This window comes from Pseudomonas maioricensis, from assembly GCF_022790535.1.
Taxonomy (GTDB): Bacteria; Pseudomonadota; Gammaproteobacteria; order Pseudomonadales; family Pseudomonadaceae; genus Aquipseudomonas; species Aquipseudomonas maioricensis.
Window position 1 is genome coordinate 111,697 of record NZ_LOHG01000008.1, and the last position, 111,652, is coordinate 223,348.

Annotated in this window: 118 protein-coding genes and 1 pseudogene (1 of these 119 cut by a window edge); 77 read left to right on the forward strand and 42 right to left on the reverse strand. The window is 56.3% G+C overall.

Annotation, left to right across the window (positions count from 1 at the left end; translation table 11 throughout):
- The first annotated feature begins 201 nt into the window (after positions 1–201).
- From tpx to AUC61_RS14370, 7 genes are all read left to right on the forward strand, one after another.
- Positions 202–702 (forward strand): thiol peroxidase, encoded by a 501-nt coding sequence (tpx, locus tag AUC61_RS14340; protein WP_243246916.1) that lies wholly within the window; start codon positions 202–204, stop codon positions 700–702.
- A gap of 158 nt (positions 703–860) precedes the next feature.
- Positions 861–2,171, forward strand: a complete 1,311-nt coding sequence (locus tag AUC61_RS14345; RefSeq protein WP_243246917.1) for an MdtA/MuxA family multidrug efflux RND transporter periplasmic adaptor subunit — start codon at positions 861–863, stop codon at positions 2,169–2,171.
- Entirely contained in the window at positions 2,168–5,278 is a 3,111-nt protein-coding gene (locus AUC61_RS14350) for an MdtB/MuxB family multidrug efflux RND transporter permease subunit (protein WP_243246918.1), read from the forward strand. The genes AUC61_RS14345 and AUC61_RS14350 overlap by 4 nt, the downstream gene beginning before the upstream one ends.
- The gene (locus AUC61_RS14355; RefSeq protein WP_243246919.1) at positions 5,275–8,382 is read left to right on the forward strand and encodes a multidrug efflux RND transporter permease subunit; all 3,108 of its coding nucleotides are present in this window, start codon (positions 5,275–5,277) and stop codon (positions 8,380–8,382) included. Before AUC61_RS14350 ends, AUC61_RS14355 begins: the two co-directional genes overlap by 4 nt.
- Positions 8,379–9,857, forward strand: a complete 1,479-nt coding sequence (locus AUC61_RS14360; RefSeq protein ID WP_243246920.1) for an efflux transporter outer membrane subunit — start codon at positions 8,379–8,381, stop codon at positions 9,855–9,857. The genes AUC61_RS14355 and AUC61_RS14360 overlap by 4 nt, the downstream gene beginning before the upstream one ends.
- A 303-nt stretch (positions 9,858–10,160) precedes the next feature.
- On the forward strand, positions 10,161–12,248 hold the full coding sequence (locus AUC61_RS14365) for a putative bifunctional diguanylate cyclase/phosphodiesterase (protein WP_243246921.1): 2,088 nt from the start codon (positions 10,161–10,163) through the stop codon (positions 12,246–12,248).
- A gap of 258 nt (positions 12,249–12,506) precedes the next feature.
- Positions 12,507–13,253, forward strand: coding sequence for an SDR family oxidoreductase (locus tag AUC61_RS14370; protein WP_243246922.1), 747 nt, complete (start codon positions 12,507–12,509; stop codon positions 13,251–13,253).
- A gap of 5 nt (positions 13,254–13,258) precedes the next feature.
- Here the strand turns inward: AUC61_RS14370 and mapR are convergent, their stop codons facing one another.
- Together mapR and AUC61_RS14380 are read right to left on the reverse strand one after the other, a co-directional pair.
- Positions 13,259–14,689, reverse strand: coding sequence for a GntR family transcriptional regulator MpaR (mapR, locus tag AUC61_RS14375; protein ID WP_243246923.1), 1,431 nt, complete (start codon positions 14,687–14,689; stop codon positions 13,259–13,261).
- Positions 14,690–14,841: 152 nt separating this feature from the next.
- The gene (locus tag AUC61_RS14380; RefSeq protein ID WP_243246924.1) at positions 14,842–15,090 is read right to left on the reverse strand and encodes a DUF3203 family protein; all 249 of its coding nucleotides are present in this window, start codon (positions 15,088–15,090) and stop codon (positions 14,842–14,844) included.
- Positions 15,091–15,348: 258 nt separating this feature from the next.
- Between AUC61_RS14380 and AUC61_RS14385 the strand changes: the two genes are divergently transcribed.
- Positions 15,349–15,879 (forward strand): MgtC/SapB family protein, encoded by a 531-nt coding sequence (locus AUC61_RS14385; protein ID WP_243246925.1) that lies wholly within the window; start codon positions 15,349–15,351, stop codon positions 15,877–15,879.
- Between the two features lie 12 nt (positions 15,880–15,891).
- On the opposite strand, the gene AUC61_RS14390 is transcribed toward AUC61_RS14385, so the two are convergent.
- On the reverse strand, positions 15,892–16,068 hold the full coding sequence (locus tag AUC61_RS14390) for a hypothetical protein (RefSeq protein ID WP_243246926.1): 177 nt from the start codon (positions 16,066–16,068) through the stop codon (positions 15,892–15,894).
- A gap of 344 nt (positions 16,069–16,412) precedes the next feature.
- On the opposite strand from AUC61_RS14390, the gene AUC61_RS14395 reads away from it, so the two are divergent.
- Genes AUC61_RS14395 through glgB form a run of 3 tightly spaced genes read left to right on the forward strand, consistent with a single transcriptional unit; the run spans position 16,413 to position 24,008 of the window.
- Entirely contained in the window at positions 16,413–18,440 is a 2,028-nt protein-coding gene (locus AUC61_RS14395) for an alpha-1,4-glucan--maltose-1-phosphate maltosyltransferase (protein ID WP_243246927.1), read from the forward strand.
- 13 nt (positions 18,441–18,453) lie between these two features.
- The gene (gene treS / locus AUC61_RS14400) at positions 18,454–21,777 is read left to right on the forward strand and encodes a maltose alpha-D-glucosyltransferase (RefSeq protein ID WP_243246928.1); all 3,324 of its coding nucleotides are present in this window, start codon (positions 18,454–18,456) and stop codon (positions 21,775–21,777) included.
- A complete protein-coding gene (gene glgB / locus AUC61_RS14405) occupies positions 21,777–24,008 on the forward strand; it encodes a 1,4-alpha-glucan branching protein GlgB (RefSeq protein ID WP_243246929.1) in 2,232 nt (743 codons plus the stop codon). Before treS ends, glgB begins: the two co-directional genes overlap by 1 nt.
- 190 nt (positions 24,009–24,198) lie before the next feature.
- On the opposite strand, the gene AUC61_RS14410 is transcribed toward glgB, so the two are convergent.
- Positions 24,199–24,957, reverse strand: coding sequence for an endonuclease/exonuclease/phosphatase family protein (locus AUC61_RS14410; protein ID WP_243247077.1), 759 nt, complete (start codon positions 24,955–24,957; stop codon positions 24,199–24,201).
- 105 nt (positions 24,958–25,062) lie between these two features.
- Entirely contained in the window at positions 25,063–26,274 is a 1,212-nt protein-coding gene (locus AUC61_RS14415) for an MFS transporter (protein WP_243246930.1), read from the reverse strand.
- A 173-nt stretch (positions 26,275–26,447) separates the two neighbouring features.
- On the opposite strand from AUC61_RS14415, the gene AUC61_RS14420 reads away from it, so the two are divergent.
- Complete coding sequence (locus tag AUC61_RS14420; RefSeq protein ID WP_243246931.1) at positions 26,448–27,575, forward strand: lactonase family protein; 1,128 nt, start codon at positions 26,448–26,450, stop codon at positions 27,573–27,575.
- Between the two features lie 183 nt (positions 27,576–27,758).
- Here the strand turns inward: AUC61_RS14420 and AUC61_RS14425 are convergent, their stop codons facing one another.
- From AUC61_RS14425 to AUC61_RS14440, 4 genes are all read right to left on the reverse strand, one after another.
- Positions 27,759–29,345, reverse strand: coding sequence for an ABC-F family ATPase (locus AUC61_RS14425; RefSeq protein ID WP_243246932.1), 1,587 nt, complete (start codon positions 29,343–29,345; stop codon positions 27,759–27,761).
- 12 nt (positions 29,346–29,357) lie between these two features.
- Complete coding sequence (locus tag AUC61_RS14430; protein WP_243246933.1) at positions 29,358–30,560, reverse strand: tyrosine-type recombinase/integrase; 1,203 nt, start codon at positions 30,558–30,560, stop codon at positions 29,358–29,360.
- Between the two features lie 237 nt (positions 30,561–30,797).
- The gene (locus AUC61_RS14435) at positions 30,798–31,295 is read right to left on the reverse strand and encodes a hypothetical protein (RefSeq protein ID WP_243246934.1); all 498 of its coding nucleotides are present in this window, start codon (positions 31,293–31,295) and stop codon (positions 30,798–30,800) included.
- A gap of 298 nt (positions 31,296–31,593) precedes the next feature.
- A complete protein-coding gene (locus AUC61_RS14440; RefSeq protein ID WP_243246935.1) occupies positions 31,594–31,920 on the reverse strand; it encodes a hypothetical protein in 327 nt (108 codons plus the stop codon).
- Positions 31,921–32,098: 178 nt separating this feature from the next.
- Here AUC61_RS14440 and AUC61_RS14445 point away from each other — a divergent pair, with 178 nt between their 5' ends.
- Positions 32,099–32,308, forward strand: coding sequence for a hypothetical protein (locus AUC61_RS14445; protein ID WP_243246936.1), 210 nt, complete (start codon positions 32,099–32,101; stop codon positions 32,306–32,308).
- Positions 32,309–32,428: 120 nt separating this feature from the next.
- Here AUC61_RS14445 and AUC61_RS14450 read toward each other — a convergent pair whose 3' ends face one another.
- The gene (locus tag AUC61_RS14450) at positions 32,429–32,755 is read right to left on the reverse strand and encodes a DUF4406 domain-containing protein (protein WP_243246937.1); all 327 of its coding nucleotides are present in this window, start codon (positions 32,753–32,755) and stop codon (positions 32,429–32,431) included.
- An 86-nt stretch (positions 32,756–32,841) separates the two neighbouring features.
- On the opposite strand from AUC61_RS14450, the gene AUC61_RS14455 reads away from it, so the two are divergent.
- Positions 32,842–33,726, forward strand: coding sequence for a DUF2971 domain-containing protein (locus AUC61_RS14455; RefSeq protein ID WP_243246938.1), 885 nt, complete (start codon positions 32,842–32,844; stop codon positions 33,724–33,726).
- Positions 33,727–33,753: 27 nt separating this feature from the next.
- On the opposite strand, the gene AUC61_RS14460 is transcribed toward AUC61_RS14455, so the two are convergent.
- On the reverse strand, positions 33,754–34,785 hold the full coding sequence (locus tag AUC61_RS14460; protein ID WP_340163294.1) for a DNA cytosine methyltransferase: 1,032 nt from the start codon (positions 34,783–34,785) through the stop codon (positions 33,754–33,756).
- On the opposite strand from AUC61_RS14460, the gene AUC61_RS14465 reads away from it, so the two are divergent.
- The gene (locus AUC61_RS14465; protein ID WP_243246940.1) at positions 34,721–35,971 is read left to right on the forward strand and encodes a nuclease-related domain-containing protein; all 1,251 of its coding nucleotides are present in this window, start codon (positions 34,721–34,723) and stop codon (positions 35,969–35,971) included. The two genes, AUC61_RS14460 and AUC61_RS14465, sit on opposite strands and share 65 nt — an antisense overlap.
- Before the next feature lie 235 nt (positions 35,972–36,206).
- Here the strand turns inward: AUC61_RS14465 and AUC61_RS14470 are convergent.
- The 3 genes and pseudogenes from AUC61_RS14470 to AUC61_RS14480 all read right to left on the reverse strand — a co-directional run.
- Positions 36,207–37,459: pseudogene (locus AUC61_RS14470) on the reverse strand (DNA-methyltransferase); the annotation flags it as partial.
- A gap of 307 nt (positions 37,460–37,766) precedes the next feature.
- Entirely contained in the window at positions 37,767–38,492 is a 726-nt protein-coding gene (locus AUC61_RS14475; RefSeq protein WP_243246942.1) for a hypothetical protein, read from the reverse strand.
- Positions 38,489–38,734, reverse strand: coding sequence for a hypothetical protein (locus AUC61_RS14480; RefSeq protein WP_243246943.1), 246 nt, complete (start codon positions 38,732–38,734; stop codon positions 38,489–38,491). Before AUC61_RS14480 ends, AUC61_RS14475 begins: the two co-directional genes overlap by 4 nt.
- An 83-nt stretch (positions 38,735–38,817) precedes the next feature.
- Between AUC61_RS14480 and AUC61_RS14485 the strand changes: the two genes are divergently transcribed.
- Entirely contained in the window at positions 38,818–39,003 is a 186-nt protein-coding gene (locus tag AUC61_RS14485) for a hypothetical protein (RefSeq protein ID WP_243246944.1), read from the forward strand.
- Positions 39,004–39,121: 118 nt separating this feature from the next.
- On the forward strand, positions 39,122–39,340 hold the full coding sequence (locus AUC61_RS14490) for a hypothetical protein (protein WP_243246945.1): 219 nt from the start codon (positions 39,122–39,124) through the stop codon (positions 39,338–39,340).
- A gap of 6 nt (positions 39,341–39,346) precedes the next feature.
- Here AUC61_RS14490 and AUC61_RS14495 read toward each other — a convergent pair whose 3' ends face one another.
- Complete coding sequence (locus AUC61_RS14495) at positions 39,347–39,943, reverse strand: hypothetical protein (RefSeq protein ID WP_243246946.1); 597 nt, start codon at positions 39,941–39,943, stop codon at positions 39,347–39,349.
- Positions 39,944–40,057: 114 nt separating this feature from the next.
- On the opposite strand from AUC61_RS14495, the gene AUC61_RS14500 reads away from it, so the two are divergent.
- Positions 40,058–40,897, forward strand: coding sequence for a toll/interleukin-1 receptor domain-containing protein (locus AUC61_RS14500; RefSeq protein ID WP_243246947.1), 840 nt, complete (start codon positions 40,058–40,060; stop codon positions 40,895–40,897).
- A 168-nt stretch (positions 40,898–41,065) separates the two neighbouring features.
- Here the strand turns inward: AUC61_RS14500 and AUC61_RS14505 are convergent, their stop codons facing one another.
- The 10 genes from AUC61_RS14505 to AUC61_RS14550 all read right to left on the reverse strand — a co-directional run bounded on the left by AUC61_RS14505 (position 41,066) and on the right by AUC61_RS14550 (position 46,756).
- Positions 41,066–41,422 (reverse strand): hypothetical protein, encoded by a 357-nt coding sequence (locus AUC61_RS14505; RefSeq protein ID WP_243246948.1) that lies wholly within the window; start codon positions 41,420–41,422, stop codon positions 41,066–41,068.
- Between the two features lie 81 nt (positions 41,423–41,503).
- On the reverse strand, positions 41,504–41,962 hold the full coding sequence (locus AUC61_RS14510; RefSeq protein ID WP_243246949.1) for a hypothetical protein: 459 nt from the start codon (positions 41,960–41,962) through the stop codon (positions 41,504–41,506).
- Complete coding sequence (locus tag AUC61_RS14515) at positions 41,959–42,192, reverse strand: hypothetical protein (protein WP_243246950.1); 234 nt, start codon at positions 42,190–42,192, stop codon at positions 41,959–41,961. Before AUC61_RS14515 ends, AUC61_RS14510 begins: the two co-directional genes overlap by 4 nt.
- On the reverse strand, positions 42,189–43,832 hold the full coding sequence (locus AUC61_RS14520) for a YqaJ viral recombinase family protein (protein WP_243246951.1): 1,644 nt from the start codon (positions 43,830–43,832) through the stop codon (positions 42,189–42,191). The genes AUC61_RS14515 and AUC61_RS14520 overlap by 4 nt, the downstream gene beginning before the upstream one ends.
- Positions 43,829–44,719 carry a RecT family recombinase gene (locus AUC61_RS14525; protein ID WP_243246952.1) on the reverse strand — a complete coding sequence of 297 codons (891 nt, stop codon included), beginning with the start codon at positions 44,717–44,719 and terminating at the stop codon, positions 43,829–43,831. Before AUC61_RS14525 ends, AUC61_RS14520 begins: the two co-directional genes overlap by 4 nt.
- A gap of 163 nt (positions 44,720–44,882) precedes the next feature.
- Positions 44,883–45,062, reverse strand: a complete 180-nt coding sequence (locus AUC61_RS14530) for a hypothetical protein (RefSeq protein WP_243246953.1) — start codon at positions 45,060–45,062, stop codon at positions 44,883–44,885.
- Positions 45,059–45,286 carry a hypothetical protein gene (locus AUC61_RS14535; protein WP_243246954.1) on the reverse strand — a complete coding sequence of 76 codons (228 nt, stop codon included), beginning with the start codon at positions 45,284–45,286 and terminating at the stop codon, positions 45,059–45,061. Before AUC61_RS14535 ends, AUC61_RS14530 begins: the two co-directional genes overlap by 4 nt.
- Positions 45,283–45,528, reverse strand: a complete 246-nt coding sequence (locus tag AUC61_RS14540; RefSeq protein ID WP_243246955.1) for a hypothetical protein — start codon at positions 45,526–45,528, stop codon at positions 45,283–45,285. The genes AUC61_RS14535 and AUC61_RS14540 overlap by 4 nt, the downstream gene beginning before the upstream one ends.
- A gap of 556 nt (positions 45,529–46,084) precedes the next feature.
- Positions 46,085–46,462: a hypothetical protein gene (locus AUC61_RS14545; protein WP_243246956.1), complete on the reverse strand. Its 378-nt coding sequence runs from the start codon at positions 46,460–46,462 to the stop codon at positions 46,085–46,087.
- Positions 46,463–46,588: 126 nt separating this feature from the next.
- Positions 46,589–46,756: a hypothetical protein gene (locus tag AUC61_RS14550; RefSeq protein WP_243246957.1), complete on the reverse strand. Its 168-nt coding sequence runs from the start codon at positions 46,754–46,756 to the stop codon at positions 46,589–46,591.
- 560 nt (positions 46,757–47,316) lie between these two features.
- Between AUC61_RS14550 and AUC61_RS14555 the strand changes: the two genes are divergently transcribed.
- Positions 47,317–47,631, forward strand: coding sequence for a DUF1654 domain-containing protein (locus tag AUC61_RS14555; RefSeq protein WP_243246958.1), 315 nt, complete (start codon positions 47,317–47,319; stop codon positions 47,629–47,631).
- Positions 47,632–47,700: 69 nt separating this feature from the next.
- On the opposite strand, the gene AUC61_RS14560 is transcribed toward AUC61_RS14555, so the two are convergent.
- From AUC61_RS14560 to AUC61_RS14570, 3 genes are all read right to left on the reverse strand, one after another.
- Positions 47,701–48,525, reverse strand: coding sequence for a DUF3037 domain-containing protein (locus AUC61_RS14560; RefSeq protein ID WP_243246959.1), 825 nt, complete (start codon positions 48,523–48,525; stop codon positions 47,701–47,703).
- The gene (locus tag AUC61_RS14565; RefSeq protein ID WP_243246960.1) at positions 48,525–49,325 is read right to left on the reverse strand and encodes a HipA family kinase; all 801 of its coding nucleotides are present in this window, start codon (positions 49,323–49,325) and stop codon (positions 48,525–48,527) included. Before AUC61_RS14565 ends, AUC61_RS14560 begins: the two co-directional genes overlap by 1 nt.
- An 80-nt stretch (positions 49,326–49,405) precedes the next feature.
- Positions 49,406–50,287: a S24 family peptidase gene (locus AUC61_RS14570; protein WP_243246961.1), complete on the reverse strand. Its 882-nt coding sequence runs from the start codon at positions 50,285–50,287 to the stop codon at positions 49,406–49,408.
- A gap of 104 nt (positions 50,288–50,391) precedes the next feature.
- On the opposite strand from AUC61_RS14570, the gene AUC61_RS14575 reads away from it, so the two are divergent.
- From AUC61_RS14575 to AUC61_RS14630, 12 genes are all read left to right on the forward strand, one after another.
- Positions 50,392–50,586, forward strand: coding sequence for a Cro/CI family transcriptional regulator (locus AUC61_RS14575; RefSeq protein ID WP_122510213.1), 195 nt, complete (start codon positions 50,392–50,394; stop codon positions 50,584–50,586).
- Between the two features lie 30 nt (positions 50,587–50,616).
- The gene (locus AUC61_RS14580) at positions 50,617–50,811 is read left to right on the forward strand and encodes a hypothetical protein (RefSeq protein WP_095093870.1); all 195 of its coding nucleotides are present in this window, start codon (positions 50,617–50,619) and stop codon (positions 50,809–50,811) included.
- Positions 50,812–50,831: 20 nt separating this feature from the next.
- Positions 50,832–51,074 carry a hypothetical protein gene (locus AUC61_RS14585; RefSeq protein WP_231670879.1) on the forward strand — a complete coding sequence of 81 codons (243 nt, stop codon included), beginning with the start codon at positions 50,832–50,834 and terminating at the stop codon, positions 51,072–51,074.
- Positions 51,075–51,241: 167 nt separating this feature from the next.
- On the forward strand, positions 51,242–51,964 hold the full coding sequence (locus AUC61_RS14590) for a Rha family transcriptional regulator (protein ID WP_243246962.1): 723 nt from the start codon (positions 51,242–51,244) through the stop codon (positions 51,962–51,964).
- Between the two features lies 1 nt (position 51,965).
- Complete coding sequence (locus AUC61_RS14595; RefSeq protein WP_243246963.1) at positions 51,966–52,934, forward strand: phage replication protein; 969 nt, start codon at positions 51,966–51,968, stop codon at positions 52,932–52,934.
- Positions 52,921–53,706, forward strand: coding sequence for a hypothetical protein (locus AUC61_RS14600; RefSeq protein ID WP_243246964.1), 786 nt, complete (start codon positions 52,921–52,923; stop codon positions 53,704–53,706). The genes AUC61_RS14595 and AUC61_RS14600 overlap by 14 nt, the downstream gene beginning before the upstream one ends.
- On the forward strand, positions 53,703–54,173 hold the full coding sequence (locus tag AUC61_RS14605; RefSeq protein WP_243246965.1) for a hypothetical protein: 471 nt from the start codon (positions 53,703–53,705) through the stop codon (positions 54,171–54,173). The genes AUC61_RS14600 and AUC61_RS14605 overlap by 4 nt, the downstream gene beginning before the upstream one ends.
- Entirely contained in the window at positions 54,170–54,754 is a 585-nt protein-coding gene (locus AUC61_RS14610; protein ID WP_243246966.1) for a recombination protein NinG, read from the forward strand. The genes AUC61_RS14605 and AUC61_RS14610 overlap by 4 nt, the downstream gene beginning before the upstream one ends.
- A complete protein-coding gene (locus AUC61_RS14615) occupies positions 54,751–55,296 on the forward strand; it encodes a hypothetical protein (protein ID WP_243246967.1) in 546 nt (181 codons plus the stop codon). Before AUC61_RS14610 ends, AUC61_RS14615 begins: the two co-directional genes overlap by 4 nt.
- Positions 55,297–55,445: 149 nt before the next feature.
- A complete protein-coding gene (locus AUC61_RS14620) occupies positions 55,446–56,009 on the forward strand; it encodes a hypothetical protein (RefSeq protein ID WP_243246968.1) in 564 nt (187 codons plus the stop codon).
- A 170-nt stretch (positions 56,010–56,179) separates the two neighbouring features.
- The gene (locus tag AUC61_RS14625) at positions 56,180–56,551 is read left to right on the forward strand and encodes a chemotaxis protein (protein ID WP_243246969.1); all 372 of its coding nucleotides are present in this window, start codon (positions 56,180–56,182) and stop codon (positions 56,549–56,551) included.
- Positions 56,551–56,889 (forward strand): hypothetical protein, encoded by a 339-nt coding sequence (locus tag AUC61_RS14630; protein ID WP_243246970.1) that lies wholly within the window; start codon positions 56,551–56,553, stop codon positions 56,887–56,889. Before AUC61_RS14625 ends, AUC61_RS14630 begins: the two co-directional genes overlap by 1 nt.
- A 23-nt stretch (positions 56,890–56,912) precedes the next feature.
- On the opposite strand, the gene AUC61_RS14635 is transcribed toward AUC61_RS14630, so the two are convergent.
- A complete protein-coding gene (locus tag AUC61_RS14635) occupies positions 56,913–57,464 on the reverse strand; it encodes a hypothetical protein (RefSeq protein WP_243246971.1) in 552 nt (183 codons plus the stop codon).
- 66 nt (positions 57,465–57,530) lie between these two features.
- Here AUC61_RS14635 and AUC61_RS14640 point away from each other — a divergent pair, with 66 nt between their 5' ends.
- The 10 genes from AUC61_RS14640 to AUC61_RS14685 all read left to right on the forward strand — a co-directional run bounded on the left by AUC61_RS14640 (position 57,531) and on the right by AUC61_RS14685 (position 65,883).
- Positions 57,531–58,154 carry a putative metallopeptidase gene (locus AUC61_RS14640; RefSeq protein WP_243246972.1) on the forward strand — a complete coding sequence of 208 codons (624 nt, stop codon included), beginning with the start codon at positions 57,531–57,533 and terminating at the stop codon, positions 58,152–58,154.
- Positions 58,155–58,186: 32 nt separating this feature from the next.
- Positions 58,187–58,663: a DUF2280 domain-containing protein gene (locus AUC61_RS14645; RefSeq protein ID WP_243246973.1), complete on the forward strand. Its 477-nt coding sequence runs from the start codon at positions 58,187–58,189 to the stop codon at positions 58,661–58,663.
- Positions 58,638–59,957 carry a phage terminase large subunit family protein gene (locus tag AUC61_RS14650; protein WP_243246974.1) on the forward strand — a complete coding sequence of 440 codons (1,320 nt, stop codon included), beginning with the start codon at positions 58,638–58,640 and terminating at the stop codon, positions 59,955–59,957. The genes AUC61_RS14645 and AUC61_RS14650 overlap by 26 nt, the downstream gene beginning before the upstream one ends.
- Positions 59,958–59,961: 4 nt before the next feature.
- Entirely contained in the window at positions 59,962–61,353 is a 1,392-nt protein-coding gene (locus AUC61_RS14655) for a DUF4055 domain-containing protein (RefSeq protein ID WP_243246975.1), read from the forward strand.
- A gap of 18 nt (positions 61,354–61,371) precedes the next feature.
- Positions 61,372–62,466 carry a hypothetical protein gene (locus AUC61_RS14660; protein WP_243246976.1) on the forward strand — a complete coding sequence of 365 codons (1,095 nt, stop codon included), beginning with the start codon at positions 61,372–61,374 and terminating at the stop codon, positions 62,464–62,466.
- A gap of 298 nt (positions 62,467–62,764) precedes the next feature.
- A complete protein-coding gene (locus tag AUC61_RS14665; RefSeq protein WP_243246977.1) occupies positions 62,765–62,908 on the forward strand; it encodes a hypothetical protein in 144 nt (47 codons plus the stop codon).
- Positions 62,909–63,031: 123 nt separating this feature from the next.
- On the forward strand, positions 63,032–63,820 hold the full coding sequence (locus tag AUC61_RS14670; protein WP_243246978.1) for a DUF6651 domain-containing protein: 789 nt from the start codon (positions 63,032–63,034) through the stop codon (positions 63,818–63,820).
- 94 nt (positions 63,821–63,914) lie between these two features.
- On the forward strand, positions 63,915–65,069 hold the full coding sequence (locus AUC61_RS14675) for a major capsid protein (protein ID WP_243246979.1): 1,155 nt from the start codon (positions 63,915–63,917) through the stop codon (positions 65,067–65,069).
- A 52-nt stretch (positions 65,070–65,121) separates the two neighbouring features.
- On the forward strand, positions 65,122–65,385 hold the full coding sequence (locus tag AUC61_RS14680; RefSeq protein ID WP_243246980.1) for a hypothetical protein: 264 nt from the start codon (positions 65,122–65,124) through the stop codon (positions 65,383–65,385).
- A 3-nt stretch (positions 65,386–65,388) separates the two neighbouring features.
- Positions 65,389–65,883 (forward strand): DnaT-like ssDNA-binding protein, encoded by a 495-nt coding sequence (locus AUC61_RS14685; RefSeq protein ID WP_243246981.1) that lies wholly within the window; start codon positions 65,389–65,391, stop codon positions 65,881–65,883.
- Here the strand turns inward: AUC61_RS14685 and AUC61_RS14690 are convergent.
- A complete protein-coding gene (locus AUC61_RS14690) occupies positions 65,880–66,176 on the reverse strand; it encodes a hypothetical protein (RefSeq protein WP_243246982.1) in 297 nt (98 codons plus the stop codon). The two genes, AUC61_RS14685 and AUC61_RS14690, sit on opposite strands and share 4 nt — an antisense overlap.
- Positions 66,177–66,213: 37 nt before the next feature.
- Here AUC61_RS14690 and AUC61_RS14695 point away from each other — a divergent pair, with 37 nt between their 5' ends.
- The 12 genes from AUC61_RS14695 to AUC61_RS14750 all read left to right on the forward strand — a co-directional run bounded on the left by AUC61_RS14695 (position 66,214) and on the right by AUC61_RS14750 (position 76,143).
- On the forward strand, positions 66,214–66,603 hold the full coding sequence (locus AUC61_RS14695; protein ID WP_243246983.1) for a hypothetical protein: 390 nt from the start codon (positions 66,214–66,216) through the stop codon (positions 66,601–66,603).
- Positions 66,600–67,175, forward strand: a complete 576-nt coding sequence (locus AUC61_RS14700; protein WP_243246984.1) for a hypothetical protein — start codon at positions 66,600–66,602, stop codon at positions 67,173–67,175. The genes AUC61_RS14695 and AUC61_RS14700 overlap by 4 nt, the downstream gene beginning before the upstream one ends.
- Entirely contained in the window at positions 67,172–67,591 is a 420-nt protein-coding gene (locus AUC61_RS14705; RefSeq protein ID WP_243246985.1) for a phage tail terminator-like protein, read from the forward strand. The genes AUC61_RS14700 and AUC61_RS14705 overlap by 4 nt, the downstream gene beginning before the upstream one ends.
- Positions 67,592–67,661: 70 nt before the next feature.
- Positions 67,662–68,315 (forward strand): phage tail protein, encoded by a 654-nt coding sequence (locus AUC61_RS14710; protein WP_243246986.1) that lies wholly within the window; start codon positions 67,662–67,664, stop codon positions 68,313–68,315.
- Positions 68,316–68,318: 3 nt separating this feature from the next.
- Positions 68,319–68,702 carry a phage tail assembly chaperone gene (locus AUC61_RS14715; protein WP_243246987.1) on the forward strand — a complete coding sequence of 128 codons (384 nt, stop codon included), beginning with the start codon at positions 68,319–68,321 and terminating at the stop codon, positions 68,700–68,702.
- Between the two features lie 17 nt (positions 68,703–68,719).
- Positions 68,720–69,013 (forward strand): DUF1799 domain-containing protein, encoded by a 294-nt coding sequence (locus AUC61_RS14720; RefSeq protein ID WP_243246988.1) that lies wholly within the window; start codon positions 68,720–68,722, stop codon positions 69,011–69,013.
- A 35-nt stretch (positions 69,014–69,048) separates the two neighbouring features.
- Complete coding sequence (locus AUC61_RS14725) at positions 69,049–72,027, forward strand: phage tail tape measure protein (RefSeq protein WP_243246989.1); 2,979 nt, start codon at positions 69,049–69,051, stop codon at positions 72,025–72,027.
- Positions 72,028–72,036: 9 nt separating this feature from the next.
- A complete protein-coding gene (locus AUC61_RS14730) occupies positions 72,037–72,372 on the forward strand; it encodes a phage tail protein (RefSeq protein WP_243246990.1) in 336 nt (111 codons plus the stop codon).
- Positions 72,369–74,171, forward strand: coding sequence for a hypothetical protein (locus AUC61_RS14735; RefSeq protein ID WP_243246991.1), 1,803 nt, complete (start codon positions 72,369–72,371; stop codon positions 74,169–74,171). The genes AUC61_RS14730 and AUC61_RS14735 overlap by 4 nt, the downstream gene beginning before the upstream one ends.
- Positions 74,171–74,659: a hypothetical protein gene (locus AUC61_RS14740; RefSeq protein WP_243246992.1), complete on the forward strand. Its 489-nt coding sequence runs from the start codon at positions 74,171–74,173 to the stop codon at positions 74,657–74,659. Before AUC61_RS14735 ends, AUC61_RS14740 begins: the two co-directional genes overlap by 1 nt.
- Positions 74,660–74,678: 19 nt before the next feature.
- On the forward strand, positions 74,679–75,359 hold the full coding sequence (locus AUC61_RS14745) for a phage minor tail protein L (protein ID WP_243246993.1): 681 nt from the start codon (positions 74,679–74,681) through the stop codon (positions 75,357–75,359).
- A 4-nt stretch (positions 75,360–75,363) separates the two neighbouring features.
- On the forward strand, positions 75,364–76,143 hold the full coding sequence (locus tag AUC61_RS14750) for a C40 family peptidase (protein ID WP_243246994.1): 780 nt from the start codon (positions 75,364–75,366) through the stop codon (positions 76,141–76,143).
- 283 nt (positions 76,144–76,426) lie between these two features.
- Here the strand turns inward: AUC61_RS14750 and AUC61_RS14755 are convergent, their stop codons facing one another.
- Entirely contained in the window at positions 76,427–76,978 is a 552-nt protein-coding gene (locus tag AUC61_RS14755; RefSeq protein WP_243246995.1) for a hypothetical protein, read from the reverse strand.
- A gap of 190 nt (positions 76,979–77,168) precedes the next feature.
- On the opposite strand from AUC61_RS14755, the gene AUC61_RS14760 reads away from it, so the two are divergent.
- A complete protein-coding gene (locus AUC61_RS14760; RefSeq protein ID WP_243246996.1) occupies positions 77,169–78,248 on the forward strand; it encodes a hypothetical protein in 1,080 nt (359 codons plus the stop codon).
- An 81-nt stretch (positions 78,249–78,329) separates the two neighbouring features.
- On the opposite strand, the gene AUC61_RS14765 is transcribed toward AUC61_RS14760, so the two are convergent.
- From AUC61_RS14765 to AUC61_RS14780, 4 genes are all read right to left on the reverse strand, one after another.
- Positions 78,330–79,034, reverse strand: coding sequence for an endonuclease NucS domain-containing protein (locus AUC61_RS14765; RefSeq protein ID WP_243246997.1), 705 nt, complete (start codon positions 79,032–79,034; stop codon positions 78,330–78,332).
- Between the two features lie 371 nt (positions 79,035–79,405).
- Positions 79,406–79,801, reverse strand: coding sequence for a GNAT family N-acetyltransferase (locus AUC61_RS14770; RefSeq protein ID WP_243246998.1), 396 nt, complete (start codon positions 79,799–79,801; stop codon positions 79,406–79,408).
- A 50-nt stretch (positions 79,802–79,851) separates the two neighbouring features.
- Positions 79,852–80,439, reverse strand: a complete 588-nt coding sequence (locus AUC61_RS14775; protein ID WP_243246999.1) for a hypothetical protein — start codon at positions 80,437–80,439, stop codon at positions 79,852–79,854.
- 182 nt (positions 80,440–80,621) lie between these two features.
- A complete protein-coding gene (locus tag AUC61_RS14780) occupies positions 80,622–81,110 on the reverse strand; it encodes an Arc family DNA-binding protein (protein ID WP_243247000.1) in 489 nt (162 codons plus the stop codon).
- 122 nt (positions 81,111–81,232) lie between these two features.
- On the opposite strand from AUC61_RS14780, the gene AUC61_RS14785 reads away from it, so the two are divergent.
- From AUC61_RS14785 to AUC61_RS14835, 11 genes are all read left to right on the forward strand, one after another.
- On the forward strand, positions 81,233–81,409 hold the full coding sequence (locus AUC61_RS14785) for a hypothetical protein (protein ID WP_243247001.1): 177 nt from the start codon (positions 81,233–81,235) through the stop codon (positions 81,407–81,409).
- A 65-nt stretch (positions 81,410–81,474) separates the two neighbouring features.
- Complete coding sequence (locus AUC61_RS14790; RefSeq protein ID WP_243247002.1) at positions 81,475–82,395, forward strand: Rha family transcriptional regulator; 921 nt, start codon at positions 81,475–81,477, stop codon at positions 82,393–82,395.
- Positions 82,392–82,910, forward strand: a complete 519-nt coding sequence (locus AUC61_RS14795; protein WP_243247003.1) for a KilA-N domain-containing protein — start codon at positions 82,392–82,394, stop codon at positions 82,908–82,910. The genes AUC61_RS14790 and AUC61_RS14795 overlap by 4 nt, the downstream gene beginning before the upstream one ends.
- Positions 82,911–83,099: 189 nt before the next feature.
- Positions 83,100–84,005 (forward strand): BstA C-terminal domain-containing protein, encoded by a 906-nt coding sequence (locus AUC61_RS14800; protein WP_243247004.1) that lies wholly within the window; start codon positions 83,100–83,102, stop codon positions 84,003–84,005.
- 182 nt (positions 84,006–84,187) lie between these two features.
- Positions 84,188–85,039 carry a hypothetical protein gene (locus tag AUC61_RS14805; protein ID WP_243247005.1) on the forward strand — a complete coding sequence of 284 codons (852 nt, stop codon included), beginning with the start codon at positions 84,188–84,190 and terminating at the stop codon, positions 85,037–85,039.
- A gap of 152 nt (positions 85,040–85,191) precedes the next feature.
- Positions 85,192–85,617: a DUF2846 domain-containing protein gene (locus tag AUC61_RS14810; protein WP_243247006.1), complete on the forward strand. Its 426-nt coding sequence runs from the start codon at positions 85,192–85,194 to the stop codon at positions 85,615–85,617.
- A gap of 54 nt (positions 85,618–85,671) precedes the next feature.
- Positions 85,672–86,259 carry a tail assembly protein gene (locus AUC61_RS14815; protein WP_243247007.1) on the forward strand — a complete coding sequence of 196 codons (588 nt, stop codon included), beginning with the start codon at positions 85,672–85,674 and terminating at the stop codon, positions 86,257–86,259.
- A 59-nt stretch (positions 86,260–86,318) separates the two neighbouring features.
- Positions 86,319–89,399, forward strand: coding sequence for a TipJ family phage tail tip protein (locus tag AUC61_RS14820; RefSeq protein WP_243247008.1), 3,081 nt, complete (start codon positions 86,319–86,321; stop codon positions 89,397–89,399).
- Positions 89,400–89,662: 263 nt separating this feature from the next.
- On the forward strand, positions 89,663–90,376 hold the full coding sequence (locus AUC61_RS14825; protein WP_243247009.1) for a hypothetical protein: 714 nt from the start codon (positions 89,663–89,665) through the stop codon (positions 90,374–90,376).
- A gap of 892 nt (positions 90,377–91,268) precedes the next feature.
- Positions 91,269–91,706 carry a cell wall hydrolase gene (locus AUC61_RS14830; protein ID WP_243247010.1) on the forward strand — a complete coding sequence of 146 codons (438 nt, stop codon included), beginning with the start codon at positions 91,269–91,271 and terminating at the stop codon, positions 91,704–91,706.
- Complete coding sequence (locus tag AUC61_RS14835) at positions 91,703–92,224, forward strand: DUF2514 domain-containing protein (protein ID WP_243247011.1); 522 nt, start codon at positions 91,703–91,705, stop codon at positions 92,222–92,224. The genes AUC61_RS14830 and AUC61_RS14835 overlap by 4 nt, the downstream gene beginning before the upstream one ends.
- Before the next feature lie 129 nt (positions 92,225–92,353).
- Here the strand turns inward: AUC61_RS14835 and AUC61_RS14840 are convergent, their stop codons facing one another.
- Positions 92,354–93,043 (reverse strand): SOS response-associated peptidase, encoded by a 690-nt coding sequence (locus AUC61_RS14840; RefSeq protein ID WP_243247012.1) that lies wholly within the window; start codon positions 93,041–93,043, stop codon positions 92,354–92,356.
- Positions 93,044–93,141: 98 nt separating this feature from the next.
- Between AUC61_RS14840 and AUC61_RS14845 the strand changes: the two genes are divergently transcribed.
- From AUC61_RS14845 to AUC61_RS14860, 4 genes are all read left to right on the forward strand, one after another.
- A complete protein-coding gene (locus AUC61_RS14845; protein ID WP_243247013.1) occupies positions 93,142–93,573 on the forward strand; it encodes a LexA family protein in 432 nt (143 codons plus the stop codon).
- A complete protein-coding gene (locus AUC61_RS14850; RefSeq protein ID WP_243247014.1) occupies positions 93,560–94,840 on the forward strand; it encodes a Y-family DNA polymerase in 1,281 nt (426 codons plus the stop codon). Before AUC61_RS14845 ends, AUC61_RS14850 begins: the two co-directional genes overlap by 14 nt.
- Positions 94,841–95,510: 670 nt before the next feature.
- Positions 95,511–95,954: a hemerythrin domain-containing protein gene (locus AUC61_RS14855; RefSeq protein WP_122663483.1), complete on the forward strand. Its 444-nt coding sequence runs from the start codon at positions 95,511–95,513 to the stop codon at positions 95,952–95,954.
- An 81-nt stretch (positions 95,955–96,035) separates the two neighbouring features.
- The gene (locus tag AUC61_RS14860; protein WP_243247015.1) at positions 96,036–96,380 is read left to right on the forward strand and encodes a 2-oxoacid ferredoxin oxidoreductase; all 345 of its coding nucleotides are present in this window, start codon (positions 96,036–96,038) and stop codon (positions 96,378–96,380) included.
- A gap of 186 nt (positions 96,381–96,566) precedes the next feature.
- Here the strand turns inward: AUC61_RS14860 and AUC61_RS14865 are convergent, their stop codons facing one another.
- On the reverse strand, positions 96,567–96,899 hold the full coding sequence (locus AUC61_RS14865) for a hypothetical protein (RefSeq protein ID WP_243247016.1): 333 nt from the start codon (positions 96,897–96,899) through the stop codon (positions 96,567–96,569).
- Between the two features lie 100 nt (positions 96,900–96,999).
- Positions 97,000–97,329: a DUF6388 family protein gene (locus AUC61_RS14870; protein WP_243247017.1), complete on the reverse strand. Its 330-nt coding sequence runs from the start codon at positions 97,327–97,329 to the stop codon at positions 97,000–97,002.
- A gap of 310 nt (positions 97,330–97,639) precedes the next feature.
- On the opposite strand from AUC61_RS14870, the gene AUC61_RS14875 reads away from it, so the two are divergent.
- The 4 genes from AUC61_RS14875 to kdgK all read left to right on the forward strand — a co-directional run bounded on the left by AUC61_RS14875 (position 97,640) and on the right by kdgK (position 101,157).
- Positions 97,640–98,029: a RidA family protein gene (locus AUC61_RS14875; RefSeq protein ID WP_243247018.1), complete on the forward strand. Its 390-nt coding sequence runs from the start codon at positions 97,640–97,642 to the stop codon at positions 98,027–98,029.
- Between the two features lie 178 nt (positions 98,030–98,207).
- The gene (locus AUC61_RS14880; protein WP_243247019.1) at positions 98,208–98,972 is read left to right on the forward strand and encodes an IclR family transcriptional regulator; all 765 of its coding nucleotides are present in this window, start codon (positions 98,208–98,210) and stop codon (positions 98,970–98,972) included.
- 16 nt (positions 98,973–98,988) lie between these two features.
- Entirely contained in the window at positions 98,989–100,194 is a 1,206-nt protein-coding gene (locus AUC61_RS14885) for an amino acid deaminase (RefSeq protein ID WP_243247020.1), read from the forward strand.
- 18 nt (positions 100,195–100,212) lie between these two features.
- Complete coding sequence (gene kdgK, locus AUC61_RS14890) at positions 100,213–101,157, forward strand: 2-dehydro-3-deoxygluconokinase (protein ID WP_243247021.1); 945 nt, start codon at positions 100,213–100,215, stop codon at positions 101,155–101,157.
- A 72-nt stretch (positions 101,158–101,229) separates the two neighbouring features.
- Here kdgK and AUC61_RS14895 read toward each other — a convergent pair whose 3' ends face one another.
- Entirely contained in the window at positions 101,230–101,505 is a 276-nt protein-coding gene (locus AUC61_RS14895) for a peptidylprolyl isomerase (protein ID WP_017133756.1), read from the reverse strand.
- A gap of 195 nt (positions 101,506–101,700) precedes the next feature.
- On the opposite strand from AUC61_RS14895, the gene AUC61_RS14900 reads away from it, so the two are divergent.
- The 4 genes from AUC61_RS14900 to AUC61_RS14915 all read left to right on the forward strand — a co-directional run bounded on the left by AUC61_RS14900 (position 101,701) and on the right by AUC61_RS14915 (position 107,421).
- Positions 101,701–103,404, forward strand: coding sequence for a molecular chaperone HscC (locus AUC61_RS14900; protein ID WP_243247022.1), 1,704 nt, complete (start codon positions 101,701–101,703; stop codon positions 103,402–103,404).
- Entirely contained in the window at positions 103,401–105,065 is a 1,665-nt protein-coding gene (locus tag AUC61_RS14905; protein WP_243247023.1) for a J domain-containing protein, read from the forward strand. Before AUC61_RS14900 ends, AUC61_RS14905 begins: the two co-directional genes overlap by 4 nt.
- A complete protein-coding gene (locus AUC61_RS14910) occupies positions 105,062–106,069 on the forward strand; it encodes a YiiG family protein (RefSeq protein ID WP_243247024.1) in 1,008 nt (335 codons plus the stop codon). The genes AUC61_RS14905 and AUC61_RS14910 overlap by 4 nt, the downstream gene beginning before the upstream one ends.
- Positions 106,070–106,248: 179 nt before the next feature.
- Positions 106,249–107,421 (forward strand): PilT/PilU family type 4a pilus ATPase, encoded by a 1,173-nt coding sequence (locus AUC61_RS14915; RefSeq protein ID WP_243247025.1) that lies wholly within the window; start codon positions 106,249–106,251, stop codon positions 107,419–107,421.
- Positions 107,422–107,576: 155 nt separating this feature from the next.
- On the opposite strand, the gene AUC61_RS14920 is transcribed toward AUC61_RS14915, so the two are convergent.
- From AUC61_RS14920 to AUC61_RS14930, 3 genes are all read right to left on the reverse strand, one after another.
- Positions 107,577–108,347 carry a 3-hydroxybutyrate dehydrogenase gene (locus AUC61_RS14920; protein ID WP_243247026.1) on the reverse strand — a complete coding sequence of 257 codons (771 nt, stop codon included), beginning with the start codon at positions 108,345–108,347 and terminating at the stop codon, positions 107,577–107,579.
- 10 nt (positions 108,348–108,357) lie between these two features.
- A complete protein-coding gene (locus AUC61_RS14925) occupies positions 108,358–109,749 on the reverse strand; it encodes a GntP family permease (protein ID WP_243247027.1) in 1,392 nt (463 codons plus the stop codon).
- A 553-nt stretch (positions 109,750–110,302) separates the two neighbouring features.
- Positions 110,303–111,652, reverse strand: partial view of a sigma-54 interaction domain-containing protein gene (locus AUC61_RS14930; RefSeq protein WP_243247028.1) — the 3' portion only. The gene runs 66 nt beyond the window's last position; only the last 1,350 of its 1,416 coding nucleotides appear in the window; its start codon lies beyond the right edge, outside the window; it ends in the stop codon at positions 110,303–110,305.

The window sequence follows — 111,652 nt, forward strand, 5'->3', positions numbered from 1 at the left end:
CTCCCACGGGGGACCGAATTGACCGGGCGACGCCGGTGTACTGAAATGCTATCCCTTGTGGGAGCGAGGCTTGCCCGCGATACAGGCGCTGCGGTGGATCAGTGGAACCGGGTCGAATTCATCACTCTGCACTCTAGGTCGATCAACACTTTCATGGTTAACTTCCGGGTCTAATCAACCCGTGGAAAAAGGATTCAGCTCATGGCTCAAGTGACTCGTAGAGGCAACCCTGTCCAAATCAATGGCGAACTGCCAAAGGTCGGCGCTGCAGCTCCGGCCTTCAAGCTGGTCGGCGCTGATCTTGCTGACGTGACCCTGGCCGACTTTTCCGGCAAGCGTAAAGTACTGAACATTTTCCCAAGCGTTGATACGCCTACGTGCGCCACCTCCGTGCGTAAGTTCAATGCCCAGGCCAACGACCTGAATAACGCAGTCGTTCTGTGCATCTCCGCAGACCTGCCATTCGCCCAAGCCCGCTTCTGTGGCGCTGAAGGTCTGGAAAATGTGAAAAACCTCTCCACCATGCGTGGCGGCGAGTTCAAAGAAAACTACGGCGTTGCCATCGCTGATGGGCCGATGGTAGGCCTGACCACTCGTGCCGTAGTCGTACTGGATGAGAATGACAAAGTGCTTTACAGCGAACTGGTTCCTGAAATTGGCCAGGAACCTGACTACGATGCTGCGTTGGCCGTACTGAAGTAACACCTCGCAATACTTGGACGGCCTGAATATGTTCAGGCCGTTTTCGTTTACGCTTCAGCTGTTTAACAAAAGTAAGGACTAGGTAAATTGCCGGTAAAGGCGCTTTGCTTGTCACGCATCTGTGCTTATTGTTCACCCTCCTGAAAGCCCCATCCGCAATGGTTGATTTATTCATGCAATTGTCTGGCCCCCGTAGTTCCCGTCGCTGGCTCCTCAGCCTGTTGGTCCTGTTGATTATCGTCGGCCTGTGCTGGTGGTTGTGGCCGACATCTGCGCCGAACAAAGAGGGCGCAAGCCGTAAGGCTGGAGGTGCGGCTCAAAGCGGCATTGCCCGACCAGGATTTGGTGGCTCAACCGTTGCTGTACCGGTACGGGTCGCGCCTGCGGTGTTGGGTGATTTCCCTATTTACTACAAGGCGCTGGGTACGGTGACTGCGATGAACACCATCAACGTGCGCAGCCGGGTCGCAGGGGAACTGGTCAAAATCAATTTTCAGGAAGGGCAGATGGTCAAGGCCGGAGACTTGCTGGCCGAGATCGACCCGCGCAGTTATCAGATTGCCTTGCAGCAGGCTGAGGGCACCCTGGCGACCAATCAGGCACTGTTGAAAAACGCGCAGCTGGACGTTCAGCGTTATCGCGGGCTGTACGCCGAAGACAGCATTGCAAAACAGACCCTGGACACCGCCGAATCGCTGGTCAACCAGTATCAGGGCACGATCAAGACCAATCAGGCGGCGGTCGGCGACGCGAAGCTCAACCTTGAATTCACCCGTATTCGTGCACCGATTGCCGGTCGCATCGGCCTCAAACAGCTGGACGTCGGCAATCTGGTCGCAGCCAACGACACGACTGCGCTGGTGATCATCACTCAAACCAAGCCTATTACCGTTGCGTTTACCTTGCCGGAGAAAGACCTGTCGGCAGTGATCGCACGTTATCGCAGCGGCGACAAACTGCCAGTGGAAGCCTGGGACCGTGGCGACGTAAAGCAACAGGCCAAGGGCGTGCTCGCCAGCCTGGATAACCAGATCGATGTCGCCACCGGGACGCTGAAGTTCAAGGCGCGCTTCGATAATCAGGACGAGGTGTTGTTCCCCAACCAGTTCGTCAATGTGCATCTGCTGGCCGACACGCTCAAACAGGCGGTACTGGTGCCAACGGCGGCTATCCAGTTTGGTACCAGTGGCACGTTCGTCTACGCCATGGACGGTGACAACAAGGTCAAGATCCGAGCCCTCAAAACCGGTGCCAACAATGAGCAACAGACCGTCGTCAGTGAGGGGTTGTCAGCCGGTGATCGCGTGGTGCTGGAAGGTACTGACCGTCTACGCGATGGCGCTGCGGTAGAAGTGGTCACCGACAGCAAGGATGTGCCGACTACGCCAGGTCAGCAGTTGCAGGGCAAACCGGGCAAGGGCAGTGATGAGTCGGCGTCTGTTGCCAAGGCGGAAAGTACGCGCGCATGAACATCTCCAGACTGTTCATCCTGCGGCCGGTCGCTACGACCCTGAGCATGCTTGCCATCGTTCTGGCCGGTTTGATCGCCTATAAATTGTTGCCGGTTTCTGCATTGCCGCAAGTCGATTACCCGACTATCCGGGTGATGACGTTGTACCCTGGCGCAAGTCCGCAAGTGATGACCAGTGCTGTAACCGCGCCACTTGAACGCCAGTTCGGGCAGATGCCGGGCCTGAGCCAGATGGCGTCCACCAGTTCCGGTGGCGCGTCGGTGATCACCTTGCGCTTCAGCCTGGACCTGAACATGGATGTGGCAGAGCAATCGGTGCAGGCTGCCATCAATGCCGCAACCAATCTTTTGCCGACGGATTTGCCCGCGCCGCCGGTTTACAACAAGGTCAACCCGGCAGATACCCCGGTCCTGACACTCGCTATCACCTCCAAAACCATGCTGTTGCCCAAGCTCAACGATCTGGTCGACACGCGCATGGCGCAGAAGATCTCCCAGATTAGCGGGGTCGGCATGGTCAGTATTGCCGGTGGTCAGCGTCAGGCGGTACGGATCAAGGTTAACCCCGACGCTCTCGCGGCCAACGGGTTGAACCTGTCAGATGTGCGCACGTTGATTGGTGCTTCCAACGTCAATCAGCCCAAGGGCAACTTCGATGGCCCGACCCGCGTGTCGATGCTCGATGCCAATGACCAGCTTAAATCGCCTGAGGAATACGCCAATCTGATTCTGGCCTACAGCAATGGTGCACCGCTGCGCCTGAAGGACGTGGCAGAAATCGTTGACGGCGCCGAGAACGAGCGTCTGGCGGCGTGGGCCAATGAAAACCAGGCGGTGCTGCTCAATATTCAGCGTCAGCCGGGTGCCAACGTCATTGAGGTGGTGGACCGGATCAAGGCGCTGCTCCCGAGCATTACCGATAACCTGCCAGCGGGGCTGGATGTCGTGGTCCTGACAGACCGCACCCAGACGATTCGTGCCTCGGTCAAAGACGTGCAGCACGAATTGCTGATTGCCATCGTGCTCGTCGTACTGGTTACCTTCCTGTTTCTACGTCGCTTCAGCGCCACGATCATTCCGTCGATTGCTGTGCCGCTGTCGCTTGTGGGCACTTTCGGTGTGATGTATCTGGCGGGGTTTTCGGTCAATAACCTGACCTTGATGGCGATGACAATTGCCACCGGGTTCGTGGTCGACGATGCCATCGTCATGCTGGAAAACATTTCCCGACATATCGAAGAGGGCGAGTCGCCTATGCAGGCGGCTCTCAAGGGCGCCAAGCAGATTGGTTTCACGCTGGTATCGCTGACCATCTCCCTGATTGCCGTATTGATCCCGCTGCTGTTCATGGCGGACGTAGTAGGGCGGTTGTTCCGCGAGTTTGCCATTACGCTGGCGGTCGCCATTCTGATATCGCTGGTGGTGTCGCTGACCCTGACGCCGATGATGTGTGCCCGTTTGCTGAAGCGCGAGCCGAGGGAAGAAGAACAAAGCCGTTTCTACCGGGCCAGTGGCGCCTGGCTGGACTGGTTGGTGGAGGCGTACGGCAACAAGCTGCGTTGGGTACTCAAGCATCAACCTCTCACGTTGCTGGTGGCCATCGGCACACTGGCATTGACCGTTTTCCTGTACATGGTCGTGCCCAAGGGCTTCTTTCCCGTGCAGGACACCGGCGTCATCCAGGGTATCTCCGAGGCACCGCAATCTGTGTCGTTCGCGGCAATGAGCGAGCGCCAGCAGTCCTTGGCGAAGATCATTCTGCAAGACCCCGACGTGGCAAGCCTTTCATCCTATATCGGTGTCGATGGCGACAACGCCACGCTCAACAGCGGTCGTCTGTTGATCAACCTCAAGACGCATGCCGAGCGCGATGTCACCGCGACCGAGATTATTCAGCGTCTGCAGCCGCAGTTGGACAAGTTGTCGGGTATCCGCCTGTTCCTGCAACCGGTGCAAGACCTGACCATCGAGGATCGGGTCAGTCGAACCCAGTATCAATTCAGCATGTCGTCGCCGGATGCCGAACTGCTCAGTCTGTGGAGCGGGCGCTTGGTCGATGCGTTGAGTAAACGTCCCGAACTGACCGATGTCGCCAGTGACTTGCAGGACAAAGGTCTGCAGGTCTACCTGAACATTGACCGGGATGCGGCAAGCCGTCTCGGGGTCACCGTGGCCAATATCACTGATGCGTTGTATGACGCGTTTGGGCAACGGCAGATTTCCACGATCTACACTCAGGCCAGCCAGTACCGGGTGGTGCTGCAAGCCGCGACGGCCAGCGAGTTGGGGCCGGAGGCGCTGGAGCAGATTCATGTCAAAACCACCGACGGCGCTCAGGTCAAACTGTCGAGTCTGGCGCATGTCGAACAGCGTCAGGCGCAACTGGCCATTGCGCACCTGGGGCAGTTTCCGGCGGTCATGATGTCCTTCAATCTGGCGTCCGATGTCGCTCTGGGCGCAGCTGTAGAAGTCATTCAACAGGTAGAGAAAGACATCGGCATGCCAATTGGTGTGCAAACTGAATTCCAGGGCGCGGCTCAGGCTTTCCAGGCATCTCTGTCCAGTACCTTGCTGCTGATTCTCGCAGCGATCGTGACCATGTACATCGTGCTGGGTGTGCTGTACGAGAGTTACATTCATCCGATCACTATTCTTTCGACATTGCCGTCAGCTGCGGTTGGGGCTTTGCTGGCCTTGCTGATCAGTGGCAATGATCTGGGCATGATCGCGATTATCGGCATCATCCTGCTGATCGGTATCGTCAAGAAGAACGCCATCATGATGATCGACTTTGCTTTGGATGCTGAGCGTAATCGAGGCGTTGATCCCGAAACAGCGATCTACGAGGCCGCATTGCTGCGTTTTCGGCCGATCCTCATGACCACCATGGCGGCGCTGTTCGGCGCGATACCGCTAATGCTGGCAAGTGGTTCCGGCGCTGAATTGCGCCAGCCATTGGGGCTGGTGATGGTTGGCGGCCTGATGCTGAGTCAGGTGCTGACGTTATTCACGACGCCCGTTATTTATCTCTATTTTGACCGGATGGGTCGCCGCTGGGGCCGCAAGCCGGATTCCAGCGCGCGTCTGGAGCAGGCTGACGCATGAACCTGTCCGGCCCTTTTATCCGCAGACCGGTAGCAACCATGCTGCTCAGTCTGGCGATCATGCTGCTGGGCGGCGTCAGCTTTGGGCTGCTGCCGGTGGCGCCGCTGCCGAATATGGATTTCCCGGTCATCGTGGTTTCTGCGAGTTTGCCGGGGGCCAGCCCGGAAATCATGGCCTCCAGTGTTGCCACGCCGCTGGAGCGCTCACTGGGTTCGATCGCCGGCATTAACACCATGAGCAGTCGATCAAGCCAGGGCTCCACACGGGTGATTCTGCAGTTCGACCTGGACCGCGATATCAACGGTGCGGCGCGAGAGGTGCAAGCGGCCATCAATGCGTCGCGCAATCTGCTGCCCAGCGGGATGCGCAGCATGCCGACCTACAAAAAGGTCAACCCGTCCCAGGCGCCAATCATGGTCTTATCGCTGACCTCCGAAGTGCTGGAGAAGGGCGAACTCTACGATATGGCGTCGACGATTCTCTCCCAAAGCCTGTCTCAGGTCAGTGGCGTGGGCGAGGTACAGATCGGTGGCAGTTCGCTGCCTGCGGTGCGAATCGAGCTTGAGCCACAGTTGCTGGATCAGTACGGCGTATCGCTGGATGAGGTGCGCACAGCGGTGAACGCCGCCAACGTCCGTCGTCCAAAGGGGGCGGTGGAAAACTCCAAGTACAACTGGCAGGTTCAGGCCAACGATCAACTGGAGAAAGCATCGGATTATGAGTCGCTGATCATTCGCTACCAGGACGGCGCAGCATTACGCCTCAAGGATGTCGCGAAGGTCAGCGACGGCGTGGAAAATCGCTACAACTCAGGCTTCTTCAACAAAAAGCCTGCAGTGCTGCTGGTGATCAACCGGCAGGCAGGCGCCAACATTATTGAAACCGTGGCGCAGATCAAGGCCCAACTGCCTGCTCTGGAGGCCGTGTTACCCGCCAGTGCCACGTTGAAGGTTGCGATGGATCGCTCGCCGGTGATCAAGGCCACGTTGCATGAGGCGGAGATGACGCTGTTGATCGCCGTCATTCTGGTGATCCTGGTGGTTTACCTGTTCCTCGGCAACTTCCGCGCATCGCTGATCCCGACACTGGCGGTCCCCGTTTCGTTGGTCGGCACCTTCGCGATCATGTACCTGTACGGATTTTCCCTGAACAACCTGTCGTTAATGGCGTTGATTCTTGCCACGGGGTTGGTAGTCGACGATGCGATCGTGGTGCTGGAAAACATTTCCCGGCATATCGACAAGGGGCTGGCCCCCTTGCAAGCAGCCTATCTGGGTGCCAAAGAGGTGGGCTTCACTCTGTTGGCCATGAACGTATCGCTGGTGGCAGTGTTCATCTCGATCCTGTTCATGGGCGGTCTGGTGGAAAGTCTGTTCCGCGAGTTCTCCATTACGCTTTCGGCATCGATCATTGTGTCGCTCGTCGTGTCGCTGACGCTGACCCCGATGCTCTGCGCGCGCTGGCTCAAACCTCACGTGCCGGGCAGCGAAAATGCTTTGCAGCGCTGGAGCAGCCGGGTCAATGATCGCATGGTGGCGGGTTACGACCGCAGTCTGGGTTGGGTGATGCGCCATCGGCGGCTGACGCTGCTCAGCTTGCTGGTGACGGTGGTGGTTAACGTGGCGTTGTACGTGGTGGTGCCCAAGACCTTCCTGCCCACCCAGGACACCGGGCAACTGATGGGCTTCGTAAGGGGCGATGACGGGCTGTCATTCACGGTCATGCAGCCGAAAATGGAAAAGTTTCGCGACGCTATTCTTGCCGACCCGGCGGTGGACACCGTGGCGGGTTTTATCGGTGGCAGCAACGGCACCAACAATGCGTTCATGCTGGTACGTCTGAAACCCGTCTCGGAGCGCAAGCTCACTGCCGAGCAGGTGGTGGAGCGCTTGCGCAAGGAAATGCCGAAGGTACCGGGCGGCCGCGTTTTCCTGTCGCCTGACCAGGATCTGCAATTGGGTGGCGGGCGCGAGCAGACGACTTCGGCCTATCAGTACATCCTGCAAAGCGGTGATCTGAATGCGCTGCGTGAGTGGTATCCCAAAGTGGTGGCGGCGCTCAAATCCCTTCCCGAGCTGACGGCTATCGATGCGCGCGAAGGGCGCGGCGCGCAGCAAGTCACGTTGCAGGTCGACCGAGATGCCGCCAAACGCCTGGGTATCGACATGGACATGGTCACAGCGGTGCTCAACAACGCTTATAGCCAGCGTCAGGTCTCGACGATTTATGACAGCCTCAACCAGTACAAGGTGGTGATGGAGGTCAATCCGAAGTTTGCTCAGGACCCGGCGACCCTTGAGCAGGTCCAGGTGATCACTGCGGACGGTAATCGAGTGCCTTTGTCGAGCATTGCCCGGTATGAGCGCAGCCTGGCAGATGACACGGTTTCCCATGACGGGCAGTTCGCTTCGGAAAATATTTCATTCGATCTGGCCGAAGGCTACAGCCTTGATCAGGCCACAGTGGCCATTGAGCGTGCGGTGGCAGAAGTGGGCTTGCCTTCGGACGTTATCGCCAAGATGGCCGGCACTGCCGATGCTTTTGCCGCCACCCAGAAAAGCCAGCCATGGATGATTCTCGGTGCTTTGCTGGCGGTGTATCTGGTGCTGGGTATCCTGTACGAAAGCTACATCCACCCGCTGACCATCCTGTCTACGCTGCCCTCCGCCGGGGTAGGGGCCTTGTTGAGCATCTATGTGCTGGGTTCGCAGTTCAGCCTGATTTCGCTACTGGGGCTGTTCCTGTTGATCGGGGTGGTGAAGAAAAACGCCATCATGATGATCGACCTGGCGCTGCAGCTGGAACGTGACAGTGGCATGAGCCCGGTCGAATCGATTCGCGCCGCGTGCCTGCAACGTCTGCGGCCTATCCTGATGACTACCATGGCGGCCATTCTCGGCGCCTTGCCGCTGCTGCTGAGCACGGCTGATGGCGCTGAAATGCGTCGTCCATTGGGTCTGTGCATCATAGGCGGGCTGGTCTTCAGCCAGGTCCTGACCCTTTACACCACCCCGGTGGTCTACCTCTATCTCGACCGTTTGCGCCACCGCTTCAACAACTGGCGTGGCGTGCGTACCGATGCTGCTTTGGAAACTCCGCTATGACCGCACAACAGAAGATCAACCGTCTGAAACACTGGCCTGGGCGCACGCTTTGCCTGGCGTTATCTGTTGCGCTGCTGAGTGCCTGTGCGGTGGGGCCGGATTATAAAAAGCCGCAGATGGCAACGCCCGCGCAGTTCAAGGGGGCAGAGGGCTGGACCCAGGCTTCGCCCAGCGATGCGATTGCCCGCGGCGCCTGGTGGGAAATTTACGGCGACACGCAACTGAACGGCCTGGTCGAGAAGCTCAACAGCTCCAACCAGACCGTGGCCCAGTACGAGGCACAGTATCGCCAGGCCAAGGCGCTGGTTCGCAGCTCTCGCGGGGCTTTCTTTCCGACGCTTGATTTCTCCGCTGGCAAGACCCGTTCAAGCCAGGGTACGGGCAGCAGCAGTTCGAGCCTGAGCAGTTCAAGCAGCGGCATTCGTGACACCTACAACACGCAACTGGGCGTCAGTTGGGAAGCCGATATCTGGGGCAAGCTGCGCCGTGGACTGGAGGCCGACACTGCCAGCGCCCAGGCAAGCCTCGCGGACCTTGCCGCCATGCAACTGAGCCTGCAATCGGAGTTGGTGCAGAACTACTTGCAGCTACGTGTCATCGACGAGCAAAAGCGCTTGCTTGAAGCCACTGTCGAGGCGTATCAGCGTTCGTTGACCCTGACCCAGAATCAATACCGCGCGGGTATTTCCGGGCGTGACTCCGTAGCGCAGGCGCAAACCCAGCTGAAAAGCACTCAGGCTGATCTGATCGATCTGGTCTGGCAGCGTGCGCAATTCGAGAACGCCATTGCCGTGCTCATGGGCCAGGCCCCGGCGGACTTTAATCTGGCCGCCAGCACGTCGATCCCCGCGCTGCCTGCAATTCCCTTGGAGTTACCGTCGCAGTTGCTTGAGCGCCGCCCGGATATTGCCGCGGCGGAGCGTTCGGTGATGGCAGCCAATGCCAATATCGGTATCGCCAAAGCGGCGTATTACCCGGACCTGACCTTGAGCATGAGCGGTGGTTACAGCAGCAGCACATTCTCCAACTGGGTCAGCCTGCCCAATCGTTTCTGGTCAGTGGGGCCGCAACTGGCGATGACGCTTTTCGACGGAGGTCAGCGTTCTGCGGAAGTAGATCGAACTGAAGCCGTTTACGACCAGACGGTGGCGCAGTACCGGCAGACGGTCCTGAGCGGTTTTCAGGAAGTGGAAAATTACCTGGTGCAGCTCAAAGTCTACGAAGACGAAGCCAGCGTGCGCGCCGAGGCGCTGGATGCCGCCCGTGAATCCCTGCGCCTGACCAGTAATCAGTACAAGGCTGGCCTGATCGGTTACCTGGACGTGGTCAACGTCCAGGCCACCGCCCTGAGTAACGAACGTAGTGTGCTGACCTTGCTGCAAAGCCGGCTGATTGCCAGCGTTCAGCTGATCGCCGCATTGGGTGGGGGCTGGGATGCTCAACGTGGCCTGGATATACAGGCGGGTAAGGATTGAAGGATCGACCCCGCGCAAGTGCTTAAAGAAGGCTTTGCTGAAAGCCTGTCTAAGTGAGCGCACTTTATTGTTGGAGCGAGGCTTGCCCGCGAAAAGACGATAATGAAGGCTATCTGGCTGACCTCGTCGTCTGATTCGCGGGCAAGCCTCGCTCCAACAAGAATCGGTTACGTTAAAAATTTCTAATTGATGGCAATCCGCCATATTTTCGACGAGTGACCGCCACAAGCTGTTGAACTCCCGGTAGAATCGCCTTTTTTGACTGGGCATGGATACGCTCATTTATCCAAGTCGCGGTCATCCATGCTGATTGGCAGTTACACCTCGTCGTTGGTTCTGGTTTCAATCTTCGTCGCCATCCTCGCTTCCTACACCGCGCTTGATCTGGCTGGCCGCATTGCGTCGTCCAAAGGACGGGTTGCTGCTCTGTGGATGGCTGGTGGTGCCTGTTCCATGGGCGTAGGCATCTGGTCCATGCACTTCATTGGCATGCTGGCTTTCGATCTGCCGATCGAGCTGGCTTTTGACCTGCCCATTACATCCCTTTCACTGCTGATCGCGGTTCTGTCGTCAGGGTTTGCCCTGTGGCTGGTCAGCCAGCCGCAATTGCCTTTGCCAGTGCTGGGCCTAGGGGCGTTGTTCATGGGGGCGGGCATCAGCGCCATGCATTACACCGGCATGGCATCGTTGCGCATGTATCCGGGCATTACCTATGACCCCGCGACAGTACTGGCCTCACTGGCCATAGCGATTGCCGCTTCGGCCGCTGCACTGTGGATTGCCTTTCGCTTGCGCCAACAGACGCCCCATGTACGCGTTGCCCGTGGCGCAGCAGCGGTGGTCATGGGCATGGCAATTGTCGGCATGCATTACACCGGCATGGCGGCGGCGAGTTTTTCTGAAGACAGCTACTGCGGTGCCCTCGCTGACGGTATTCACTTCACCGGCCTGTTCTCATTGGTGTTGGTCGCCACTCTGGCGGTATTGACCTTCACATTGCTGACATCAGTCCTCGACGCAAGGCTTGAGGCCAGGACCGCTGAGCTGTCCCAATCCCTTATTCAGGTCAACCGTGAGCTGATGCACATGGCCCAGCACGACACATTGACCGGGTTGCCGAACCGGGTGTTGCTGGCTGAACGAATCGAGCAGGCCATGCGGCGCGTTGACGCCAAAGGCGGTTGTTTTGCGCTCATGTTCATGGATCTGGATGGCTTCAAACCGGTCAACGATGCTTTTGGTCATCATGTTGGTGATCAGCTGCTGCGGGAAGTGGGGTTGCGTTTGCGAGCCAATCTGCACCGTCGCGATACCCTGGCGCGCATCGGTGGCGATGAGTTCGTGCTGCTGGTTGAAGTGGATGACATTCAGGACACGGCGTGCATCGCTGCCCGCCAGGTCAGTGTTATTGCCCAGCAGTTCCATATCGCAGGTGAATTGCTGCAAGTGTCGGTCAGCATCGGTATAGCGCTTTACCCGGGCTGCGGGCAGACCCAGGAGGAGTTGCTGATGAATGCCGATGCGGCGATGTACCACGCGAAGGCTGCCGGTAAAAACGGTTACAGCTTCTTTGATACCACCATGAATACCAATGCGCGCAATCAGTTGGAGCTGCTGCAAGAGCTGCGCATTGCCCTCAAGTACAAGCACTTTTGCCTGTTCTATCAACCCAAGTTTGACGCTGTCAGCGGCGAACCGGTGGGGGCGGAAGCGCTGTTGCGCTGGAATCATCCGCAGAAAGGTCTGTTGTTGCCTGACTCGTTTATCGGCCTCGCGGAAAAGACCGGCCTGATTGTCAGTATCGGTGAGTGGGTCCTGGACGAAGCCTGTCGCCAGATGCGTATCTGGGCTGACATGGGGTATGGCCATTGGCGTGTCGCGGTGAACCTGTCGACGCTGCAATTCTGTCACTCCAGTCTGGTCGACACGGTGGCCAGGTCGCTTGAGCGCCATGGTCTGCCAGCCAACAGCCTGACGCTGGAAATCACTGAGACCACGGCCATGAGTGACGCCGAGGCAAGTGTGGCGGTATTGCAGCAGTTGTCGGAAATGGGTGTGGATTTGTCCATTGATGATTTTGGCACCGGCTATTCGAGCCTGATGTACCTCAAACGACTGCCTGCCAACGAGCTCAAGATTGATCGCGGCTTCGTTCGCGATCTGGAGCATGACAGCGATGACGCAGCGATCATTTCAGCGATTGTCGCGGTCGGTCAGGCGCTGAACCTGCGGATTGTCGCCGAAGGGATCGAGACAGATCGTCAACAAAGTTTCCTGACACGCCTGGGCTGCGACTCGCTGCAAGGCTATCTGCTCGGCCATCCGCTCCCTGCGGAGCGCTTCATGGCTGACATTCACGCGGCTAGAGCCGCTACCGTATTGGCGGGCTAGACTGGTAACCTCGAACCGCTGCTAATACCGCGCTGTCGCGAAGAAAACATTGCATCTGTAGGAGCTGCCGAAGGCTGCGAAACATTAATCCTGACACACCGCGTTCGCAGCCTTCGGCAGCTCCTACAGATCCAATGTTAGCTGTGCCACAGTGCTGTGTCTGGAACATAGCGCTGCCTCTTACAGAGAATACAATTCGCTTCTGAACGTTGAACTCTTGTTAGATCAAAGTCATGCCCCGTTTTACAGGAGACATTTATGGATAAAGTTCTCATCATCACGGGCGGTTCCCGTGGTATTGGCGCAGCCACTGCGTTGCTTGCTGCTTCGCAGGGTTACCGAATCTGCATTAATTACCTCTCCGATCACCGCGCCGCAGAGGAAGTGTGTGAGCAGGTTCGTGCCCTGGGTGCCAGCGTGTTTGCCGTTCAGGCTGACGTCAGTAACGAAGATGAAATTATTCGTTTATTCGCCCGCGTCGATGCCGAACTCGGTCCGGTGACTCATCTGGTCAACAATGCCGCTACCGTCGCCCACGCTTCCCGTGTCGAGGAACTGACCGAGTTTCGTTTGCTGAAAATGATGATGACCAATGTGGTCGGTCCGATGCTCTGCAGCAAGCACGCGCTGATGCGCATGTCTCCACGCCATGGCGGTAAAGGTGGCAGCATCGTCAATGTGTCCTCGGTAGCATCGCGCCTCGGTTCACCTGGTGAATACGTTGACTACGCCGCTTCAAAGGGCGCGCTCGACACTTTCACGACGGGCCTGGCTCGCGAAGTGGCAGGCGAGGGTATCCGCGTCAATGCCGTTCGCCCGGGCTACATTTTTACTGACTTTCACGCCCTGAGCGGCGACCCGCACCGGGTCAGCAAGCTGGAATCCGGTATTCCCATGGGCCGTGGCGGCGTTGCCGAAGAAGTTGCCGAAGCCATCGTCTGGCTGCTGTCGGAGAAGGCTTCATATGCGACCGGCACGTTCATTGATCTGGGGGGCGGTCGCTGATTCGCTCAATTCGCAAGCATTGAGTGAATGATCCGTCCCAGGGTCTGCATCGCTTTGTCTGATGCGTCATTCCAGATACCGCCGTAATTCAGGCGGATGCAGTGGCGGAAGCGCCGGGTGGGAGAAAAGATCGGCCCTGGCGCGATGCTGATGCCTTGAGCCAGCGCCGTTTTGAAAACCTGCAGTGAGTCGACTTGCTCCGGGAGTTCCAGCCACAGGAAATAGCCGCCCGTGGGCTGGCTGACCCTGGTTTGCGCAGGAAAATAACGCCCTATGGCGCCGAGCATCGCCCGCTGCTGATCCTCAAGGGCATAACGCAGTTTGCGTAGATGCCGGTCGTAGCCGCCGTGCTGTAAATAGTCGGCAATCGCCGCCTGAGCAGGCATCGATGCGCAGAGCGATGTCATCAGCTTCAGCCGCTCGATTTTTTGCGCGTAGCGTCCTGCCGCTACCCAGCCAATTCGATAACCGGGGGCCAGGCTCTTGGCGAAGGACCCGCAGTGCATGACCAGCCCTTGAGTGTCGAAGGCCTTGGCCGGTTTAGGCGCATGGGGGCCGTAATACAGTTCTGCGTAGACATCATCTTCAATCAGCGGGACTTGGTGCTCTGCGAGCAAGGCCACCAGTGCTTGTTTGCGTGCCTCAGGCACCAGTGCGCCAGTCGGATTCTGAAAACTGGTCATGCACCAGCACGCCTTGATGGGATGGCGTTCCAGCGTTTGCGCAAGGATGTCCAGATCAATACCGTCCCGGGGATGTACCGGGATTTCCACGGCCTTGAGTTTGAGGCGTTCCAGCACCTGCAGGCAGGCATAAAAGGCGGGCGCTTCGATGGCGACAAGATCGCCAGGCTGTGTGACGGCCTGCAAGCAAAGATTCAGCGCCTCCAGAGCGCCGTTGGTGATCAGCAGCTCTTCCATGGGCAACACCAGACCACCGACCATGTAGCGCAGGGCGATTTGCCGACGTAACTGTGGGTATCCCGGTGACATATCAGTCACCACGACGCGTGGGTCCATGTCCCGGCTGGCGCTGGCAAGTGAGCGAGACAGACGTTGCATGGGGAACAACATCGGGCTGGGGAATGCTGAGCCGAAGGGCACGGTGTTAGGGTCTTTGATGGAACCCAGCACCGAAAACACCAGTTCGCTGACATCGACTTCAGTGGACTCGCCGACATGAGCCTCAATGAGCGGTTCGCTGAATGCGACGCCTGACTGATCAAGTGCCTTGGCGTTGACGAAATAACCGGAGCGGGGCCGGGCACGGATCAGCCCGCGGCGTTCTAGCAGGTAATAAGCCTGGAACACCGTAGATGGGCTGATACCGTGAGTCTGACTCGCATAACGGACTGACGGCACGCGCTGCCCTGGCGCCAGCACGCCGGTCCGGATCAGTTCGGCGATGTTATCGGCATACTTTTCGTAACGCTTCATGACGTCTCGCGGGCTATGTTCGATCATGTCGGACGCTCATCTGAATCACGGGGCAGTGAACAACAGGGTGAGCGACGCGACGTGTTGAAAACAGGGCCAGCTTAACGATTAAAGACCGGATCAGATACCGTCAGACACTCGTATTTACGGGTTCAAATGACGGTCTGTGAATCCTCGTCGTCACGGTCCACCGTGTGATGCCGCAGATCTCGCGCCTTGTAGATGGTTAGCGCATCGGCTTCCGCTTCAGTAATGGGCACCTTGATGCCATCGATCTCTGCTTCGGACATGTGGGTTGCATCGTTGGTAGTGATCGAAACTTCAGCAGTAGGGCTGCTGTAGCGCACGCCGTCGATCTCGGCCGAACAGTGCGCGTAGGTTGCATCGAATTGCAGAGGCATGGTGATCTCCTTTCACTGGGGCTGCTTGATTTACGACCGTGCGGACAATGGAGTGTTAGCCCGCACTCTTGCCGTCCGTCGCTGTCCATTGGCTGCGATGCTTTTGTAGGAGCTGCCGGAGGCTGCGCAGCATTGATCCGTACACATCGCGATCGCAGCCTTCGGCAGCGCCTACAGGTCCAATGTTTTGCCTCACGACTGTATCTCGCACCCCGTAGTGATCTCGTAACCCCTCAAGACATTTTTCAAGGAGCAACAATGAATGCATGGTGGCAAGAAGTCTGGGTAGCGCTTCAAGCGGAATTTTCCGATATCACCGATGCCACCCAGCTGACGCAGGTCACGGTCAGGCTTACGCTCGCCGCGGTGCTTGGCGGAATTCTGGGGTTTGAGCGTGAGCATAAGGGCAAGGCGGCAGGCGTTCGCACTCATATGCTGGTAGCAATGGGCGCGGCATTATTCGTACTGGCACCGCGGATGGCCGGAGCTGATGACGCTGCGTTGAGTCGGGTTACTCAGGGAATTGTTGCCGGTATTGGTTTTCTCGGCGCCGGGACAATTCTCAAGGATCGCGCGCAGAGGACCGATCAGGTCAAAGGCCTGACGACTTCTGCCGGGCTCTGGATGACCGCCGCGATCGGAATCGCGGCGGGTATGGGGCGGGAGGCCACGGCGTTGTTGAGTACTGTGCTCGCGCTGGGAATTCTGAGTCTGATGCCGATAGTGATCGGCAAAATAGACCCCGCTGAAGAGAACCCCGATAAAAAGGACGGCTCGGAAAAGCCCTGACGCAATAAGCGCCTATTCGGGAAAGTCCTGGCCCAGGATAGCGGGCGGTTCTTCTGGCGGCGGATCACCTACCGGGGTAGGGATGACCGGGGGCATAGTCGGCGGAGGGTCCTGCTCAGGTTTGGGTACCGGCAGTGCCGGGTCATCAATCATCGGATCGGGCGTTTCTGGCGGAATAGGGATGTTCATTGGCGTCACCTCTACGTGCTGGATGGCATAGGGCAAATGCGGTCGCAAAATGACATTTTTCTGGCCACGCCTGTTTCGACCACATGCTTTCGCGGATGGCTCACTCAATCGACAAGCGAACGACCAATCTGCGTCTAAGCTGACAGTCGTCTTGTGCTGCCTGACTGCAAACCTCTTTGAACTTTTCCCGTCCGTGACTGCTCGGAAACCAGTAGGCCGGATTCAGTCTCTCGACTGTGGCCGCCAGAAAATTCTTGCTCAGGTTGCCAGCGGTACGGCGGCCTGACCATCTTCATGCATGGATTGCACAGGAGCGTCCCCAGGGGCGTGAGGAGTGATGCTCGATGAATGTGACCGCTGATCAACCGTACGGCCCGGATTCCTTGGCCAGTGATGTACCACACCCGACTCGACCCCTACCTTTGACCCAAGCCTTGCAACTGCCGCGCATTGTGATTGAAGACACGACGCCGGTTATTGAAGGTGGGCTTTTTGCTGTCAAAGGGATCATTGGCCAGCCCGTCACGGTAACCAGCAAGGTATTTGCTGACGGTCACGACAAACTGGCTGTGCAGATTCGCTGGCGTTCGGCTACCGAAGACACCTGGCACAGCGCGCCCATGCAGGATCTGGGCAATGACAGCTGGGTTGGCGAATTCACGCCGACTGCTGTGAGTCGATATATCTTCCGGCTTGAAGCCTGGATCGACCAGTTCGCCAGTTATCGCTATGAGCTTGAGAAGAAGTTTGGCGCAGGCGTGTCCATCGAGTTGGAGTTGACCGAAGGCCGCATTCATCTGGAACATGCTGCAGAACGCAGTTCCGGTGAGCTAAAGGCGCAGATACTCCGTGTTCTGGGTGAGCTGGAGCGCGCAGAGCCCGAGGCAAGAGTGGCGCAGTTGCTGAACAGCGAAACGTCGGCCTTGATGAGTCAGGCTGACAATCACGCGTTTCTGAGCCGCAGCGTCGAGTTCCCGCTGGATGTGGAGCGCGAGCTCGCGCAATTTGCCAGTTGGTATGAATTGTTCCCTCGCTCGATCACCGATGATCCGAATCGACACGGCACCTTCAGGGACGTGCATTCCCGGTTACCAATGATCCGTGACATGGGTTTTGACGTGCTGTATTTCCCGCCGATCCACCCCATTGGACGTGCACATCGTAAAGGTCCGAACAACTCCCTGACGGCAGGCCCGGATGACCCGGGCAGCCCGTACGCTATTGGCAGTGAGGACGGCGGCCACGAAGCGATTCACCCGCAGTTGGGCAGCCGCGAAGATTTCCGCAATCTGGTAGCGGCAGCCGCCGACCACGGCTTGGAGATCGCTCTGGATTTCGCCATTCAGTGTTCTCAGGATCACCCTTGGCTCAAGGAGCATCCGGGCTGGTTCACCTGGCGTCCTGACGGCACGATCCGTTACGCGGAGAACCCGCCAAAGAAATATCAGGACATCGTCAACGTCGACTTCTACGCACCCGATGCAGTACCCGGGCTGTGGCTGGAGTTGCGGGATGTGGTGCTGGGTTGGGTCGAAGAGGGGGTGAAGATCTTCCGGGTGGACAACCCGCACACCAAACCGCTGCCGTTCTGGCAGTGGATGATTGATGACATTCGCAGCCAGCACCCGGACGTGATGTTTCTTGCAGAGGCGTTCACCAAGCCAGCGATGATGGCGCGGTTGGGCAAGGTTGGTTACTCCCAGAGCTACACCTATTTCACCTGGCGTAACACCAAGGCCGAGTTGTCCGAATATTTCACTCAGCTTAATGAAGCGCCTTGGCGCGACTGTTACCGGCCAAATTTCTTTGTTAATACGCCGGACATCAATCCGCACTTTTTGCATGAGTCCGGACGTGCCGGATTTTTGATCCGGGCAGCGCTTGCAACCATGGGTTCTGGCCTCTGGGGTATGTATTCCGGCTTTGAGTTGTGTGAGTCGGCGCCCGTGCCAGGCAAGGAAGAATACCTGGATTCCGAGAAGTATGAGATCCGTCCTCGGGACTACACGGCGCCAGGCAATATCATTGCCGAGATTGCCCAGCTCAATCGCATCCGGCGTCAGAATCCGGCGTTGCAGACGCACCTGGGCCTGAAGCTTTATACGGTCTGGAATGACAACATTCTGTACTTCGGCAAGCGCAGCGCCGATGGCAGCAACTTCATTCTGGTTGCCGTCAGCCTTGATCCATTCAATGCGCAGGAAGCGCATTTCGAGTTGCCTTTGTGGGAGATGGGTTTGCCAGATGATGCAGCGACTTCCGGTGAAGATTTGATGACCGGACACCGCTGGACCTGGTACGGGAAAAACCAGTTCATGCGTATCGATCCTTCGTATCAGCCTTTCGGCATCTGGCGTATCCAGTCCAACTAACAGGGAATGAGCTATGGCGAAGAAACCCAAGAGCGCGGCCTTCATCAAGGACCCGCTCTGGTACAAGGATGCGGTGATTTATCAGGTCCACGTAAAGTCTTTTTATGACTCTAATAACGATGGGATCGGTGATTTTCCGGGCTTGATCTCCAAGCTCGACTACATCGCCGAACTGGGCGTGAATACCATCTGGTTATTGCCGTTCTACCCGTCCCCGCGCCGCGATGACGGCTATGACATCGCTGACTATCGCGGTGTCCACAGCGACTACGGCACCATGGCGGATGCCAAAAAGTTTATTGCCGAGGCGCATAAACGCGGGCTGCGAGTGATCACTGAGCTGGTCATCAACCACACCTCGGATCAGCACCCCTGGTTTCAAAAGGCGCGTACCGCCAAGAAGGGCTCCAAGGCCCGTGATTTCTACGTCTGGTCCGACACCAACGACAAGTACGACGGCACCCGGATCATTTTTCTCGATACCGAGACATCCAACTGGACCTGGGATCCGGTCGCCGGGCAGTACTTCTGGCATCGTTTCTATTCGCACCAGCCGGATTTGAATTTCGATAATCCGCAGGTCATGAAAGCGGTGCTCGAAGTCATGCGCTACTGGTTGGACATGGGGATCGATGGCCTGCGTCTGGATGCCATTCCGTATTTGATCGAGCGCGACGGCACCAACAACGAAAACCTGCCCGAGACCCATGCGGTGCTCAAGCAGATCCGTGCTGAAATCGACGCCAATTACCCGGATCGCATGCTGCTGGCAGAGGCCAATCAGTGGCCGGAAGATACCCAGCTGTACTTCGGTGATACCAAGGGTGATGACGGTGATGAATGCCATATGGCGTTTCACTTTCCACTGATGCCGCGCATGTACATGGCGCTGGCTCAGGAGGATCGTTTCCCGATTACCGATATCCTGCGCCAGACGCCGGAAATTCCGGCCAACTGCCAGTGGGCGATTTTCCTGCGTAACCACGATGAGCTGACGCTTGAAATGGTCACTGACCGTGAGCGTGATTACCTGTGGAACTACTACGCAGCAGACCGTAGGGCACGCATCAACCTGGGTATTCGTCGCCGTCTGGCTCCGCTGATGGAGCGAGATCGTCGACGTGTCGAGTTGCTCAACAGCATGCTTTTGTCGATGCCAGGTACGCCCACGTTGTACTACGGCGACGAGATCGGCATGGGCGATAACATCTATCTGGGCGACCGTGATGGGGTCCGCACGCCGATGCAGTGGTCCATCGACCGTAACGGCGGATTCTCGCGCGCTGATCCGGCCAGCCTGGTATTGCCGCCTATCATGGACCCGCTGTACGGCTTTCAGTCGGTCAATGTCGAGACCCAGAACAACGACCCGCATTCGCTGCTTAACTGGAACCGGCGCATGTTGGCGGTGCGCAAACAACAGAAGGCCTTTGGTCGTGGCGTGCTGAAAATGCTGTCGCCGAGTAATCGCCGGATCCTGGCCTATACCCGTGAATACACCGGGCCGGATGGCAAGACCGAGATCATTTTGTGTGTCGCCAATATGTCCAGCGCCTCGCAGGCCGCCGAACTGGAGCTTTCAGCCTATGCCGGCACGGTCCCGGTTGAAATGCTCGGAGGCAGCGCTTTCCCACCGATTGGCCAACTGACGTATCTGTTGACCTTACCGCCTTATGGCTTTTATTGGTTCTTGCTCGCCGCAGAAAACCAGATGCCGAGCTGGCATGTGGAGCCTGCGCAAAGCATGCCGGACTTCCCGACCATGGTCCTGAAAAAACGCCTCGAAGAATTGCTCGAAGAGCCCTTGCGCACAGTGATGGAACAGAATTCGCTGGCGCTCTATCTGCCGAAGCGCCGCTGGTTTGCCGCCAAGGACAAAACCATCGACAAAGTGCATATCGCCTACGCCGTGCGTTTTGGCGACGCCGCGCATCCGGTTCTGCTCAGCGAAATCGAAGTCACGGCGGGCGATCATCACGCACGCTACCAACTGCCGTTTGGCATGCTCGCTGAGGATGACATCAGCAGCGCCTTGCCACAGCAACTGGCTTTGGCCCGCGTACGCCGGGGCCGTCAGGTAGGGTTGGTCACAGACGCTTTCACTCTGGAAACTTTTATTCGCGCGGTGGTACACGGCATGCAAGTGCAAACCGTGCTCCCTAGCAGTGAAGGGGAGTTGCGTTTCGAGCACACTTCGCAACTTCAACCGCTGGGTTTGAGTAATGAGTCGGAAGTGCGCTACCTGTCTGCTGAGCAGTCCAATAGCTCGGTGGTGGTAGGTAGCAGCCTGGTGCTGAAGATGATTCGCCGGGTCAATCCGGGCATTCATCCGGAACTGGAAATGGGCGCTTATCTGACCAATGCCGGTTACCAGTACATCTCGCCGCTGCTGGGTTCAGTTGTACGTGTCGGCAATGACGGCCAGCATCATTTGCTGATGATTGCCCAGGGGTATCTGAGTAATCAGGGCGATGCGTGGGAGTGGACTCAGAACAATCTGGAACGTGCAGTGCGTGACGAGATGTCTCACAGTGTTTCCGGCCAGGAACAGCATTACAACGCCTTGCTGGAATTGAAGGATTTCGCCGGTAATCTGGGGCTTCGTCTGGGGGAAATGCACCAGGTGCTGGCGGCTTCAACTGACAATCCGGATTTTGCGGTTGAGGTCACCAGCGTCAAAGACAGCCAGGCTTCCGGCAAAAGCGTCGTTGCACAAATGGAGCACGCGCTGCAATTGCTGGAGCAGAACAAAGGTGCACTGGAACCTGTTGATCAGCAGTTGGTCAGTGATTTGCTGACCAACCGCAAGAAAGTTCTGGCGCATGTGCAAGCATTGGCCAAACGCTCGGTGGGAGGTCTGCGTATCAGGGTTCACGGCGACCTGCACCTTGGCCAGGTATTGGTGGTCAAGGGCGATGCTTACCTGATCGACTTTGAAGGCGAGCCCGCGCGTTCGGTGCAGGAGCGCCGCGCCAAGTACAGCCCGTTCAAGGACGTCAGTGGTGTGTTGCGATCATTCGATTACGCGGCGGCCATGGCAGTACGCAGTGCGCAAAGTGTCGATACATCGCCGGAAGCCGGTGCAGCGCGTCGGCGAGTTGCTGAAACTTATTTGAACCAGGCGCGTGAAGCCTTCATCGAAGGTTATCGTTCGGCAACTGCCGGATTGGCCCACGCCTGGAAAGACGCCAAGGGTGAGGCCGCAGCGCTTGAGCTGTTCACCCTGGAAAAAACTGCTTATGAAGTGGTCTACGAAGCTGAAAACCGCCCGGCCTGGTTGTCCGTGCCGTTGCAAGGTTTGCGTGGGTTGCTCAATCTGTCTGATGGAGAGTCTTGATGAATGCGCCTGACGAAACCGGCGCGGGCCCGCGACTGATGCCCGCAGCTGTAGACATGGATGCATTGATCCGTGCTGAACACCGTGATCCCTTCTCGATACTGGGTCCCCATGGCGATGGGGCCAATGGTCAGATCATTCGTGCTTACCTGCCCGATGCGCTGAGCGTAACGGTGTTGGCGCGCGAAGGAGGACATGAGCTGGGCGCGCTGGAAATGAGCGCAGTCCCAGGTTTCTTTATTGGGCGTTTTGCTCAGGTTCAACCTTATCTGTTGAAGATAAACTGGGCCGGTGGCGAGCAAATCACCGAAGACCCCTACAGTTTTGGCCCGCTGCTGGGCGAGATGGACCTCTACCTGTTTGCCGAAGGTAACCATCGCGATCTGAGCAGTTGCCTGGGTGCCCAATTGACCACCGTGGAAGGTATTCAGGGGGTGCGCTTTGCTGTCTGGGCACCCAATGCCCGACGCGTCTCGGTGGTTGGTAGTTTCAATAATTGGGATGGACGTCGTCATCCGATGCGCCTGCGCCATCCTACCGGAGTCTGGGAAGTGTTCGTCCCGCGCCTGCAGCCAGGTGAGCTGTACAAGTTCGAGATTCTGGGCGCGCACGGGATTCTGCCGCTCAAGTCCGACCCGATGGCATTGGCGACGACGTTGCCACCGGACACCGCGTCGAAAGTCTCTGCTCCGCTGCAATTTGAATGGCACGACAACGATTGGCTGCAATCGCGCGGTGATCGTCATGCGGCCAATGCGCCGCTGTCGATCTATGAGCTGCATGCTGGCTCATGGCAGATGGAACAGAACGATGAAGGGCAGTGGCGTCAGTACAACTGGCGTGAGCTGGCTGATCGTTTGATCCCTTATGTGAAAGAACTGGGGTTCACCCATATCGAGCTGATGCCGATCATGGAACACCCGTTTGGCGGATCGTGGGGCTATCAGCTTCTCGCCCAATTCGCACCGACTGCACGTTATGGTTCACCGGAAGATTTCGCCGCGTTCGTCAACGCGTGCCACCAGGCAGAAATCGGCGTGATTCTGGACTGGGTGCCTGCGCACTTTCCTACCGATACCCACGGACTGGCACAGTTCGATGGCACCGCCCTGTACGAATACGCCAACCCCCAGGAAGGCTTTCATCAGGACTGGGACACGTTGATCTACAACCTCGGGCGCACCGAAGTACACGGTTTCATGCTGGCTTCGGCTCTGCACTGGCTCAAGCATTACCATATCGACGGCCTGCGAGTGGACGCTGTGGCATCGATGCTTTATCGCGATTATTCGCGGAAAGCCGGTGAGTGGGTGCCCAACCGTTTTGGTGGTCGTGAGAACCTTGAGGCAATCGACTTTTTGCGCCACCTCAACGATGTCGTCGCTCTGGAAGCGCCGGGTACACTGGTGATCGCCGAAGAGTCTACCGCCTGGCCTGGCGTCAGCCAGAGCACGCAACAGGGAGGTCTGGGCTTTGCTTATAAGTGGAACATGGGCTGGATGCACGACACGCTGCACTACATGCAGCAGGACCCGGTGCATCGGGCGCACCATCACGGCGAGCTGAGTTTCGGTCTGATGTACGCCTGGTCCGAAAAATTCATCCTGCCGATTTCTCACGACGAAGTGGTTCATGGCAAGCATTCGCTGATCGACAAAATGCCCGGTGATCGCTGGCAGAAGTTTGCCAACTTGCGGGCTTATCTGACGTTCATGTGGACTCATCCCGGCAAGAAACTATTGTTCATGGGCTGTGAGTTTGGGCAATGGCGTGAATGGAACCATGATGAGCAACTGGACTGGTACCTGTTGCAATACGCCGAGCACATCGGAGTGAAAAAACTGGTGAGCGACCTTAACCGGGTCTATCGCGAAGAAAAAGCACTGCACGAGCGCGACACCGAGCCGATGGGCTTCCAGTGGCTGATCGGCGACGACGCCGCCAACAGCGTGTTCGCCTACATGCGCTGGAGTAAGGAGGGCGAACCTTTGCTGGTGGTTGCCAACCTCACGCCGGTACCGCGCGAGGCTTATCGCGTGGGTGTGCCTTATGGCGGTAACTGGGTCGAGTTGCTTAACAGCGACGCAGAAATGTACGCAGGTTCAAACCTGGGCAATGGCGGCGGTGTGCATGCTGACGAGATCAAGAGCCATGGTCAGCCTGTATCTCTGTCGTTGAACCTGCCACCGCTGGCGGTGTTGATTCTCAAGCCGAGGGCGAGTGAGGGCTAATCGCTTAATCTGAAAAACCGCGCTGCATTTATCGCGGGCAAGCACCGCTCCCATAGATGGACCTCGATCACCTGTGGGAGCGGTGCTTGCCCGCGAATCAGTCGATGCAGTATTTTCAGATACTCAGCGTTATCTTTCGTCGCCGCGTCGGAATGCGACCGGATCAGGCCTCACTTCAACAGACCTGTAATTACAGATGCACTTCAACCGCTAAGGGAAGGTGGTCCGAGAGGTGCGTCCACGGCTTGTTACCCAGAATTCGCGGTTCATGGCTGGTGGCGTTACGCAGGTAAACCCGGTCCAGACGCAGCATCGGGAAGCGCGCAGGATAGGATTTGGCGAGCGCGCCGTGATGGCGCTCGAACACCTCGTGTAAATACTCACAACGGGCCAGGCGTTTGTTGCCGCGCAACTGCCAGTCGTTAAAATCCCCCGCGATGATTACCGGTGCATGGCTGGGCAGAGAGTCCAGCAGCTTGCAGAGTAAATCCAGTTGTAGCTGACGATGACTTTCCAGCAGGCTCAGGTGTACGCAGATGGCGTGGACTTCATCATGGCCAGGCACTTGTAGAACACAATGCAGCAGGCCGCGACGCTCGGGTCCGGTGATCGAAATATCCAGATTACGATGTTGCAGAATCGGGTATTTGGACAGTATCGCGTTGCCGTGGTGACCGTCGGGATATACCGCATTGCGACCGTAGGCGAAGTCACTCCACATACTGTCGGCGAGAAATTCGTAGTGAGAGGTTTCCGGCCAGTCAGCGTGTCGGGACGCGTGCCGTTCATGGCTGCCCAATACTTCCTGAAGGAAGACCAGGTCGGCGCTGGTGCTGCGAACGGCCTCGCGCAGCTCGGGCAAAATGAAACGGCGATTGAGCGCGGTAAAGCCTTTGTGGGTATTCACCGTCAGCACGCGCAAGCGATGAATATCAGGGATATCACTCATGTCCACTACGTCGGCATTAACGCCAGCTGGATCAGGGGGCACGCGGATGCTCCTATAAACGGGTATGTAGATCGGACTGGCACGTGATGCACCAGTTCATCTTTTTTATGCCCCGCTGACCTGGGCCTTCGCACGGCGAGACAGCAGCACCGTGAGGCCCAGTCCGCCAATCGACAGCAGCGAAGCAAAGAAGAAAATCCACGAATAGCCCAACCCCAATGCGATTGCGCCCATGATGGGTCCGGCAATCGCCAGCGCCAGATCGAAGAACACTGCGTAAGCACTCAAGCCAGCACTGCGACTACTGGACGGCACTTGCTTGATCGCTTCGACACCCAGCGCTGGATACACCAGTGACAATCCAAGGCCAGTCAGGCCCGCGCCGGTGAGTGCAAAGGCGGTATTGGGCGAAATCCACAGCAACACCAGCCCCAGCGTTTCCACTGCCATGCACAGAATGGCTGAGGTAAAGCCGCCCAGCCGATTGATCGCGCCGATGAACAAAAGCCGTGCGGCAATAAAACATACGCCAAAGACACTCAGGCACCAGGCTGCACCTTCCCAGCCGCGGCTGACGTAGAACAGGGTGATGAAGGTGGTCATGGTTCCGTAGCCGATCGACGCGAGGGTCAGGCTCAGGCCGTAAGGTGCAATGCGCCCAAACACCGACCAGAAGGGCAGGCGCTCGCCCTTGATCACCGGCGGTGCCGTTTGTTTACGGATGACCAGCAATGACAGGGAGGCCATCACCGTCAGCGCGATACCCAGGGTGAAGAAGCCCAGCTCATGACTCATCAGGTAGCCCAGCGGCGCGCCGATGGCGATTGCACCGTAGGAGGCGATACCGTTCCAGGAAATCGCCCGGGCCGTGTGCTCCGGTCCCACCTTGCCGATGCACCAACTGATGCTGCCCACGCCGATCAGGCCTTGCGAGACGCCCAGGAACAGCCGGGAAACGATGAGGATGGTCAGGCTGACTTCGGGCAGGTGTTCGAGCAGCGCTGCGGCCAGGGTCAACACGCCGCTGATCGCGATACCGGACATTCCGTACACCACGGCGAGCTTGGTGCCGATGGTGTCGCAGATCTTGCCTGCCGTTGGGCGGCTGAGCAGGGTGGCCAGGTATTGGGAGCCGATCACAAGGCCCGCGACTACTGCGCTGAAGCCTAGCTGGTCATGCACATAACCGGGCAACACCGCGATTGGCAAGCCGATACAGAGGAAGGCAACGAAGGTGTAGAAAACCACGGAAACGATCTGCAGGGTGATCGTCATGGAGCTGGGCTGTGCAACGGGCGGCGGGGTGGCAACAGACATGGGGCTCTTTCGCTGGCAGGCGGTAGGGAGTGGCCACATCATGGCCTTGCACGCAAACAAATGAAAGCATGCTAACGATGTAAAGGCGCAACAATTTATAAAACAGTAATTGCTGGAATTCTCAGGTGGTCATAGGATGACTGACCACAATCATAAAAACAAAGGATCCTCCTGTGAGCAAACCTCTTCTCCTGGCTGCGGCCGTTGTCTACGGATTAAGCATGAACGCCAGCGCCTCGACTTTCGCTTACATTTCCAGCCCGGTTGACGGACTGATTTCCCAGTACAGCCTAGATGAAGCGAGCGGTAAGCTGAGTCTGGTGGAGCAGACCAAAGCGGGGGATATGGTTAACCCGATGGCGATCAGCCCTGACGGTAAAGTTCTTTATGCCGCGTTGCGGGTCAAACCCTTCCAGGTCCTGGGCTTCAGCATTGATGCCAAAAGCGGGCACTTGACTGAGCTGTCCCGAGGCCCGCTGGCCGAGAGCCTCGCTTACCTGTCTACTGACCGCAGCGGTCGCTTTTTGATGGGCGCGTCTTACGGTGCTGACGCCATCACGGTTCAGGCTATTGATGCGGCGAAGAAGCCTGACGACAAAATCCAGACCTACAAAACCGGTCCGCATGCGCACTCTGTACGCACCGACCCGAGCAACCGTTTTGCCTACGCCGGTAATCTCGGTGCCGACCACGTGCTGCAGTATCGGCTGGACGACAAGACCGGAGCGCTGACGCCAATCGGCAGTGGTTTCGTCAGCGTGCCTGCCAAAACCGGGCCACGGCATTTGGCGTTTTCCAGTGATGGCAAGTTTCTGTTTGTCGACGGCGAGATGAGCGGCACTGTCACAGCGTTCTCGATTGACGACAAAACCGGTGCGTTGACGCAAGTCGCACAAGCCAGCGGTATTCCCGAACGTCTGAAGCTGGCCCACGGCGAAGTGCGTGATGCGAGCAACAACGATTTGAAAGACGATCCGACGCCGCGCATCTGGGCGGCTGACCTGCGTTTGTCGCCAGACGGCAAGTTGCTGTTCATGACTGAACGCACCACCAGTTCGGTATCAGCATTCGCTGTCAATGGCGCAACCGGTGCGCTGACCTTCCTTGATAACTACCCGGTGGAAGAGAAGCAGCCACGCAACATCGCCTTCTCGCCCAATGGTAAATGGCTATTGGTGACCGGTGAGAAAGCCGAAAAGGTGGGTGTTTACGGGGTGGGCGACAAGGGCGCACTGAAACGTGTCAGTGAAGCCGAGTCCGGCAAGGGCGCGTTGTGGATTGAGGTGTTGCAGCTCAAGTAATGCTTGTCTGGAAATGAAAAAAGCCCGGTCAGATTGACCGGGCTTTTTCGTTTTGAGGCTTTTATAACCTGAATGCAGTCCTTTGAATGGGAATGCACTTCCTGTAGGAGCTGCCGCAGGCTGCGAAGCATTTAGCCTGATAGATCGCCATCGCAGCCTTCGGCAGCTCCTACAAGGCCTCTATCAGAACACCACACCCTGGCTACGCAGGTAGTCATCGTAGGTGCCGCTGAAGTCGGTTACGCCGTCCGGGGTCAGCTCGATGATTCGAGTGGCCAGCGAGGACACGAACTCACGGTCGTGGCTGACAAAGATCAGCGTGCCCGGGTAGTTTTCCAGCGCCAGGTTCAGCGCTTCAATGGATTCCATGTCCAGGTGGTTGGTCGGTTCGTCCATGATCAGTACGTTCGGCTTTTGCAGGATCAGCTTGCCGAACAACATCCGGCCTTGCTCACCACCGGAAATCACCTTCACCGACTTCTGGATCTCGTCGTTGGAGAACAGCATCCGGCCTAGGGTGCCACGGATCATCTGCTCGCCTTGAGTCCACTGACCCATCCAGTCGAACAGCGTGACGTCGTTTTCGAAGTCGTGGGCGTGATCCTGAGCGTAGTAACCCAGCTCCGCAGCGTCGGTCCACTTGATGCTACCGGCGTCCGGGGTCAATTCGTTGACCAGGGTGCGCAGGAGGGTGGTTTTGCCGATACCGTTCGGGCCAATGATCGCAACGCGCTCGCCGGCTTCAACCTGGAAGCTGAAGTCCTTGAACAGCGGCTTGCCGTCGAAGCCTTTGGCCATGCGCTCGACGATGACCGCCTGACGGTGCAGCTTTTTAGTCTGCTCGAAGCGGATGAACGGGCTGACACGGCTCGAAGGCTTGACTTCAGCCAGCTGGATCTTGTCGATTGCCTTGGCGCGGGACGTGGCCTGTTTGGCTTTCGAGGCGTTGGCCGAGAAGCGGCTGACGAACGATTGCAGCTCGGTAATCTGCGCTTTCTTCTTGGCGTTGTCCGACAGCAGTTGCTCGCGGGACTGGGTCGCCACGGTCATGTACTCGTCGTAGTTGCCCGGGAACAGGCGCAGCTCGCCGTAATCCAGGTCAGCCATGTGGGTGCACACGCTGTTCAGGAAGTGACGGTCGTGAGAGATGATGATCATCAGGCTGTTACGCTGGGTCAGGATGTTTTCCAGCCAGCGAATGGTGTTGATGTCCAGGTGGTTGGTCGGTTCGTCGAGCAACAGTACTTCAGGATCGGAGAACAACGCCTGCGCCAGCAATACACGCAGTTTCCAGCCTGGTGACACTTCGCTCATCGGGCCATTGTGTTGCTCGATGCCGATACCCAGACCCAGCAGCAACTCACCAGCGCGGGATTCGGCGGTGTAACCGTCCATCTCTGCGAATTCGGTTTCCAGCTCGGCGACAGCCATGCCGTCTTCTTCGGTCATTTCCGGCATCGAGTAGATGCGGTCACGCTCCGCCTTGACCTTCCACAGCTCTTCGTGACCCATGATCACGGTATCGATCACGGTGAATTCTTCGTAGGCGAACTGATCCTGGCGCAGTTTACCCAGACGAACGTTCGGTTCGAGCATCACTTGCCCACCGGAAGGCTCCAGATCACCGCCCAGGATCTTCATGAAGGTGGATTTACCGCAGCCGTTGGCGCCGATCAGGCCGTAACGGTTACCGGCACCAAACTTGACCGAGACGTTCTCGAACAAGGGCTTGGCGCCGAACTGCATGGTGATATTCGCTGTGGAGATCAATTACCTTACCTTTCAATTAGTTACGCGGCTCTGGTTTGTGCCTTGGACCAACTCTGGACCAATATTAAGCTTTTCCATCTCACCCCAATCGCCACTTGAGCTAAGCCAGCGCGCATATGTCGAGAGCAGCATCTGGACTGAGTGTCCGAGCTGTTGGGCGATAAAAGAGGGATTCATTCCAGACATTATGCATATTGTCGCATAAGTGTGACGACAGTTGTAAGGCGGCCGGTGTCGCACCCCTAACTTGACCAGAGTCGGAATCCACTGCTTGTGAAGGTCGGAGGTCTGCCGGATGTGCACAGTGTTCTTGGACGGCGGGAAGCAGTACGGAAAGTCCTTGAGCTTGCCTTTCCCCTGTTTTCTCCGGTCCAGATAGGATTGCGCAAAGCGAAGGGCGTGAATTGCCCGATCGTTAAGCAGCACGTAGCGGTTTTTTCGTGTCTTTGTGCGCTCCTTGATCTCGCCACGAACGATCACCCTACATACGCGTGCCTGGCGTTTTTCGAAATCAATCTCGTCCCAGCGCAGCGCAATGACTTCCTGCAGTCGCATGCCGGTAAAAAAGGCAAACTCGAAGAACGCCGCATAGATGTGGCTCGGCCAATGCTCGGCAGCGTACAAGCAGGCGATGATCTTGTTGGCCTCTTCAATTGTTAGTGGGTCAGGATTAGGTGCCTTCCGCTTTGGCATGTCCAGAAGCTCAGCCGGATTTTTGTCCAGTAGATCCTCGCGAACGGCGTCATCCAAAATGGTTTTAAGTTTGGTTATCGCGTTCCGCTTCACTCCTTGCGAGAACCAATCAATTTTGCCGATGACGCGCCTGAGCATCATGGTGGTGATGGTGCTGACCGGAGTGAGCACCAAGTGCGGCATCCAGTACAGATTCATGGTGCCTACATAGTTGCTGCGTGCACCTTCCTCGATCTCTCTCCCATCGAGCCAGAGCTGGACATACTCGCCGAACAGAACCGTCGCATCGGCAGCGATTGCCGAGTCAGGAAACAGCTCGGCGTATTTTTGGTCCGTCATCAGGCCGTGCTTAATCAGGCCGACTACTTGATCTCTAAAACGGGTGGCAGCCTGGATCCCCGCTTTCGTGGGGGGATACGTGAGCGTTTCGGAGCAGCGCTTACCGTTCCAACTGAACCGGAAACGGAATGTCTCCCCCCTGAGATCAAGCCCGGCGGGGAGACCCACAGACTTTCTAGCCATTCGTCATATCTCCTGACGCTGTAAATAATGTGATTTCCGATCTTGTTCCAGACGCCGTTGGGTATTTGCCCGCGGCCACGCCTTGCTTGGAGCGCCTTAACGGTCGTGCCGAGCCGATCGGCCATTTGCTTCTCGGTCAATTTGTCCGGTTCTGGTAAGTCCGTGATTTTCTGTAGGGCGGCCATGATCGCGTCCTCGGTTGGTCTGGAGGCGTAATGCTCCGGGCGGCAGAAGGGGTTAGGCGGATATCTTGCTGAGCGCTTCGTCGGCAACCTTCATCGCCGCCTGGGCGTCGTTCACATAGGCCGGATCGAATCCGCCGCACAGGTGAATGGTTGCCTGGCAGGCCCGCAGGTTCTTGCGGGTGAGCTTCAAGGCTGCGACCAGCTCCTCGCACAGCGCACGTTCTTCGCGTCCGATATCCCAGAAGCGCTGGCCCCAGTGTCCGGCCGGGGGAGGGTTGGTGTTCTGCACGCCCAAGGCCATCGCGCCAACCGTTGCGTCAAGCAGGTCACGCTTATAGGCGTTATCACCATCGATGCTCAGGCCGTTGCGGCGCAGCGCGTCTAGCGCGTTGTTCAGGTTCGCCTCGGGCGACGGCAATACCAGGTCGAAATCGGCCTTGCCCGGCCGGAGAGCGATGAGAAACATCTGGCAGTCGAGCGGCAGGTGCAACGCGACATCGGAGATCGCTTCAATAGCTGCTTCTCGCAGCAGGTGTTTTTGATCGGCCATAAGAATTCTCCGCCCGCCGATCACCGGCAGGCTTGAAGTAGGGGGAGGGGTTAGATGTCGTTTATCGCGCAGGCATGCGCTATTTGCATGCGTAAAGCTTGTCGAGTGTGAATATCGATTAGTGCACGCTTGCGTAACCTTTCAGTCCAAATGTCAGTTTCTTTTAGAAAGCGATTTCTGGACGATCTTGTGTGTACTCGAGCGATGGTGGCGATACGTCTGCGAAATGTCTCATTGGGTGTACCTCGGTGATGGAGGTCTATGGTTTCGCACCTAAACTGTCGGTTTCCCGACTAAATTAAGCCACCTCTCGACGCGCCCACCAGCAGACTGGGCCGTCATCGGTATCGTGAATTGCGAGGCAGAACCAGTTTTCGCCGTCTGGCCGGTCCGGCTCCCAGTAGCTGCAGTCGGGATCGCCTGCTTCGAAGTAGCGCTCAGATACCGATTCGTCGCTGTGATACTCGAGCGATACCATCTTCACTTGAAGACTTTGTTCAGCGATCCAGGCTTTGCATTTTTCTCCGTCGCCTTCGTCGAAGTCGGGCATTTCAGGATGCGCAAACATCCCGTATTCATCGCGCACAACTGGCGCTGCTGCGATCAGTTTGATTTCTTCGGGCATGACTGCGTCCTTATCGCTACAGCGGCTGGCTTTGGATTGCTGGTAGTGAGCCGACTGTCACAAATCGCGACGTTCATCGGCCGTATGTTTGTGGGTCTGGCGAAAGCCAGCTTCACTTAAAAGAACGGAGGCCGCTCATGGACTATTGGCGGCCGGTGTCGATGGTCAGGGAGGGGTAATGAGCACCACACAGGAATGCATCTACTGCCACACGCTCGTGGCGGTATTTAGTGCAGCATTCAGGCTCGGTTTTGATCCATATGCCTTAGCGGTTCAGGCGAAGCTGGAGTTGTTAGGCGAAGAGGAGGACTCGCCGAGCCTGATTGCGGATGCTGCTGAGCGAGTTATAAACGAGTCGCTTTTGGTGGCAAGGCTTCGATGCCGCTAGCCGTACAAGCTCGTTCAACTGGGGAGATCCCATGCACGAGCTGGCTTTGTGGTTTGTCTTGATGCTGTTCTTCGCCGCGCTAATCGTCGCGACCTTGATCGTCCTGATCTTTGGTGACGATTAGACGCCTGAGCATGGTTGCACCTGGTATTCAGTGATGGTGTGCGCCGGGCTGTCGCGAATGCCCAGGCGATCGGCGACGTAGACTTCCAACTGTGCGCCTTGCAATTTGTCCCAGCTGGGCAGGGTGGCCACATGATGGCAGGTCACGAGCAGGGGCACGTCGCGGCGCATGCACTCCTCCCACGATGCGCCGTCTGGGTTGATCTCGGCGTGGTTAACCACATCGAAACCCAGGCCGCGGAGGCGGGCGGCTTCAGCGGCGAAGGCGGGGAAGTTGTACTCGGGTAGGCCAGTCATTGGCCCGCAGAGGTTGATTCGATGCATGGCGCTATTCCTGAGAGGTGCTGGACGTTATGTTATGGATTTATAGATGGGTGAGGTAATCTGAGATCGCTAGAAATATGGAGATCGTGCCTTTGTACAAATACTGTCGTGTGGATAAATATTCTTTAAATAATTTAAGTGCGAACAATATCTTTTTGAATCACCACTCTGCTTTCAATGATCCCTTTGAGTGTCGGTGTGAAATTATCTATGGCTTTCCTTTACTCTCCGATCCATCTGATCGCCTGATAGCGGTACTAAACGCTTGGGGGTTTAGCGATCCCGAGGATGATCTCGTCAAAGAACACTATCCTGAATTTGCAGAAAGTCTGGAGGAAGGGGAGCCCATAATAGAACTGTTTATCGAGCGGGCGAGGATCTCTTGCTTCAGCGAACGTAACAATAACCTCCTGATGTGGGCTCACTACGGAGACGGACTAAGGGGGTTCTGTGTAGAGTTTGATCCGGACTTAATCATCCCGGCAGGACGAGATGCGAGGGTGTACAAGGTGCTGTATGAAGATTCGCCCGCTGTGATAGATGCCTCGGTAATGGCAATGCTTTACGATCAGCGCGACTGGAATAATGATGCCTACTTCGAAACGCAGACGCTGTCCAATTTTTATGGTGACGATCGTAGCGCTGATTTAGAAATGTATACCGTAGGCTTTAAATGCGCTTCGGAGCGTCTTCGCGAAATATACCAAAAAATGCTTGCTACTAAACCTATTGCTTGGAGCTATGAGGAAGAGCTGCGTTTAATAGACTTTGATAGTAGAGATAATGATCTTGGCGTTCTCCTAGAGTACTCTGCGATGTCTGTTAAATCTGTGATCATAGGAGAGAGGATGAGTGCCGAGAAGCAGATCCAGCTAATAGCTATTATTAAGAGCGTAAGGCCCGGTTTAAGGATACAGAGGGCGATTATGGTTAAAGGGAGCTTTGATATCGAGGTCGTCGATTTTGAATGATTGAAAGCGCGAACTTGATAACCGCCATCATTCGTTGTCAGTTAGTATGGCGAATGCTGCAGCTGCCACTCTCGGAACTTGTCCATTGCCAAGGGCTTTAATTCGGTCCACCCGATGGGCCACCCCATTAGCCACTCGACCCATTGCGGGTTCAGTTGGCCACCGTCGGAGGCCATAACTGCGTGGTCCAATCGATCGTTCGATCGGTCCGCTCCGGACTTTCGCGTCAGTGCCGCTGGCGATGAGCCTTTCGCCATGCTGGCCACCGGAGTCGGCCACTGCTTCACGGCGCTGCTTAGGCCCCAACCTGCGTTCTTGCTGCTGCTGCTGCCTGGCTGGTTGTGGTTGTGGTTGCCGTGCACCGTCGGCGTAGGCCAGAGCATCGCCGCGGTTACCAGTCTCGGAGACCTCCTTGCTCTCTCTGACGGGCAATCCCCCCTCCTGCTGTCCCATGCAACTGGTGTGGGCAACAAGCCAAACCCGGTCCCGCTGATGGGGCGCTCCAGTGTCGGATGCTGAAACAATGCACCACTGCGCGTCATACCCCATTTGGGCAAGGTCACCGAGGACCAAGGCAAGTCCTCTTCCCACAAGCAAAGGTGAGTTTTCCAGGTACACCTTTTTAGGTCGTACCTCGCTGATGATTCGCGCCATTTCACGCCAGAGCCCGGACCTTGCCCCATCGATCCCTGCACCATTCCCGGCAACTGATATGTCCTGACACGGGAATCCGCCAGAAACCACGTCAACAAGTCCGCGCCATGGTCTTCCGTCAAAACTGCACACGTCAGACCAAATCGGGAAAGTTGGGAGGGCTCCATCGTTTTGTCGTTGCGCCAGAACTTGTGCTGAGTAGGCATCACGCTCAACGGCGCAGACGGTTCGCCACCCGAGCAAGTGGCCTCCGAGTATTCCGCCACCAGAGCCTGCGAAAAGAGCCAGCTCATTCATATTTTCTCCAAAGGGGCGCCATCCCATTTCAGGATACAGGATAGTGGCTATTTGCTTGCGAATAGTGTTTGATGCAGCTGGGATCTGGCATAACGCCAGTATAGGCATTGGAAACTTTGAGATGCTGCAACAGGCTTTGCGTGTAATTATGGTAAGCGTGGTTGCGATAGCAATATGTGCCGCATTCGGTTGTTATTTTTTAATTTCAGGAGGTGCTTTCCCTTTAAGTATTTCTGAAGGGGCAACGCTTCTAGCACAAGTGTTCGGAATTACAGGGCTTCTATGGATAATAATCCATTGCGGTACTGCGACAGGAACGGTCTCTACCGAGAAATTAATCGGTAGTACGTTGGTACTGTCTCTAGCTTTTGGGGCTAATAATACTTGGACCTATGGCTTGTCAATATTCATCGTTGCCACTTTGGTGACTGAGCTTCAGTTTCTTGAGAAGTTGGCAGCCATGTTTACAAATCGAGATAAGTACTGGGACTATTTGTCGCAGCAATCTCAAGAGGAAATCAGAACTAAAGCTCTAGCAGAAGCTGTTGAGGACAAAACATTAGAGGAGAAAGACTCTGTAACTGAGAATGCTCAGGATGATGATTTGGGGACGCCAGCATCAGGGTCGGATCTTAGCTCCTCTGCTGAAGAGAGGCAAAAAGATCCGACGCCAAAGAATCTAGATCCTGAAAGGTCCGGCGTCTCCGGGGCCGAGTCCAATAAAGAGCAATCTGGTGGAGCGGGAGCAGAAAAATCTGCGGAGGTGGACTTAGCTTCGGATCCTGTGCTTGCAACCGATTCAAACGGTAGAGAAGTCGGCAAAAATCAGATATATGACGTTGATCACTATTTGCCTCGTGGCAGCCCACAGACTTATATCAAAAATTTCGACCCGGCGAAGCAAGCCGATATCAATATGGCTTTTTCAGCTAAAGCAATAGCCGCTCTGGTCTCAGACCGTGGGCCTTTGCCTCGTGGCATTGTACGACATGATATGTCAATACGGACGCGTGGCGGAACCACTGAACTGGATGCCGTAATAACTCACGGCAATACAGATTATATTGTAGAAGTGAAGAATTCACGATCACCAACGGTTGTACAGCGCGGGATTGTTCAGGTCTTGCGTAATGTGCGCATGTATACCGATCTGGTTAGAGTTACTGATTCGACTCAAAGAATTCATGCAATCCTAATTGTTCCAGTTGGTTCTGGTGTTGAGAGATCAATGAATTTGGGTGTAAGTGTGTTTGAGTTTGATCCGTCGACGGGTGTTATAAAGCAAAAATCATAATATTCGTTCATGGGGGCGGGCAACTTTGCTAGATTGGCGTGAGATACCATTCAGGTCAGATATTCGGCAATGGTTGGCAGGACCTTCAATTACCCGCTGAACATTGGAGGCCTTGACCACCAATGATCATTTTCGCCGGTGTGGTGTGGTGTGATTCGATAGTCGGTAGGGGGTAAGCGCTGAACAGGTTCAGCTGCTGTTCCTGTAAGTGCTGCTCTTGCTGTTGGCGCTGACTCTTTGCTTTGGCGTAGGCGATTCGCGCTCTGGCGATCGCCATGTAGGCGGCGTCTTGCTCGATCCCAATGAACTCAAATCCCTCGAGTACTGCCGCCTTGCCAGTGCTGCCCGATCCCATGAACGGGTCCAGTGTCTTGCCGCCTGGTGGCGTGACTAGCCGGAGCAGATAGGCCATCAGTTCCGTGGGCTTTACCGTGGGGTGGTTGTTGCCCTTTGTGTCAGTGGTTTCGACCTTGCGAAGCGTGGTGCCCTGTTTGAACTGTGGGCCGGGATCGATCAGGCCTTCGTGGCGATCGGCTCGGCTAGTCTTGGCGCAGTAGTAGAAGCGGGCGGCGCTGCCGGTATCACCGTGAAACGCACCCTCGACGCGGGAGTACTCGCCGTAGGTGTGCTTATCTGGCGAGCTGCTCTCGGTACCTTTTACCGGTGCGGCGGCACCAGCCTCTGCGGGGAACATGGCTACCACAACGTCGCTGCCATCGTGGATCAGGTTCGCTGGCCATCTACCCAGCTGGCTGGCCTTGTCGACGTTAGCCGCAACCTTTGCGCCGTGTGCTGCTACGTGAGCCGGATCGTTCATCCATGGTCTGGCCCAACCTTCTGGCTTAGATACCTTGCCATTCTCATCACCGCCACCGAGTCTTTCGCCTGTCGGCGCAACGCGGCATGCATCGATGTTGATTGCACCGGTGCCGTGCTCGGCCACGTTGGCAGCGACGGTGCCGGGGAAGGGCTTGCGCGCCATGCAGATTGGCTCATGCGCTGGCTTGAGAGCAGTCCCCCAGCCAGCGTGATCGCCTTTCAGGTTGTGTGACTTCGGGAAGCCTGAGCCGAACACCCACATAATCTGGTCGCGGATCTCGAACCCTGCCATTTCGATACCGACTGCCATGTGATGGTAGGTGCGGGCCGCGGCGAACGAAAGCAGGTGCCCGCCAGGCTTGAGTACTCGCAGCGCTTCGGTTGCCCATTCCAGCGTAAAGGCTTGAAAGGCACCCATCGCCGCTGGCGTAAGGTCATATTTACCAGCCCCGCTGCGATCGAGCGGTGACCGCCATTCGGCCCGCAAGCCCCTGCGTGTGACGGCATGCTGGCCCTGTAAGCGGCGCGGTCCTCGATGTCTTGACCATCCCAGCTTTTGCCCATGAAGCGGATGCCATAGGGCGGGTCGGTTACAACGCTATCTACCGAGTTGGCGGGCAGGCCGCGCATCACCTCCAGGCAGTCGCCTAGGTGTAGTTCATATTCCATGGGAGATCTCCATGCATGCGCCGCCATGCGGGTTCAGATAGGTGGCGTGATTCGATGAAGTGAGGTATTTGTGTTGCCCGGCATAGGGCCAAACAGGGGAAATTTGGAATGACGAACCAAGCGCAGATTGACGCTATTGAGCACTTGTTGTTGGCAGTGCTGAAGCGATTAGGAACCACGTTTTCCGACATCGCCATTGAAGAGGCGCTTGCATCACTCTGGAGTGATGATGCACCCGGAGGTCTTGAGCGACGCGGATATGCACGTGATTATCTTGCGGACCTAAGAGCTCGGTTGGGCTAGCTGCTCAGAGCGCCATCTCAACCTGAGTCTCGGGCTGCCAGATTGGCGAACTGTTGTGCGCCTCAATCCTGTCCGCAATGACGTTGGCTCGCTGACCTGCAGTTGGCGGGGCATACATTCCGAACCGACTGATGCTGCCGCCATTCACAGCGGCGTTGGTGGAGTCGGCCGACGCAAAGGGCAAATACTGGAAAATGGCTGGGTCCAGCATCCGCAAGCCGTGAAGCTTGCAGGCTGGCCTCCCGTGGTCGTCACAGATGGCGTCCATTGCCGCGGCCATTCGCTTCCACCACGGCGTTGTTCCTGGCGTTGACCACTGTCCCGAACTGCCAATTGCAACCGTTCGCCAACACCTTGCCAGTCGCTGCAAGCGCTCCAGCGATTCATGCAAGTGCCATACCGGCACACCGCGCAACTCTTCTGGCCACTGCCGAATAAGAGTGTCGTTTGCTTGCTCATCGCCGTCGATCACATCAGGGATCAGCGCCCATGTGAATCCTGGGTGGCGATGCCAGTCCTCTACCCACCGGATGTAACCATCGATATCCAGTTCGCCGCCTTTCTTCCAGACTGAAAACGCGCCGTTGTCGAATACAAAAGATTTGCAGGCATCGGCAACAATGCCCATGTCGTCCTGACGCGGGAAGGGAACCAGCGCGTGACGCCCGGCCAGGAACTTTGCGGCATCCTCGCGCTTACCACCAATCGGTGTGCCGTGGTAATGAATCATCCGCTCAGCCTCACGGTCTCTATTTCCACGCCCTGGTGTGTGGCGATGATCGTCTGGTCCCCGCCGAAGCGTTCCGACAGTTCGTCAGCAATTCGCTCGTGATACCCAGACTTGATCAGCGCCGTGGCTGTCTTGATGTGCTCAACCATCACCACCACACGCGAGCGGATTTCCAAGTTGTAGATGATCGTATCGCCGTCCGATGGGCAGACAGCCGTGAAGGTGTGCCGGTAGATGTTCATAGGTCATCCTTGCAGGGGTGGCGTGAGTCGTTGGAGTTCTATATATAAGGGCATCTCAATACCTATGGTTACGGGAGTCGAATATGCGCAATTTCTGGTTTGCAACTCGCAACAACATTGATGCCTGCCGAGTACATGGCCCGTTTTACAAGGCTGAGGCAGTAACGGCCCAGAACGTGGTGATTCAAGAAGGTGCTGATGCTGTATCCGTCATCTACAGTGCCGATGACCACCTCACCGCATTCTGCATCGGTGAATTGAAGAGTTGATACGGAACTCACGTCGCCTAATGGAAATGCCACTTCGGAATAACCGTTATAGCCACGCGGTTTAAAGCCAGGCGCATTGCAGGTCTAAGCTCATATCTCAACCCACGAGGGTTCCGACATGACCGACAAGCACGCAATGGAACTGAAGCAGGCGCTGGTTGCTGTATTCGCAACAGCAGCGAGCATGGGTATCGATATCGACGAGCTTTCAGAGCAGGCGGCGAGTGATCTGGACGAAGAGGAGGCGGGGTGGTTCGATCAGTTCAAGCCAGGTGCGGTGCATGAGCTTCGATACTGCCGGGACCTGGTGAAGGGCTTCGATCTCGTTGACCATTAATCAGCATTAGGCGGTGACGCGTTCGCCGATCACCGTGGTGGTGAAGCTGACGCTGTATTCGAGCTGAAGCCGGAAGTTGCCGCCGCAGGTGTCGCACTCCATGTCTTTGTCACCGTAGTCCTCGGTTTCGATGTGGATCACGGTCGCGCAATGCGGACATTTGCACTCGTCCTGCGCCCTGTAGTCCCACTCGTCATAATCCTCGGCCGCGACCTTAGCCAGCGCCTCAGCCTTGGCTACTGCATCGATTGCGTCTTGGCATGGCTTGCAGATAAACCCATCACGCCGACCCCAAGGGGTGTCTACCAGCGTGGTTCTGTGAGCGTTGCAACTCACGCAAACGTCATGCTTGTCGCAGACGATGTAGCTGTAGGCTTCGGTGTTGCCGGTGCACTTGTTACAGCCTGATACCCAGTACCAAGCGCCGTCGATGCGTTCAGCGTACAGACCCTTTTCAGGAGCGGTCAGCTCAACGTAAGGCAGGCCGTTTCGGTGGGGGTTGCCGTGCCAACCATCGTTCCACTTGCAGGTGTGGCCGCTGCGCGTGCGCTCAGTCCACTCGCCGGGAATTTCCGGGATCAGAATCTTGGTGTCCTTGCTCATGGTGATCTCCATGCATGCGCCGCTCTCCGTTACCGGATGCGACATAGTGGCTATTTGGTTTGAGTTGGGGTATTACGGGTGACCGGCATGGAGCCGGATCATGGAGTGTATTGCGTGAAGATTTTTATCAGTTGGTCCGGCAAGCGGAGCCTTGCTGTAGCCGAAGTGATGAGTGACTGGATCAAGTGCGTGCTTCAGGCATCGCATCCCTGGATTTCAACTCGCCATATTGACCGTGGCTCGCTTTGGTTTTCTGAGATCAATGACAAGCTCCGGGAAGTTTCTGTGGGAATTGTGTGCTTAACCCAAGAGAATAAAAATAAACCATGGATTCTCTTTGAGACTGGTGCGCTAGCCAAAGGGCTTTCGGGAAGCAGGGTTTGTACTTTCCTAGTAGATCTTCAGCCCTCTGACTTGGTTGACCCTCTTGCTCAGTTCAATCACACGGTGCCAACAGAGAGCAGCGTCCGCGAACTAGTCAAAACATTGAATATTTGCCTAGGTGATGATGCCTTGGAGGAAAGGGTTTTAGAAAAGATATTTGATGTCTACTGGCCAAGTTTTGAGGATGAATTTTCGAGAGCACTCAACGAATTTCCCCAAAATGAGGTGGTTGCACCAAGAACTGAGAATGACATCCTTTCAGAAATTCTTGAGAACACTCGCTCTCTCGGTAAGCGGGTTGGAATGCTGGAGTCTGCTCGGCCAAGGCAGCGCGATGTGACTACCATGGAGCAGCCTTTAGGCTCAGCTAACGTCTTCGGCTTTAATCAGGCGCGCAAATTTATCGATCAGTGGATTGCTGAGGGGCTCAGTCTGACAGAGATCCAGACAGGAATACGCGCTTTGAACCTTACTCCAGTGGGGAAGATGAAGGCGCGGGCATATGCTGAAAGCGTTATCGGGGATTCGAGTCCGTCTGATCCATCAGATAGCCATGAGAATTTGATGTAAGGGGATATTGAAGGCCGCACCCGCCGTCACGCAGTCCTATGCCGCAGGAACTAAGTTCCGACCCAATATCTTGGAGGTAGCAAACACCTTTGATGATCTTCATCGCCGCGTCGAACACCTTCGCCCCGTTCGGCTGTCGAATGCGATGCTTCATGTTTGGCTGGATGCTCACGCAGTCGACAAAGACGAAGTAGGGATTTCGATCTGGTCGTCATCGGCCTGATCCGGGTTGTTCAGGATGCATCTGACGCCGTGATCGTAAATCTCACGCGCCACGCATTCGCTAACTACGATTTCGTGGCGCGGATATTTCAGAAACTCCGAAAGCTCCACGTCACCCATCAGATCCATCTTCAGGATGGCGACCTGCAGAAGCTCACTGGTTTCGATATCGTCGGCGCGAGCCCTAACCCTTTTCAGGGTCTCCTCAATGCCTGGCCGAACCCGATGGCGCAATTCCTTCTCGGCGAACTTGGTTCGCTTGGCCTTGAGCTTGTCGTTCCGCTGCTCTTGGTTCATCGCCATAACCTGACTCCTTCAAACCGCTGGGCGGCAGATGTATGTGCTACTGGCGCAGGCCATGTCGGACGCGAGATTTAATCCGCCTCATGCCGCCTTCACCTGATGCCAAGCACCGGCCGCGTAGAACAGACTTGCCGCCTGTGCTTCGTCGAGGGATATCTCGGCCGGTATCGCGATCCAGCCCGACGCCACCAGGTGGTTCTGATTGCAGCTACCGCGCAGTTCAAGGTAGTAGTGCTCGATCGCATCCGTCAGCCGCTCGACCTTGTAGATGCCCTCGGGCGATATCTCCACGGACTTCACATACTCAACGCCGCGCTCGTCCCGACACATGGCGCTGATGTAGATCGTCCAGCGGTAGGAGAAGTCGAAGAGGGCGTTGGCGATCGCCAAGCTGCGTATATGCTTGTGGCTTTTCCAGTTCACCATGATCTGCAGGCCGCTGGGATCGATGTTCACGACGGCGACGTGGTTGGTGTTGAGCAGGGCGCGGCAACTGCGCTCGGCGCGTGCAAAGCAATTATTCGCTTTTCGACATTTCATATCGAGGCCGCCATCTTGCGCAGCGTGCCTCGCTCAGTGCGGCTGAGCGCTGGCTTCTTCCGCTTTAGCACCGTCTCAGGATCGATGGTGCTCTTTCGGATTGGGGGCAGTGGATGATCCGGGACGCCCGGGCCGATCTGCATCTGACCGCCTGATGCGAAGAAGGCAGCTTTCGCCGCCTCCAGTTGAGATTGCCGCTGATTGGCGGCAAGGATGAAGTTGTCTGTCACGCTGCTACCTGCTCCAGGGTTACCCCCGGCATGTTGAATTCCGAGCCTTGCGACTCGACAAGGTCGTCGAGGTTTTGCCAGTTGACCGTGAGGACCGAAATAGGCGCTTGCCCAGCGGCCACGGCTTTCACCAGTGCCTCCAAGTCAGTTACGCGAGCTTCGAGGCGCGTAGGCTTGGGCTGAACCTTGGCGGATGGAACTGCGGTCACTCGCGCAACTGGCGGCGACTTTTCAACCACCGGTGCTGGTTTGGTAACCACCGATGGCTGAGTGCGCTGAGCGGCTGCCTGTCGCTGAGCCTCTTTATCCTCAAGACGTTTCTTCTCTTCTTGGCGGATTCGCTCGCGCTGGTCTTCTTCTTTCTTTTGCTCAGCCAACTGGTGTTCGTTGATGCGGACCTTGATCAGAGCCACGAGGTCGTCATTGGCTTTCAGGGCCAGTTGCTGGATGTCGTTGAACAGAAAGTTGTAGTCAGCTGCGTGTTCGGCAAGGCTGGTCAGATTTAAGCGGATGCTGTCGGCGCGCTGGCTTGCATCGATCTTTGCCCGTGAAAGCTCAGTGTCTACGGCGTCCTGCAGGCTTGCGATGGTGCGCTTGTTCTTCATTGCGCCCGCGAAATCGACCGGCGTAACCGGCAGCGTCACACGCCCGAGAGTCTTGTTAATTGCGGCGATGTGATCAGCCAAGGCAATTTCGGCTTTCTGCTTAATGTTGGTTTTGACGAGCAGTTCCTGCGCTTTTACCAGCTTGTCTACCTTGAGACGGGTTTCCCTGGCATGGCCGCTGATTCGATCCAGCGAGGAAAACAGTTCGGCTATCGTCGCGGTTTGAGACAGCGCCTGCTTTTTAGCCGTGGTCACAGCCTCTTCGACATCGCCGCACCACTTCACGGCTTTCTTTGCGTCCGCGAAGTCTTGATCGGTTTCGAGTGTGGTTTTCACCGAGTCGATGACGGCGAGAGCCGACTCTTCGAACACTTTGAGGTTGCTGGCGGTAACCATGCCAGTCAGTTCAATTTTCAGGGCGGGCAGTTCGTCTGGCGCTTTGCCTACGACTATCGAAGGTGCGTTAGCCAGTTCAAAGCTGGCCAAGTCCTGTTCGAACTGTTTCCAGCCTTCAACCAGTTGAGCAGCTCGGCCCGGCACCGGCCGGTATTCCATTGAGACGAAGTTCTGCTCCGTGCCGTCTGAGCAAACGAAGATGACGCGCTCTGCGCCGCTCACAAGCAACTGTTGTTCGAGCTGCCAGTAGTAATGGGGAGCCAAGTCTCCGGCGCGCACTTGGGCAGCCAGCGATTCATTCCAGAGCTTATGCTCGAACAATGTCTCGCCCATCATGGTCGCGCCGTCCATTGAGGCCAGCAGGTTACCGCTGGTGCCCACGACCGGATAAAGCTCTTCGCCGATCATGACCTCTACCAAAGGCCGGGCAAGGGCTTCAGTCGCGTGGCCCTTATCAAAGATGCGCTGTGTCTGCGGCGTCACTTCCGGCGCAATCCCGGTTTTCTTCAGCGTTAGCAGTTCGGTGCGGCTTTGATACTTCGAAGCCCCCATCATCGCTGGCGCTTCTGAGGCGGTGAAGTGTTCGGCGCGAAGTGCGAGCCACTCGGCGGATCCCTGGGCTACGTTATGGATTTTCATGCTGCGGCACCTTCGAGTGGTTTCAGTTGGTTGATGGCATCGGTCTGCTCGTCAGAGAGCGTGTATTTGCTGCTGACGGTTGCGATTAAGTGTTCAGGTGACGATCTGCCTGCCTCCACGGCCGTCCGCCACTTCGGCAGGTTTTCGGCCAGTTTGTCGTCGGGGTAGGGTGGAAGGTCGCCGGGCTCAGCGCCGCGTGTCGGCGATACATCCCGAACTCGCGGCGCGCTTTCTTCCAGCTCGTCAGGGCTGTAAACGCCGAGAATCACGTCAGGGCAATACAGTCGCGACCAGCGCTTGGTTGCGAGGTAGGCCAGTTGCTGGCGCGGATCGTCAGCCCAAAGAGTACTGTTGCGCGTCCGGGCCTGAGCGAGCAGCAGTTCCAAAACTCGGGGCTCATCTTCGCCGCGGAACGTTGCCCACACCTTCACGCCGAGGCCGTCTTCGTCTTCCAGCCTCCAGCCAGGCTGGCGGTATTGCTTGCCGTCCGAGTTCGTTTTGATCTCGAACTTGCCGATGACCTTTTCCCAGGCACCAAACCATTCGTAATGAAGGCGATCCATGACTGGCGCGCAGGTCGTGATCACTGCGTTGACCAACTGAGCTTCGTAGCCGAGCACGCCATTCACCAGGTGCGTTTTCTGGGCCACAGCGAACGGGTTCATCTTCCATTGCATCGACTGCATCACCACCGCGAGGCAGTCGGCCGAATTGCCGTTGAAGTGCTTCGGCAGCGTTGCCCGGCCCAGCGCCATGACTTCAGCCAGGCGCATCATTTTGTCGAGGCTGTCGCCGTCGAGAACCAAAGCACTGGTGCTTGTTGCAGCGTGTGGAAGCAGATGGAGATTCGACTCATGAATGACGGGTGCAACGTTTTGTGCAGACATATGAAATCCTTGCCGCGCTATTCGCAGCCTTGAAAAATAGAGAGGGATTACAGCGGGGCGATTCGATCAGCGAGACACAGGGCCAGCATCAGAAAGGTGAAGCCTGCGAGAACCGGGAACGAGCCTCGCCAGAAGACATACCGGCGTCGGCGTTGATTGGCGTTCATCCACACCCCTTGATTGGTCGACGCTTCAGCCAGTCTGCTTTGATCGGGTAGGGCAGATCAGCAACACGCATGCCGCGAGGCGGGGAGAAGGTGCCGCGCACTTGAGCAGGCTGGGTGCGAACATCGAGCTCTTCGACCTGCTCGTCGATAAGCGACTTCACGATTGGCTGACTCACGCGCACCTCCGCATTCTGGCAAGTTGCTCTTCATTAGAACGAGCACGGATGAACATCAGGCATTGCGTATAGCGCGTGTGCTCTTTGCAATCGATTGCACTGAGTGCGTAAGCCATTTCCACCGCCATCTGCGTTTCACAGTGCAGGCTGTAGTCTTCGGCGTTCTCAATCAGCTTCTGGATACGCGAGTCGATCATGCCGACCGCAATTTCGTGCTTGGTCACGCGGCACCTCCTTTTGGTGGGCAGATCAGCTCCATCTGAGCGATGCATGCCTGGATATTTGCTTTCAGCTTTAGCCGACGATCCAGCTCGCGTTCGCGTCGGGCCTTTTGGTCGACTGGGTTGTCGTAGTCGTGGGCGAACTCGTCGTAGCGAGGCTTTTCGTTCCCCCACTCATCACGGCTGCGGACAGACGCCCGGCCTTGGGCGCTGTCCTGATAACGCTCAAGGTCGAAGTCGGGCATGGTAGCCTCTGTTGGTTGGGATCAAATCCACTCGCTCAGCCCTCGGCCGCTCGCTATTGCCGATGGGCGCGAGGGGAGGACTGGGAATGGAATAGGGAATAGGTGCCGGTCTTTCCCGACTGTCACACCGGCTACTCAAGGTGTTAGGAGGCAGTTTCCAGGCGTCGAGCACGCTCCCAAACTACAAAAGGACCCGCTTTCGTTTTGGCTATCGCCGAATAAGCGCAGATGGCCGGAGCTGATCCCGGCATAACGAGTGTTTCGCGATTTGCGCGAGTTAGGGGATGGATACCCTTGTTCAGATCCGCCGCTCGTTGACGTTAACTACGCATCAGCCTGCGCATTCATCTGCTTTGCTGGTCACGTCTCCAGCGCCGAGTTCCACGATCCGTATTCATTTCGCCAGCGCTCGATAACAACCGATTCTGTGCGATTGACGCAGGGGGCCGCTTTCGCGGTGTGTACTCATCCGCATCGGGGTGTGATCTGTCGGCATCGTTACCCGCTTGCCCTTGCAGTGGCTCTCCGCTTCAAAGGCCTCACATCCTCCACGTCGCTAAATGCTCAGGACGCCGACGGTAGTTGCCGACAGATCACACCCCGATGCGCTCTCTCTGAGAGGATCGGGCAATTTATGCGGTTGCCTTGAGGATTGCCGCATCGGCGACGGCAAGCGCTGCGTGTACTTGTCGAGGTGCGCAGCGCCAAGCCTTGCAAGACCTACAAGATTCGTCAGCGCTTCAAGCAGCTCTTCTGATGCTGTCATCATCTTGGCCTGCCTCAGCGCCTCGTCACGAGTGATTTCGCAATCACGAATGGTCGGGCGTGCGTCGCGCCGAACTACCAACGCCACGCCTTGGTATGACAGATGCCGATCTGTATTGATGATCCGGTACCCGCCAGTTACTTCCGTAGTGTCGACTTCAAGAGCCATTGTCTTTTCTCCGTTGATTTCCAATGCCGCCTCATAGAAGCGGCATCAGTAAATCGCACGCACAAAAAAGCCCGAGCGGATCGGGCTGTTTGTTATGCAGGACGTGCTAAAAAAACTACAGCGAACTCACCATGCACCGAACCAGATGCCAGTTCCATGCACCGCAGCGACGGGGAAGAAAATAGCTCCGGCAATCAGGAACCCCCAGCTTGCAGTCTTGAAGCAGACAACCACATGGGTAAGCCAAGATGCGACCAGCCAAATCATCGGTGCTACATAGAGTATGCCTTTCATGTGAATTCCTTGTGAGAAGAACCGGCAATACTATCATTTTGATAGCTTCCCCATGAGGCAGCTAAACGCCGATTTGGTGAAATCCGGAGAGTTGATTGCCCGTCAGCCCCTCGTGAGAAGGGCTGCCAGTGAAATCTGTTATTGCTCACTCCAAGTCGCCTATAGATGTCCTTTTTGCTGGACCTTTCAGGGAGACGGCTTGAAGTGCGCCCCTTGGCCTCACTCGCGTGGCTGATCCTGTGTTCCTGATCTGCTGACGTTTGCTCGGCTTCGAGTCGGCGGGTTCTCCCGCGATATCCAGTTCCAGAGCTGGCATGGCATCGACTATTTGTTGCTCGCGCTTACCAGGTGATTCCCGGGATAGTCGATGGCGAGGGTCTTAAGCTGTTAAAGAGCGGGCGGGGCCTTTCAGTCCCTGTCGCTGCGCTTGTTCTGCGCTTCGATGGATGTAGTTAACCACCGGTATATTTATTCGTCAATACCGATGGTTAATTTAATTTTATTGGGCGTGAGTTATGCTTTTGCTATTACTGGATGGATGTACAGTTTTGAGGGAGGGTATGAGCGTGACGCAGACGAAGGCGAAACCAGCAGTACGAGTTGAGATGTCCGGGGTAGAGCGCTTGGGGTTGCGTGTGTCAGAGATGATCAACCACCCAGTCGCGCAGGTTCAACGCTGGGTGACTATTCATCGCCTGGTTACTGATGGGGATCGGGAGTGGGAGGAGGTGATCGGAGTATTAGCAGCCACGGACGAGCTGGACTTGACTTTTGAGGATGATGGTGCGGTGACGGTTCGGTGGGAGCCAATACCGGGTGACGGTCGACATACCAAAGACGTCGAAGAGATGGAAGGGGAGACAGCTGATTTTTGAAGTGGCGCAAAAAAGCCCGCTCAACGGCGGGCTTTGATAGATATATTTCGATCAATTAAGCGGGCGCGCTCAATGGATAAGCCGATTTTGACCCGCGAGCGACGAAATCATATCAAAATATCTTGCCGCATCTTTGGCGTTGGCTAAATTGAATAGCGCATCGCTGTAGTCGCTGGCCATGTTTAGGTGAGGAGTAATCTCTTTTTCCACAGTACTACTTGCAGTGTAAACAAAATAGCTACCTGTTTTCTCCCCTAGGGCTTTGCGGCCCTCCATGAATGTCATGACCTTGACAGATGTTTCCTTGAATTTAGAATTTAGATCATTGACGTTGAAGTCTATGGCCTCGGTGATATGATATTTTCCATTCTTGAGGATGAAGTCAGCATTGAATCCGCTTTTTTCGTTAAGCGGATAGTTATATACCATCTTGTGCTTGCTGAGATCATCTGTGCTCTTGGCAAGCAAATCCATTGACTCAAATTTGTCTTTGAGATGGCTGAGTATTCTAGGTGTTCTAGTGACCTTCTCTTTTGCTGAGTAAGGCTTGATAAGCAAATTGAAAAGATTTCTAACGCGCTGTTCATACTGCTTTTCATCGTCAATAACAAATTCAGCAGTCTCAGAAAGATAGCTTGGAGACCTAAAGCTTTTAAGCATAGAAAGCGATCTATCTGCAGAGCCGGAAAGCTTAGATATGTATTCGATGGAATCTTTCAGGTTCTCTATATCTTCAATACTTGAGGTTCCATCAAGCATGCGCAACTTCGCCGAAGCGTTTAGTACGCGTACGTCAAGTGTGTCACGCTTGAAAACTACTAAGCCGACGTTGATGATTTCTCCGCGCTTCGGGTCCGGCATGTACTTTATGATTGAGTATTTAAACGCTCTCATCATATCCTCCCTTTGATCGCATTGATTCTGTCAAGCCTAGCATTAGAGTCCCACCAGTCAATATAGCCTTTTCGTTCGCGCTTTGTCATCCACTCGGATGGCATATTTTCCAGGATCTCCTCGACGTCGCTCGTGGAGATCTTAGCTAAGGCGTCTAAGCATGCGACAGCTTCGGTTCTGTCATAGTTCAGAGTGAGATTGATGAGCAGGAAGGACCCTTGTGTATTGCTTGCGGGGTGCAGTGCCTCAAAGCCATCATGTCCAGTCTCAAAGCATGCTCTACTGAAATCAAATGCCAAAGCAATAAAGTTGTTGTCGAAACTCTGTCTCCACAGATAATTTCCCCAATGCCTGTCTTCATTGTTGACAAATATATCGAATGCGTAAAGCCTGCTTAAAAATGTCTTGAGATTATTGACCTTAATTTTATGGTCGAGGATCTGCCTTACTTCATGCAGCTGACTGATCTTCTTTACGCCGCCTTCCCATAAAGATCCGAAACCTGTACCACCTTCAGATAAGTTTATAAAAGCGTAGTTGGGCGTTGGTATAGTCACTCGATACGCAAGTTCGTAGCACATTAGCTCGCTGGCAGGAACTTTTCCCTTTCCGTCAGTAGGTTTTTTTACTGCGTAGTCCTTGCCGTCGCGCGCGTTAACTATTAACTGAAGGTCTGCCGATCCTTGGTTATTTGGGTACTCGGTAAGGATGTCAACTGCAAACATTCTTTTTTGGTAGCCAAGCTCTTTTCCTTTGAGGTCTGGGCCTTTATCTAGTCCTGATCCATCTTTGCTATCCATATTAAGTCCCTTGAGCCCAGTTTAATTCAGCTTGCTAAATTATTTAGTTTAAAACGTTCTTAAATCTGAATTATATATTGCTAAACCAAGTTCGCGTTCCAGACGAGAAGCACTCTTGCCTGGATGAATGTCATATCCCGCCGAATCATCCGATCCTTGTGCTTTGTATTGTCAGAGATCATCTCAAAGTGCTCCTCATCCGCAACCTGCAGGCGCTTTATGTAGATGTGGTCATCCCACGAAAACAGGTAAATCCCATCGCCTACAAAATCTTTGATGTTGACGTTCACGATCAGCGGATCGCGATGCTTGATCGTCGGCTCCATCGACTGACCCCAGCCCGTCACCATCTTCAGGTGGTAATACTCTTCAAAGTCGACGCCCATCTCCCGCAGATTGCTTGGGCTGACGCGGATATCCTTCAGCATTTCCGGGAAATCGTGTGCGAGCTGCCCGCCACCCATTGCCGCGCGAATATCGTAATGGGCGATCCATACTTCGTCGCCGACCAAACCTGGGCGGGAGAAATCACCCGCGATCACGTTACTGGCCTGGCTGGCTTGCACCTCGACGGCAGTGTCCTCAACCGCGTTCGCAATCTGCTTCCGGGCGTCGTCTGACAGATTCTTCCCGTGCTTTGCCAGCATCTGCTGAACGATGTCCGCGGATGACTGGGGCGCAATCGGTCTCGCAGTGCTGGTAAGTGACTCGATCTCATCAGCCAGGCGCTTGCTGAATTTTTCAACTGGCTCTTGGAGCATGCGCGACAGGACGGCTGCGAACTTGGTGTTCAAGGGATTGATGCCCTTGAAATACAAGTTCACGGCAGCCGGCGTCATTCCCGCCTCATCGGCGATTTTCTTTTGGCTTAGCTTCAACTCGTTCTTCTTGGAAAGGAACAGGTCGTGCGCAGCTGCGCACTCGGCAAGCAGCTCGGGCGGGAGGATACGTTTCTTGGTCATCGCGCGAATGTATACCAATGGTTAAAAATAAGAAGAAACCATCGGTATTGATTAATAATTAACAGATGGTTAATATCGGCCTCATCTACAACAGAGGCACGACCATGAATGAGACTTCCCTAGACAAGTTCGTGGCTGACAAAGGGCAGTCCGAAGCCGCACGGCTTCTTCGGGTGACAGCCCCAGCCATTCACAAAGCCCTTTCTGCGAAACGCGACATCCGCGTGCTTGAACTGCCCGACGGCAGCTTTCAGGCGCAGGAGCAGCGCCCGTTTCCATCCCAAAAATCCGCCGCTTAAACCCATTCCAACCACACAAGGAAGCCTTAGATGGCATACGACGATTCGCGCCACGTGAAAGACCGGGAGATCAAGTCCCGCTACGACGATGAGACCTATGAAGCGCTCAAGGCAGTGGCGCGACTTCACAAACTGCAATTGGCCGTCTTCGTACGCATGTGCGTGGAAGAGAAGCTGGAAAGCATCGTTGAGCAGGATGTTACCGACAAACACCAGATGGCCTGAAGTCCCTGAAGGAGGCCAACGTGCCCGAAAACACGATCTGCCACGGGATCGACGGGAAGCTCTACGAAAAGCTTGAAAGGCTGGCAAAAGCTGCGGGTATGACCCCGGATGAGTACGCCACAAAGCTTGGAACAGAGCGGATCTTCGAAAAGACCAGGCCCAAGGGAGCCGGAAAACTCCGACACCTACCCACAACACGGCGTGACCCGCCGCAGGACTTAATAGGCCCTGAAAAAGGAGGGACTGATGAAGGCTCCCAATAGCAAAACCCAAATTGCAGGCACAAAAAAGCCCGGCGGCAACCGGGCTTCTTCAACAGCGTATTTCGTACAACTCTGTGAGGCCGATTATGCATACCTCTAATATCGATGTACAGGCCCTGAAGAATCCCGCGCCACATTTTGCGAATCACGAAAACGTGGCGCGGAAAATGTCGTCCCGTGAAATCGCTAATGTCACCGGCAAGCGTCATAACAACGTGAAGCGCGACATCGTCTCAATGCTTACCGACCTTGAAGAAGATGTGCTCATTTTTGAGCACATCTATTTGGACGGTTACAAGCGGGAGCAGGTCGAGTATTTGCTTGATCGTGAACTGACCGACACGCTGCTCACCGGCTACAGCGCCAAAATGCGCCGCGCTGTCATTCGGCGCTGGACTGAGCTGGAAGGGCAGAGCACAGCCCGTCAGGCGGTGATTGCGAACGGCACGAAGGTCGTCGGCGAACTGGCAATTCTGGAGTGTTTCACGCGCCTGTTAAAGCCTGCACCGTCCAGCCAGGTGATGATGCTCAACAAGATCGCCATCAACAACGGCTTGGACCCGAAGTTTCTCCCTGGCTACGCCATTGATGCAGACCCTGAGTCCCTCAGTGGGTCCAGCATGCCCACGAAGTCAGCCACAGCGCTGCTGAAAGACAACGCCATTCGCATTGCTCCGGCCGCCTTCAATCGAATGCTGGCAGACGCGGGCATCATCAAGGTAATGCAGCGCAAGAACTCCAAGCAGGTTCTGGTCGACTTCTGGTCAGTAACCGAGAAGGGGCTTCGCTACGGCAAGAACCTCACAAGCCCTCAATCCCCTCGCGAGACGCAGCCTCACTGGTACGTGGATCGCTTCCTTGAGCTGGCCAAATTGGTCGGGAAGGCCTGATATGCAATACACCGTCACGATTAACCAGGCGAAGGCGTTGGAGTGGGGGCTGAATGCTCAGCAAGCTCTGCTGTTTGCTTTCGTCTATGAGTGCCCGAGCTGGGCCAATCCAATCAAGACGGATACCGGGATCTACTTCGCGCTGAGCAAGAGCAAGATCGTTGATGAATTGCCGTTGCTGACTGATAAGCCTGATACCGCTTACCGACTTTTGAAAGCCCTGCGAGACGCGGGCTTGATTGAGCTTTCCAGCACGTCGAGCATCACTTTGATTCGTCTCACTGAGAAGGCGAAAGAGTGGAATCGGAAACTGGATGGGTCGGAAAAATATCCGACCTCAGATGCGATTGATGGTCGGAAAAAAATCCGATCCACCTCGGAAAAATCTCCGAGCAAGGTCGGAAAAAAATCCGAGCCAGGGTCGGAAAAATCTCCGACAAATCAGGATACCAATAATCAGGGTACCAATCAGGTAACCAGTAATCAGGATTTGCAGGACGGCTCGGACAAGCCGAACCGGTCCAGCGGCATGGTGCTGGTTGGCGGCATCGAAGCCCCCCGAGTTGAAATCCCCGCCGATATGCCCGGCCCCAAAGATCAGTCCTGCAAAACCTTCAAGACCTGGGCGAACTACGCCATGTCCTACCGCAAGCGTTACAAGGCGTGGCCGGTTTGGAATGCCAAGGTGGGAGGGCAGGTCGGTCTGCTGATTGGCCGTCTCGGTATCGACGTCGCTCACAGCGTGGCCGCGTACTACCTCGGCATCAACGACGCGCAACTGATCCGCAAATGCCACAGCCTCAACGAACTGCTGGCCAACGCTGAGGGCTACCACACCCAGTGGGTCACTCAGACCCAAATGAACGGCCGCACAGCCCGTCAGCAGGAAGACACTCAGGCCAACATGAATGCGGCACAGGAAGCTGGTCGCAAGATTCGTGAGGGAGGGCCGCGCAATGCTTTCCTCTGAAAAAGTTGCAGAGCTGGCCGGTGCGATCTGCGCCACTGCCGAAACTCTCGGGCAAACGATCAGCGCGACTGCTGCTGAGCTGATGGCCGAAGACTTGTCGTTGTATCCGCCTGGCGATATCCGCAAAGCACTTCAGTCGTGCCGCCGCGAACTGACCGGCCGCTTCACCCTGGCTGCTGTGCTGCAGCGCATCGAAGCTGAGGATGGCCGTCCGGGCAAGGACGAGGCATGGGCGATCGCCATGACCACCAACGACGAATTCGAAACGGTGGTGCTCACTGACGAGATCCAGCTCGCCTTGGCTGCCGCCAAACCTGTGCTCGATGCGGGCGACAAGATCGGCGCACGAATGGCGTTCATCAGCGCATACGAGCGCTTGGTCAGTCAGGCTCGCGAGGATCACAAGGCGGTGAACTGGCACGCGTCTATCGGCTTTGACGCGAACCGCCGTGTGCAGGCCATCACCAAGGCTGTGCAGATGCAGCGCATTCCTCAGGAGCGCGGGCAGTTATATCTGGCCGACCTCAACGTCGTACCAATCAGCCAGGACGGCCAAGCCATCACGGGCCTTCTCACAGGGCAGGTCACACTGCCGAGCGCAGACGTCCGGCAAAGGCTCAAGGCGGTTAAGGACAGCATGGCTGAAATGAGCCGGGCGAGCGCCGAGCGTCGTACAGAATTGAAGATTCAAGCCGCCAATGATTTGGCTAGCCGTCTCGCATTGCTGCAGCAGCAGGCCGAGGATTTGGAATTGAAGAGGGCTGCGCGATGACCGACAAGATCAGCGTCAACTGCCAAGCCAAACTGACCGAGGCAATCACCAGCCTGACCACCATGTACAGGGAAAAGCGTTTCGTAGTCGTCTCACTGCGCCCGGGCAAGGACCGAACCCTCGACCAGAACGCACTCTGGTTCGCGATGTACAAGCGAATCTCCGAGATGACCCAGATCGGCGACCCTGCCGAGGCGCGCAAGTACTGCAAGCTGCACATTGGCGTGCAGATCCTGCTGAACGAAGACGCCGGCTTTCAGGCTGATTGGTATCGCGTCATGCGTCATCTGCCATACGAGGCGAAGCTGGACATGATGGGCGGCTGCCATCTATTCGGCCCGGATGGCTTCCCGGTGACCAGCCTGTTCAACCGCGCGCAGGGCATCCAGTACACCGACCGTATCGTTACGCACTTCACCCGTCACGGCGTTGTGTTCTCAGATCTTCTGGGCGAGGTAGCTGCATGAGACTCGCCATCAAAGAGCGCAAATCCAAGAAATGCAGAGTTGAACAGTGCGGGGCCTCATTCGTCCCGCAGCGACTCGGCCAAGCGGTATGCAGTCCAGCCTGCGCAATGATCGACGCACCGAGACACGCCCCCAAGGCTCGCAAGGCTCTTGCCGACGTCCAGCGCGCCGAGATCAAGGTTCGCAAGGAGAAGCTGAAGAGCAGGGCGGATCACCTCAAGGACACACAACAGGCTTTCAACGCTTGGGTTCGCGAGCGTGATGCATTGCTGCCATGCATCAGCTGCGGTCGTCATCACCAGGGCAAGTACGACGCTGGCCATTACCGGACAGTGGGGAGCAATCCCGCGCTGCGCTTCGAGCCGCTGAATTGCCACAAGCAGTGCGTGCCCTGCAACCAGCACAAGTCCGGGAACATCGTGGAGTACCGGATCAACCTAGTGCTGCGCATCGGTGCCGTAAACGTTGAATGGCTTGAAGGGCCCCATGAGCCCCAGAAGTACACCGTCGAGGAATTGAAAGCGATGACCGCCGATTACCGGGCGAAGACCAGAGAACTCAAGAAGGGGCAGGCAGCATGACTTATCGCAACGTAGTTTCAGCAGTAGTGCGTGCTCTGGCCGCCGAGACAATCAACAGCGCGGGCGGATCCGACTTCGAACCCAAAGTGCAGTGCGCCAAGCAGAAGGGCGAGATCGTCGGCAAGGAAGCGGCATTCCTCACCGACTGCTGGGTGTTCGGGCGGCTGCATAAGGGGCTGACCACGGCACACTGGCGGGCGCTGGTGGCGAAATTCTCCACGCACGTCGAAAGAAAGCATGTGGCAATCGCGGAGCTGACCAGGGCTGTGCGATCGCCAGCACCAGAGCGGTTCCGTGACTGTGCCGTGGTGACGTGGGCAATGCCCAAGCTGCCAGGCGTTGATGGAAAACGCTCGACGAACGTTCTGCCGGCGGGCTGGTACGAGATGGACAACTGGTCGAATGAGCCGCACCCGATCAAGACCCAGGAGCGCTGGAGAAGGGATATTCGCAAGGCGCTGGAGCGAGAGGTGGATGAGGCTTTGGTATCTGCTCAAACCATCCTGGATGCAGAGGGACTTATTGAGACACAAGCTGCTTGACGCGGTTGAGCCAATGAGCCACCATCACCTCATCCTGTCATTTCTGCGGGTGTAGGAATGAATCAAAAAGCCCGGCCTCTGTGTCGGGCTTTCTGTTTCTTGGAGGGCTGCCGATAAGATATTCTGCAGCCACTTACGAGGAGACAGAGATGACCGATCAGTATCGTGCGCGCGGACTGATAGCCGCAAAGAGTTCAAGAATCGAGAAGCTTCTTCGTGATCTTGGAGGGCAAGGTCTTGGACTCAAAGAGTTGCGAGCAAGCATTGCCAACAAATTATCCGACGGTGTGCAGAAACAGCTTCAAGGTGTGCACTTCCTGCGTAACCAAGCTGCGCATGACGACAACTTTCAGATTTCCGAGCAAAGCCTCAGGGAATTCTCAGCCACGGCAGACGATCTGGTATTCCAGCTTGAGTTGATGATTGACGGCCTGACTGTAGAAGAGCCAGCCTCTGAGTTCCAATCTCGCGATGATTTGGTGCATTTAAGCCAAGGTGCAGGTGTTGCCGCGCCGCTTTTGAGTGAAAATGATCGGGAGATACTCCGCAAAAGGGCGCTTACTGAAGTTGAAAATCGTCGCTTGGCTAGCGAAATGGACCTGAAGAGCGTCAGGGGAACGAAGGGCAGAATTTCAGCTGAGACGAAGTCCAAAATTAAGGAGCAAGCTATCAAGGTAGGAGCCAGTTTTTTGGTGAACCTCTTTAAGAAGTGATACCTGCTTCACGCCAGTAATTACCGCCCTAGAAGCCCGACTATGACGTCGGGTTTTTTTACGCTCAGCGTTTCCCTCCTCGTAACCTCTGATGGTTATTCACCGAGGGCCTATTTCGTTCCTGTCGCTCTTTTGGCCGCATCCTGCGGTCCTTTTATTCAGAGGTAAAGATGGACCCTACCGACCTCGGCCCAGGCACAGCTACCTGGCTGGGCGGTACTGGCACCGTATTGCTTGCTGGCTTCCTATGGCTGCGCAAGTTTCTATCTCGAGACGCAGCAGATCGGGCGATGGACAACGCTGATATCGGCACCGTCCGCCGGCTGAACGAACTGCTCGACTCCGAACGTGTTGCACGCAAAGAGGCTGAGGCCCGCGCTGATCAATTCGCCAAGGAACGTAACGAACTCGCCGCCGCAGTGGGCCGGATGGAGGGGAAGATCGAAGCCCTGACCAGTCAGGTCGCCCAGCTCACACAAAGAGTCACCCAGCAAAGCGACGAGATCACTCGCCTTCGCACCAAGTTGGGAGGAATCAACTGATGGACAGATGCTCAATGGAATTCATTGCTCGCCGCTGGTGGCGTCGGATCGAGATATGGGTCATTGCGATCCTGCTCGCTGCCGGGTCTGCCTCGATGGGGTTTCAGGTTGCCCAATGGAAGCTCGGCGACTGGTACGTGCAGCGAGTGGCCGAGGTTCGCCAGGGCTACGACGAGGCAACGACTCAGCGTGACCTGCGCCTTAGCAAATTGGCAGACAAGACGACAGAAGCTGCCGGGAAGGTCGAGGCAGCATCCGCCAACGCAGTGCAGGCGGCAGATACTGCGAGCCAGGCGGCCGACAAGGTCAACAAGGCGGTAGAGCGGGTTAGCCCGTAACTGACTCTGTTTTGACTGCGGAGCTAATTACCGGAGACCCCGGGCCTAAACCCCATACACTGATCAAGGGTGTCTTTAGTTCGTTTGAGTGCCTCAAGGGCTTCTTTTCTTTCCTCTCCTTTGGGCGAGAATACATCTGCTCTTGACATGTTGAGCTGCGCTTCCAAATGAAAAATTTCATCTCTATAGGGCTTGCAGCGCTTATCAGAAGCTGTGAGAGCCTTGTATTTCTCTGCTTCAGTCTTGGCTGCAATGGCATCATTGCCCGTACTTGAGAGCTTCTTTTCCGTCTCAGCCAGACGGTAATCCTTTGTGGCCAGATCCATCTGGCTCTGGCGGTAAAGGTCGTTCAGCTGTTTATTCTCAAGGCGCTGAGCGTCTAGGTCCTTTCTGAGCTCATTAATGGAGTCAGTCAGGTGTCTGACATCGCTCCTGAGTTGGGATCTTTCATCCAGAGCGGCGGACCAATAAATTCCCCAACTGACTACGCCCCCGATTAGAGCCGCTATTACTGCTCCATCTCTCAGGTTCCATCGTACAGTCCATGGGGCTTTAGGTTCATTTTGCGTTGACATGTAATTTCTCAAGTTAAGACTTTTGCGGGTCGCAACGTAGCATCTTAAATCCGGAGGAAGGTAGCCGTGAGCAGACCATTTCCTCCGCCTTCACTCTTAGTGCTTTCGGACCTATCCGATTTTGTTATCCGGCTGACTCCTGCGCCGGAAGTATGGGAGTGGCTCCAAGCCGAGATCCTTGCTGACACCGGCAGTATCCACAATGAAGACCACGCCCATCTGATAGACGCCGACATCCAAGTGATGTGGGCATCGTCCAGTTATGGCAAGCAGGGGCGCACTGTCCTTGGTCAAGCTGAGCAAGTCATGTTCCGCGCCGGTGGCTGGCAGAAAGCCAGGATGGAACAACAGATGCGCGACTGGTTCGGGGATATCCCTGCCTACATCATCACCCTGGCCGCCGACTACTGCGCTCAATGCTCGGATGAAGACTTCTGCGCACTGGTTGAGCACGAGCTGTATCACATCGCCCAGGCCAAAGATCAGTACGGCGCACCCAAGTTCACGCAGGAAGGTCTGCCCAAGCTTGAGATGCGCGGTCATGACGTTGAAGAGTTCGTTGGCGTGGTTCGCCGCTACGGTGCGAGCCCTGACGTTCAGGCTCTGGTGGATGCTGCAAACAAACCTGCCGAGGTAGGCAAATTGAACATATCGAGGGCCTGCGGAACCTGTCTGCTCAAGTCCGCCTGACTTCATGACAGGTTTTGACAAAAGGCAATCATATGGCAGTACTACGAAGCGAGGTCAAAGCCTTCATCGTTCAGGCTCTCGCCTGCTTCGATACGCCATCTCAGGTGGTTGCATCGGTCAAAACAGAATTCGGTATAGAAATCACTCGCCAGCAGTGCGAATCACACGATCCGACCAAGTTCGCCGGGCGTGGCTTGGGTGCGAAGTGGGCTGAGTTGTTCCATGACGCCCGTAAACGGTTTCGTGAAGAGACTGCTGACATCCCTATAGCTAACAGGGCGTTCCGACTCCGAACGCTCGGGCGCATGGCTGAGAAAGCCGAAAACATGAAGAACATGGCGTTGACTGCTCAGCTACTGGAACAGGCCGCCAAAGAGGTGGGCGATGTTTTCGTGAATCGCCGCCTTGAACCCGAAAAGCCTCTTGGCTCCCAAGCTGACCAGCAGCACGCGATAGCTGAGTACAAGCTGGAGCCAGATGAGCATGTCCCGACTACCCCGTACCTTTGATCAGCCGGTAAAGCTAACCCCAAAGCAGGCGAATATTTACGTGTGGGGTTTTCAGCCTCAGGCGCGCTTCCGTGACGCTGTGTGTGGTCGCCGGTTCGGCAAGACGTTCCTTGGGAAGGCAGAGATGCGCCGGGCTGCCAGGCTTGCCGCAGAGTGGGGCGTGAGCGTAGAGGACGAGATTTGGTATGGCGCACCGACGTTCAAGCAGGCCAAGCGCGTGTTCTGGCGTCGGCTGAAGCAGGCAATACCTGAAGCATGGCGCGCACACCGACCTAACGAGACGGAATGCTCGATCACACTGAAGTCTGGTCACGTCATGCGCGTGGTCGGCCTCGACAACTACGACAACCTGCGCGGGTCCGGCCTGTTCTTCGTACTTGTGGATGAGTGGGCCGACTGTCCTTGGGCTGCGTGGGAAGAAGTCCTGCGACCAATGCTCTCGACGTGTCAGTACACGCTACCCGGTGGCGAAATTCGAAAGGGCGGTCATGCGCTGCGCATCGGTACGCCCAAGGGTTTCAATCACTGCTACGACACGTATCTGGATGGTCAGCCAGGTGCAGAGCCGGACCACAAGAGCTGGCAGTACACCTCATTGCAGGGCGGCAACGTTCCGGCCGAAGAGTTGGAAGCTGCCAGCCGAAAAATGGATCCTCGGACCTTCCGGCAAGAATATGAGGCCGGGTTCGAAAGTTACTCAGGGGTCGTTTACTACACCTTCAGCCGGGCTGAATGCTCGACCACTGAGCGAATCAAGCCAAGCGAAGCGCTGCACATAGGGATGGACTTCAACGTCATGAAGATGAGTGCGGTGGTCTATGTCGTTCGCGACGGCCTGCCTCTCGCCCTGGACGAGTTCCACAAGGTGCGGGATACGCCGGAGATGATCGAAAAGATTCAGGCGCGATTTCAAGGGCACACGATCGCCGTTTACCCAGATGCCAGTGGACAGAACACCAGCAGCAAAAATGCCAGCGAGTCCGATCTATCACTGCTCAAGAAGGCGGGCTTCACCGTGGTAGTGGATTCGACCAACCCGGGAGTTAAGGATCGGGTGAATGCTGTCAACGCCATGTTCCTAAACACTTACGGCGAGCGCCGACTCAAGGTCAACATTGACCAGTGTCCGCAGCTCACTCAGTGCCTGGAGCGCCAGACCTACACGGACAAGGGCGAGCCGGACAAAGACCCGAAAAAGGGTCATGACCACATGAACGACGCCGCTGGTTACTTCATTGCCAAGCGGTACCCGATCAAGTCACGCACCGCATCCACTGAATCTCTGAGAATGTAATCCCATGAGCGATGACCCAAGCAAAACGCTTAAGGCAGTCGAGGCCATGCGCGAAGATTGTGCCATCGTCGAGCCTTTGATGAAGGGCACAAGTGCGATGCGCCGAGCAGGTGAGTCGCTGCTGCCGAAATGGCCCAAAGAGGAAGACCGCGACTACAAGGTGCGGTTAAAGCAGTCGACTCTCTTGCCCGCATACAGCGAAACAGTCAAAAACAACACCGGCCGCGTATTCGCGGAGCCGATAGTGCTTGGTGATGACGTACCTGATTCCATCAAGACCTGTGCCGAAAACTTCGATCGTCAAGGCAACAACCTGCAGGTCTGGGCGCAAGCTTTTTTCAGTACTGCTCTTGCCTGCGGGCTTTGCCACGTCCTTATCGATTATCCTAAGACTGTGGACGAAACAGGCGCACCAGTCGTGCGCACGAAAGCCGACGAAAAGGCAGCAAAGGTTAGACCTTACGCGGTCATGATCCGGCCTCAGCAGGTGCTGGGCTGGCGATCAAATACATCCGGTGGCGAGCACGTCCTGACTCAGTTTCGCTACATGGAGTCGGTTGAAGAGGATGCTGGTGAGTTCGGGACAGCGCAGGTCGACCAGATACGCGTATTGGTGATCGGGGGCTGGGCCACCTACCGCGAAGTGGAGAAGGACGGACGCAAGACCTGGGCACTACATGATCAGGGAGCGAATTCGCTAAAAACGATTCCCCTGACCACGTACTACACCAATCGCACAGGCTACATGACCGCTACGCCGCCACTGTTGGAGCTGGCCCACCTCAATGTGAAACACTGGCAGTCGCAGAGTGATCAGGACAACATCCTGCACGTTGCCCGTGTGCCCATGCTGGCAATTATTGGCGTCGAAGATGCTGACTGGGAACTGAAGGTTGGGACTGCCTCAGCGACCAAGCTGCCAAAAGAAGGAGACATGAAATGGGTCGAGCACACCGGCAGGGCAATCGATGCTGGACGGACGTCACTGTCTGACCTCGAAGATCAGATGCGTATCGCCGGTGCAAAACTGCTTCAGAAGGACAAGCAGGCGACCAAGACTGCCACCCAGGCTGAGGAGGAGGCCGCCCAGGAGATGAGCCCACTTCAAACCATGGCCGAGCAGTTGGAAGATGCGCTTGACCAGTCGCTACAGTTTTTCGCTGAGTACACCGGTCAGACAGAAGGCGGCCATGTACAAGTCAATGGCAACTTCGATGTCGACTTTGCTCCAGAGACAACCTTGCCTCTGCTGCTGAACATGGCAAGCCAGGGACGACTGTCTGACCAGACGCTATTCGCTGAGTATCAGCGCCGCGGCGTCGTGTCCAACGACCTTAAATGGGAGGAGGAGAAGCAAAAGATTCAGGACCAAGGCCCCGCTCTCGGAGTTCTCTAGATGCCAACTGTTAACCAGATGTTGGCTGATGAGAGCGTTGCGCACGCCATTTCTCTGGAGAAGTACAAGCTGGGAGTGGTCCGGCGCATCATCGCGCTGCTGAACCGATCTGATGCGCGCTTGGTGAGTGAGTTGGCTGACGCGCTTGATCGGTTGCCTGCGGACTCATTTACCGTGGAGCGTCTTGATGGACTGCTTGATCAGGTCCGCGAGGTGAACGCATCTGCGTATGCTCAGGTGGCGCAAGAACTGCGGAGCGGCATTGCAGAGCTATCAGGTTACGAGGTCGACTGGCAGCACAAGCTGCTTGAGACCACGCTACCTGAACCTGTCATAGCCAGATTCCCGCTGGTTCGTCTTGCCGCCGATCAGGTCTATGCCACAGCCATGGCTCGTCCTTTCCAGGGGCGGCTGTTGAGCAATTGGGCGAGCACGGTTGAGGCGGATCGCATGCTGAAGATCCGCAATGCGGTCAGCAGCGGCTATCTCGAAGGGAAGACAACTGACCAGATTATTCGTAGCGTCCGAGGTACAAGGGCCAACGGTTATGCCGACGGCTTCCTTGAGCGCCCGAGGCAGGATCTGGCCACGGTTATTCGCTCTGCAGTGAGCCATACCGCCGCATTCGCACGCGAAAACCTGTACGAGGCTAACAGTGACATTGTTGCGGCCGAGGATTGGACCAGTACGCTGGACACCAAGACCTCCGCGCCATGCCGTATCCGCGACAAGCTGTCTTACGCCGTAGGGACGCACAAGCCAATTGGGCACAAGGTGCCGTGGCTCCAAGGGCCCGGCCGGCTTCACTTCAATTGCCGCTCTACCTCTGCACCAAGAACCAAATCGTGGCGCGAACTGGGCATCCCGATTGATGAGATGACAGATAGGCAGAGGGCGAGCATGGATGGCGCTGTTCCCGCTGATACCGATTATGGACAGTGGCTTGAGCGTCAGTCGGATGCGCGCAAGCTGGAAGTTCTAGGTCCAGCACGCTTTCAGATGTTCAAGGACGGCAAGGGCTTGGATCAGTTTTACAGTCCGACTGGCGAGTGGTTAACCCTGGAGCAATTGAAAGAGCGTGACGCCAAGGCATTCGCTAAGATGGCAGCATGACCGACAAGCCGCGCTTCCACGTAATACAAGGCACGCCTGCTCCCGATACTCCGGTGGAGAGGGTGCGCAAGCGTGTCCGCGCAATGCCCAAGCCTGCGGCGATGATCCAGTGTCATCGGTGCGGTGGGCGCGAGGTCATCGAGACCAATACGGGGGTCATGCTCAAGGGGGGTAAACATTCCGGTGGAACGAAGGCGCTCATTTGCGTTGCCTGCCTAATTAAAGGACAGAGAGTGACGCTCTGATTGTTGCGGCGAGCAAACCCGGGTTAATCTGCACCCTCAATCAAGGAGGGTTTATGGACAATCGCGACGAAGACCATCAAGACGAGCCGGTTATTGAGCGCCGGTGCGCAAATGATCACCCGGCTGAGGGAACGGTTCAGCGAGGCGGTCACTACTACTGCACCGACTGCGATGAGGCGGGCCGTTACCTGCCTTAGCAAATGAAAACAGAAACCTATAGCCCTGGCATCCGCCGGGGCTTTTTTATGGGCGCGATTCCGGATGGATAGCGCCGCACCTGGCCGGATGGCCGTTAAATTGGGCGGATGCCCGGAGACCGCATGAAACTGAAACTCGATGAGCAAGGCCACGTTGTCGTTCAAGACGGCCGCCCGGTATACGTCCATGACGACGGCAAAGAAGTCCCGTTCGATGCGGTGGGTACCGTGAACACCATCACCCGCCTGAACGGTGAGGCCAAGTCCCACCGTGAGCGCGCCGAGTCTGCTGAAGGCAAGCTGAAAGGCTTCGAAGGCATCGAGGATGGTGATGCAGCGCGTCATGCACTCGAAACCCTCAAGAACCTTGACGAGGGCAAGCTGATTCAGGCGGGCAAGGTCGACGAAATCAAGCAGGCGGCCGCCAAAGCAGCTCAAGAGCAGGTGGCCGCCGCGAGCAAGACCCACGCCGAGGAACTGGCCAAGGCCAAGCAAGGCCTGGATCAGCGTGATCAGACCATCCACGGTCTTCTGATTGGCGGGTCGTTCAAGGGCTCCAAGCTGATCTCCGAGAAGTTCGCCATTCCTGCCGACTTGGTGGAAGCCCGTTTCGGCCAGAACTTCAAGGTCGAAGAAAACAAGGTTGTCGCCTACGACGGGGCAGGCAACAAGATTTTCTCCCGCGCCCGTCCAGGTGAGCTGGCTGATTTCGAAGAGGCCCTCGAATCCATCGTGGAACAGTACCCGTATAAAGACCACATCCTGAAGAGCTCCGGCGGCAATGGCGGCGGCGCTCCAAACAGCGGCGGTGGCGGCAATGGCAAGAAGACCGTCACCCGCCAGCATTTCGATTCTCTGGACCCGACCGCAAAGGCCGAGTTCGCGCGTTCCGGCGGCGAAGTCACTGACTGATACCGCGCTTGGCCGAAACCCGGATGGGGATCGGTGCTTGGGTCGGATGACCCGCTATCAAACCACCCAAACATTGATCCCTTAGGAGCTTCAAATGGCTAACAACCTGACCGGCCTCGTGCCTACGCTGTACAACGCAGTTGATGTCGTGTCGCGCGAACTGGTGGGCTTTATCCCTGCCGTTTCGTCCGACATGACCTATAACCGTGCGGCGGTGGGCCAAACCGTCACCTCCCCAGTCACCAACGGCGCTACTGCGAGCGACATCGTTCCAGCAGTGACCCCGCCAAACGACGGCGACCAAAACATCGGCTCCGTGTCGATGACCATCACCAAGGCTCGCCGAGTGCCGATTCGCTGGAATGGCGAAGAAAAGCTGGGCCTCGACAACAACGGTGCTTCGTACAACATCATCCTTCGCGATCAAATCGCGCAGGGTATGCGCACCCTGGTCAACGAAGTTGAAGCGGATCTGGCTGCTGTCGCTATCAGCGCCTCGCGCGCTTACGGCACCGCTGGCACCACGCCGTTCGCTTCCAACCTGGCAGACAGCGCCCAGATGCGCCGCATCCTTTCGGACAACGGCGCGCCGCTGGGCGATCTGCAGTTGGTCATCGATACGTCGGCAGGCGCAAACATGCGCACACTGACCCAGCTCTCCAAGGCCAACGAAGCCAACGATGACAGCCTGTTGCGTCGCGGTGTGCTGCTGGATGTTCACGGTTTCGCGATCCGCGAGTCTGCGCAGGTCAAAACTCCGCTGGTCGGTAGCGCCGCTGCGGCAACCACCAATACCACCGGCTATGCAGTGGGCGCGACCGCGATCACCCTTGCGTCGGCTGGTACCGGCGGCGTATTGGCGGGCGACATCATCAGTTTTGCAGGCGACAACAGTAAGTATGTGGTGGCAGCAGGTGACGCTGATGTATCGAACGGCGGCGTCATCACTCTGGCCTCGCCGGGCTTGCGTAAAGCCATTCCGGCCGCAGCTACCGCGGTAACCGTCATCACCGGCAGCACTCGCAGTGCAGCGTTCGCACGGTCGGCAATTGCGCTGGCTACGCGCGCACCGGCGCTGCCTCCGCAGGGTGACTCGGCTATTGACCGGATGCTGATCACCGACCCTGTGAGCGGCCTGACATTCGAAGTGGCTATGTACGCCCAGTACCGCCAGATGCAGTACGAAGTATCGCTGGCATGGGGCACTAAGGCAGTCAAATCCGAGCACATCGCCACGCTTCTCGGCTAAACCATCAGCGGCCAGCACACATGTGTCGGCCGCACCATTGCGGGAGATCGATATGAGCGACAAAACAGTGAAGGTTAAGTCCTGGCACAAGAGTCAGGGTGACTTCGTGATCATCAATGAATCCGATTTCGACAAAGATGTTCATACCCTGTACGGCGAGAAGAAGCTTACGCAAAAAGAGCAAAAGGCTCTGGACGAACAGGCTGCTAAAGATCTGCTGGACGCCACCAAGGCTTCGTTGACTCAGAAGGGTATTGCCTTCGACGACAGCGCTAGCCAAGCAGACCTTCAGGCTCTTCTTGACGCGGCGGAGTAAATCATGGCGCTGGTTATCGAAGATGGCAGCGTTGTAGCTGGCGCAGAGAGCTATGCCAGCGCCGCCGAATTTGCGACATATGCCGCCAATTACGGGAAGATCATTCCTGTCGAGGAAGTGGCGCAGGAAGTTCTTCTGCGCCGCTCAGCCCTGCAAATGGAGGCGATGTCTTGGAAGGGTAACGTGGTTCATATAGACCAGCCATTGAAATGGCCTCGCGCGGATGTTTGTCGTAACGGGTTTATTTTGGATTACGACCGCATACCCCCGCAGATTAAGGCCGGGCAGATGGCGTTGGCGGCTGAGATTCACGCTGACGACTTGGTCGACCCAGACACCAAGATGGGCGCGATTGTCTCAGAGACTGTTGGCCCGCTCAGCACCACCTATGCATCGGCCAAGACCTCTGCAAGCAAGCCTGCTGCGATTCGTCAGTCGTATGCGCAGTTCGCTGGCCTTGTTGAATCCTCCGGCCAGATCAAGCTGAGTCGCGGCTAAAGCCCCATTGCCAGTTTCAGCAGTTCGCCTCGGGCTTCAACGCCCTCCAGTAGCGCATCCTCAATCATGTCGATCGCTTCGGCAGCCTCGTCGCTGAATAGGTCTCCAGCTGGCAGGATTCTGTCGATGAACCCCTGACTCCGATGAGATGTTTTAGTCGGTTGCAGTACGACGACAAGCTCATGTCGAAGGTTCGCGACATCTGTTTTCATACAGCCAGATATTGGCTTTGACAGCTGCAGGTGCAGCCTCAAAGTTGTGATCTTTTTTACAGCTTTAGCAACTTCCAGCATCTGTAACCCTTGAATCCACGGTTAATGGGCGCGCTTTATGCCAGATATCTACGATCGAGCCAAGGCCACATCGGCCCGATTACTCGCGCCGCGCTCCGCAGGTGGCAAGGGGCTTGAGTTGACGCTTATCCGTACCACGCAGGGCGAGTACGACCCCGAAACTGGAGGGGCATCGAACGCCACGGAGCGATTCGATGGATCGGGTTTGCGTGAGACCTACAAGCAGTCGGACATCGACGGCACCCGCATCAAACAGGGTGACTTCAAAATCCTGATATCCCCAATCCTTCTCACGGGTGAGGACATGCCGCAACCCAGGAGTCTCGATGCCATCGTATTTGACGGCGACACCTACATCATCCAAAGCGTTGATCCTTGGAATTACGCCGGTCTTGCAGTCGGCTTCCGTGTGCAGGCCAGAAAATGAGCTTCAGCCTTGACCTCAAAGCGTTCGTGGAGAAAGCCAGGGCTAATGCGGAAACCGTAGTGAAGAAGGTTTCACTCGACTTAGCCTATTCAGTGATTGATCGCTCCCCAGTGGGCAATCCTGAACTTTGGTCATCCAATGCTGTGGCAGTTGAATATAACAACGAGGTCAAGCGGCTTAATACTGAGGCGCGACGTAGCCCTGAAAACCTCACTAAAGGAGGGCGTCTCAGGCCGGGCCGATTGATTAAAGACGGCATGGATTTGAGTTCAGGGAAGGATTACGTAGGCGGCCGCTTTCGTGGAAACTGGCAAGTAAGTTTTGACGTTCCGGAGGCAGGCCAACTGGAGATAATCGATCCTCGCGGCACTCAGGCCAAGGGTAGTGCGGCGGTGATGATTCAGTCTTTCAATAGTGAGGTAGGGACAATCTGGTTGATGAACAACCTTCCATACGGTCCGCGCCTCGAATACGAAGGCTGGTCGAGGCAAGCGCCCGCAGGAATGGTCCGGGTGTCTGTCACCGAGTGGCAGACCTACGTCAATGACGCTGTGGCAGGACTCGATAAATGAGCGACCGACTGATCAGGGCGGCATTTGAAACCCGCCTCAATGCTTGGGCGAATGCGAGAAGCCCGAAGTTGCCGATCGCGTTTGAAGACGTGGCGTTTACCCCACCATCAGACGGCGGCACGTATTTGCAAGCGTATTTGCTGCCGGCACGCACAGACAGCCAAGATTTGGAGGGGGCTCACACCGCTTTTTTTGGTGTGTTTCAGGTCAGCATCGTGACCGCTGCCGGGAATGGCAGAGGGGCGGCGTCAGCCATCGCTGACGAGCTTCGCGCAGTGTTCCCGAACAACCTCGACCTGACACAGGGCGGACTTACCGTCTACGTCCGATCACCGCTATCGACTGCATCAGCAATCGCAGGCGACACCACCACGACGATGCCGACTTCTTTCCAGTATCGCGCAGACACTTTCTAACCCGCCCATTGGGCACACCCTGAACCCGCCATTGAGCGGGTTTTTTCATTTCTGAAAAGAGGAAACACCAATGGCGTTCAAGCTCCCCAACGGCGCGATCATGGAAATTGCATCTATGTTCAGCGCAGCCGTGCTAGCCACTGCCATCAGCAACGCGCAGCCTGCCGTTGTTCAGGCGGCAGGTCACAGCCTGGAAGACGGTGACATCATCGTCGTTACCTCCGGCTGGACTCGCCTGAATGACCGTGTGGCCCGCGTTGACGCTGCGCTGGCAGACTCGTTCGGGCTGGAAGGCATCGACACCACCAAGACCAATGTCTACACGGCTGGTGCCGGTGTTGGCTCCGTCCGCACTGTGAGTGCCTGGGCGCAGATTGCGCAGATCACTGAAGTGGCTACGAGCGGCGGGGACCAACAGTTCACCACTTTCGGCTTCCTGGAAGACGATGACGACCGTCAACTGCCGACCACCAAGTCGCCGATCAGCATGACGATCACCGTCGCGGATGACCCGCTGTTGCCTTATGTGCCGATCTGCGAGAGCGCAGACGAGGACAAGGAAGCCCGCGTAGTGCGGCTGAAGCTGCCGAATGGCTCCGAGATCTACTACAACGCTTACATCTCGATCACTTCGACGCCGTCGCTGTCTCGCAACAACATCATGACCCGCACCATCACTCTGTCGCTGGCCTCGCGCCCGACTCGTTATCAGGCGGCGGCGTAACCCATGGCGAAGATCAAGATTGCTCAGACTCCGACCTTCACGGCGAAGGTCGGCATCCCGCGCGTTGGCGGCGAGCCTGTTGAGGTGGAGTTCACTTTCGCTTATCTGAATCGCCTGGAGTTGTCGGCGTTGTTCGACAAGTGGAACCAAGCCCGCGACGCCCATGCTGCCAAGGTCAAGGAGGACGCCATGTCGTGGCAGGAGGCAACGGCCTCCGAGATCGAGTTGCAGGTTTCCCAGATCAAGGAAATCGTTACTGACTGGGCCTTCGACGACAAGTTTGATGACGACGCCATTGCCGCGCTTGTCACCACTTGCGTTGGCGCACCTCAGGCAGTGCTGGAGGCCTACCAAAGCGCGTACAACCCGGCCCGTTTGGGAAACTGATTGCGGCGTCCAGGGCCTTGTATGAGCCGGGCCCATCGGATGCCGACCTCGCAGCCTTCGGGCTCACCAAGGCTGACATTCCCGATGTTGAGTTCGAGGTATGGCCTGACATCTGGCCTGCTTTCCTCCTGTTCGAAGCAATGTCCACGCAATGGCGTGTTGGGATGGGTGGGCCGATTGGCCTCGACTACACCGCTATCCCCGTTGTCGCCCAACTGCTGGGCATGAAACCAACCGACACCACCAAAGCATTCCAGGACATACGTGTCATGGAGGCCCAAGCCATGCTCGTTATGAGCGAGTCTAGATAAGGCCCGTGGTTTAGGGCAGCTATTGAAGGTGAGTTATGGACATTGCATCGCTCGGCATAAGCATTGATACGTCTGACGTTGCGAAGGCCTCCAATGATCTCGACAAGTTCACGACAGCAGGTGCCCGAGCAGAGAAGGCCTCTGAGGGCTTGTCCAAGGGTGCTGACAAGACCACGGAGTCGTTCAAAAGGCAAAAAGATGAACTGAGCGACCTGTTGGGGGAAATTGACCCGACGGTAAAAGCCCTTGGTCGACTCGACGAGCTGGAAGCCAAGCTCGCCAAGCACAAAGGCGTCGGTCTGGATGCCGCTACCTTCAGCGAATACCAGGCGAAGATCGATCAATCCCGGGCGAACCTCGGCCGTTTTGATGACAGCCTGACCCGGACTGGCAACACCGCCAAGCAAACAGCCGCTGCGCTGCGTGGCGTTCCTGCTCAGTTCACGGATATCGCCGTGTCGCTGCAAGGCGGCCAGGCGCCGCTAACTGTTTTGCTGCAGCAAGGCGGGCAGTTGAAAGATATGTTTGGCGGCATCGGTCCGGCAGCCAAAGCGCTAGGCGGATATGTCGTCGGACTGATCAACCCTTTCACCGTGGCAGCCGCAGTCGCGGCGGCTTTGGGGATTGCCTATTACAAAGGATCTCAGGAAGCCACTGACTTTCAGAACTCGCTGATCCTAACCGGGAACGCTGCGGGCACGAGCGCACCACAGCTTGCCACGCTGGCTAAACAGATATCGGCAACCGTTGGTACTACGGGTGCTGCCGCCGAGGTGCTGGTGCAGCTATCTGCATCCGGCAAAGTGGCGTCGGATTCGTTTGGCGATATCGCTCGCGCTGCGCTTTCCATGCAGGATGCTACAGGCAAGGCCGCATCTGAAACCGTTGCGGAGTTCGTAAAGATTGGCAAGGACCCCGTGGCCGCCGCGAAGGATCTGAACGACCAATACGGTTTTCTAACCCAGTCCGTGTACGCCCAGATCGTTGCGCTCAAGTCGCAAGGCGATGAAGTAGGCGCGGTCAAGTTGCTAACCGATACCTACGCAAATGCTGTGCAGACCCGGGCAAGTGAGATCACGCAGAACCTCGGCTATATCGAGCGCGGTTGGCTTGCGATTAAAAATGCAGCCAAAGGCGCGCTGGATGCCACCCTTGAAATTGGTCGAGATAGCACGCTGGACGACAGAAGGGCGGTGCTTGAAAAGGCTCTGGCGAGCGCGACCAATACCGGTGCCGGCCCTCGCGGCGGTGGAGGTCAGTCTCGAGACGCCATCCAGGCTGAGCTGAACCTTGTAAATCTTCAGATCGAGGCGGAAAAAGCCAAAGGCCAGTTCCAGGCCGACAATGTGCGCATTCAGAAGGAGGCCATCAGCGCCAGTATCGCCATCAAGGCGACCAACGACGCGAGCCTGACCAACGAAGAAAAGCGCACGAAGCTATCCACTGAGTACCTGCGCAACGTCGAGAAAATCAGGGCAGCCAACCCTAACGCGGCAGAGGTCCAGCCTGCGGCTGTTGCCAAAGGCTTGGCGAACATTGCTGACAAAAACAAGGACCCGAAGACAGCCAGCAGCGCCGTCGATTTGTCGGTGTTCAACGATGCTCAGAATCAGCTGAAGTCTGTCCTCAGCTACTACCAGAACATCGAGAAGGAACTTGACTCAGCCCAAAAGGCTGGTCTGCTATCGGCCGAGTCTTACAGCAGCCAAAGGGTTGCTTTGGTCGAGCAGGAGCGGGTCGAGATTGCGGCAGCTTACGAAGCCGAAATCGCAGCATTGGAAGCAGCCAAGGGCAAGGCCAGCACTTCAGCCGCGCAGCGCCTCCAGCTTGATCAGAAGATTGCCGACGCCCGAGCCAGCATGGTCAAGGCTCAGCAGGAGTCGGAAACTAAGCTTGGAGTTCTGGCCAATGAGGAAAAGGGGCGGATCGATAGGCAAGCTCTTGCTATCAGCAACTACACGGACGCGCTAAACCGTCAGAACGACGCTTTGCGGCTTGCCGGGCAGCGAGCCGCTGAAGGTGTTGGGCAGGGTGACCGCCAGGCATCGCTGAACGGTTCGCTTGATGGCATTGCTGACCGGGCCAACCAGCAGCGTCTGGATCTGGCGCGGGATAAGGCTGACGCCTCGCGCAACATGAGTGCCGAGGAGTACCAGAAAAAGCTTGAGTCCATCAACCAAAGCGAGCGCGAGCTCACCGAAACCACGCTCAGCAACTACGACAAGATGTCGGAGGCGCAGGGCAGCTGGAGCAACGGCGCAACGTCGGCATTCCAGAATTACATCGAGTCGGCGCGCGACGTGGCTGGGCAGACGAAAAGCTTGTTCACCAGTGCCTTCAGCGGCATGGAAGACGCGATCGTCAACTTCGCCCTAACCGGCAAGCTGTCCTTCGCTGATTTCGCTAAGTCGATTCTCGCTGATATGGCTCGGATCGCGGCCCGACAGGCCAGCTCGGCTCTGTTGAGCTCGCTTGTTGGCGCGGCTACGTCGTACTTCACTGGCGGCGGAGGCGCTACGGGTGCTGCCACTGCTGGCGGGGCGCAAGCAGGGGCCTCTAACTTCGGTAGCCAGTTCGATGCAAGCAACGGGAGTGTTGCCTTCCCTCAAGCACTGGGCGGTGCTTGGAATGGCGGCGTTCAGATGTTTGCCAACGGTGCGGCCTTCTCTAACAGCATCGTCAGCAACCCGACTGCCTTTGGTATGGCGGGCGGCAAGACCGGTGTTATGGGTGAGGCAGGTCCGGAGGCGATCATGCCTCTGACCCGGACTGCGGGTGGCCAACTTGGCGTTCGCGCCTTAGGTGGTGGTGCTGGGGCGTCGAGCAACACATACAACTTCCCCGTCGCTGTATCCGTGCAGGTCCCTGAAGATCAATCTCAATCCAATCAGGCTGATTCCGCAGCTATGGGGAAAGCCATTCAGTCTGTTGCGAAGACTGAGGCCGAGCAGGCCATTTCGCGCTCCACCCAGCCGGGTGGGCGTATCTGGAAGATCCTCAACAACCAAGGCTAGAGGCCGAAAATGGCAGATATATTCACATGGCGGCCCGATAAGGAGCCGACGGCCTCGATTGCGTTTCGGACCAAATCAGCCAAGTTCGGTGATGGGTACGAGCAGGTTGCCAAGGACGGCATCAACAACAAGTCGCAGTCGTGGCCACTGACGTTCACGGGTGACAAAGCCCGAAGCAAGGAAATCATGGCGTTCCTCGACCGCCAAGGCGGGGCGGCGGCCTTCAACTGGACAGAGCCCATGGGCGAAGTCCTGCTGTATCGCTGCAAAACCTACCAGCTCCGCAACGTCAGCGCGTCCGTCTGGACCGTCAGCGCAACCTTTGAACAGGCTTTCCACCCATGAGTATTCAACCAATCAACATCGGCCAGACGGCGAACGATGGGAACGGCGAATCCCTGCGTGACGGTGGCTTGAAGATCAACGCGAACTTTGCCGATCTTGATCAGCGTGCGCTGGATGCAGCAGCGTTGATTGCGGCCAAGGTCGACAAGGTGGACGGCCTCGGCCTTTCTGAAACCTCATTCACTCAAGGCGAGAAGACCAAGCTCGCAGGACTGGAGTCGCCACACTTTCGCGGAACGTTCGCCACGCTTGCGGCGCTGGTCGTCGGTGTCGCTGCGCCCGTACCGGGCGACTATGCCGATGTTGATACCGCTGGCGCGGATGCAGTTCGCTACATCTGGGACAGCACCGATAGCGTGTGGCTGGCGGGTGGCTCATCGGATGCGATCACGGCAGCGCAGGTCAAGAGCCTGTATGAGTCGAATCCGGACACTAACCCGTTCACCGACGTCGAAAAGGCGAAGGTCGGCGCGATAGCTACAACCACTGACGGCCTGGCCGAAGGTGCTACGAACAAGTACTGGACCAGCGCCCGAACTCTCGGCGCCGCATTGGCTGGCCTAGTGCTCGATAGCGCTACAGTAATCGCTGCTACCGACACTGTGTTGACTGGATTAGGTAAGTTGCAGGCCCAGATCAGCGCACACGTCGGGAAGCGCGGCGCTGCCCAGCATCCGGTCTCCAATATTACCGATCCCGGCTTCATGCCTGCCTTTCCGTCGGTCACCGACGGCAAGACCTACGGATTCAAGAATGGTGTATTTGTTGAGGTGTCAGCCTCATCAGTGAACAACAACGTATTTGGCGAAATGAGGCAATTGTCTAGCCGAAACTCTGTTGTGCCGGGAGTTGCGTTCGGAGATGGACAACTGATTGGAAATGCCCTCGCGCAGTACCCGCAAGTAGTTGCCAACCTTCAAAGCTCGACTCCGACTGTAGCTGTCACAACTCCCGCGCTGTGGTTGTCGGATCCTGCACAGCGTGCCTGTTGGGCTTATGACTCAGTCAACGATCAAATCAGGGTGCCCGATCTCAATGGTAAGTCAGCTGGTTCAATTGGTCCGGCGATGTTTAGGCCTGATGGAACGCTTGGGTTTGCACCTGGTGCTATTCGACGGGATCAGATCCAGAACATCACGGGGAGTTTCACACCTGCTCTCGACACGGGAACATTGAGATCGGCCGCTAACGGCGGGATCGTCTCTGGTGCATTTAAGCGAGGCGCAACTCGAGGCAGCACTAATAGTGTTGGGCAGCTTGCCGGTAGTTCGGATGTTGATTTCGACGCATCTGGGAGTGTTCGTACCGGTACAGAAACCTTTCCTACGCACTTTGTTGGGGTTTGGGGCGTAGTTTTGTTCGGCGCTGTGGTCAATGCAGGCACTGCCGACGCAGGTGCGCTTGCCACAAGTTATGCGAATCAACAGGCATCGATTACCGCGCTACAAGTCTCCGACGCTGGGAAGCGCAACAAACTCGTCAAGTCTGCCGAGCAAACAGTGGCGTCCGGGGGATTCATTGTTTGGGCTCACGGTCTCGGAGTCGTGCCCGAAACGATTGAGGCTTCCTACGTCTGCAAAGTTGCTGAGTATGGTTACGGGGTAGGCGACACAATCAAATGTTCAACACGGCTTTTTGCTTCCTCTACTGAGTACGGAATGCAGTACTCCGCAGATGCCACTAACGTGACCGTCTTCATGCCGGATGTTTTGTCGATACTTCAAAAAGGAACTCGTGGCGGCGGCGTTGTGATGACCCCCGCCAGCTGGAGGATCGTTATCAAGGTGGAGAAACCATAATGGTGCAGAAATATTATGCGCACAGTTTAACGGGGGGATACCTTGGGTCTTGGGACGGATCTGAGCCTGACGATGAGAATGCCGTGGAGGTGCCAGAAGCACGGCCTGATATCGGGTTCGTCTGGGATTTTGCACTGGGCCATTGGTACGAGAGTTACGAGTCTAAACTGGCTAAGGCCAACTTGGAGCATCTGCGACTGACAAAAGAGGCGAATGCCCAAGTCGCTGCTCTTACTGGCATCGTCAATACGCTGGATTATGCGATTAACGGCCAAGATTCAGATAGTGAAGAGTACATAGAGCCCACAGATGCTGAGATTACCGAACTGCCGATTCGGCAGAAGCAACTGAAAGCCTGGAACTCTTACAGCCTAAAGCTGAGCCGCATGCCGACTCAGGTCACGTGGCCTCACGATCCGGTATGGCCTGTTGTCCCAGAAACATACAGCGATGAAATGAGCTCTGCTCCAGCCGCACCAGAGCTGTAACTCCTCCTGAGTAAATCCAATGCCAATTACCGCAGATATCCAGACCCTGGAGCCGGGCGCGTGGGTGGAGCTTTTCGAGCTTGATGCTACCGCGCTGGGCGCTGAGCTGTACCGCTTCCACGGCTACCCGCAAGAAGCCTCGATCTTCTGGCAGGGGCACGAGTACTCCCCATGGCCGATCAAGGCTGAAGGCTTCGAAATGACCGGGCAGGGTACGCAGCCTTCCCCGACGCTTTCAGTAGGCAACGTCGGCGGGTTCATCACAGCGCTGGTGCTGTACTTCGATGATCTGGTGGGTGCCAAGCTGATCCGGCACCGGACGCTGGGCAGATATCTTGATGGTCAGCCCGAAGCCGACCCGGACGAAGAGATCCCGGTGGACATTTGGTATGTCGAACGCAAGTCAGGCGAGGACAAGGAAACGGTCCAGTTTGAGCTGTCCAGCGCGCTCGACTTCATGGGCGTGCAGCTTCCTCGACGGCAGATCGTGGCGAACGTCTGCTGGTGGCTGAGCTGTGGTGGTTACCGTGGCCCGTACTGCGGGTACAACGGTCCACCAGTCGCCGATGCCGACGACATCATCGTGACTGATGCGGCCTTCGACAAGTGCGGCGGCAGGCTGACCAGCTGCAAGCTGCGCTTTGGTGCCAACAACCCGCTGCCCTACGGCAGTTTCCCGGCTGCCGGACTAATCAGGTGACCACATGAACAAGGCAACCATCGCCGCGATTGAGCGGCACGCCATGGCCGAGTATCCGCGTGAGTGTTGCGGCCTGGTCATCCGCGAGAGCCGCAAGCAGCTTTACGTGCCTTGCCGAAACACGGCGAGTAGCCCAAGTGAGCACTTCCGGCTTTCGCCTGAGGACTATGCATCGGCCGAGGATCGCGGAACCATTCTTGCCGTGATTCACAGCCACCCGGATTGTCCACCGCAACCCAGCGAAGCGGACCGGGCGTCCTGCGAGGCATCCGGCTTGCCGTGGCACATCATCGAGGTCCGCAAAGGTGACGATGACCAGGTGCGTATCGGCCAGATGGCCAGCCTTGAGCCCACCGGTTACCAGACGCCGCTGATTGGCCGCAAGTTTGCCCATGGCGTGCACGACTGCCTGAGCATCATCCTGGACTTCTACCGTCGTGAGATGGGCATCGAGCTCGGCAACTACGACCGCGAGGACGGCTGGTGGGAGCGGGGCGGCAATCTCTATCTTGAGCACCTGCCTGAGGCAGGATTCGAGCGCGTAGGCTCGCCCGAGCACGGTGACATAGTGCTGATGCAGGTCCGGTCAACGGTGCCGAATCACGCCGGCATCTACTTGGCTGATGGTGTCTTGAAGACTGAGCCTGAGCACTACCCAGCGCCTGGCACCATCCTGCACCACCTGTACGGCAGGGACAGCAAGCGCGACAACTTCGGCGGGTACTTTCAGGAAGTGACGGTCAGCTATTGGCGATACATCGGCGATGGCCGGTCCACGATATAAAGCGGCCACGCCGCTGGAGATTTGCATGCAAGCAAATCAGAGCTATGACGTCGTCATCAACAATCTATTTACGCACCAATGCGGGCTTATCTGCGGCGCGTCAGTCGAGGTCGCCATAATGGATGGCGGGATCGAAATCGACAGACTGACATTCAAGGGGAAGGTAGGGCCGGGTGGGACTGGTTATCGTAAGGTATACCAAGGAAAGCCCGGCCTTACGGCGGAGCTTGTGGTGGGGAGTTGTGATATGACGTTTGCCGAAGGCAAGGCAGAGAGGGCCCCCCTACTTTAGGTGATCAGCACCCAAGTTTTCCAGATCAAGAGTACAGAGGAAGTTGTGAACCCATGAAATCATCAAGCCATGATCGCGAGCAGAGCGAGTCCGGGGGTAAATGGTTATTAAATATTGCGGATCGCTTCCACGGAATGAAAATTCCCGATATGCCCATTCCACACTTTGACGAAGTGCATCCGCAAGGCCTGGGTGCGCGGCGCAGTTCTCGATTGACCACCGCAGCCACTGACGATGTACGTCGTGGATTACTTTAATATCCTGTGCAAGCTTCTGATTGCGAGGTGTGAACTCGACATACGTGCAGTAGGTGCTGTTCAGATAACCGGCAGCGCAGCCTAAAGTCATAAATGGGCGGTCCGGTTTGTTCATGGATTCTAGAAAGTCTTTAAGCCCATTCTCTTCAGTTGCCTCGTGAATCTCCGCAAGCCTATGAGGCTCCGCCACCAGGTCGATGGCGCCATTATTATGGTCCCCGTCTGGCCTTGACTCTGCGATATAGGGCCAGCGTTGAAAGTGATCGGTCCCGATGTCGTGCTTCATGGCATACCTGTCCATAGGCTTGGTGAGGGCAAGAAGCTACTACTGAGCATCGCCAACCGCCACTGGCTTTCCATCCACGCTGGATGGGTGGACAGGTGCCTCATAGCGATGCGCAGGGCCGACACCATCTTTAGGTATTTATGCTGGCACTATGGTATTTTCCCGTCCCATTATGGAGGGGAGACCTGGGATGGGAGCGTTAGTAATCGGGAATGATGAATCGGCACTGGCTCTGTTGGAGACCCTTTTACGGGATCCAGATGCAACGGTGCCTGAGGTCGAGTTCGACGACTGGCCTAGATTCGAGATGCACGTCAAAGGCGAGCGCTATCATTCAACGATAACTCCCGAGCTGATGGAGTCATTCCTAGATCTCCAAAAGACAATCAACAAATCGTTTGCACTGGTGCGCTACTCGGATTCGAGTAGACGGCTCACAAACGCAGATCGGGATGATCTGAAGATCCTCGTTAAAGTAGGGGAAGGAAGTTCTGGCTTCGTAGCTAAGCTTGAGGAACAAGCGACAGCGATAACTGCTGGATTATGCGAGGGCTTCAAAGCCATGGATTCTAGGCACAAACTGATTACTTTTCTTGCGCTGGGGGCTATGGGGTTCGGCACCTTGGGCTTCAACTACCACCTAGACCACCAGACTGAAGCAAGGAAGGCTGAGCTGGCCAAGCTTGAGTCGGACGCCGAGCGAGCTGAGCGAATGAAGACGCTCGAGCTCGTCAAAGAGGCATCCGAAGGCTCTTCAGATCGCTATGCAGTGTTGATGAATATGGTGGCGGAGCATACGCCACAGATTCAGACAATATCTGAACACATGGCGGGGACCTATAACAAAATCATTTTTGCCACCAAGGACTCCGATTCGATCAATGTTCAGGGGGTTCAGGTGTCGGGCGCTGCAGTAGATGAGCTAAGCAATACGCCCCGGAATATTTCAGTTGAGGACCGGTCTGCAAGCGTCTTCATGATTCGCGGTGTTGATCACAGGTCAAAAACTGAATACAAGCTGTCCCTATACGACGTGCTCCGGAAAAATGAGATCACGGCAACGCTTCCAAAAGACGGCTCGTTTGTTACCGACAAGATTCTTGACGTAATCCAAGAGGCTGAGTGGGGTGGCAAGGTGGTAATGCTTCACCTGATCACAAAAACTAGAGCCGGAAAACTAGTAAAGGCCGAGGTTGAAAAGGTCACAAGGATCACAGATCAAGACGCTTATCAGGACGCCCCTGATGATCAGCTAGCTACAAATCGATAAGAAAAGCCCAGCCCCGCGCTGGGCTTTTTGCATCTGATTGGCATTAAAAAAGCCTGAGGACCAGGCTTTTTACGGGAATTTCTATTCGTCGATCGCAACAGAGTCAAAGGCGAACTGCACTCTGTACTGCACAAGCGTTAGGTCTGGTATTGCCTCAGTGGCGTACCGGACTGCGTCTGGAAAGTCGCTTGCAATTAGCATCCCGCGAGGTCGTGTTCCATCGCGTCGGGCGTACCAGCCGAGGTAGCGTGCAATTTGGCCAACTGCAGAATCTTTCGCCTGGCCGACCTTCAGCTCAATGACGACCCGGCGACCTGCAGCGTCCTCTGCGAGTATGTCGATGCGGCCGACCTCGATATTGACTTGGCGATCAACGAAACGCAGCCCCTTCTCAATGCTATCGAGGTTACGAACCAAATAGGTTTCGACGTCCCGCTCCAAGGTGATGGAGGTTTCTACAAGCTCCTCGATACTGGAATCATCGCCAGTTTCAAATCCATCCTGCTCACCCTCAGCCGACGGAGCCCATGTATTCACTCCATGGATTTCGGGGTCGTACCGGTGGAATTGTCCATCTTCAGACCGGTAGAGGAATCGGTCAGCCCATTTGTGATGGATGTATGCCTTGGAGTTGTTGACCGTACAGGCATACAGGTGAGCGCTGAATGTGCCAGGGGTCCATCTACCAGGAAAGTTACTTTCGATATGGTCTTTGATTTGTCTCCTTGTTACACCGGTTGTTGCTTGTTCAACGAAGCTGCGAAGGGCTCCTGCCATAGTTGTCATGATAAGTTCTCGATTGTTGCGCCATTGTAAAAAAGCACCAGCGGGGCAAGCTACTCTTGCAGTGCCTCAAATTGAGGGTCAAGGATCTTGAGTAGCATATGATCGTGCTCGGCGCGCGTTACCCTGTAGAACATACACCGGTCTAACAGAATTCTCTTCATACTTCGGGCCGATGCTAGGTGCCTGGGCTCGACAGAGATCGTCGCGGTCTTGTCGATTCGAGTGTCGGTCACTTCCAAGTGATAGCGCCCAATCAAGCCATCTTCTCGCTTGGTGTGTCCGAGTAGTTTGAAGGTGAGGGTGGGTTCGTACACGCTGGGCTCCTATGTATGGCAAGGCGGGATAGGTAAAGTCAGATACCAGGATAGGTGTTACACCGCCTTCTCAAGTCTGCCAGTCTCAGCGTTGAACCAGACATAACCTTTGCTTTGGTACCAAGTGGCTAGGTCTTGGTGACTCATTTCATCACGATCCAGAGTTCTTGCGTCGAGCCGGATCTTCGTGTGGCAAAACTCAACCGCGATATCCTCTGCTCGAGACAGAATCCAGTTTCCGACACCGCGCTTTCTGAACTCACTAAGTACGAAAATTTCGTAGATCAAACCTTCGGTATCTGCACAATCCTCATAGATTAGAATCCCGGCTTCAAAATCGCCCGACATCGCAATGAAATCGTGTGTCTTAGGGCTGGAGCCTTTGTAATAGCGCTCTTGAAGCAAAATGCTGTTGATTTCCCGCTGAGAACTGATCTTCCTCAATTGGAGCATGGTTAACCCTTTTCAGAGCTGTTAAGGGAAGGTCAGGTACTGATATGGGCTCAAGCTGTGGATTTCACTAGCGCGCTCGCAGCTCTGGTGTAGTGGAATACTCTATTTCCTGATTTATTGCGGTCAAGCTCAAGCAGTCCCAGTCTCGCCAGTGTGCGTAGATCATCCTCAAGAAAACGAGCATCTTCGTATTTGATGTTTCCGCCGCTCGCCGCTTGCAACAGAGTATGGCCGCTTAGCTTAATCTCGATAGCGGTGCTGGCCCCGAGAGATTCAAACTGCCGCAAAATATCTAGTGCCTGGTCTGAGATGACCGAGGACGGATTAAGACCTGCGCCGATATCCGAAAATCCCGCGAATGTGCTCGCGAAAGCGGTAAGCATGTCATCCAAGCGACCCAGTACGGCAGTTAACTCGCTGCTTTGTTGACCTAATACTGCCTTAATTCCAATGGTCGTCGTGTGATTTGCTTCAATCATCGACTTGATTTCGTGGTGGTTTGATTTGACTAGCCAGGTCATGAAGTCATTGAAGTCGGAGCCACTGGCCGCATCTCTGCCGCTTTTGAATTGCCCTATAAGGCCAACAACGCTTGTAAAGGCTGAGGACAATGTCATGGCTGTCGCTGGGTCGATCATTGAATGTTCCTCGTAAGTGAGGGAGAGGAGGGTAGTCGCTGAGTAATTACCCATAATTTTAGCTTAGGGCTGCAGCAGACCCGATGCGTTCGGGTCTGTCTATTGTCACCATAATGGTGATGGTTGATATGCAGTTGCGGCGCGCACATCCCACAGCATCACCGTGGGTGACCTTGTGGATACTATTTCTTGGTATAGCGTTTGCGAGGCTTGGGACCTTTGGGGGTGGCGCTGAGAGCAACCATCCTATCTACCTCCTCGAGGGCCATGAACGCGCGACGAATCGCGTCGCTCATCTCCTGTCCGGTCTGCTCGCTGAGATTGGAGATAAGAGGCTCATCAATACTTCTGAGCAGAGCATCCTTCTTGATACTTGTCGTCATGGGCATCAGCGAAGGGGCTGAGGCATCGGAATCACTGGCATGGTCAGCGTTTTGGCTGAAGGTTACCTCAACGGACAACCCGTTCTCCCGCCCCATTTCAATCAGAACGTCTGCTAGCTCACCCAGCCCCATTCGCTTTAGATGCGGAGACTCGAAGCTTTCTTCGAGGCGATCTGTGATTTCAGCATTGAGGCTGCGCTTTGTCTTTCGAGCGGACTCCTCGAGCATCTCCCGGAGTGCTAGGGGCATCCGCAGCGGGTAGGCGGTCGGCTGGATCTTCTCGCTCATCTTGGTCCTAGGGGTAAAGGTGTATATGGAGTATGCAAATAGATTCGTTTTGAGATCAAAGAATCTATTTGACGTCATTGAGTTGATGGCATCTAATAGATTCATATCACAAGGAGCCAATCATGGCAGCGAAGACACCCATCACCCCCTATCCCTTGCGCCTAAGGCCGCACGTTAAAGAGGCCGCAAAGGCTCAGTCAGAGATCTACCGACGCAGCCTGAATACTGAAATTGAGATGCTTATCGAGGAGGGGTTGAAATGGCGGGAAATGCAGCAGAGCAAACAGGCAGTAGCCTAAAACGAAGAAACCCCGGCTTGCAGGCCAGGGTCTCGGGTGTGAAAACTTTCGACGGAGTTCACGAGATGAATACTAACACAGTAGTTGACATGCGCAAATTCGTGGAGGCCCGCAATGGCGAGGTCTTCACTACGACGCAAAATGTAGCGGACGCTTTTGGCAAGCTGCACAAAGATGTTCTCCGCAAGGTGGAAAGTCTTGATTGCTCGCTGCAATTCACTGAGCGCAATTTTACGCTCAGTGAATATGTGGATGGCTCCGGCCGCCGTCTACCACAATGGAGCATGACCAAAGACGGCTTCATGTTCTTGGTCATGGGGTTTACAGGGAAAGCGGCCGCCGCGATCAAGGAAGGCTACATCGCGGCCTTCAACAGTATGGCTGAGCGTTTAGCTGTGAGTGCTGAAGCTTTGGTGGGGGACCTGGTCGGCGCTGTAATCGGCAGCAGCGGTGAAGTCGTGCTGGATCGCGTCATTGACCAGAAAGCCTATTCGGTGCCTCGCGTAATGCAGCGCAGCTTCCGCCACACCATGAAGAGCCGCCTTCGCTCGCGATTCAATGTTCAGCGTACTGCGCTCATTCCTGCTGAATGCTTGGCTGACGCGTGCAACTTTGTCGCGGCATATGCCCTTGAAGGCGAGTTCATCGCGAGGGAGTTTGAGCAATCAAGGGCTGATCGACTGAGCATCAACTTTCCACTGGAGGCGCTGACAAAGCGCCGCCCGGATATGCTCACAGATCGTGGCAATGGTCGGGCTTGGCTTGATGTGAGCATGCACGACCTCTGCTCTAGGCCGCAGGACTCTTCTCTTTGCGAACAGATTCTGTGTGAATTGCGCGATCACGGCTACGACATCGAAGGCGCTTGGTTTGAGGTTCGCAGTTTGCGTAATCGACTCGGTGAGCTGAATTCATTTTTGACCGGGCTTGGCGTGGCTATGCAGCAGCCAACACGCTATTCGGTTGAGCTGGAGGAGGCGGCATGAATTCAGCGATTATCCCGTTTGCTTATGAGGGTCAGCCCGTCCGCTTCAATAGCGACGGCTGGATCAATGCCACTGACGTGGCAAAGTGGTTTGGGAAAAAGCCTGCGGAATGGGTAAGGCTTCCAGCAAGCGAGCGCTATATAGCTGCGCTCGCGAAGGCGCTACACATCGAGGTCAAGGAGGGATTATCCCACTTTGGCCTTATCGCTACCGATCGTGGCGGAAGGACGCCGGGCACATGGCTTCATCCCAAGCTAGCTGTCGCATTCGCTCGCTGGCTCGACGATGACTTCGCTGTTTGGTGCGACCTGCACATCGACGCACTAATTCACGGCGAGCTAAATGAAAAACAGAACTTCGAGCGCGCTTGCCGCGCTCTGGATAGCGCTCAAAAGGTTGCCAGTCTCAGTGGCAAGGAGCTAGCGGCGTTTCGCTGGAAGAAGCCCAGACTTGTTCATGAGGTAGATTATTGGCGAGACCAACTGCAAATGACCCTCGGCCTCGACGCCGCGTAGATATACCTAATCAAAATCAACCCTGCCTCGGCGGGGTTTTGGTGCTGTTCCGGCTGGATAGATAGAGTGTGAGCAGGTTGTGGCAAGATCTATTATGGGTGATAAGCTGGCACCTGGCCTTATGCTCCGGAGTGACTGGCCTTGCACACCACCCTAATTGCCTTATAAATCAACAGGATGTTATGTTTTATGGCCAAATTGCCCACCACCGTGAACCCCCAGATGCCGCTTGCCATCGACGCCCAGGTTGAGATAGATGGGATTGGGATGGGCGTATTGTCAGACGGCACGCCATTTCTCACAGCGCGAGGATTGGCACGGCTATGTGGGATACAGCATACATCGATTTTGGATTTAGCTAACGACTGGGACTCCAGTCGGCCTGCTGTGGTTAAAATTCAATCGCTTTTACAGTCTCACGGACTCTCCTACGCCTCTCCCTACACCGCTATCAATGATAAGACCGGGGCGTTTCACGCTTACCCTGACGGTGTGTGCTTGGCGTTTCTTGAGTATTACGCCTTCGAGGCGGGCATAAATAAGAAAGAAGAAGCCCTGATGAATTTCAGGCTTCTGGCCGGAAAGGCATTACGCGACTTCATTTACACCCAAGTAGGGTACGATCCGGAAAACCACGTTCCGGCTCAATGGAAGCAATTTCACGACCGAATGTCCTTGGTCTATAACGCCGCACCCGCTGGCTATTTTGGAGTCTTCAAGGAGATAGCGGACATGGTTCTGCATCTCGGCCAGAGCGGATTGCATATTGACAGTAGCTTTGTCCCGGATATCAGCGTAGGGCAGCACTGGGGGCGGTACTGGAAAGATGGTTCGCTGGAAAATCAATTCGGCGAAAGAAAGAAATTTGCCCATAATTACCCAGAGTATTTCCCGCAGGCACTGTCCAATCCTCAAGAGTCGAATTGCTATCCTGAATCGGCTTTAGGTGAATTCCGGCGCTGGTTCAGGGAAACTTACATAGGCCAAGGAAAGTTCGAAACGTATCTAAAGGGCAAAGCCAAAGATAAGTCTTTGCCGGTTTCCTTTGCTCAGCTGGCAATAGCCTCGTACCAAAACCCCAAGCAGTTGAATTGATCTCGTGCTGCTGAGCCCAACGCTGGGCTGGGTTGGGCTTTTTGCATTCGGATCATCAAAAGTAGCTTTGGCGCCTTGCGTTCTTCGGTCAGCAGCCCGGGCCTCTCTAACTGTTGTGCTGCTGGTAACTGCATTTTTTGGTCCGATACCCTTCCTAATATATAAGCTAGGAGCATACCTGAATGACACAAATGGAGTGGTCGGCCATCCTGACCGCAGTGGCTACTGTCTTGTTGGTGATAGTCGGGGGCGCACAACTCATTGTATTGCAGGCACAACGCCGTCAGCAGAGGCTGGACCTCGCGGAGGTTTATCGCCGACGATGGGCGGAGAGCGCTGCACAGTGGGCAGCAGTTGTATTTCTAGGTAGGGATCCTGATGATTTTTACCAAGTCGCTAGCAAAGAAGAGCTTGAAAAATTTAAGGCTGCAGTAAGCGCGAGCAGCGCATATGAGCAAGATCCATGGGCGCTACATTCCGTTCGGACGATCAGCTCGATCTTGAGCGAGGTTACGTTGCGAATACTTCAGGGGCAGCTTCGAATCGAGGATGCCTACCCTATATTCGGGACCGAACTCCTCAGGCATAGCAGACCTCTCCGGTCTCTTTTGGATGGCCGGACTGACTACGGAGGCTACGGCCGTTTGGGGCCCGATCATCAGCAAAGGCTGCATATTGATCTTCGTGGATACATGCAAGACTGGCTCATATACCACGATGGTATCCGTCGCAGATCTTTAATTATTATCGATATGTTATGGGCGGAGGCTGTGCGGCTTGAAGACTTGCCTCCGTCAGATATAAAAAGCGCAGCAGATGCAAAAAAGATAACCGGCCACTTGAATAAGAAACGTCTCAAAACCGAATTCTACCGGTTGAGGGGCAGGTCGCGCTTTCTTCGCGCTTGGCGGCTAGCAAAATCTCTAGGGCATGCAGAGTACCGACGCATTGGGCGAAAGATAGGCGTTGATGAAAAAAGACTGCAAGAGCTGGATGTCGAATGGACAGAGCGCATTCTGAGGGACTTCAAATAGTTGTCCCTTTGGCTTAATGATCTGCCGTTACTTGAGCCAGAAATAAATTCAAATTTTATTTTTTACTAAATTTTGTGTGGGTATCGCTAGGCGGGGCTAGGGCAGCCTCTGGCTGGTGCTACAGTCGCCGCAAATCCAAGCGAGGGAACGACGTGAAATTATTGATTGCTGCTGCTTTATTGGCACTGGTCGCAGGCTGTTCAACTTCTCCGGTGACAGAGGCTGACGCAAAGCCTGTTCCACTAGAGAGGATTTATCAGTCGAGCATGGTCGCGGGCTCATCTGGCTACAAGGACGGACAGGCTACGGTAGTGTTCCTGCGAGATTCGGGCTACTACGGCTCAGGCTGCAGCCACGATGTGTTTGTTAACAATGTGAAAGTCTTTGCTATAAGGCAGGGCGAGTTTATTCGCTTGGCACTGCCTGCTGGCTCCTACTTCTTCCGACTTGAAACGGGTGGCGGCCTGTGCCCGAACATCGCGACCTCTCAAAGCTCTGAATTGAAAGTCGGCCAAGAAGAGGCGTATAGGATTCTTCTGCCTTCCGATGGAAATCTAAGGCTAACTCGAACGAAATGAAATCAAAAAACTAAAGACCGCCTCCGGGCGGTTTTTTTGTGCGCGGAGGAAGCAATGTCGCAGACAGTAGACAAAATGCAAACAGTAGTAGTTTCGGGTGCGCTGATAGGCTTAACCGGAAAGCGAGAGCACCCTATATGCACCAGTCCAGGAACGTCGATCCATGGGCTGATGGGATATTTTCGCCAGTTCAAGGGGTTTGAAAAGCACATGATAGAAAGCGCCGCGCGCGGTATCAGGTATGCCGTTTTTGTGGGCAAGCAAAACATTGGAGAAGACGATCTCGGAAAGCCTGTCGGCCGTGAAGTGATACGCATTGTTCCAGTTCTGGCAGGCTCAAAACGAGCTGGCTTCTTGCAGACAATTATTGGGGTTGTACTTATCGTTGTCGGCGGCATTATGCAGAACCCTGCATTGATCCAGTTCGGTGCCGCAATTGCCATCGGCGGCGTGCTTCAGATGCTCAGCCCTCAAGCCAAAGGCCTGGGCTCTCAGGATTCACCTGACAATCGGCCCAGTTATAGCTTCAACGGCCCAGTGAACACGACAGCCCAAGGCAATCCGGTGCCGCTTCTTTATGGCCGCATGATCGTAGGCAGCGCCGTCATCAGCGCCGGTATCTACACCGAAGACCAGATGTAATCAGCCCCAGAATCCCAAGGCCCGCCACTGAGCGGGTTTTTTTCGCCTGAAGGAAAGTCATGACTGCTCAAGCCCTCGTTGGTTTTAAAGGCGGCGAGTCCAAAGCCAAGCCTCCTGTTGAATCCCCCGACAGCCTCCAAAGCATTGCTTTCGGTCGAATTCTCGATCTGATCAGTGAGGGGGAGATTCGCGGACTTGTCAGTGGGGAGCGGTCGGTATTCCTCAGCGAAACGCCGGCCGCAAATCAGAACGGCACGCTCAATTTCGGCGGGCTGAAAATCGATTACCGCTACGGCAGTCAGGACCAAACCTACATGGAGGGTTTTCCGGCCGTTGAGAGCGAGACGGCTGTAGGTGTCGCCCTGACGCAGCAGCAGCCGTGGACTCATGCGATCAACAACTTGCAGCTATCGGCGATCCGAATCCGCCTGGCAGCGTCAAGGCTCTTCCAGACAGATACGTCGAACGGCAATACAGACGGCTACAGCGTCAGCTACACCATCTCGCTATCCACGGATGGCGGGCCTTTTGTTCCTCAGGTCAACTCTGCCTTCACAGGTAAAACAAGTTCAAAGTACGAGCGCTCGCACCGCATCGAGCTGCCACCGGCTGTTGGTGGTTGGACTGTCCGAGTCATTCGCACTACGCCTGACAGCACCACCGGCTCGATTGGAGATACCACAACGGTCGATGCGTTCGTAGACATCATTGACGCGAAGCTACGTTACCCGGGATCTGCATACATCGGTACCCGATTTGACGCGTCCCAGTTCCAAACCATCCCGACAAGATCATTCGACTGCTACGGGCGGATCATCAGCGTCCCATCCAACTACGATCCTGACAGCCGTGCTTATACCGGCGTGTGGGACGGCAGCTTCAAGCCTGCCTGGACTGATAACCCTGCGTGGATCTACTACGACCTGTTGCTGCACTACCGCTACGGCCTTGGCCACATGCTCAATGCCGCGCAGGTCGATAAGTGGGAGCTGTACCGGATCGGTCAGTATTGCGACCAGATGGTTTCGGACGGCAAGGGCCGCACTGAGCCGCGCTTTACCTGCAACCTTTACCTGACTGTTCGCGCCGATGCTTTGAAGGTCCTGCAGGATCTGGCGACCACCTTCAGGGGGATTTCCTACTGGGGCGCTGGATCCGTCATCACGTCGTCGGATATGCCGGAAGACCCGGTGTATACCTACTCCAACGCAAACGTGATCGATGGCAAATTCGTCTACAGCGGTTCAGCCAAGAAGACGCGTTACACCGTCGCACTGGTGAGCTGGAACGACCCGACCGACTTCTACCGGCAGAAAGTCCAGTACGTTGACGACCAAGACGGCATTCAGCGCTATGGCATTCAGCAAACAGAGATCACCGCTACCGGCTGCACCTCCCAGGCGCAGGCCACCCGCATTGGGAAGTGGGCACTGCTCACCAACCGGCTGGAGACTGAAAGCGTTCAGTTCTCTGTTGGTCTGGATGGCGTGATTGCGCGGCCAGGCCAGATAATTCGGGTCGCAGATAATGACCGGGCAGGGCGCCGCATTGGTGGTCGCCTGCGTTCTTCGACGCTGGAGTCGTTGGTGCTTGATGCTGACGTAACCGCATACCCGGGTGACACCATCACGCTGATCATGCCGACCGGCAAAGCAGTCTCTCGCGAGATCGCTTCTGTCGGCTACCCGCTGACGTGGGATGCCACCGGGATCACATGGGACAACGGCACCATCACCATGGACACCACGGGGTTCCCGTCCGACGTTCAGCAAGTGACGCTGGTAGAGCCGCTCGAGGCGCTGCCGCCGATGCATTCAATGTGGGCAATTGATTCGCCTCAATTGGTCGCTCAGCAGTTCCGGATCATGTCCATTGCCGAGGATTTCTCGGACGACAACATGCGGTTCGCGATCAGTGCGGTGAAGCACAACTCTTCCAAATACGCCGCGATCGATAAGGGCGCAAAGATCGAGTCACCACCGATCACAATCATCCCGCCGAGCGTGCAGCAGCCACCCACCGACATTGTTCTCAGCAATGCGAACTTCGTTGACCAGGGCAGCACGGTCAACGTGATGACGATTCAGTGGGCGGCAGCACCGAGCGCGATCGCCTATGAGGTCTACTGGCGCAAGAATGACGGCGACTGGATCTACGCGGGTCGCACCGGTACGACGTCGGTAGAGGTCAGCGGGATCTACGCCGGGCGCTACGTGGCCAAGGTTCAGGCGGTCAACTCGCTAAACATCGCCTCGATCTTCGCCACTTCGGTCGAGACGGTGCTCAACGGCAAAACCACGCCGCCGCCTGTCGTGACGGCATTCGAGGCGGTCCCGATCGTCTTTGGCATAAAGCTTAATTGGACTATCCCAGCTGGCTTCGGCACCGCGGACCTGCAGCGCTCTGAAATATGGTTCGGCACCAATAGCGATCTGTCGTCAGCGACCAAGTTCGGGGATTACGCCTATCCGCAGACAGACCTGACCATTATGGGGTTGGCCAACGGCGTGTCTTTCTTCTTCTGGGTTCGCCTCGTCGACAAGATCGGTAACGTGGGTGCGTTCTATGGGCCGGTCAACGGGCAGGCCAGCAGTGATGCAAAACCGATTCTTGATTACCTGAACGGGCAAATCACTGATACCCAACTGAGCCGACTTCTGCTGGAAAAGATCGATTCAGGTGGCGGCGCGCAGGTTGAGGTTGACGCGCTGAAGAGCGAGTTGGCTGCGATGTACACCATCAAGACCCAGCTCACTGTCGATGGCGTGCCATACATGGCCGGTATCGGTATCGGCGTCGAGAACGACGAAGGCGAGATCACCAGCCAAGTGCTGATCGCCGCGAGCCGGTTTGCCGTCGTTGATCCGAACTCCAGTGAGGTCTTCTACCCGTTCGTTATCCAAAACGGTCAAGTGATCATGAATTCGGCATTCATTGGGGTTGGCACGATTACCAGCGCGATGATCGGCGAGTTCATCCAGTCGACGAACTTCGTTGATGGCGTAAGCGGGTGGCGGCTCAACAAAAATGGTGAGTTGCAAATCAACGGCTCAGGCGGGAAAGGTCGGTTCCGCCTGATCGAATCCGGTCTTTACATGTATGACCTGAACAACAAGCTCCGCATTCGGATGGAGGTCTAATGCCAGTCTTTGAGCTTTATAACGCTGACGGCTCGCTGCAATTCGACATGGCGGGGCGTGTTCCGCGAATTTTGGGAAGCCTCGTAATCAGTGGCGCGGGGTCCTTGATAAACGAAGGGCTCCGCACTGGGGAGATGTTCTACACCTTGAACCTCACCGACGCGGGATTGACCACAGGGGTTCCGAGCGTAACGGCCGTGGGTAATACATTGTCATGGGGTGCCCCGACGCAGCCCATGTTCCTAACCTACATGGTGTATTGAATGGCGCTCATTGAGGTTATCAACGACGCGAACACGGTTCTGATCGACGACAACTACAGCAACATGTGCCTCGCCAGTTCTGGAATATTGACTCTTTATTACAACAGTCCCGGAAGCGGCGGGAACAGCGATATGAATTTCATATCGTACACAGGTGGCGCGAATGAGTTTCCTCAATTAGTGCTCGAGCTAAGCGGATCGGTGGCTGTGGCTCAGGTTTTCAACACGAGGTCCGGCAATACATGGATCTGGAGCATCGCTTTTCTCAGCGCTTACTACGGATACCAGGTTAACTACTACGTACTCTCTGTGCCCTCATCTGTCGCCGATGCCGGTGGCATGCTTCAGTTGAGAGATGGCAACGAAAAACTGGTGTTCGACAGCAACCTGAAGTACATGGCCGTCAAAGGTCTGTGCAGCCCGTCCCAAAACAGCAACATAAATCTGAACATGGCTCCTGAGCGCAGGTATGGCGTGCTCGCTTCCAGCACTGGATGGACCCGGATGTTTCAGCGAGCGAATCCTCTGGAGCCAGCGGCGCCTTACACCTATCTCACTCAAAACGCCTCGCTCCTGCATTACAGGTCGGGGACCAACATCGTTTCAAGCAATGGCATCCACCAGCAGGGCACGGTAAAGGTGGATAACCCTGGGAACTTGGGTTCGCGGGCGGGAACCGCGCGTCTAATCATCCTCGACATCACCAACTTCTAAGCGGTTAGCCCGAGATTTGAGGAATGACCTACATCCCAGCAATGTGTGCGCCACGTCTCATTTCTGCTTCATCCATGGCACAGGGCCAATGGCCAACTAGGCTTGCGTAAGGACACCATTTTCAAGGAGCAAGATGTGACTCCGGATCAAGGATACGATCAAGAAGATGACCCGGTAACGCGCTTGGCTGCTTGGGGAGACCGATGGATCATGGTCTCCGGCCAAGTTGCTTGCGTGGAATGCCGCGCGTCTCAGCGCCCGAGTCAAGCGGGGGAGGTCTTCAAGCACTCCCGAAGTTGCAGTCATGTGGGTCGATCTATATCGCGCCCGTGGAGAGACCTAGCGGATATCCTCCAACTCCTTGTATGACCAGTCGTCGAATCGATCACAAGGTGGTGGCTAAAAGTTATCATTTTCTCCTACTCCCGCTACAGTAAATCTCCATCAATCTGGAACGATGGTGCCCATCTGGGCGCCCGGATCACGGGGGCAGGCGATGTATTCATCAGTATTTGACGGACTTTACTCACCCTCCGAGATGACAGGGGAGGAGTCTCAGGTGAGAAGTGACACTGCTGTAGATCAGAGGGTGTTGGCCTTTTCCATGCGATGGCACGTGATAGGCGTGTACCTTAGATGTGTGAAATGCGGGAAGGACCAGCGTGCCAGCGACAGTTCTCAGCCATTCCCACATGATGCGAATTGCTCAAGCAGGTCGCCCGCTGAGCAATATCCTTGGCGCGAACTTAGCAACATACTTTTTTCACTGCCAAGCTGACAAACCTTTAAAGGCCGGTACTGTGCATTTCCGGCACCCCCTCTAAACGCCAAAGTCCTAAACCTTATGTACCCAAAACCGCCCCGAGCGGTTTTTTTTCGTCTGGAGAAAAGTATGTCCGTATCTGAGAAAGACCGCGATGTGTTGGCGAGAACCCTGTGGGGCGAAGCTCGTGGGGAGGGCCTGAATGGTCAGATCGCTGTGGCATGGACCATCCGCAACCGGGTAGACCTGGACCTGCACAACGACGGCAAGCCTGACTGGTGGGGTGAAGGCTATGTAGGCGTTTGCCAGAAGGCATGGCAGTTCAGCTGCTGGAACAAGAACGACCCGAATTATCCGTTCCTGACCGGGGCCAAAACGATCCCTTTCCGCGAACTGGCTCAGGCGCGTATTGCTGCCGACCTGGTGATCGACGGCAAGCAGCCTGATCCAACTGGCGGTGCGACTCACTATTACGCCACCACGATGCCGAAGTCTCCGCCGTGGGCCGCCAAGGCCAAACAGACCTTACGACTGGGTCGCCACGTTTTCTTCAAGGATGTTCCATGAGCGCAGCGACTCAGCTGTATCTGAAGATCGGCGGCCTAGCTTTGATCCTGCTGGTTATCGGCGCCTCGCTTTACGGCGCTTACAGCCACGGCGTGACCGTTACTGATCTGGCGTGGCAGGCGAAGTGGGACAAACAGGGCGACGTCCAGGCGCAGGCAGTGGCAGCCACAACCGCCGATTATCGAACCGAAGAACAGCGCCGCCAGAATGCGGCCAACCAGGTGGCAAACGATGCGAGACAAGAACAAGCCCATGCGCTCAGCGATTCTGCTGTCGCTGATGCTGCTGGCGACCGGCTGCACATCGAAGCTGGAAAACTGGCAGCCTCCGCCAGTTGCTCCACCGGCGATACCGGCGCTGCCGAACGAGGCAAGACAGCCACCCGCGCCGCCATGGTGCTCTCCGACCTGTTCCAAAGGGCTGACAAGCGAGCGGGAGAGATGGCAAAGGCTTATGACTCAGCCCGAATAGCTGGTCAGGCTTGCGAAGCTGCTTATGATGCCCTTACCCGCAAATAGCGGGAGCACTATACTTTAGCGATTTGCACGGAGGCGCCTGATGGATCGCCAGTTGGCTGGGATTTCAATCTGCATGACCATTGCCTGGGTGGCGGTCGTGCTGATCATCATATGGACGATGTATCCTGATTAATCCTCGCGGGAGATCAGCTCTGGTCCCTGATTCCGTACATTCCCAACTGCTTTGCCCACTGGATACCACTCGAAATCATCAACCGGTTGGCAACACTCCATCGCAATCTCTGCTGCCCGCTCGGGCGACAAGTCCAGCTCAAGCCATTCATTCGCGAACTCCGGTGTCAGCACAAGCGGTCGCCGGTCGTGGATGTCGACCATGCCCTGGTCACTGGCGGCGGTGATAATCACAAAACCATCCTCCTCGCGCGGCTCCAGCCCGGGCGTCACTTGAGCCAGCCCGCCGTAGAACATCGGTGCCTGGCTTTTCAGCCTGATGAAGTAGGGCTGCTTCCTCTTCGGGTCGTCAGGATCCTTGACCCACTCAAACCAACCATTAGCTGGAACCAGCACACGGCCATTAGGCCAAAGCTGCTTGAAGAACTTTCCCGTCGTTACCGTCTCGACCCTCGCATTGATAGGGTCGGGCCTTTTCCCCTTCGCCCAGAACGGCGACCATCCCCAGCGGACTTTGTCCACGCTCAGGCCTTCCTCCAAACCCCGGATTACTTCAACACGAGTGCTCGGCGCCACGTTGTAGCGTTCAATCGGCCACTCATCATAGCCATTGATCACAATCTGCTTTGCCCCCAGCTCTTTCAGGTAGTGGTCCATGGGTTCGTAGATCGAGTAGCGTCCGCACATGATGTCACCCGTCGAAATGTCCTACATATGAGATTGACCACGGCCGTCCGAAATCGTTAACTGTACGTTCATACAGTATTCACCGTTAGGTTAGCATCATGACCGTTACCGTCCTTGGCCCTGTCTCGACGGGGGGCGAAAAGCTCCCGCTATTTTCTTTTCATGTGCCTGCAGGGTTCCCGTCGCCAGCCGCCGATCACATCGAAAAGCACCTATCCCTCGATGAGCTTTTCGACATCCGAGCGCCGCATGTCTACCTGGTCAAGATCGAGGGCGACAGCATGCAAGGGGCGGGTATCTACAGCGGGGACGTCGTGATCGTTGACCGCAGCCTGTACGCGGAGCATGGCGATATCGTCATCGCCGCGCTCAATTCAGAGCCGGTGTGCAAGCGTCTGCACATGCGTGACAACGTGTGCATGCTCACCTCTGAAAACAGCAAATATCCACCACGCCATGTTTTGGAATGCGATGAGTTAGTGATCTGGGGCGTTGTGAAATACAGCGTGCGCGATCATGACAACTCATGATCCAGTCTTTGCTTTGATCGACTGCAATAGCTTCTATGCGAGCTGCGAGCGGGTCTTTCGTCCCGATCTGGCCAAAACGCCAATCGTAGTGCTGAGTAACAATGATGGCTGTGTCATCGCTCGCAGCTATGACGCGAAGCCTTTTGTGAAGATGGGCGCGCCGTACTTTCAGATCAAGGATGCGCTCCGGCAGAACGGCGTCCAGGCCTTCAGTAGTAACTACGCGCTGTACGGAGATATTAGCGAACGTGTGATGACTGTCATCGAGTCGATGGTTCCAGCCGTTGAGGTCTACAGCATCGACGAGGCATTCGCGGACCTGACCGGCATACCAGGTGACCTGACAGCTTTTGGCCGAACGATCCGCACCGCGGTACACCGATCAACTGGTATTCCTGTCGGTGTGGGCATCGGTCCCACCAAAACACTGGCCAAGCTGGCCAACCACACGGCTAAACGGCTTCAGTCCTACACGGGCGGGGTAGTGGATATTTGTAACCCGCATAACCGCGCCTGGGTGTTGCGCAACACCGCCGTATCTGAGGTTTGGGGTGTGGGCCGCAAGATGAGGGGTCACCTTGAGGCGATGAACATCCTGACTGCTATGGACCTGGCCAAGGCCGACCCGACAACGCTTGGCAAGAAATTTAGCGTCGTCATCGAGAAGACTGTCCGGGAGCTCTCCGGCATCAGCTGTCTTGAACTGGGCGAGGAAGAGCCACCGAAGCAGGAAATTTGCTCTAGCCGGATGTTCGGCAAGCGCCTGACCACGATCGAGCCTATAAAAGAGGCGGTGGCTACCTACGTCCAGCGTGCGGCAGAAAAGCTGCGGGCGCAGAACTCCCTGTGCAAGAAAATCAGGGTCAGCATCCGGACTGGCATGTTTAACCCCGAAGAGGCGAAGTATGCCAACGGGGCCCTGGTCGAGTTGCCATACCCCACTAATGACGTGCGGTTGATGACCAAGGCTGCGACTGAGGCGATCAACCGGCTATTCCGACCGGGCTTCAAATACAGCAAAGCCGAAGTGCTGCTGATGGATCTACGGCAGCCTGGCGAATTCACCGATGATCTGTTCGCTCCATGCCAACCGCACGCGGCGGAGAAGGTGATGGGCGTCCTCGACGAAATTAACCAGAGGTGGGGGCGTGGGACGCTGCGCACCGCGAATGTGCCCTCCGACCCAGATTGGGGAATGCGGCGGGACATGATGAGCCAGAGCTTCACAACGAGGCTCGATCAGCTTTGGACTGTGAAGTGCAATTAATGGAGGCGGGAATGCTCGTGCTTGCTGATCCGGTCCTTGAGCATGAACAGGCTCAACTCGAAATGCAGGAATGGCTGGAGGACAGGAAAAAAGGGAGTTTGTAAGTCGGCAGGACGCCGGGGATGTTGGACCAGCATTTGGACCAATGGTGGGTTTTGTCGGGGGTTGGAGCAGGCTACAACCCCCGTAATTGCGCTCTACAACCCTCAGGAATACCCAATGCAAACTGCATGGTGATATTCGCTGTGGAGATCAATTACCTTACCTTTCAATAACTTGGGATTTGGCTGGAGGCAGCCGGTACCGATGTGATGCCCGTTTCCGTCTTTGCCCTGGCGATTTTTATCACGGGCCGAGGGCCATTCTTTGGGCCATATCTAGCCAGCATCTGCGCCCCGTTGGGGGGATGACTGGAAATGAATGCGGGATTCATGCCGAATTTGGCGCGCATTGTCGCATAGAGTGAGTGGCAGTTGTATGGCAGGCAGGATTAATCATCCATCGCGTGCAGGCCGTCCCTGATACACCGACTTGCCAATAAGGTGACTGCCACAGGGGCACACGGCTCAAACAGCGAACGTGCACCACTCGCGGACTGAACTGGCGCTTTGCGGCAGATGTCTAGTAACCATCGCTTCCACATTCGGAAGCTGTTCCTGGAGTACAGCCCGTGAATATTTTTGAAGCCCTGAGAGAAAGCCATGATCGCCAGCGCGGCTACGCCGACATTCTGGTCAAAACCAGCGGCGACAGCGCTGAGCGTGTTGAGGCCTACAAACAGTTGAAAGCCGAGCTTCAGGCTCACGAAACCGCCGAAGAGCGTTTCTTCTATATTCCTTTGATGGAACACGACAATGGCGTGGACCTGAGTCGTCACGCCATCTCGGAACACCATGAGATGGACGAGATGATGGAAACGCTGGACGAGACTGAAATGTCCAGCCCGGCCTGGCTGGCTACCGCCAAGAAGCTGTCCGAGAAGGTTCATCACCACTTGAAGGAAGAAGAGCAGAAGTTCTTTCAGATGGCGGGCAAGCTGCTGGATGAAAAACAAAAAGAAGCCTTGGCGGGTAAGTACGTCAAAGAGTACGAAGAACAACTCACCGAAGCTTGAGCCCGCGTGGCGGCGCGCATGCTTAGTCCATGCGCGATGCCTGGCGGTGTAGAATCCGCCTTTTAATCCTCAAGGATTGTCATGAAGCTTCTGATCTCGGTAATGGCCCTGGCGGTGTTGGCAGGTTGTACTTCGCCATCTAATCAGGCACGGGCTGTTGGCCCTTACAAAACCTATTCAAGCCAGAAAGCTGCTGCTGTCGTTGCGCAGTGCATAGAGTACTCCTGGCAGGATGAAGCGTTAATGGGTGCCGAGGCTGATGCCTTCATGCAGTCCACTGAGAAGGGCTTTACGGTTTACAACACCGGTGCAGAATTCTTCGTCGATGTGCAGCCCCAAGGCGGTGCAAGTGCGATCCGCTATTACGCGCCACCGTCGAATCCGGCAGCAGAACGTCGCGGCGCTGCACTGGCGACCTGTCTGTAAGTTTGCTCGTGGGACCGGCTTTAGCCGGGAGGGCGATATTCCTGATCACAGTCATGCAGCGAATGCGCCGGCCCTTTCCCGGCTGAAGCAGGTCTCACGCCGTGAATTCTGGCAAAACTACGCAAGTGCGACGCAAAAAAGCCCGACTCACAGAGCCGGGCTTTTTCACATGCGTGTAAGTGACGATCAATTATCGTCAGAACCTGCTGCGCCACCGCCGGTACCGTTAGGACCGTTCTTTCCAGGAGCGCCTGTCTTGCCTACGCTGCTGCCAGTGGTGCCGCCGTCAACCGACTTGCCAGCACCTGAACCTGTTGCGCGACCGTTTGCGTTGGGCTCTGCCTTAGTACTGCCCGACGATGGCGCCGGATGGGTGCCAGGCGGTACAGCCGAACCACTTTGCACGCCGCCCGTTTCAGGCTTTACCGGGCCGGTGCTGGAGGAAGCTGCAAATGCGGAACCAAACGAAAGTGAAAGCAGGCCTGCAAGCAAAAAGTTAGTCGTCTTTGACTTCATCATGGTACGTCTCCAATTTATGAGCGATACCTGATATTGGTCAGCCACTCTCGCACTAGAGTGCCCTTGGTGGCGACGAACGGTCATGGTGTGCTGGCCAGGCTCAAGGCTCCAGCTTGTTGAGCTCGCAATATTCCAGCCAATCCATACCGGCCATCTGCGCCACCTCCTTGTGCACCTCACGCCGCTGGCTTTCATATTCCTCAGGGCTTGCGGCAGTCAGTTGCAGTGTCAGCTCCCAGGCAAACAAGCCTTGCAACTCGGCCTGCGCTTCGAAGGCTTCATGCAGACGCTCCTCGCGATATTGTTCCCGGGTCAATCCGGCAGCCTGAGCGGCTAGCGGATTGAGCTTTTCCAGCTCCTGCTGCAGTTCAGGACGCTGAGCCAGAAACGTCTCCAGCGCCAATTGATGCGGATGTTCTGCTGTAGCCATTGGATCTCCAAAGTGAGTGTTTCCGGGTGTGTGATCAAACAGACCGTTACTGATGATACTCGTTGGTTTTTTTCCATCCAGTGCTGTGGCACACTCGGAGTCATTATTCCGCTATTCCAGATTGTATTCCGCTATAGCGGAATACAAGTGCCGGGTACATGCAGCAGACGCGGTCGCTGTAGGAGCTCACCGAGGTTACGAGGCCAGCGATAGCAATTTGTCTGACGTGACGCCATCGCTGGCCTCGTAACCTCGGTGAGCTCCTACAGGGGTTGGTTCAATTCGGTTTGTTTATTTACAGGAGCACTTCATGAGCATTACTCGTTATGGCGCAGGTAGCGTTGCCGGTGGCGGTCAGCCGCGTCCTTTCGCTCGCGCGGTTGAAGCCGACGGTTGGTTGCATGTGTCGGGTCAGGTACCCGCAGAAAACGGCGAAATCATTGTGGGCGGTATCGTCGAGCAAACTCACAAGACGCTGCAAAATCTGGTCGCGATCCTTACCGAAGCGGGTTATGGGCTGGAAGATGTGGTACGGGTCGGCGTCTGGCTGGAAGACCCAAGGGATTTCTGGAGCTTCAACAAGGTGTTTGGTGAGTATTTCAAACCCGAACATGCCCCGGCTCGTGCCTGCGTGCAGGCCAGCATGATGGTCGATTGCAAGGTCGAGATTGACTGCATCGCTTACAAGAAAAAAGCCTGAGTTTCAGCACCATCTGTAGGAGCTGCCGCAGGCTGCGAAGCATTATTCCCGGCAAGCCGCGATCGCAGCCTTCGGCAGCTCCTACAAGTCCGATGATCGCAGCGAGACGGTGCCGTGGGCGCAAAGGCAGTGCTTCAAGAAATATCGCATTGGGCAACTTATCGATGGATAACCGAATATGACCGAAGACACCATCAAACGCCGTGCCCGTGGGCTGGACCGGGCGTTTGATATCCTGGATTTTCTCAAGGAGCAGGGGACGCCGATGCGGCCCAACGAGATCGCCAGTGGCATAGGCAGTCCTAAGTCGACGGTTTATGAATTGGTCGGCTCATTGCTGGAACGGCGCATCCTTGAGTCGGTTGGCACAGACGGCCAGGTGTATCTGGGACGTCAGTTGTATTTTCTGGGTCAGGCGCATCTGCGTCACTTCGACTTTACTCGCGAAGCGCAGATCAGCCTCGGCGAAATCGTCAGCCAGACGCGTGAAACCGCGCAGATGTGCCTGCTTAATGGCCGCAAGTACACCGTCGCACTGATGAAGGAAGGCGAGCGGCACTTCCGGATCTCTTCCAATATTGGCGAGAACGCACCGATTCCGTGGACCGCCTCCGGGCGTTTGCTGCTTTGCCATTTGAGTGACCTGGAGATTGTTGACCTGATTGACGCCGAGGATTTCATCCTGCCCGATGGTCAGAAGCTGCCGCTTGAAACGTTTCTGAGTGAAATTCGTAAGGCCGGTGAGGAGGGTTTTTTCTCGTTTGATAGCGTTGCAGACACCTTCACCCATTGTTTCGCTGCACCCGTAAGGGATGAACATGGCGTGTGCATTGCAACGCTGTGCATCGTCGCCCCGCGGGCTGACGCCAAAAAACATTACGCCGACTACCGCAGGGTGCTGATTGACAGTGCCAACGGGCTGGCGCGTCGCATCAACGAATAATACCCGGGAGACCACCATGACTATTGCAGCAGTAGAAAAGGGCGCCGCCGCACCAGGCGATCATCTGGTGCGTGACGTAAGCCTGCCAGCCCTGGTCATTCACCGTCAGGCGCTGGATCACAACATTCGCTGGATGCAGGCGTTCGTCACCAACAGCGGTGCCGAACTGGCGCCGCATGGCAAGACGAGCATGGTGCCAACCTTGTTTCGTCGGCAACTGGAAGAAGGTGCCTGGGGCATGACCCTGGCCACAGCCGTGCAAACCCGTGCAGCCTACGCCCATGGGGTCCGCCGGGTGCTGATGGCTAATCAGTTGGTAGGCACCGCTAACATGGCGTTGATCGCTGATCTGCTTGCCGACTCCATGTTCGACTTCCACTGCATGGTCGATCATCCAGACAATGTGGCGGCCCTGGGCGAGTTCTTCGCTGCGCGCGGGCTGCGTCTGAACGTGATGATCGAATATGGGGTGCTGGGAGGCCGCTGTGGTTGTCGCAGTGAGCAACAGGTGCTTGATCTGGCGGAAGCGATTGCCGCTCAGCCGGCCTTGGCTCTGACCGGAATCGAAGGTTACGAAGGGGTGATTCACGGCGATCAGGCAGAAAGCGGTATTCGTGCTTTTGCAGCGTCACTGGTGCGTCTGGCGGTGGACTTGCAGGATCGTGGTGCATTTGCGCGGGAGCGGCCAATTGTCACCGCCTCGGGCTCGGCCTGGTATGACCTGATCGCTGAAGCGTTTGATGAGCGTCAGGTGCGTGAGCGATTTCTTGGCGTGCTGCGCCCCGGTAGTTATGTCGTGCATGACCATGGCATCTACAAAGATGCGCAGTGCTGCGTGCTGGATCGCCGCTCTGATTTGCATGAAGGCCTGCGCCCTGCAATGGAAGTCTGGGCTCATGTGCAGTCCATGCCAGAGCCAGGTTTTGCGGTGATCGCCCTGGGTAAACGCGACGTGGCTTATGACGCCGGTTTGCCCAGCCCGTTGCTCTGCTATAAGCCGGGTGTCGTGCCTGCTCAGGGTGTGGATGTCAGCGCTTGCAAGGTCACTGCGGTAATGGATCAGCATGCGTTCATGACCGTGGCGCCGGGCTGCGAGCTAAAAGTCGGCGACATCATTGCCTTTGGTTCTTCCCACCCGTGTCTGACCTTCGACAAATGGCGCCGGGGTTGTCTGGTGGATGAAAACCTTCAGGTTATCGAAAGTTTCGACACGTATTTCTAACGTCGGGAGTCGTGCTCAATGAGTGAGCTGATCAGTTATAGCCACCCACGGATCGCCCTGATCGGCGAATGCATGATCGAACTGCAGCAGCATGCCAGCGGTACGCTTCAGCAGAGTTTTGGTGGCGATACGCTGAATACCGCAGTTTACATGTCTCGGGTGCTTGGCCATGGCGCACAGGTGGATTATGTGACTGCACTGGGCGATGACAGCTTCAGTGATGCCATGTGCCTAGGGTGGGAGCAAGAGGGGATTGGCCTGAGCAGGGTGCAGCGATTGCCAGGCCGATTGCCAGGCCTGTACTGCATTCAGACAGATCCTTGCGGCGAGCGTCGCTTCCTGTACTGGCGTAACGAAGCCGCGGTGCGTGACTGCTTCGCAACCGCGCAGGCCGACGCCATTCTCGGTGCGCTGCCGGATTATGATCTGTTGTATCTGAGTGGCGTGACCCTGGCCGTGTTGGGCGAGCAGGGCCGCCAGCGGCTGTTTACCGCCTTGGCCCAAGCCCGTGTGCGAGGCACGAGAGTTGCGTTCGATAACAACTATCGACCGCGACTCTGGGCATCAGTCGAACAGGCGCGTGAGGCGTATCGTGCGTGTCTGGTTCATGTTGATGCGGCGTTACTGACCGAGGAGGACGAGCAGGCATTGTTCGGTTATGCCGAAAGCGAGCAACTGCTGAGCGCCTACCGCGAGCTGGGCATCAGCGAAGTCGTAGTCAAGCGGGGTTCGCAAAGCTGTCTGGTGGAATCGGGGGGTGAACGCTTTGAAATTCCCACTCGTCGAGTGGAGCGGGTCATCGATAGCACCGCGGCAGGGGATTCGTTCAGCGCGGCTTATCTATCGACGCGTCTGCGCGGCGGCAGCCCGGTACAGGCCGCCGAAGCAGGACATCGGCTGGCCAGCGTCGTGATTCAGCACCCCGGGGCTTTGATTCCCAAGAGCGTGATGCCGGGTTTGTAGGTGACGCCGCGCCGTTCGTTCAATCCGTAGGACCGCATTGCATTAATAAGACGTGGTCGTGCATAGCAATCTTCAATCCCGATAAAACACTTGAACCAGGTGATAACCAAACTTGCTCTTGATCGGCCCGTGCACCGTGCGCAGTGGTTTTTTGAAGATCACTTGATCAATCGCACCGACCATTTGTCCGGGGCGGACTTCGCCCAGATCACCACCGCGTTTGCCGGACGGGCAGGTTGAATGCTTCTTGGCCAAAACGTCGAACGCTTCGCCCTTGGCAATGCGTTGTTTGAGTTGTTCGGCCTCTTCGGCGGTTTTCACCAGAATGTGGCGGGCTTGGGCTTTCATGAGTCAGGAGCCTGAAGAAAAAACGGCGGCCATTATCACACAGCAATGAGCCGCCTGCGCGTCGCTGGCCGAGCATGACAGTGGGTGGGCACACGCTGTAAAACCCGCCAGAACGAATGGCAGTGTTGCCATGACTACCGCTCTGTCCGGTATCCTTGCCGCGGATTTCTCACTTGGCATGGAGTTGCGCGCACGATGATTGTCGGAATCGACCTTGGTACCACCAACAGCCTGGTAGCCGTCTGGCATGAAGGTACGCCGCAATTGGTTCCCAATGCGCTTGAGCAACTCCTGACGCCCAGCGTCGTTGGTCTTGATGATGAGGGGCGGGTGCTGGTTGGACAGGCTGCCCGGGAGCGTTTGCAAACCCACCCCAAACAAACTGTTGCGTTGTTCAAACGGCACATGGGTAGCGCCCACGAAGTGCGCCTGGGCAGCAAGCTTTTTCGCCCTGAAGAGTTGTCGTCGCTGGTTTTACGCAGCCTCAAAGACGATGTCGAGCGTCAGTTTGGCGTGACCGTGACCGAGGCGGTTATCAGTGTGCCGGCCTATTTCAACGACGCGCAGCGCAAAGCCACCAAAATTGCCGGAGAGCTGGCAGGTCTTAAAGTCGAGCGACTGATCAACGAGCCTACGGCGGCTGCGCTTGCTTACGGCCTGCACCAGCGTGAGAGCTCAAGCTCGTTTCTGGTCTTCGACCTTGGCGGTGGCACGTTTGACGTGTCGATCCTTGAACTGTTCGACGGCGTCATGGAAGTTCGTGCAAGTGCTGGCGACAATTTCCTCGGTGGCGAGGATTTCGATACGTTGCTGGTTCAGTCCTTTCTGGCTGCTCAAACCGATCCACAGGTCTTGGCGAGTTTGAGTTCACCTGAGCTGGCGCACCGTTTACGCCGTGAAGCCGAGCGTGTACGGCAAGTTCTGGGGCAGCAGGAGAGCGCCACGTTCACCATACGCCAGGCTGAATCCGAGACGTCGCAGGTCTATACCCAGACTCAGTTGGCGGATTTGTTTGCGCCGCTGCTTACGCGTTTGCGTACGCCGATAGAAACCGCTCTGCGCGATGCGCGTATTCGCCCTTCGGAGCTTGATGAAGTGCTGCTGGTGGGCGGCACGACCCGCATGCCGATGATTCGTCGGATGGTCGCGGGTCTGTTTGGTCGCTTTCCTTCGATCCAACTGGACCCTGATCAATCGATCGCGCTGGGCGCCGCCGTTCAGGCTGCATTGAAATCAAGGGATGCCGCCCTTGAGGAAGTGGTGTTGACGGATGTTTGTCCGTACACCCTTGGCATTGAGACGTCTATGAGTGTTGGAGGCGGGATCCAGAGCGGGCACTTTCTGCCGATCATCGAGCGCAATAACGTGGTACCGGTCAGTAAGGTAAAGACGGTGTCCACGCTGCACGATCAACAGACGCAGGTACTGGTCAAGATCTATCAGGGGGAGAGCCGCTGGGTCAGGGAGAATGTGTTTCTGGGCGAGATGGACATCGCTGTCCCGCCGGCCCCGCGAGGGCAGGTGGACCTGGACGTGCGTTTTACCTACGACAATAACGGCCTGCTGGAGGCCGAAGTGCAGATTCCTATGACCGGTGAGACGCGTCACCTGGTTATCGAAAACAATCCCGGGGTACTCGACCCGCAGGAAGTCCAGGCGCGGCTGGCTGCATTGGCCAAGCTGAAAATACACCCCCGTGAGCAACAGGTGAACAGTTTGCTGGTCGCCCGCCTGGAGCGGTTGTATCAAGAAAGCCTCGGCGATTTGCGGATCAAGCTGGATCAGATGGCCAGCCATTTTCAGCATGTACTGGAAGGTCAGGATGAGCGGCAGATTCGCGAAATCCGCGTGGAGATGACCCAGCATCTGGATGGCATTGAGCAGGGCCTCTGGCAATGAGTTGTTGGGAGATTCTGGGGCTATCGGAAGATTCGGATTCGCGCAGTATCAAGCGTCAGTACGCGGCATTGCTCAAGAAGCACCGACCCGACGAGGACCCGGCAGGTTTCCAGCGCCTGCGCGAAGCTTACGAGCAGGCAATCAACTGGAGTCGTGACGAGGAGCCGTCGGTTTTCGACGAGCCAACGAAGTTACCTCCAGAAGTCGCGGTCCCGCTGACGGGGCCGAGCATGGCTGAAAAACTGGCGATGCAGTTGCTCAAGGACGTAGAGCCTATCGGGCTGGCCAGTCGTTTTGAACAGGCCAAAAACAGCTACTGCGCTGTAGAGTTTGAACAGCAGCTGCTGCACCTGTCCCTGTCGGACTCCCCGCGCGCCATTGCGCTGGCTGAGTGGGGCATTCAGAACTTTCACTGGTTAAGCCCCTGGCTTCGGGATGACGGCGTGGCCCTCCCGCAGCAGCAGCTCAAGCAATTGCTGTCGCGGATGTACCAACACCATGAGGAAAAACTGCGACGACTCCTTGAGGCGCGTGACGTTGGTGCTTTCTCTCAGGCGTTTGTAAAACTCGGCAAAAGTGAATGGCTCGGGCCGATCGAGCGCCAGGGCTGGCTCAATGCATTCGTCGCGCAGTTGCTGACCGAGAGTGAGTTCTGGTCCCAGGAGTTGTTCGAGACTGTCTGTGCTCAGCAAGGCTGGAAAGTACCCGGCACTTATGGCCGTTGCCCTGAACCGGAATGGTCCCGTTTGCAGGCGCGCAGCCATGCTCATATTTTCGCGGTTGAGCGACGCCGACTCGCAGGTCTCGATCAACCCACCCCGCAATGCCGCGCTGCGCAGATGATGTTTGGCAACCTGACGCTGGAGCAACGCCAGATCATGGCCCATCGTTTCAGTGAAGATGACTGGAACGCCTGCCGAGAGCTGAGTGAGAAAATCATCAACCTTCATCCGCTGTTGCGTTCTGAAATGCCTGGCGGCGAGCCTTGGTTCTGGCGCAACTGGGAAGGCGTCAGTAAACCCTTGCCCATGTATCTACCGTTGCTGGGTATGGGCGCCGGTTGGGTCATTCATGATCAACAGGTGCGAATGATTGCACTCTCGCAAAGCGTGGGTTCAGCGATCTTCTGGATGATGGTGATGGCACTTCCGATGCTGCTCATGCTGTGGCTGTTTCGCGGCATTGCCGATCGCAACCTGGAGCAGGACGCTTGGCTCACTCGTCTCATTTCTCCCCGCGTGAGCTTGCGTCAGCCAGCACCGTCACTCATTCGCGTGCTATTGCCTTGCTGGGCCATGGGGCTATTGATCTGGGCGGCCTTTGGGTTGTACCCCATGATCGGCTACGCGGCAGGGTTACTGGCGCTTGAGCTTTTGCCTCACCTGCCGGGCAAGGGGTTGATCAAGTCCTGGGGCGATGGGATGCGCCGTCCCGTTGACCTTTCAACGCTGTTAATGAAAGTCATGCTCGCCTCTGCGTTGCTGATAACGCTGGGTGCCTTGACCTATATCGATAATCAGCGAGTCGGCCGCGATCAGGGCTTGCAACCTTTCGTCATGCGACCGTGCACAGGCTTGAAGGACACAGCGCCCGGGTGCCGGTTTCCGGCGACCGAAGCCCAATGGTATGGCAAACAAACCAACGGACAGGACGCGCCATGAACCGCAATATGCTGGTGGGTATCTGTGTAGCAGGCGTCATTGCGTTCAGTGCGCTGAAACCTCGCGACGTCACCTTGCGGTCCATGGTCAATAGTTGGCTGGGGCTTGCCGGTTCGGTTGAGCATAGTCAGGCCAGTGCGTTACGGCCGTTGATCTCATGCCTCAATTTTGTGGATGTAGTCTGGCGCCGCGCTTACGAGGACTATCGGGCGCGGGACCCTGCGGCGGAAAGTCCCGACAAGGTACTCGCTGAACGCTATCCCGAGCTTTTTTCGGCGGGACAAAGGACGCAGCCTGGCAACTCGGCAAGAGCTACGGGGCGCCCTGATCAGTGTTTGCTGGCGGCGGATCAAAAGCGTCGATTGGTAGAGAAATTCCCTCATCTGGAAGCGGTTTATCAGCGCTACGTGACTTCATTGCTGAGGGCCGACGAATTCACGCGGCGATTTGATTTTTATCCGGTGCTGGGCGCACGTCCGGACAGCGCTGCCGACAAGGCTGCACGTGACGTCGAGTTTGTGCCGATGGCGGAGGCGTTTCTGCGGGCGTCCAGCGAGTTGCGAGCGCAAGTCGATGATGAGGATCGACGTATTCGTACAGCCCAGTTGAACCTGCTCAGGCAGCGTGACCATTCGCAAATGGCGTTTTTGCCCGGCCTTATTCAGCAGACCCGTGAAGAAATGGATGCGCTGACCGTTGCTGCTGACGCGCAAAAACTTACCCGGGAGCAACTCGCCGCAGCCATCGAACGACTGCAAGCGAGTTGGGTTTGGGATGCGACTGATCCGCGCCCCGGGATGGGTAATGCTGACGATGACGCACGACACAACTGGTTCAGGGTCCAGACGCCCGCTGAAGAATACTTGCAGGCCTTGCGTGAGCTGAGCGATCACTGGCACAACAACGCTGACCCTCAGCGCTTGAGTGATGATTTTGCGCTGGCTGGCAAGCGCTTCGACCGGTTGATTGACTCGTATAACAGCGCAGTACTTATGAATTACTAGACCGGGGCGCATCAGGCATGATGTTGAGGGCTCCGGCTATACAACCTGCTTGATCTATCATTGCTTACCGGGGCGTTCTACCGCCAAGCTATGCACATTCATCCTGATAATCGTCGTCCGGGATGAATGTCGCATGCGATGCGGCATCTTTCAGTCAAATCATTTGTGCGGTGTTGCTTATGGATTTCCCGGCGTTGTTGAAGATTCTGGCCAGCCAGGATGGATCGGACCTTTATCTGTCTACCGGAGCACCACCCTGCGCCAAGTTCAATGGGGTGCTCAAACCGCTGGGCACTGAGTCGCTCAAGCCCGGTCAGGTCGCGCTGGTCGCCGACGGGCTGATGGATGCCGAGCAGAAGCTGGAATTTCACCGCGAGCTGGAAATGAACCTCGCTGTGTCGATGGCCGGAATCGGGCGCTTCCGGATCAATATCTTCATGCAGCGCAACGAAGTGTCGATTGTGGCGCGCAACATCAAGCTGGATATTCCGCGTTTCGAAGACCTGCACCTGCCTCCCGTGCTACTCGACGTGATCATGGAAAAACACGGCCTTGTGCTGTTTGTCGGCGCCACCGGTTCCGGTAAATCCACATCACTGGCGGCGCTGATCGACCATCGCAACCGTAATGCCAGCGGGCACATCATCACCATCGAAGACCCCGTGGAGTTCATTCACCGCCACAAGAAGTCGATCATTAATCAGCGTGAGGTCGGCGTTGATACTCGCAGTTTCCGCGCTGCGCTGAAGAACACCCTGCGCCAGGCGCCGGACGTGATCCTGATCGGTGAAATCCGCGACCGGGAGACCATGGAACATGCGCTGGCTTTCGCCGATACCGGCCATCTGTGCCTGTCGACGCTGCACGCGAACAATGCAAACCAGGCGCTGGACCGGATCATCAATTTCTTTCCGGAGGAGCGGCGTCAGCAATTGCTCCAGGATCTGGGCAACAACCTCAAGGCATTCGTTTCTCAGCGACTGGTCAAGACCACGGATGGCAAACGCCGGGCCGCCGTAGAGGTCATGATGGGGACGCCGACCATTCGCGACCTGATTCAGCGCAATGAGCTGACTGAGCTGAAAGGCATCATGGAAAAATCCGCAAATCTGGGCATGCAGACGTTCGACAGTGCGCTGTTCGACCTTGCCGTTTCGGGCGTGATCAGTGAAGAAGAAGCGCTCAAGTACGCCGATTCCCAGAACAACGTGCGCCTGCGGCTGAAGCTGCACGGTGAAGGCGTGACAGCCAACCCGACCGCAGCGCCGAGTGCGCCTGTCGGCACCTCCAGCGTGAATGTGTCGGACTGGGGGCTGGTGGACGAGCGTGACGAGGGTGGCGGGCAGAGTTGAGTCTTTACCCGTACACCGGGAGCATGTAATGGACTGTAGGAGCTGCCGAAGGCTGCGAAGCTTTTACACCGCGATCGCAGCCTCCGGCAGCTCCTACAGGTCCTGTGTTTGCTGCGCGACAGCGCGCTGTAAGCAAACGCAAAATCAATCAGGTACTAACGCGCCAGCCACCCACCATCCACATTCCACGCTGCGCCACGTACCTGGCTGCCAGCCTCGCTGGACAGGAACAACACCAGCTCACCCAACTGTGACGGGGTCACGAACTCGAGCGATGGCTGCTTTTCGGCCAGCAAATCGTGTTTGGCCTGATCTGCGTCACCATTGGCGGCTGCGCGGTCATCGATCTGCTGTTGCACCAGTGGCGTCAGCACCCAGCCGGGGCAAATCGCATTGCAGGTGACGTGAGTCGTGGCGGTTTCCAGCCCGACGACCTTGGTCAGCCCGATGACCCCGTGCTTGGCGGCAACGTAAGCCGCCTTGCCCGTAGACCCTACAAGGCCGTGTACCGAAGCAATGTTGATGATGCGCCCCCAGTTTTTACGGCGCATGCCCGGCAGGCAAAGGCGCGTGCTGTGGAATACCGAGGAAAGGTTGATCGCGATGATCGAATCCCAGCGCTCGACAGGGAAGTCCTCTACCGCGTCGACGTGTTGAATGCCCGCGTTATTGACCAGAATGTCGACGCCGCCGAATTCACGTTCGGCGTAGTCAATCATTTCGGCGATCTGCTCGGGCTTGCTCACATCGGCGGGGTGATGACCCACCTTGCCACCCAATTTCGCGACGTCGGCGATCACTGCTGATGCATCGCCGAAGCCATTGAGGATCAGGTCGGCCCCGGCCTGCGCGAGCGAGAGGGCGATACCCAGCCCGATGCCGCTGGTGGAACCGGTGACTAATGCGGTCTTGCCTTTAAGACTCATACGTTTTGCCTCACACAATGCCTGTGGCGTAGAAGGTGCCGATCACCACGAACACGGCGAGTGTCTTGATGATGGTGATGCCGAAAATGTCCTTGTAAGCCTCGCGATGGGTCAAGCCGGTGACTGCCAGCAAGGTGATCACCGCGCCGTTGTGCGGCAACGTGTCCATGCCGCCGCTGGCCATCGAGGCTACTCGGTGCAGCACTTCCAGAGGAATGTTGGCTGCATTGGCGGCACTGATGAACGTTTCCGACATAGCCGCCAGAGCGATGCTCATCCCTCCGGACGCTGAGCCGGTGATACCGGCCAGCAACGTCACGGTGACCGCTTCGTTGACCAGCGGGTTCGGGATATTCTTGAGCCAGTCTGCCAGGACCAGAAAGCCCGGCAACGAGGCGATAACCGCACCAAAGCCATATTCCGAGGCAGTATTCATTGCCGCCAGTAATGCACCGCTGACGGCACTTTTGCTGCCTTCCGCCAGGCGGCTGCGAATCGCTTTAAAGCCAAACGCCAGAACCATCAGGATCCCGATCAGCAACGCGGCTTCGACGGCCCAGATGGCGGTCAGTTTGGCAATTTCAGTTTGCACCGGTGTGGCCATGCCCGGCAGTGCCAGGGTATGAGTCTTGCCATACCACTGGGGGATCCACCAGGTGAATAGCAAGTTCATGACCCCTACCAGCAGCAGCGGTGAAAGCGCAATCCACGGGTTGGGCAGCTTGATGTCTTCTGGCGTGTCCGGCTCGTTGCGCAATTCGGTGCCATAGCCTTCACCGGCCCGCTGGGCTTTGTTGCGTTGGCGCTGCAGGTAAAGCATGCCGGCGCAGAAGACGAAAATAGTGCCAATCACGCCCAGCCAGGGCGCTGCCCACGCCGTTGTATTGAAAAACGTGGTCGGGATGATGTTTTGTATTTGCGGCGTGCCGGGCAGGGCGTCCATGGTGAAAGAAAACGCACCTAGCGCAATGGTTGCCGGTATCAGACGCTTGGGGATATTGCTCTGGCGGAACATCTCCGCAGCAAACGGATACACCGCAAACACCACCACGAACAACGAAACGCCGCCATAGGTGAGCAGGGCGCAGACCAACACGATCACCAACATGGCCTGGCGTGTGCCGAGCACGCCAATCGCGGCAGCGACGATGGCCCGGGAGAAACCCGACAATTCGATCAGCTTGCCGAACACCGCACCGAGCAGGAACACGGGAAAGTACAACTTGATGAAGCCGACCATCTTGTCCATGAACACGCCGGTGAAGGCCGGTGCGACAGCGGACGGATCAGTCAGCAACACTGCGCCGAGGGCGGCGATGGGGGCGAAGAGGATAACGCTGTAACCACGATAGGCCGCGAGCATCAACAGCGCGAGGGCTGCCAAGGCGATAATCACACTCATTGAGTGTCTCCTGGCCTGGGAATCCGGCGAACTCAGAGGCCGCCGAAAGCGCTCTGCATGGATCGCTGAATCCTGTCGGCATATTGTTATTGTTTTCGGCAGCGGTCGTGCCGCAGGAATGCTTTAGCGGGAATCGTGCCAGTTTGATAACTGGTTGATCTTCAAGGGAATAATGGTTGTTGGGCTGCGGGCGGTTGATTTTTGTCTCTATAAAGAGACTTTTCCGCTTTCCAGCCTACTGAGTCTCCAGACACCACGATGTTGTGCGGGAGACACAGAACGTATGTGGGAGTCGCCCCGGCGTCCCTGACACCATGCTGTCGCGGAGCAAACATTGGACTGTAGCTCACCGAGGTAACGAGGCCAGCGATGGCGGTGTGCCAGATAAACCGCTATCGCTGGCCCCGTTACCTCGGTGAGCTCCTACAGGATTTGGGTCAACTCTGAAAATCGCATCTCGTTTGATAGGAGCGGTGCTTGCCCGCGATTGAAGCGCCGCGCAGTCCTGGATTCCCGGAATCGAGCAGGTCTCCATTAAGAGACCTCAGTCTCTCTATTGAGACTCGGCAATCCCCAGCGCGGCCATTTTCTTGTACAAGGTCGAGCGGCCAAGCCCCAACTGACTCGCTGCTTCCACGACATTCCCCGCGCACTGCACCAGCGCCTGCTCGATCAATTGCCGATCAAAGCGCTGCCGTGCCTGACTGAAAGTCTCACATGGGCCAGGTTGGCAAGCCCCGCCGGGCCGTTGGTTGACAGGCACCAGGCTGCCAATTGCTGCACGAATCTCTTTAGCGTCGAGGATCAGGTCGTCACTGAGCAGTGCCGCGCGCTCCAGCACATTGCGCAACTCACGGATATTGCCTGGCCAGGCGTGCTGCGCCAGTAACGCCTGAGCGCCAGGCTCCAGTTCGTGCTGGCTGCGCAACTCTTCGAGGATCGATTCACTGAGTGCTGGCAGGTCATCGAGTCGCTCGCGTAATGGCGGCACCTGAATGGGCAACACGCTCAAGCGATAATAAAGGTCTGCGCGAAACTGGCCGCGCTTGATGGCGGCTTCAAGATCGGTGGACGTTGCTGCAATCAGCCGGATATCACTTTTGTGTACTTCGTTGGAGCCGACAGGTTCGTACTCTTTCTCTTGCAAGACGCGCAGTAGCTTGCTCTGCAACGGCAGTGGCATGTCGCCAATCTCATCGAGAAACAAGGTCCCGCCCTGGGCAATCTGCAATTTCCCCGGGCGCCCCTTGCGATCAGCCCCGGTAAAAGCGCCCGGCGCTGTGCCAAAAAACTCGGCTTCCAGCAACGTCTCGGGAATGGCTGCGCTGTTGATGCTGACAAACGCCTTGTGCGCACGGGGAGAAGCATTGTGAATGGCATGCGCCAGTAACTCTTTGCCGGTGCCGGTTTCGCCCAGCAGCAGCACCGGTGATTCGGCACTGGCACTGCGTCGCGCCCGGCGTTTGACTTCCAGGCTGGCGGCGCTGGTGCCGATAAAGTGCGCGAAGCTATATTTCGCCTGGCGGGCACGCAGCAAGGAACGGGTCGAGGCAAGCTCTTCCTGCATGCTCAGATACCGTTTGAGCAGCGGTGACAGCGACTGCAACTCATCAAATAGCGCGAAGCCAATAGCGCCGATCAACCCGCCTGAGTCATCGTGGATGGGTAAACGCATGACCACCAGCGGGTCTTTTGCGGTGTCCATCATGTCAAGCAGGATAGGACGCCCGTTGGTTGCGACCTGACGCAGCAGGCTGCCCGGAATGACCTTTTCACAGGGCTGGCCCAGCGCCAGACTTGAGTCCTGTAGCCCGAAGCGGCGGGCGTAGCGTTCGTTGATCCAGACGATCTTCGCGTCTTTGTCGACAATCACTGTGCCTTCGCTCGACTGCTCGATAATTTC

Bases quoted from the DNA above. Each gene is read 5' to 3' on its own strand.
- AUC61_RS14600 (WP_243246964.1), top strand. From the start codon at position 52,921: ATGCTTTCCTCTGAAAAAGTTGCAGAGCTGGCCGGTGCGATCTGCGCC.
- AUC61_RS14545 (WP_243246956.1), bottom strand. From the start codon at position 46,462: ATGGCTCTTGAAGTCGACACTACGGAAGTAACTGGCGGGTACCGGATC.
- AUC61_RS14765 (WP_243246997.1), bottom strand. From the start codon at position 79,034: ATGACAACTATGGCAGGAGCCCTTCGCAGCTTCGTTGAACAAGCAACA.
- AUC61_RS14750 (WP_243246994.1), top strand. From the start codon at position 75,364: ATGAACAAGGCAACCATCGCCGCGATTGAGCGGCACGCCATGGCCGAG.
- AUC61_RS14660 (WP_243246976.1), top strand. From the start codon at position 61,372: ATGTTGGCTGATGAGAGCGTTGCGCACGCCATTTCTCTGGAGAAGTAC.
- kdgK (WP_243247021.1), top strand. From the start codon at position 100,213: ATGAGTGAGCTGATCAGTTATAGCCACCCACGGATCGCCCTGATCGGC.
- AUC61_RS14395 (WP_243246927.1), top strand. From the start codon at position 16,413: ATGAATGTGACCGCTGATCAACCGTACGGCCCGGATTCCTTGGCCAGT.
- AUC61_RS14555 (WP_243246958.1), top strand. From the start codon at position 47,317: ATGAGCGTGACGCAGACGAAGGCGAAACCAGCAGTACGAGTTGAGATG.
- AUC61_RS14380 (WP_243246924.1), bottom strand. From the start codon at position 15,090: ATGCCTCTGCAATTCGATGCAACCTACGCGCACTGTTCGGCCGAGATC.
- AUC61_RS14915 (WP_243247025.1), top strand. From the start codon at position 106,249: ATGGATTTCCCGGCGTTGTTGAAGATTCTGGCCAGCCAGGATGGATCG.
- AUC61_RS14835 (WP_243247011.1), top strand. From the start codon at position 91,703: ATGAGCGCAGCGACTCAGCTGTATCTGAAGATCGGCGGCCTAGCTTTG.
- AUC61_RS14575 (WP_122510213.1), top strand. From the start codon at position 50,392: ATGAATGAGACTTCCCTAGACAAGTTCGTGGCTGACAAAGGGCAGTCC.
- AUC61_RS14540 (WP_243246955.1), bottom strand. From the start codon at position 45,528: ATGCCCGACTTCGACCTTGAGCGTTATCAGGACAGCGCCCAAGGCCGG.
- AUC61_RS14505 (WP_243246948.1), bottom strand. From the start codon at position 41,422: ATGGCGATGAACCAAGAGCAGCGGAACGACAAGCTCAAGGCCAAGCGA.
- AUC61_RS14685 (WP_243246981.1), top strand. From the start codon at position 65,389: ATGGCGCTGGTTATCGAAGATGGCAGCGTTGTAGCTGGCGCAGAGAGC.
- AUC61_RS14355 (WP_243246919.1), top strand. From the start codon at position 5,275: ATGAACCTGTCCGGCCCTTTTATCCGCAGACCGGTAGCAACCATGCTG.
- AUC61_RS14650 (WP_243246974.1), top strand. From the start codon at position 58,638: ATGTCCCGACTACCCCGTACCTTTGATCAGCCGGTAAAGCTAACCCCA.
- AUC61_RS14490 (WP_243246945.1), top strand. From the start codon at position 39,122: ATGACCGACAAGCACGCAATGGAACTGAAGCAGGCGCTGGTTGCTGTA.
- AUC61_RS14670 (WP_243246978.1), top strand. From the start codon at position 63,032: ATGAAACTGAAACTCGATGAGCAAGGCCACGTTGTCGTTCAAGACGGC.
- AUC61_RS14605 (WP_243246965.1), top strand. From the start codon at position 53,703: ATGACCGACAAGATCAGCGTCAACTGCCAAGCCAAACTGACCGAGGCA.
- AUC61_RS14665 (WP_243246977.1), top strand. From the start codon at position 62,765: ATGGACAATCGCGACGAAGACCATCAAGACGAGCCGGTTATTGAGCGC.
- AUC61_RS14830 (WP_243247010.1), top strand. From the start codon at position 91,269: ATGTCCGTATCTGAGAAAGACCGCGATGTGTTGGCGAGAACCCTGTGG.
- AUC61_RS14790 (WP_243247002.1), top strand. From the start codon at position 81,475: ATGAATACTAACACAGTAGTTGACATGCGCAAATTCGTGGAGGCCCGC.
- AUC61_RS14735 (WP_243246991.1), top strand. From the start codon at position 72,369: ATGAGTATTCAACCAATCAACATCGGCCAGACGGCGAACGATGGGAAC.
- AUC61_RS14625 (WP_243246969.1), top strand. From the start codon at position 56,180: ATGGACCCTACCGACCTCGGCCCAGGCACAGCTACCTGGCTGGGCGGT.
- AUC61_RS14480 (WP_243246943.1), bottom strand. From the start codon at position 38,734: ATGAACATCTACCGGCACACCTTCACGGCTGTCTGCCCATCGGACGGC.
- AUC61_RS14390 (WP_243246926.1), bottom strand. From the start codon at position 16,068: ATGAACATCCCTATTCCGCCAGAAACGCCCGATCCGATGATTGATGAC.
- AUC61_RS14435 (WP_243246934.1), bottom strand. From the start codon at position 31,295: ATGGCCGATCAAAAACACCTGCTGCGAGAAGCAGCTATTGAAGCGATC.
- AUC61_RS14510 (WP_243246949.1), bottom strand. From the start codon at position 41,962: ATGAAATGTCGAAAAGCGAATAATTGCTTTGCACGCGCCGAGCGCAGT.
- AUC61_RS14700 (WP_243246984.1), top strand. From the start codon at position 66,600: ATGAGCTTCAGCCTTGACCTCAAAGCGTTCGTGGAGAAAGCCAGGGCT.
- AUC61_RS14655 (WP_243246975.1), top strand. From the start codon at position 59,962: ATGAGCGATGACCCAAGCAAAACGCTTAAGGCAGTCGAGGCCATGCGC.
- AUC61_RS14770 (WP_243246998.1), bottom strand. From the start codon at position 79,801: ATGCTCCAATTGAGGAAGATCAGTTCTCAGCGGGAAATCAACAGCATT.
- AUC61_RS14840 (WP_243247012.1), bottom strand. From the start codon at position 93,043: ATGTGCGGACGCTACTCGATCTACGAACCCATGGACCACTACCTGAAA.
- AUC61_RS14460 (WP_340163294.1), bottom strand. From the start codon at position 34,785: ATGCCTATACTGGCGTTATGCCAGATCCCAGCTGCATCAAACACTATT.
- AUC61_RS14820 (WP_243247008.1), top strand. From the start codon at position 86,319: ATGACTGCTCAAGCCCTCGTTGGTTTTAAAGGCGGCGAGTCCAAAGCC.
- AUC61_RS14415 (WP_243246930.1), bottom strand. From the start codon at position 26,274: ATGTCTGTTGCCACCCCGCCGCCCGTTGCACAGCCCAGCTCCATGACG.
- AUC61_RS14885 (WP_243247020.1), top strand. From the start codon at position 98,989: ATGACTATTGCAGCAGTAGAAAAGGGCGCCGCCGCACCAGGCGATCAT.
- AUC61_RS14870 (WP_243247017.1), bottom strand. From the start codon at position 97,329: ATGGCTACAGCAGAACATCCGCATCAATTGGCGCTGGAGACGTTTCTG.
- AUC61_RS14895 (WP_017133756.1), bottom strand. From the start codon at position 101,505: ATGAAAGCCCAAGCCCGCCACATTCTGGTGAAAACCGCCGAAGAGGCC.
- AUC61_RS14645 (WP_243246973.1), top strand. From the start codon at position 58,187: ATGGCAGTACTACGAAGCGAGGTCAAAGCCTTCATCGTTCAGGCTCTC.
- AUC61_RS14880 (WP_243247019.1), top strand. From the start codon at position 98,208: ATGACCGAAGACACCATCAAACGCCGTGCCCGTGGGCTGGACCGGGCG.
- AUC61_RS14525 (WP_243246952.1), bottom strand. From the start codon at position 44,719: ATGTCTGCACAAAACGTTGCACCCGTCATTCATGAGTCGAATCTCCAT.
- AUC61_RS14910 (WP_243247024.1), top strand. From the start codon at position 105,062: ATGAACCGCAATATGCTGGTGGGTATCTGTGTAGCAGGCGTCATTGCG.
- AUC61_RS14760 (WP_243246996.1), top strand. From the start codon at position 77,169: ATGGGAGCGTTAGTAATCGGGAATGATGAATCGGCACTGGCTCTGTTG.
- AUC61_RS14785 (WP_243247001.1), top strand. From the start codon at position 81,233: ATGGCAGCGAAGACACCCATCACCCCCTATCCCTTGCGCCTAAGGCCG.
- AUC61_RS14350 (WP_243246918.1), top strand. From the start codon at position 2,168: ATGAACATCTCCAGACTGTTCATCCTGCGGCCGGTCGCTACGACCCTG.
- AUC61_RS14865 (WP_243247016.1), bottom strand. From the start codon at position 96,899: ATGATGAAGTCAAAGACGACTAACTTTTTGCTTGCAGGCCTGCTTTCA.
- AUC61_RS14780 (WP_243247000.1), bottom strand. From the start codon at position 81,110: ATGAGCGAGAAGATCCAGCCGACCGCCTACCCGCTGCGGATGCCCCTA.
- AUC61_RS14590 (WP_243246962.1), top strand. From the start codon at position 51,242: ATGTCGTCCCGTGAAATCGCTAATGTCACCGGCAAGCGTCATAACAAC.
- AUC61_RS14485 (WP_243246944.1), top strand. From the start codon at position 38,818: ATGCGCAATTTCTGGTTTGCAACTCGCAACAACATTGATGCCTGCCGA.
- AUC61_RS14805 (WP_243247005.1), top strand. From the start codon at position 84,188: ATGACACAAATGGAGTGGTCGGCCATCCTGACCGCAGTGGCTACTGTC.
- AUC61_RS14565 (WP_243246960.1), bottom strand. From the start codon at position 49,325: ATGGATAGCAAAGATGGATCAGGACTAGATAAAGGCCCAGACCTCAAA.
- AUC61_RS14370 (WP_243246922.1), top strand. From the start codon at position 12,507: ATGGATAAAGTTCTCATCATCACGGGCGGTTCCCGTGGTATTGGCGCA.
- AUC61_RS14580 (WP_095093870.1), top strand. From the start codon at position 50,617: ATGGCATACGACGATTCGCGCCACGTGAAAGACCGGGAGATCAAGTCC.
- AUC61_RS14475 (WP_243246942.1), bottom strand. From the start codon at position 38,492: ATGATTCATTACCACGGCACACCGATTGGTGGTAAGCGCGAGGATGCC.
- AUC61_RS14875 (WP_243247018.1), top strand. From the start codon at position 97,640: ATGAGCATTACTCGTTATGGCGCAGGTAGCGTTGCCGGTGGCGGTCAG.
- mapR (WP_243246923.1), bottom strand. From the start codon at position 14,689: ATGAAGCGTTACGAAAAGTATGCCGATAACATCGCCGAACTGATCCGG.
- AUC61_RS14860 (WP_243247015.1), top strand. From the start codon at position 96,036: ATGAAGCTTCTGATCTCGGTAATGGCCCTGGCGGTGTTGGCAGGTTGT.
- AUC61_RS14360 (WP_243246920.1), top strand. From the start codon at position 8,379: ATGACCGCACAACAGAAGATCAACCGTCTGAAACACTGGCCTGGGCGC.
- AUC61_RS14825 (WP_243247009.1), top strand. From the start codon at position 89,663: ATGGCGCTCATTGAGGTTATCAACGACGCGAACACGGTTCTGATCGAC.
- AUC61_RS14745 (WP_243246993.1), top strand. From the start codon at position 74,679: ATGCCAATTACCGCAGATATCCAGACCCTGGAGCCGGGCGCGTGGGTG.
- AUC61_RS14610 (WP_243246966.1), top strand. From the start codon at position 54,170: ATGAGACTCGCCATCAAAGAGCGCAAATCCAAGAAATGCAGAGTTGAA.
- AUC61_RS14410 (WP_243247077.1), bottom strand. From the start codon at position 24,957: ATGAGTGATATCCCTGATATTCATCGCTTGCGCGTGCTGACGGTGAAT.
- AUC61_RS14725 (WP_243246989.1), top strand. From the start codon at position 69,049: ATGGACATTGCATCGCTCGGCATAAGCATTGATACGTCTGACGTTGCG.
- AUC61_RS14920 (WP_243247026.1), bottom strand. From the start codon at position 108,347: ATGAGTCTTAAAGGCAAGACCGCATTAGTCACCGGTTCCACCAGCGGC.
- AUC61_RS14680 (WP_243246980.1), top strand. From the start codon at position 65,122: ATGAGCGACAAAACAGTGAAGGTTAAGTCCTGGCACAAGAGTCAGGGT.
- AUC61_RS14615 (WP_243246967.1), top strand. From the start codon at position 54,751: ATGACTTATCGCAACGTAGTTTCAGCAGTAGTGCGTGCTCTGGCCGCC.
- AUC61_RS14905 (WP_243247023.1), top strand. From the start codon at position 103,401: ATGAGTTGTTGGGAGATTCTGGGGCTATCGGAAGATTCGGATTCGCGC.
- AUC61_RS14815 (WP_243247007.1), top strand. From the start codon at position 85,672: ATGTCGCAGACAGTAGACAAAATGCAAACAGTAGTAGTTTCGGGTGCG.
- AUC61_RS14430 (WP_243246933.1), bottom strand. From the start codon at position 30,560: ATGGCTAGAAAGTCTGTGGGTCTCCCCGCCGGGCTTGATCTCAGGGGG.
- AUC61_RS14690 (WP_243246982.1), bottom strand. From the start codon at position 66,176: ATGCTGGAAGTTGCTAAAGCTGTAAAAAAGATCACAACTTTGAGGCTG.
- AUC61_RS14710 (WP_243246986.1), top strand. From the start codon at position 67,662: ATGGCGTTCAAGCTCCCCAACGGCGCGATCATGGAAATTGCATCTATG.
- AUC61_RS14445 (WP_243246936.1), top strand. From the start codon at position 32,099: ATGAGCACCACACAGGAATGCATCTACTGCCACACGCTCGTGGCGGTA.
- AUC61_RS14730 (WP_243246990.1), top strand. From the start codon at position 72,037: ATGGCAGATATATTCACATGGCGGCCCGATAAGGAGCCGACGGCCTCG.
- AUC61_RS14570 (WP_243246961.1), bottom strand. From the start codon at position 50,287: ATGACCAAGAAACGTATCCTCCCGCCCGAGCTGCTTGCCGAGTGCGCA.
- AUC61_RS14845 (WP_243247013.1), top strand. From the start codon at position 93,142: ATGACCGTTACCGTCCTTGGCCCTGTCTCGACGGGGGGCGAAAAGCTC.
- AUC61_RS14345 (WP_243246917.1), top strand. From the start codon at position 861: ATGGTTGATTTATTCATGCAATTGTCTGGCCCCCGTAGTTCCCGTCGC.
- AUC61_RS14740 (WP_243246992.1), top strand. From the start codon at position 74,171: ATGGTGCAGAAATATTATGCGCACAGTTTAACGGGGGGATACCTTGGG.
- AUC61_RS14520 (WP_243246951.1), bottom strand. From the start codon at position 43,832: ATGAAAATCCATAACGTAGCCCAGGGATCCGCCGAGTGGCTCGCACTT.
- AUC61_RS14925 (WP_243247027.1), bottom strand. From the start codon at position 109,749: ATGAGTGTGATTATCGCCTTGGCAGCCCTCGCGCTGTTGATGCTCGCG.
- AUC61_RS14795 (WP_243247003.1), top strand. From the start codon at position 82,392: ATGAATTCAGCGATTATCCCGTTTGCTTATGAGGGTCAGCCCGTCCGC.
- AUC61_RS14560 (WP_243246959.1), bottom strand. From the start codon at position 48,525: ATGAGAGCGTTTAAATACTCAATCATAAAGTACATGCCGGACCCGAAG.
- treS (WP_243246928.1), top strand. From the start codon at position 18,454: ATGGCGAAGAAACCCAAGAGCGCGGCCTTCATCAAGGACCCGCTCTGG.
- AUC61_RS14385 (WP_243246925.1), top strand. From the start codon at position 15,349: ATGAATGCATGGTGGCAAGAAGTCTGGGTAGCGCTTCAAGCGGAATTT.
- AUC61_RS14620 (WP_243246968.1), top strand. From the start codon at position 55,446: ATGACCGATCAGTATCGTGCGCGCGGACTGATAGCCGCAAAGAGTTCA.
- AUC61_RS14440 (WP_243246935.1), bottom strand. From the start codon at position 31,920: ATGCCCGAAGAAATCAAACTGATCGCAGCAGCGCCAGTTGTGCGCGAT.
- AUC61_RS14595 (WP_243246963.1), top strand. From the start codon at position 51,966: ATGCAATACACCGTCACGATTAACCAGGCGAAGGCGTTGGAGTGGGGG.
- AUC61_RS14630 (WP_243246970.1), top strand. From the start codon at position 56,551: ATGGACAGATGCTCAATGGAATTCATTGCTCGCCGCTGGTGGCGTCGG.
- AUC61_RS14775 (WP_243246999.1), bottom strand. From the start codon at position 80,439: ATGATCGACCCAGCGACAGCCATGACATTGTCCTCAGCCTTTACAAGC.
- AUC61_RS14705 (WP_243246985.1), top strand. From the start codon at position 67,172: ATGAGCGACCGACTGATCAGGGCGGCATTTGAAACCCGCCTCAATGCT.
- AUC61_RS14635 (WP_243246971.1), bottom strand. From the start codon at position 57,464: ATGTCAACGCAAAATGAACCTAAAGCCCCATGGACTGTACGATGGAAC.
- AUC61_RS14715 (WP_243246987.1), top strand. From the start codon at position 68,319: ATGGCGAAGATCAAGATTGCTCAGACTCCGACCTTCACGGCGAAGGTC.
- AUC61_RS14695 (WP_243246983.1), top strand. From the start codon at position 66,214: ATGCCAGATATCTACGATCGAGCCAAGGCCACATCGGCCCGATTACTC.
- AUC61_RS14675 (WP_243246979.1), top strand. From the start codon at position 63,915: ATGGCTAACAACCTGACCGGCCTCGTGCCTACGCTGTACAACGCAGTT.
- AUC61_RS14365 (WP_243246921.1), top strand. From the start codon at position 10,161: ATGCTGATTGGCAGTTACACCTCGTCGTTGGTTCTGGTTTCAATCTTC.
- AUC61_RS14495 (WP_243246946.1), bottom strand. From the start codon at position 39,943: ATGAGCAAGGACACCAAGATTCTGATCCCGGAAATTCCCGGCGAGTGG.
- AUC61_RS14755 (WP_243246995.1), bottom strand. From the start codon at position 76,978: ATGAAGCACGACATCGGGACCGATCACTTTCAACGCTGGCCCTATATC.
- AUC61_RS14900 (WP_243247022.1), top strand. From the start codon at position 101,701: ATGATTGTCGGAATCGACCTTGGTACCACCAACAGCCTGGTAGCCGTC.
- AUC61_RS14850 (WP_243247014.1), top strand. From the start codon at position 93,560: ATGACAACTCATGATCCAGTCTTTGCTTTGATCGACTGCAATAGCTTC.
- AUC61_RS14800 (WP_243247004.1), top strand. From the start codon at position 83,100: ATGGCCAAATTGCCCACCACCGTGAACCCCCAGATGCCGCTTGCCATC.
- AUC61_RS14550 (WP_243246957.1), bottom strand. From the start codon at position 46,756: ATGAAAGGCATACTCTATGTAGCACCGATGATTTGGCTGGTCGCATCT.
- glgB (WP_243246929.1), top strand. From the start codon at position 21,777: ATGAATGCGCCTGACGAAACCGGCGCGGGCCCGCGACTGATGCCCGCA.
- tpx (WP_243246916.1), top strand. From the start codon at position 202: ATGGCTCAAGTGACTCGTAGAGGCAACCCTGTCCAAATCAATGGCGAA.
- AUC61_RS14450 (WP_243246937.1), bottom strand. From the start codon at position 32,755: ATGCATCGAATCAACCTCTGCGGGCCAATGACTGGCCTACCCGAGTAC.